The following is an 83,969-nucleotide window of genomic DNA, read 5'->3' as shown; positions in this document are numbered from 1 at the left end:
CAAATTGTTCGCTGAGGCTGTTGGCGCCGTTGGCGTTTGGATGGGCTTCATTGTCCAGCAGCGTGTAGCTGTAGCTGACCACGCCGGTGGTGGCGTTGTAGCCGGTGATGGTCAGCGTATTACCCAGTGCGGTGGTAATCGACTGAGGGAAACCAGCTGCTACACCGCCGGTGACGACGTTGATGCCGCCAACACTCAAGGTCTGCACACCATCCAACGCAGTCACGGTAAAGGTGCCGCTTTGAGTCAGCGCCGATGCATCCGGGCTGCTGCCATCGCTGAGGTTTTTCTCTTGCAGCGACAGCTCACCACCCTCGGCATCAAGGCCCACCAACACCACAGGGTCGTCGTTGTTGTGCACTTGCAGCACCAGGTTTGCGGTGCTGGTGTCGCCGTCGGCATCGGTCAGCGTGTAGGTGAACGTCTCAGTGCCGCTGCCCCCGCCATGCAACGCGACGAATTGCGGATCGCTGGTGTTCAGGGTGTAGGTGTACGTGCCGTTGGGGTTGAGCACCAGGGTGCCGTAGGTGCCGGTGAACGTCCCGCCGATGATCGGCCCGCTGTCGGGACCGGTGGGGATCCGGTCGGCGCCCTGATGGTCGTTGGGCAATACGTTGCCGGTGAGGGTGACCAGGGTTTCCGACGCCGTGTTGGCGTGGCTGTCGTCGATCGCCTGGGGCACGTCATCGGTAATGTTGACGTCCAGGGTGCCGGTGGCCGTATCGCCGTCGGTGTCGACCGCCACCACCGGGAACTGCTCGGTAATGTTGTTGGCACCGCCACCGGCAGGATGGATTTCATTGTCCGTCAGGGTGTAGCTGTAGCTGACCACCCCCGTGGCCGGGTCATAACCAGTGATGGTCAACGTGTTGCCCAGCGCTGAAGTGATGGTTTGGGGGAAGCCCACGGGCACGCCGCCGGTGATCACGTTGATGCCGCCGATGCTCAGGCTGCTCAGCCCGTCAGGCGCGGAGACCGTGAAGGTGCCGCTTTGCACCAGCGCCCCCGGATTACTGGCCGAACCATCGGCCAGATTGGCCTCGTTGGTGGTCAGCTCGCCGCCCTCGACATTGACCCCGTCGAGGGTCACCGGGTTATCCGGTGTCACCGGCGGCACGGTTGCATCGTCGTCCGTGTTGTCCGGGTCACCGGCCAGGCGCAGCGGTGGAAACTCGGGAATCCCGTTGAACCCGGCCGTCGGAAAACCGATCAGCGGATCGATTTCCCCGCCGACCTCTTCCAGCAGCACAAAACTGTGCCCGCCGCCCACGCCCCCCGGGTTGCCGCCCTCGGGGCCAGCGGCCGTGGCCTCACCAGTCTGAGTCGGGTCGGCACCGGCAGCGATGGCTTGCTGCAGCTTTTGCACATCGGTCAGTTGCGCGTCACTCGGTGCCGCCGCGTCGGGCGTGTCGACATGAGGCGCATGGTTGGCGAGCAACTGCGGGGTCAGGGTCAGGTTGCTTTCGCGGCCCAGGGTCAAGGTCTGGCCGTTCTGCATATGAACAGCCACGGCCCCTTCGGCACCGGTGACCAGGTGTTCGCCGGCGTAAAGCCGATCGCCTTCGACCAGAGGCCGCCGCAGGCCACCGGCCGCTTCTGCGAAAACTTGCCCGACCACTTTGCTGACGATACCGATGAGCGCTGCCATGTGCATTTCCTCCGTTGCCGACCGCAATCGGCACCTGTCTGGGTGAAGAATCCGTCCTCGGGTTGGCGACCAAAAAAGCTGGAAAATCTGCCAGCTTTCGTGAAAGCAGAAAGTGCTGGCAATTCGCCAAAACGACAAAAAACCGTCACCTAGAACCGCCTCACACATCGCCCTTTCGGCACTTCTTCACGTCGTTTAAAAATCTGCATGGAACTTTTATTGACGCCTAAAAGCCGTCGGAACCCGCAGATTCAAAGGCTTTCGCTTTGAACAATGTGCCGGTTTTTTTCAAGCACATAAGTTTTTTTCGGCATAAGTCTTATGAGAAATTCTTCTTAGGTTTTGCTCAGGATGTTCTTAGCTGTGTTGTTACAAGGTTGAAACGGTTTTGATCTTAAATACGTCAATATATTGGCGACAAGCGAAGCACTACAGACCTCAGGAGATGCACCCCATGCGCGTTCTAACCCCCCTCTGCAGCGCGGTTTTGCTGGCCATGGCCTGCTCTTCTCAGGCGCAGGCCCTGTCCTTGACCGAAGCGATCCAGAGCACCATCGCCACTCACCCGGAGCTGGCACAACGGGTGGACAGCCGTCTGTCGGCCAATGAAGACGTCAAAGTCGCCCGAGGGGGCTTTTTCCCATCGGTGGATCTCAATGCCGGTTACGGTCGTGGCTATAGCGACAACACCAACACCCGGGCCTTGGGCAATCACCACACCAATATCCTGACCTACACCCAATCGGAGCTGCGCCTGCGGCAGATGATCTTCGACGGGTTCAACACCGCCAATGAAGTGCAGCGCACCCAGGGCGTGGTCAACTCCCGGGCCTATTACGCCCAGGGCACCGCCCAGGATCTGGCACTGCGCACCATCGAGGTCTACCTGGAAGTGCTCAAACGTCGCGAGCTGGTGACCCTGGCCAAGAACAACCTGCAAGCGCACATGCGGGTCAACGACCAGATCGGCCTGCGCACCGAGCGTGGGGTAGGCAGCAACGCCGACTCCGACCAGTCCAATGCCCGTCGGGCCCTGGCGGAAAACAACTACGACACCGCCCAGGTCGACCTGGCCGACGCCGAGGCGAACTTCTACAGCGTGGTCGGGCGCATGCCCGATGAACTGGAAGCGCCGCCCTCGACCAAAGGCGAACTCCCCGCCGACCTGCGCGAAGCCCAGCAAAGCATGGTGGATAACAACCCGTACCTGAAATCGGCCCAGGCCGACATACAGTCCGCCGAGAGCCAGTACGAAGTGGCGAAGTCGCCGTTCTACCCGCGCTTCGACGCCGAGGCGGCGGTGGGCGCCAATAACAACATCGGTGGCGAAGAAGGCCACGACAACAACTGGCGGGTCGGCGTGGTGATGAACTACAACCTGTTCCGCGGTGGCAGCGACAAGGCGCGGCTGGCGTCCAACGCCCACCAGATCAACCAGGCCATGGACATCCGCAACAATGCCCTGCGCCAGCTCAACGAAGACACACGCCTGGCCTGGAACGCGATGCTCAACGCCCGCAAACAGACCCCCACCGCCCGCGAATATGCCGACACCACCGCCCGCGTGCGCGCCGCGTACCAGGATCAGTTCGGTCTCGGCCAGCGCACCCTGCTCGACCTGCTCGACAGCGAAAACGAGCTGTACAACGCCAACCGTCGCTACACCGAGGTGCGTTACACCGAGGAGTACTCGATGTACCGGGTGCTGGCGAACATGGGCCTGCTGTTGCACAAACAACGGATCGTGCTGCCGGCCGATGCGGTCGCGCAGACCGAAGTCAAGAATCAGGCTCGGCTGCCGGAACTGAAGTAGCCCCCCTCGAAAAAATATGGGAGCAACCGACGTGACCAGCATGGAACCCGCAACCCCGAGCGCTGACCCGCGCCTGAACTTCGATGATCCCTTGCTGGACGGTCTGTTGATCCTCTGCAAACTCCATGGTGCGACGGTCAGTCGCGCCAGCCTCAGCGCCGGGCTTCCTATGGCGCACCAACGCTTGAGCCTGGACCTGCTGCCGCGCGCAGCGGCCCGGGCAAGCTTGCAGGCGCGCCTGTTGCGTCGTGAGCTGGCGGATATTTCCCCCCTGAACCTGCCGGTGATGTTGATCCTGGCGGGCGGGCGCTGTGCGGTACTCAGGCGCTGGGGCGAGGATGGCAAGGCGCTGATCCTGCCCAGCGAAGCCGACGGCGGCGAACAGTGGGTCAGCCGCGAGGAACTGACCCTCGACTACAGTGGCCAGGCCTTGTTCGCCCGGCCGCGCCATGAACTCGAAGACCTGCGCTCGCCCCTGGTGCCGCGGGTCGAGGCGTGGTTTCGCGACACCTTGAAACTGTCGCGCTGGCTGTACAGCGACGCAATCCTGGCGAGTTTCCTGATCAACCTGCTAGGCCTGATGGTGCCGCTGTTCGTCATGCAGACCTACGACCGCGTGGTGCCGAACCAGGCCACGTCGACCTTGTGGGTGCTGGCCGTGGGGCTGTTGATCGGCACCGGTTTCGAACTGGTATTGCGGGTGGTGCGCGCCCATCTGCTGGACACCGCCGGCAAGAAAACCGACGTGATTCTCTCCGCGACCCTGTTCGAACGCATCACCGGCATGGCGATGAAGGCCAAGCCAGTGACCATCGGCGGCTTCGCCCAGAGCATCCACGACTTCCAGGGTCTGCGCGAATTCCTCACGGCGGTGACCCTCACCAGCCTGATCGACCTGCCCTTCGCCCTGCTGATGCTGGTGGTGATCGGCCTGTTGGGCGGCTGGCTGGTGGTGATTCCGGTGGTGGCGTTTCCGATCACCATTGTCTTCGCGATGATCATCCAGGTGCGCCTGCGCGACACCGTGCAAAAAAGCCTGGCCCTGGGCGCCCAGCGCCAGGCCCTGCTGATCGAAACCCTCGGCGGCCTGGAAACCCTCAAGGCCTGCAGCGCCGAGAGCGAGCGCCAGCATCAGTGGGAAAGCACCCACGGCGCCCTCACCCGCCTGGACAGCCACGCTCGCAACCTCTCGGCACTGGCGACCAACGGCACCTTGTTCCTGCAACAACTGGCGGGCATGGCGACCATCGTCGCCGGGGTCTACAGCATCATCGCCGGCAACCTCAGCGTCGGCGCGCTGGTGGCGACCTACATGCTCGGCAGCCGGGTGCTCGCCCCGCTCGGGCAGATCGCCGGACTGATCACCCGTTACCAGCAAGCCCAGCTCACCATGCGCAGCACCGATGCCCTGATGGCCTTGCCTCAGGAGCGTGACGCCAAGCAGCGGCCCCTGGATCGCACCCAGTTGCAGGGCGCGCTGGACGTCAACGGCGTGACCTTTCATTACAACGGCCAGAGCACCCCAGCGCTGGCGAACATCAGCTTCAGCCTCAAACCCGGCGAACGGGTCGGGATCATCGGCCGCAGTGGCTCGGGCAAGAGCACCCTGGCGCGCCTGGTGATGGGTTTCTATGCGCCCGAGGAAGGCCAACTGCTGCTGGACGGCCTGGACCTGCGACAACTGGACGTCGCCGACCTGCGCCAACAGATCGGCTACGTCGCCCATGACCTGCCGCTGCTGGCCGGCAGCCTGCGGGACAATCTCACCCTGGGCGCCCGCTACGTCAGCGACGCGCGCATGCTGGAAGTGGCGGAACTGACCGGTGTCACCGAACTGGCGCGCCAGCATCCCCAAGGCTTCGACCGCCCGGTGGGCGAGCGCGGGCAACTGCTCTCCGGTGGCCAACGCCAGGCCGTGCTGCTGGCCCGGGCCTTGCTGCTCGACCCGCCGATCCTGTTGCTGGACGAACCCACCAGCGCCATGGACAACAGCAGCGAAGACGTTTTGCGGCAAAAGCTTCATACCCATGTACAGGGCAAGACCGTGCTGCTGGTCACCCACCGCACCTCGATGCTGAGCCTGGTGGACCGCTTGGTGGTGCTGGATAACGGCCGGATCGTGGCGGATGGGCCGAAAGAGGCGGTGATCGATGCGCTGCGCAAGGGGCGTGTGGGCTCCGCGGCGGTATAGAAACAACACCGCCACCTGTGGGAGCAAGGTTTGTGTGGGAACAGGTTTGTGTGGGAGCAAGGCTTGCCCGCGATGAAGCTGATGCGGTCTCACTGGAACCGAGGCGCCTGTATCGCGGGCAAGCCTTGCTCCCACAAAAGCCTTGCTCCCACAGATAACCCTCTCAAGCCACAGGGATGTGTTTGGCTTTATTTTCTCTAACCAACGGGTACCGCCCCATGTCTGCTCAAACACCGGATTCAGCCGCCCGAAGCTACTTCGGCAGTTTCAGCAAAAGCGCCGAAAGCGAGTTCATGCCGGAAACCGCTGGCGCCACGCTGCAGGATTCGCCCCGCCGCTCGCGGGTGACCGTGTGGCTGGCCGCCGGGTTGATCATCACGGGGCTGGTCTGGGCGAAGTTCGCGGTGTTGCAGGAAGTCACCACCGGCGAAGGCAAGGCGATTCCGTCGAGCAAGATCCAGGTGATCCAGAACCTGGAGGGCGGCATCGTCACTGAGATTTTCGTCCGTGAAGGCCAGATGGTGAACAAGGGCGACACCCTGCTGCGCCTGGACGACACGCGCTTCCTGTCGAACAAGGGCGAAAGCGAGGCTGACCGCTATGCCCTGACCGCCCAGGTCGAGCGCCTGTCGGCCGAGGCTGAAGGGCGGCCCTTCGCGCTCTCGGCAGAGGTCATCGCCAAGGCCCCGCAAGTGGCCGAGGATGAGCGCTCACTATACGAACAACGGCAACGGCGCCTGGCCAGCGAACAACGCACCCTGACCGAACAACTGCGGCAGAAGACCCAGGAGCTGGCGGAATTTCGCTCCAAGCAAGGCCAGTTCAGCTCGGCCCTGGCCTTGCTGCAAGAAGAAATGAACATGTCCGCCCCGCTGGTGCGCACCGGGGCGGTGTCGCCGGTGGAGATCCTGCGGCTCAAGCGCAGCGCGGTGGAAATCCGCGGCTCGCTCAACGCCACCACCCTGGCTATTCCCCGAGCCGAATCGGCGATCAACGAGATCAAGAGCAAGATCGACGAATCGGAACAGACCTTCCGTTCCGAGGCGGCCAAGGACCTCAATGAGAAACGCACCGAACTGTCGAAAATCACCGCCTCGAGCATCGCCATCGACGACCGCGTGACCCGCACCACCGTCGTCTCGCCGGTGCATGGGGTGATCAAGCAACTGAAGGTCAACACCATCGGCGGCGTGGTGCAGCCGGGCAACGACATGGTGGAAATCGTGCCCCTGGAAGACAACCTGCTGATCGAAGCCAAGGTCCGCCCTCAGGACGTGGCGTTCCTGCACCCAGGCCAGAAAGCCATGGTCAAATTCAGCGCCTACGACTACACGATCTACGGCGGGATGAGCGCCAAGCTCGAACTGATCGGCGCCGACACCATCACCGACGACAAGGGCAACAGCTTCTACCTGATCCAGGTGCGTACCGATAAAAATCACTTGGGTGGGGATGCCAAACCATTGCTGATCATTCCGGGGATGGTGGCGACGGTGGACATCATCACCGGGGAGAAAAGTGTCCTGGATTACTTACTCAAGCCGGTATTGAAGGCGCGGACCGAGGCGATGCGCGAGCGATAGGCCTTAAGCTGAGACTTTCTTTGATTGCTCTACCGCTATCGCGAGCAGGCTCGCTCCCACATTGGTTCTGTGGTGTTAGCAGATTTTTGCATGCACTGGAGATCAACTGTGGGAGCGAGCCTGCTCGCGATGAAGCCAGCACAGTCACGACTTATTTCCCAGCATGGTTACGCCGAAACGTCTCCTCCCCCATCGCCGCAATCTGCCCCTCGATCAACGCCTCGAACGGCCTCAGCAACCCCTCGAAGCTCGCCGGCGCCTCAAGCACCTGCAACGCCTGGACAATCGCCTCCAGCGTCGACAAAGCTCCCGGCCCCGGTGCCTTGCGCAAGCGGTAACGGGACACCCCGCCCTCGGCCAATGTCACCCTCGGCAGCGCCGCCAGCAGCGGGTTGAGGTGCAGCAGCTTGCGCGCCTTGCGCCAGGTGCCGTCGGGCACGACCAGCAGCAACGGCTCATCGGAAGGCGCATACGCCTGCAACGGCTGTGCATCGTCAGCCGGAAACAACAACCGTGCCTGATAACCCGGTTGATTGAGCAAACTGGGCAAATCCTCGAACACCTCGCCCACGATCAGTTCAGCGTTGTTAAGCCCCAACGCCGCCAAGCGGGCGGTGTTCAAGGCATGGTTCACTTCGCTGGGATGCTGCAACAGCAAGACACGGGTGCGGCTGTCGAGGCTGGGGATCAACGGGCACAGACAGTGGCTTTGCGGTCGTTGGCAGCGCGGGCATTGAGTTCTGGACATGGTCAGGCCTGATTCAGTTGAGCTTTGAGCAAATCGCGGAAGGTCTGGATCAGCGGCTCGCGGCTGCGGCCACGGCGCACGATCATCGAAAACGGCGCCTGATAGCCGAAGGTCGCCGGCAGCAGCACGCGCAAGTCGCCCTTGTCCACCCAAGCCTGGGCGTAGTGCTCGGGCAGGTAACCGACGTAGGCGCCGGACAACACCAGGATCAACTGCGCCTCCATGCTCTCCACGGTCGCCGCGCTGTGCTTGAAGCCGTGGCGAGCCAGTTCGGCCTGGCTCCAGTAACCGCGCCCGACCATGCGCTGCTGGGTGATGACTTGTTCGGGGATGCGCCGCTCGTTGAACAGCGGGTGGCGGTTGCTGCAATACAACCAGTGCTGTTCACGGTACAGCGGCATGTAGACCAGCCCGCTCATGCGCGTGGAAAACGCACCGATGGCCAGGTCCAGGCGGTTGTCCTGCACGCCGAGTTGCAGCTCGTAAGGGCTCATGACCGACAGGTGCAAATGCACCGCCGGATGCTCCTGGCTGTAGGCACCGATGGCTTCGGCGAACGGCAAGGCCTTGTCGCTGACGGTGGAGTCAATCACTCCCAGGTTCAGCGTGCCGCGCAGTTCACCCTTGAGCGCTGCCGCGTACTGCTCGAACCCTTCGAGCTCGCCCAACAGGCGCAAGGTTTCCTGATGGAACAACTCGCCCTTGCTGGTCAGGCTGAACCCGCCCCGACCGCGATGACACAACACCAGGCCCAGGGCCGACTCAAGCTGGCTCATGTAGGTGCTGATGGCCGACGTGGACAGGTTGAGTTCGTGCTGGGCATTGGCGAACCCCTGATGCCGGACCACGCTGACAAAAATGCGCAGTAGTTTCAGGTCGGGTAGAGCGTTGGCCATGGGGGTGTCTCCATACAAGCAGGTCAATGCACATTTGTGGCGAGGGGATTTATCTGTGGGAGCAAAGCTTGCTCGCGATACAGGCGCCTCGGTTCCAGAGGAAACCGCATGAACCTCATCGCGGGCAAGCCTTGCTCCCACAGGCTTGCGCCCACCATTAACCTCATCAATCGCGAGAGTCTATCGCCCCACCCGCCATTAGTTTAGAAAAATCTGAACTAAGTATTTGCCGCCAGCGATTCTTCACGACAATGGCTTTTCGCAGAATCGGCCCCTGATAAATAAAACAACGATGAGGCCCTACCCGTGGACAAGATTCTTCACCAACCACTGGGCGGCAACGAAATGCCGCGCTTCGGCGGCATCGCCACCATGATGCGACTCCCCCATTTGCAAAACGCTGCCGGCCTGGACGCTGCGTTCGTCGGCGTGCCGCTGGACATCGGCACCTCCCTGCGCGCCGGCACCCGTTTCGGACCGCGTGAGATCCGCGCCGAATCCGTGATGATCCGCCCCTACAACATGGCCACCGGCGCCGCGCCGTTCGACTCGCTGTCGGTGGCCGACATCGGCGACGTGCCGATCAACACCTTCAACCTGCTGGACGCGGTGCGGATCATCGAGGAGTCGTACCACAAGATCCTCGAACACAACGTCATCCCCCTGACCCTGGGCGGCGACCACACCATCACCCTGCCGATCCTGCGGGCCATCCACAAGAAACACGGCAAGGTCGGCCTGGTGCACATCGACGCCCACGCCGATGTGAACGACCACATGTTCGGCGAGAAAATCGCCCACGGCACCACCTTCCGCCGCGCCGTGGAAGAAGGCCTGCTCGATTGCGACCGCGTAGTGCAGATCGGCCTGCGGGCCCAGGGCTACACCGCCGATGATTTCAACTGGAGCCGCAACCAGGGTTTCCGCGTGGTCCAGGCCGAAGAGTGCTGGCACAAATCCCTGGCCCCGCTGATGGCCGAAGTACGTGAGAAAGTCGGCGGCGGCCCGGTGTACCTGAGCTTCGACATCGACGGTATCGACCCGGCTTGGGCGCCAGGCACCGGCACTCCGGAAATCGGCGGCCTGACCACCATCCAGGCGATCGAAATCGTCCGTGGCTGCCAGGGCCTCGACCTGGTCGGTTGCGATCTGGTAGAAGTCTCGCCGCCGTACGACACCACCGGCAACACCTCGCTGCTGGGCGCCAACCTGCTGTACGAGATGCTCTGCGTATTGCCCGGCGTGGTTCATCGCTGAGGTGCGGTCATGAACGATCGAGATCAGGTTCTCAAGGCCGCCGCCGAATTGGTGTCGGCCTTCGCCCGCAATGACCGCGACGCCTACTTCGGCGCGTTCACGGCCGATGCGAGTTTCGTGTTCTACACCCTCGAACAGCCCCTGCTGTCACGCGATGCCTACCTGGCGTTGTGGGATCGCTGGCGGTCCGAGGATGGCTTCGAGGTGCTCAATTGCACTTCGAGCAACGCCTTCGTCAGCCTGCAAGGGGACGTGGCGATTTTCATCCATGACGTGGCCACCGAGCTGCGCATGCAAGGGGAGCTGCACTTTAGCCAGGAGCGCGAAACCATTGTGTTTCGCCAAGAACAACAAGGCCTATGGCTGGCCTGTCACGAACATTTGTCCGCAATGCCGGAAGGGCTGCCATCCCCTTAGCAACAGGCGACATTCACACACGATGAATGCGCCTCGATGATCGGAGCAGATCATGAATAACAATAACGATAAAAGCCTTACGCACATTGAAACCAACGGGGTCGAGCAGATCCCCGACCACGAACGCAGCGCCGGTCCGGGCGACCTGTTTCGCCTGATCTTCGGCGGCGCCAATACCTTTGCCACCGCCGTGCTCGGCAGTTTTCCGGTGCTGTTCGGCCTTTCGTTCCAGGCCGGGGTCTGGGCGATTGTGCTGGGCGTCCTGGTGGGTTCGATCATTCTCGCGCCGATGGGCCTGTTCGGCCCGCTCAACGGCACCAACAACGCGGTTTCTTCCGGGGCACACTTCGGCGTGCACGGGCGAATCGTCGGCTCGTTCCTCTCGTTGCTGACCGCCATCGCGTTCTTCTCGCTGTCGGTCTGGAGCTCCGGGGATGCGTTGATCGGCGGCGCCAAACGGTTGATCGGCATGCCAGAGACCGACCTGAGCCTGGGCCTGGCCTACGGCCTGTTCGCCCTGCTGGTGTTGACGGTGTGCATCTATGGCTTTCGCTTCATGCTGTGGGTCAACCGCATCGCCGTATGGGCGGCCAGCCTGCTGTTTTTGCTGGGCATTTTCGCCTTCGCACCGATCTTCGACAGCCAATTCGCCGGCACGGTCAGCCTCGGCCAGCCGGGCTTCTGGGCAGCGTTCATCGGCGCGGCGCTGGTGGCCATGAGCAATCCGATTTCCTTCGGGGCGTTCCTCGGTGACTGGTCGCGCTACATCCCCCGCAACACGCCCAAGCGCCGCATCATGCTGGCCGTGATCGCTGCGCAACTGGCGACGTTGATCCCGTTCCTGTTCGGCCTCGCCACCGCCACCATCGTGGCGATCAAGGCGCCGGACTACATCGCGGCCAACAACTACGTGGGCGGATTGCTGGCGGTTTCGCCGGGGTGGTTCTTCCTGCCGGTGTGCCTGATCGCGGTGATCGGCGGCATGTCCACCGGCACCACGTCGCTGTATGGCACCGGCCTGGACATGTCCAGCGTGTTTCCACGGGTGCTGTCGCGGGTCAAGGCGACGCTGCTGATCGGCGTGCTGTCGATTGCCTTCATCTTCATCGGGCGCTTCGCGGCGAACCTGGTGCAGAGCGTCTCGACCTTCGCGGTGCTGATCATCACCTGCACCACGCCGTGGATGGTGATCATGATCATCGGCCTGCTGGTGCGCCGTGGCTTCTACTGCCCGGATGACCTGCAAGTGTTCACCCGCGGCGAAACCGGCGGGCGCTACTGGTTCAGCCACGGCTGGAACTGGCGCGGCCTGGGGGCATGGATCCCCAGCGCGCTGGTGGGGTTGTGCTTCGTCAACCTGCCGGGGCAGTTCGTCGGGCCGCTGGGGGAACTGGCCGGTGGGATCGACATCAGCCTGCCCGTGACCCTGGGCCTGGCGTCGGTGGTGTACCTGGTGTTGCTGGGGCTGTTTCCAGAGCCGGCGGCGGTGTATGGGCCGGGGGATCCGCGGAGCAAGGGTTCGGTCTCGCCGAGCGCTGAACCTGTGGCGAGGGGATTTATCCCCGCTGGAGCGCGCAGCGCTCCCAAATCCTGACATCTCGGTGTGCCTGACAGATTGAGTTGGCTGTTTTGGGGCTGCTTCGCAGCCCAGCGGGGCGGTGCGACGTTTCGCTAAATCCCCTCGCCACAACTCCATCTGTCCACGGCGCCATCTCGACTTCCTACAAAAAAGACAATCGGAGACACGCCACCATGGCTTTGGACTTAATCGTCGTTCTCATCTACGCCGCCGGCATGATCGCCCTCGGCTGGTACGGCATGCGCCGCGCCAAGACCCGTGACGACTACCTGGTCGCCGGGCGCAACCTCGGCCCGGGCTTCTACCTGGGCACCATGGCCGCCACCGTCCTGGGCGGTGCGTCCACCATCGGCACCGTGCGCCTGGGCTACGTCTACGGCATTTCCGGATTCTGGTTGTGCGGCGCCATTGGCCTGGGCATCGTCGGCCTCAGCCTGTTCCTCGCCAAGCCGTTGCTCAAGCTGAAGATCTACACCGTGACCCAAGTGCTGGAGCGCCGCTACAACCCGGCCGCGCGCCAGGCCAGTGCGTTGATCATGCTGGTTTATGCGCTGATGATCGGCGCCACCTCGACCATCGCCATCGGCACCGTGATGCAGGTGCTGTTCGGCTTGCCGTTCTGGGTGTCGATCCTGGTGGGCGGCGGCGTGGTGGTGCTGTATTCCACCATCGGCGGCATGTGGTCACTGACCCTCACCGACATCGTGCAATTTCTGATCATGACCGTTGGCCTGGTGTTCCTGCTGATGCCAATGTCTATCGTCGATGCCGGCGGCTGGGACGCAATGGTCGCGGCCTTGCCGGCCAGCTACTTCGATTTCACCGCGATTGGCTGGGACACTATCCTCACCTACTTCCTGATCTACTTCTTCGGCATCTTCATCGGCCAGGACATCTGGCAGCGGGTGTTCACCGCCCGCAGCGAAGGCGTGGCCAAAGTCGCCGGCACCGCCGCCGGCCTGTACTGCGTGCTGTACGGCCTGGCCGGTGCGTTGATCGGCATGGCGGCCAAGGTATTGCTGCCGGACCTTGCGAACGTCAACAACGCCTTCGCCAGCATCGTCCAGACCAGCCTGCCCAACGGCATTCGTGGATTGGTGATCGCCGCCGCCCTGGCAGCCTTGATGTCCACCGCCGCAGCGGGCCTGCTCGCGGCGTCCACTACGGTGGTCCAGGACTTGCTGCCCCGTCTGCGCCAGGGCCGCGAGAGTGGCAATGGCGACGTCCACGAGAACCGCATCGCGACCCTGCTGATGGGCGTGGTGGTCTTGGTGATCGCCCTGGTGGTCAGCGACGTCATCAGCGCCCTGACCCTGGCCTACAACCTGTTGGTGGGCGGCATGCTGATCCCGCTGATCGGCGCCATCTACTGGAAACGCGCCACCACCGCCGGCGCGATCACCAGCATGTCGCTGGGCTTCCTGACCGCGCTGCTCTTCATGCTCAAGGACGGCCTGGACGCCAACACGCCGATCTACTACAGCCTGAGCGTGGCGCTGGTGAGTTTTGTGCTGGTGAGCTTGTTGTCGCCACGGCCGAGCGTGGTGGCCAAGGTGGTTTGAGCGAAACCGAATCAAGCCGAACACACTTGTGGCGAGGGGATTTATCCCCGCTGGGCTGCGAAGCAGCCCCAATCCAGGCAATCCGGTGTGCCAGGAAGATTGAGCCCACTGCTTTAGGGCTGCTGCGCAGCCCAGCGGGGATAAATCCCCTCGCCACAGGGGCTCGCATCACCAATAAAAAAGATCGCAGTTCCGGGCCATCTCAATTGAAATGGTCCGGAACTGCGATCTCTCCAAATTCCTGGTGGGTTTACCGGCGGCGCGGTTGGCGGCGGCGTTGCTCGTCATCGGTGCGGATCGGTACCGGTTGCATCGGTGGCTCGATCAGGCCAAGCGCGACACCCAGGTCGTGAAGCCAATTCTGGATTTTCTCTTTCATCGTGGTGCCCCCTCAGGGTGGTACGAGCGGCAAATTACTGTGGCCCCTTCGCACTGATAATAGTCCGATGTTCTACGCAATGCTCGTCTCAGTTTGCAATGATCTGTTACTGAATTGATCCAAATCCACCTCCCGGAGTTCAAGCCGATTGCGCCGTCGTCATGGGCGCTCGCGGCCAGGCCTGTTGTTGCAATTCGATCCAAGCGTTGAGGTTGGCCCCGACCATGCCTTTGCGCCACATCAGCCAGGTGGTGGCGCTGGCAAACGGCTCGGCCAGCGGATGCACCGTCACCCGCTCGCGGCCCGGCAGGCTGGCCAGCATCGACTCGGACATCAACGCCACCCCGGACCCGGCGATCACACACGCCAGCATCCCTTGGTAAGACTCGATTTCCATCGCCCGGCCCATGGTCGCGTGGTCATGGGCAAACCAGGCCTCCAAACGCATCCGGTATGAACAACCACGCCGGAACGTGAACACCGCGCGGCCCTGCACATCCAGCGCACTGCGTACCGGTGCATGATCGGCCTCGGTGATCAGCACCAACCGCTCGTCGCACAACGGCACGCCATCGAGCCCCGCCAGCTCCAGCGGGCCGTCCACCAACGCCGCGTCGAGCCGATTGGTGAGCAGGCCCTCAAACAATTCGCCGCTCGGCCCGGACTGCACTTGCAGGTTCACCGCCGGATACGCTCGGTGATAAGCCGCCAGCAGGTCCGGCAGATGCGTCGCTGCCGTGCTGTACATCGTGCCCAGCAGGAAGTCCCCGGCCGGCTGCCCGCCCTGCACGGCGGCATGGGCTTCGTCGTGCAAGGCGAAGAGCTTGGCCGTGTAGTCCAACAGGACTTTTCCTGCCGGTGATAACTGCAAACGCTGACGCTCACGCAAGAAAAGGTCCACGCCCAGTTGCTCTTCCAGCTGCTTAAGACGGGTCGACAAGTTCGACGGCACCCGGTGCAGGCGCTCGGCGGCCCGGGTGATGGAACCTTCCTCGGCCACGGCCTGGAAAATCCGCAATTGGCTGAACTCCATGACCTTCTCCAAAAAAGAACAAGTTACTCACTATTATTCATTTTTAATGAAAGTCAATCAGTCCTAGCCTGACGGTCATTCGCCCCGACACCCGGAGAACGACCATGTCACCTCTAATTCGCCTGCTCGGCAGTTTCATCGCGCTGATGATGGCCATGGGCATTGGCCGCTTCGCCCTTACACCGCAGTTACCTCATTTGATCGGCGAAGGTCAGCTCGACTTGACCGCCGCCGGTCTGATTGCCGCGGCCAACTACCTGGGCTATTTCCTCGGCGCGCTGGACGCCATGTTCGCCCGCCGTCCGGAACAGGTGCGGCGACGGTTGCTCGGCGGCCTGTGGCTGTGCGTGCTGCTGACCCTGGCGTCGTTCTGGGCCTGGGGTTTCTGGCCACACCTGGCATTGCGTTTTGGCACCGGCGTGGCGAGCGCCTGGGTGATGGTGATGATCACCGCCCTGAGCCAACCCTTGGCAGCGGCGGCGGGACGACCACGGCTCGGCGCATTGGTGTTTGCCGGCCCTGGATTGGGGATATTTCTGACAGGTTTGTTGGCGTTGGGCTCGAACCTGCTGGGCCAGACCTCTGCGACCCTGTGGCTGGTATATGCCGGTGTGGGGTTGGCGATGTTGCTGGTGATCTTGCCGATCCTGCCGCAACCCGCCGCAACCGCGACCGTTGCAGCAACGGCCACTCCCTCACCGAACCGTGGCATCGCTCGCCTCGGCGTGGTGTACACCCTGTACGGCCTGGGCTACATCATCCCGGCCACGTTCCTGTCGCAAATGGCCTCGGCGCAGTTCCACGGGCAATGGCTGGCCGAGCTGTTCTGGCCCTGCTTCGGCCTGGCCGCCGCCAGCGGCGTGTTGTTGGTCAGCCTGCGTCGACCCAACCCGAACACCACCGGTCGCTGGCTGATCGGTACGCTCTGGCTGCAAGCCGCCGGCGTATTTGCCTGCCTGCTGGGCAGCGGACCGGGCCTGGCATTGGGCGTAATTCTGTGTGGCACGCCGTTCCTGGCCTGCATGCAGCTGGTGATGCTGCGCTCCCGGGAACTGGCGCCCCACGCCACCCAGCGCAACGCTGGCCTGTTGACCGCCTGCTTTGCCGTGGGCCAGCTCAGCGGGCCACTGCTAGCGGCGCTGAGCAGCCATTTCAGCGGCGGCCTGCAACCGGCGCTGATCATCGCCGGCAGCGGTCTGCTGCTGGCCGGCGGCCTGTTGCTGCGGCCCGCCAGCCGGGGCGCGGCAAGGTCTTGCGCCCAGACCGCCCTGCGTTGATCAGGCCTGGCCGGCCGGGCTGAACGCTTTGTTCGACTGCGCGGTCGGCTCACGTCGCGCCAAGGCGAAATACAACACCCCGCCGAGGAAGCAACCGGTGAACCAGGCAAAGTTGGCCATCGGTTGCAGCAGCGGCGTGAAGGTGATCGCCACGCCCATCAGCGTTGCCGGGATCAGCGCCTTGACTGCGGTCCAGTTGATGCCACCGCTGTAGTAATAACGCCCGCTCGGCCCATCATTGAACAGCGCATCGACGTCGATCTGCTGTTTTTTGATCAGGTAGTAATCCACCAGCAGGATCCCGAACAGCGGGCCGATGAACGCCGCCAGCACATCCAGGGTGTAGTGGATCACTTCGGGGTTGTTGAACAGGTTCCACGGCGTAATGAAAATCGACGCCACCGCCGCGATCATGCCGCCGGCGCGCCAGCTGATCTTGCTGGGGGCGACGTTGGCGAAGTCGAAGGCTGGGGAAACGAAGTTGGCGACAATGTTGATGCCGATGGTGGCGGTCACAAAGGCAAAGGCGCCCAGCAAGACGGCCACACTGTTGTCGATGCGCGCCACTGTGGCGATCGGGTCATGGAGCATTTCGCCGAACACCGGCAAGGTCCCGGAAACAATCACCACGGTGACCAGGGAGAACGCCAGGAAATTCACCGGCAGCCCCCAGAAATTGCCTCGACGCACGTCAGACATGCTCCGGCAGTAACGGCTGAAATCGCCGAAGTTCAGGGTCGGACCGGAAAAGTACGACACCACCAACGCCGTCGCCACGATCACCTGGCCGAACGCCTGCCAACCGGACAGGGACTTTTCCGCCAGGGTGAAGCTGATGTTGCTCCAACCGGCCTTCCACACGATCCAACCAGCCAACAGGAACATCACCGCATACACCACCGGCCCGGCCCAATCGATGAAGCGACGGATCGATTCCATACCGGTCCAGAACACCAGCGCCTGGACGAACCACAAGCTGAGGAAACCGAACCAGCCCAGGTAGGACAAACCGGCAAAATGCGGCGTCGCGTAGGCTTCCATCGAAGGAAAAAACCGCAACACCACGATGATCAGCGCACTGGAGGCCAGGTACGTCTGAATGCCGTACCAGGCCACGGCGATCAAGCCACGGATGACTGCAGGAATATTCGCCCCGAACACGCCGAACGCCAGCCGACAGATCACCGGATACGGCACCGCCGCCTGCTGGCTCGGCCTGGCGACCAGGTTGGCGATCAACTGCACGATGCAGATCCCGCCGAGCAAGGCAATCAACACCTGCCAACTCGCCAACCCCAGCGCGAACAGGCTGGCGGCAAACACATAGCCGCCCACACTGTGCACATCGCTCATCCAGAACGCGAAGATGTTGTACCAATTCCATTTCTGCGGCAGCGGGCCCAAATCCTCGTTATAGAGGCGGGGGCTGTAGCCGTTGGGCAATTGCTCGGACATTGCGGGGCTCCTTTGAGGACCGCCGTGCCCCCGTATCGACCTGCTCACCATACTGCGCACGGGAGCCGGCATGGTTTGTATACGCGTTGCTACGCAGAATGCGTGCCATAGCGACGAAATGTGAGACAAACCGGGGTGTGCAGCGGCGGTTAAAGCCGGGCAAGCGCAGGCATGCGCCCACGAACAGGGCGTGGGTGCATGCTAAAGGTGCAGGGTTTTGTATACAGAGGAAAGTCGCAGCGCGCCGCTATGTGGGAGCAAAGCTTGCTCGCGAAACAGGCGCCTCGGTTTCAGAAAGACCGCATCGCCTTCATCGCGGGCAAGCCTTGCTCCCACAGCGGGCCTCCCTGGCCACATAAAACCCTTACTTGCCACAGATGCAGTGGCTCGTCTGAAGATCAGCTCAATTCAATGCGATCGGCATGAATGACAATCTGCCCATTCTTGTACAGCGCACCAATGGCTTTCTTGAAGTTGCCCTTGCTCACGCCAAACAGGCTGCTGATCAGCGCCGGGTCGCTCTTGTCGCTGACCGGCAAGGTGCCGTTGTTCTCACGCAACTTGGCGAGGATCTTCGCGTTAAGGCTGGTGGCGGCTTCCTGGCCCACCGGCTGCAGGCTCAGGCTGATCTTGCCGTCCGGGCGGATTTCCTTGATGAAGCCTTTTTCCTGTTTGCCGGCGCGCATGAACTTGAAGATTTCGTTCTTGTGGATCAAGCCCCAGTGCTTGTTATTGATGATCGCCTTGAAGCCCATGTCGGTGGCTTCGGCGACCAGCAAATCCACTTCCTGGCCCGGCGTATAGTTGGCCGGGGTCTTGTCCAGATAACGGTCCAGGCGCGCCGTGGCGGTGATGCGGCGGGTGTGCTTGTCGAGGTAGACATGCACCACGCAGTACTCGCCAGCGGTCATCTGGCGCTTTTCTTCGGAATACGGCAGCAACAGGTCCTTGGGCAGGCCCCAATTCAGGAACACGCCGATACTGTTGACTTCAACCACTTTCAGGCTGGCGAATTCACCCACCTGAACTTTCGGTTTTTCCGTGGTGGCGATCAGTTTGTCGTCGCTGTCCAGATAAATGAAAACATTGAGCCAGTCTTCATCTTCACTGGGAATATCCTTGGGAATATATCGATTGGGCAGCAGGATTTCGCCGTCCGCACCGCCATCCAGATATAAACCGAAGTTAGTGTGTTTAACCACTTGCAAACTGTTGTAGCGCCCGACTAAAGCCATTTCCAATACCCTCATTGCGTGGGCGGCATTCTACCCGGTTTTGCCGCGCGATTCGTGGTCGCAGGCAAGGTTTGCCAGCAAGGCCCTGCACAACCGTTGATTTTCCTGGGCTTACGCCACAGGCACGGCCATTCGTCAGGCGGGCGGCGCTGCGTATCGCTCGCCATCGGCGCCCTATTTCTCCCCCGGTTGTTATTTAAAACAGAGGCTTAGGGCAATAATTGCAGGAGAGTCGTCTATTACTCCCATCACGACAGCGATAATTCAGAAGGATATTTGCCAAGCAATTGTCAAGTATTTCCTGTACGATGCCTGGCCCAATTAATTATCTACAGGTTAATGGCCGTCATGCGCGTAAAAGCATCCAACAGCAAAGCAAAGCCAGCTCCAGCCGTTGAAACCAGCGAGTCGATCAACGACCAGATCGCTGCGTTCCTCAAGTCCGGCGGCGAGATCCAGCAAATTGCCAAAGGCGTCAGCGGCCAGACATTCGGCCCGTCCAAGCAGATCAGCCTGGGCAAGAAGTAACCTGCGCGTCACCTGGTCCCAAAGCGCTTTGAGCTTCGAAGCGCTTGGACTGGAACCCTCCCCGCCTTACCCATTTCCCATGAATCGACGAACGGCCCTCGCTGCCGAGCATTCGCCGGTATGCTTGCACCTCTCTAGTCCAAGCGTTTCAGCTTAGTTACCGATCCTGCTTCTCGCTTTTTATGGAGTGAAGCATGCGCGCCCCTATTGTTCTGTTGACGATCAGCCTACTGACCTGTTCCCTCGCCCATGGGCAGGTATTCCAACGCGAACTCGGCGACTTCGACCTCAAGCTTGGCACCACCCCCAGCCGCAGCATGGCCGAGGGCCTGGTCACGCCGTCGAGCACCGGTTCGTTTCATGGTGGCCTGGACCTGAGCCACGACAGCGGCTGGTACGTCGGCCAGTGGTCCCCCAGCGCCGGCCTGACATCATCCGCCGACCTTGAGGTCGATTCCTACATAGGCTTTAAACAGCCCTTCGACCAGACCCTGGGTTATGAAGTCGGCCTGATCCACTACAGCTACCCCACCGTCGATACCCTCGACAGCCAGGAGTTCTACGGCGGCCTGACCGTACTCGGCAGCCGTCTTGGCGCCGCCCTGAGCAACGACCCGGACAAACAGAACAGCACGCTGTTTGCCGACCTGGGTGGCAATGTGCCGTTCGGCATTGGCATCAGCGCCAAATACACCACCCACCGGCTTAATACACCGGTCTCGGTCGAGAACGGTTATGTCGGCAGTTTCAGCGACTGGTCATTGAAAATTTCCCGCCCCTGGATGGGCATCGACCTGGACCTGATCTACAGCGACTCAAGCCTCAGCGGCAGCAGTTGCTCGGCCTACTCCGGCCACAACAGCGAATGCGACAGCCTGCTGACCCTCAAGATGGCCCATCCTTTTTACTAAGCGTTACTTATTCGATCGGCTGAACTGCCGCGCACCTGCCATGCTCAAACAAAGCACCTACGCCTTTGCAAGGACTCGCTCATGCCGCGCTGGTTGACCCGCACCGCCATGTTCATCGCCCTGCTGCTGACACTCACCGCCTGCAGCCGTATAGGCCTGGCCTACCGCAACCTCGACCTGATCATCCCCTGGACCCTCAACGATTACCTGGAGATCAACGGCGAGAAAAAGGACTGGTTCAACGAACGCCTCGAGGAACACCTGAGCTGGCATTGCACCACCCAATTGCCCGGCTACCTCGACTGGCTGGATCGCCTCAAGACCATGGTGCAAACCGAGCAGGTAACCGACGAAGCCCTGCAGCAGCGTACCCGGGAAGCCAAGGCCGCCATCGCCGAAACCGCCCGGGCAATCACCCCTTCGGCCATCGAACTGCTGCAAGGCCTGAACGACGACCAAGTCGATGACATGGACGCCGCCTTCGTCAAGGACCAGCGCAAACGCCAGCAGCAATACCTCAAGCCGACGTCGCAGGAGCAGATCCAGCAACGCAGCGAACGCATGGTCAAACGCCTGAACGACTGGCTCGGCCCGCTCAACGACGCCCAGCGCCAACGGGTGATGGCCTGGTCCACCGCCCTCGGCGACCAGAACCAGCAATGGATCGCCAACCGCGCCCACTGGCAAAACCAGTTCAGCGAAGCCGTAGCCCAACGCCACAGCCCCGACTTTCCCAAACGCATCGAGCAACTGCTGGTCAATCGCGAAAGCCTCTGGACCCCTGCCTACCGCGAGGCCTTCAGCAAAACCGAAGCCCAGGCCCGCAGCCTGCTGGTGGACCTGATGGCCCAAAGCACCCCGCCCCAGCGCGAACGGCTGCTGAAGAAAATCGACGGGGTGAAGAAGGATTTCACTGACTTGAAGTGCCTGAAAGCCACACGCTCCTAAAACCACTGAGATCCCATGTGAGAGCGAGCTTGTGTGGGAGCAAGGCTTGCCCGCGATAGCATCACCTCGGTCCATCTGATAGACCGTGTTGCCTGCATCGCGGGCAAGCCTTGCTCCCACACAAGCCCAGCTCCCATGGGATTCAGTGCAGGCCTGTCAGGCAATCTGCGGCTTCGAAGCCAACTCATCAAACGTAGACTCATCCAGTGCATCTTCCTGATCATCCAGCACCTGGCGCGGGTGATCGTTACCCGGAATGCTGCTGTCGATCAGGCTCAACAACCGCGAGCCCCGCGGCGTCAGCACAAAATTCCCGCCGTTACCGCCCTCTTCCTCCGGCCGAGGCTCAATATAGCCACGCATGAGCAGCAACTTTTCGTACTCCCCGGCAACCGTTTTCAGATGATCGAGGCTCTCGATCGCCTCGCCTTCAGCCGCCTTCGCCGCCGCGTACTGCTCCGCATAAGGCCGAGGGGTAAAGCTGTGACCGGCGCCGTTCTGCACTTCGTGCAACAACCGTTCGATCAAGTCCCAGTTATAAGTCGTCATCCTGGTCCATCCTCCAAAGAGTGAGATGCCTACTTAGGTTGTGACCGAGGCGCCGCGCCGCCGTTCAGCCGGGTTTCCAGGCGGTCTCTGCCTTGAGCCGACCAACGGCCTGTCGAAATGCTCCGAGGCCAAACGACCAACTGTTGAAGGCCGATTTCGCGGCTCTGACCACAGGAGAAATCACCATGAACGTAGAGAATCATCCAGTCGTCTCGCGGGAAGAATGGCTCGCCGCCCGCCGCCAACACCTGGCCCACGAAAAAGCCTTCACCCGCGAACGAGACAAACTCAGCGCCGAACGTCGCGCGCTGCCCTGGGTAAAAATCGAAAAACCCTACCGCTTCCGAGGCCCCCACGGCGAACTGAGCCTGGCCGACCTGTTCGGCAGCCGCAGCCAACTGATCATCTACCACTTCATGTTCGCCGAAGGCTGGAAAGAAGGCTGCCCAGGGTGCTCATTCCTGTCCGACCACATCGACGGCGCCAACCAACACCTGGCCCACCACGACGTCGCCATCGTGGCCGTCTCCCACGCGCCCTTCGCCGAATTCCAACCCTTCAAACGCCGCATGGGCTGGGCCTTCGACTGGGTCTCATCCGAAGGCTGCGACTTCAACTACGACTTCGGCGTCAGCTTCAAAGCCGAAGACACCGCCACCGGAAAAGCCACCTACAACTACGAAAAAACCGACACCACCGAAGGCGAACTCCCCGGCCTGAGCGTCTTCTATCGCAACGAAGCCGGCGACATCTTCCACACCTATTCCACCTACGCCCGCGGCCTCGACATCCTGGTCGGCACCTACAACTACCTCGACCTGACGCCCAAGGGCCGCAACGAAGACGAAATCATGGACTGGGTGCGGCACCACGATAAATACGAAGAGGCCAAGCCCCACGGCTGCTGCCACAGCTGATGCGCCACCCCGCCCAAGTCGAGCGTGATCCCCGTGGCGAGGGAGCTTGCTCCCGCTCGACTGCGCAGCAGTCGCTTGCTTTGCCTGAGCCTAAGCCTAAGCCGACAATTACCAGGTCAAACGTCCTACATGAAGCTCGGAAAGCGGTGTCTTGTGGCTCAAGAGCGGATCGCCCTATAGTCCCTCGTCGCCCAAAAAGGCGACCGGGTTTGGCGACCCGATCTACAGAGAGACTCATCAACTTTCGAGGCTCTGCTTATGACCAGATACATGCCTATCACCGGAATCGACTGCATCCCGGCCACCCTGCTCATCGACACCGAAGCCCCGCTCGATGTCCTTTTCGAAACAGCTGATTACCGCATTCGAACCGTAACCCAACTGCTGGAAAACATCGCATTCCGTTCGGATATCAGCTCCGATACGTTGGTGCTTTCTGACTTCTGCAAGATGCTGACGATAGGGTTGCGCGATGGGTGTGATGTGATGGACGTGATTGGGAGACGGTTGCGGACGCAGGCAGCGGAATAATGAAAACGGGCGACCTTTGGGTCGCCGTTTTCACATGCGTGGAGAGCACAAAATGATTGAGACCTTCACAGAGTTTGACCCCGCAGAATATCTCAGCACATCAGAGGCCATTGCAGAGTTCATGAGAGATACCCGGGAAACCGGCGATACAAGCTATATCGACAAAGCGATGGAAGTAGTCGCACGCGCCAAGGGGAGGACCGAATTGTCCAGGGAATGAATCATGCGAAAGCGAGCTTTCCTACCTGCAACAAATCAACATGCTGGCGAGCAACCCACAGATCGTAAAGCGGCAACAATCCAGGTTTCTATCTATTCTCGTTTCGCCCTTTGCAGCTGCGGCCGGGTCCGCCACCCATAAAAAAACCGGACCCAAGGTCCGGTTTTTTTATTGAAAGAGCGTTGCTCCTGTTTCAGACAGCAGGGCGGTCCGCGTTTGCGCCCCCCTGCTCAAGGTGTTTGGCTGCTACTTGCCCGTATTCTCAACCACGTCCTGATTCTGAAAGCCCAAAGCATATTTCCGGGCCCGCTCAACCATGGTGTGAGGATCCGGCAAGCCTACGGTTTCTGGGTTCCTGAAGCCGGTAGGCTCAACGAAGTTCGGCGTATGAGGTTTGACCTTGGGTGGTTTGATCGCATCAAACAGGAAACTGAAGCCTTGTTTCAATTGGCTCTGGGCAATGCCGTGACACCCCATGCAACCGCCCATGGTCAGGCTTTGCGTGCCATGGTCATAATCCGGCACCCTGATGTTCTTAAAGTCACGGGTATTGGTCAGGACGCTGTCCTCTGGAATGGGGAAAGAATTGCTTCCGCGAAACAGCTGGATCCCCGGCTGGCTGCTTTCGACCATGATATTGGCCAGGTAGTAATCCGGATCTGTTTGTTCGCTCGAAGGGATGGCCTGCACCCCTTTAAGCCGGTAATGCTTCCAGACTGAATGGGTGAACTCGCTGCTCCCCTCCATCAGCGCCTGGACCTGTTTGTTGACCGCCGCGACTTCGTTAAAGACGGTTAGCGGTTGCACTACAGTGATCGGACCGGCCTGCCCCTTGGGTATCCCCTTGGTACCGGAGTAGATTCGTGGGTTAACGCTCGACGCCACGAAATCGGTCTTGGGCAGGACAACCTTATGGATTGCGTTGCCGTCGGAGAACTTAGCGACCGGTGGACCATCAGGCTTCAATGCGGAAATGGTGGGGTAATCAATCCTATTGTAGTTGGCGATGTAGTAGAGACCCGTCGAGTTGCCGTCAGGTAATGTGAGGGCATCTTCGTGCTCGAACGTGGCAAAGATGAAGGTCGGGTAATTCGCCGTCTTATGGATGATGTGCAACGCAACCAATGCGTAGTCTTCGTTGTGAGCCGTCGGATTAGCATCGGTGCCTTGGTAGGTCACCACCGTTGCCGTATGGTAGCGCCCGCGATTCTCTACTGGGATGTCTGCCAGCTTGCGCCATGCCGCCTTGACCTCCACCGCGCCGTCGGGCAAGACGATATTGGTTTCGGGATAGCTCGTCAGCTTCTGAGCATACTCATAGATGACCGGATTCGCCTTCGCCTCAAACAATATCTGGCTGTCCTTTGAAGGCGCGTAGTCCCCGGTTGGGTCTTCTGTTGTCTTCGCTGCATGTGGAGGATTAACCGGGAAAAATATGGCGTTCTGACCGATTTGGGTCGCCTCGTCCAGATTGTTGTAATGAGCATAGGTAGCGCCCGACGCCAAAGGTGCCCCCTGGGGAAACTCGATGTAACTGTATTGCGGGTCAGAACCAAACGGACGCGTAGGGCCGCCTGCTCCGTTTCTGTTCATTCCTGGAAACAACTCAGTACGGTGCGCGAAGGTTTGCCATAACAAGGGACTGGGAGACTTCGGCACCTTGCCCGAATCGGCAAAGCTGCTGGCGGGGTTGCCGACGCCGCGGTTAGCGGGCAATGGTGCCGCAGCCGTATTGTTGAGTGCGAAAAAGCTGCGCCAGGCGAAGGTTGCATAGTCGGTATGGCTAAGGCCCGTCGGCAGATCCACAGGCAGTTGCGGGTCACGCGCGGTTAGATCGCTTGTAGTAATGGCATAGGAAACCCCCAACCCCGAGGGGTAGGCAGAGCGCCCGGAATAAGCGTAATAAGGCGCCCATTTAAGTCCAGCGGTTGAACCGGTTGGGCCGATTGAATCGGCTGAATAATAAGTATTGGGGCCACTGCTGATGAACAAGCGCTCATTGACCATCGTTGCACTGTTCAGGGGGCTCTTGTCAGGTATCCCCGTCAGCCCCTGCTTCGCGCCCCAGTTACCACCCCGGTCATAAGTACGCTCGAACAGGCCGCCGTTAAAAAAAGTGTAATAGACCCTCAAATCACCGTTATAGACGACAGGTACCAGATTCACGATCGTCTCGGGGCCTTCTTGGAATGCGGTTTTTTCCGGGCTCCATTTATCGCCATCATAGGTCACGTAATAAACAGCCTTACCCCTGTTTTCGTTATACAAGATGAACAACTGACCGTTATAGACGACAGGCTTGTTACTTGCGGCCGTATGGACGGTCGGAACAGGGCTGACATTAGGCGGCCAGCCGTTTCCATCCCGAGAGCTGATAGTATTTAAGCGACCTTGCACATCAGCAAAGGTCAGTACCAGTTCTTGCTTGAATACGGTTGCCGAGACATCAGTCAAGATGCTGCCCACCGGGATGAATTTTGGTGCGGACCAGCTTTTCCCCTCTACTGAGGAGGAATAATAGATTTTTTTCTGATCATCTCTACTGGTCCAGAACATATAGACCTGGCCCTTGAACGACTGCACCACCGGAACAGTGTATGTGGACTTGAATGGCACAGTGCTCGTCGAAGAAGGCTTGCCGCCTGAGGCGGCTGGATTGTCAAAGACATCGACGACAATCCCCCCACCTTGTAATAGCGGCGTGGCGGTAATCAGCCGCTCCGCATAGGCCGATGAGAGCGCAAATAGACCACACAGACACAACATCAACCGACCGAGTATCGTTCTAAGGCTCATAGGTTTCATTCCTTGAGTGAGTGACTACCTCAGGTCATACGTATGCCTGGATAGTTATTCCATTTGCTAAAGCATGATCTGCACCGACAGCGAAGTGTCCAAACGCATCCTCCATGGTAGTCGACTGTTTAATATCGGCTAGGAGAACGCCGAAAAAGACCTCTAGCGGTGGCGACTCAAGGTGAACTTTCCAGCCAACCCGGGCCTCAACCCATTACCTGCCCAACAAGGAATATGAGGCCCTGCCATGAAAACCCTCTTGAAACTCACCCTTGCAGCCACCCTCACTTGTGCCCTACCCGCCTGGGCCACTTGCACGCCAGAGCAAGCGACCGCCAAGCGCGAACAATTGGCAAATGAAGTGACCAAGCTCACCGAACAGAACCCGACCAAGGCCAAGGAAATGAACGACAAGTTGCAGGCCATGGACCTGGAGACTGCCAGTAAGGATGTGCCGGATAAGTGCCAGCTGATTGATAAGCGCCTGGAAGAATTGAAGAGCGCAGAAAAGAAAGCTGGGTGATTAGCCACAGCCGAGCCCAGCCCAGCCCGCTTTTGTGGCGAGGGGATTTGTGGGAGCAAGGCTTGCCCGCGATGAAGGCGATGCGGTCTTTCAGAAATCGAGGCGTCTGTATCGCGAGCAAGCTTTGCTCCCACAAATCCCCCTCGCCACAGGGGCCCTGCCCTGGACTTGAGTTTGAGTACTCCCCCATAAAAAAACCGGACCCAAGGTCCGGTTCTTTTTATCAAGCGCTAACGCGGTTTCACTCAGCCGCCGGCGCCTCTGGCTTGCGGCGCTTGAGCGGGGCCATGCCGTCCTTGCTGACCAGCGACGGGGCGTCGGTCTTCGGGCGGTTGGCGGTCTTGCGTTTGGTCGGGGCCTTGGCGCCGGTTTTCTTCTTGTCGCCCTTGGCGTCGACCTTTTTCTTCTTCACACCAACGGCTTTGCCCGAGGCCTTGACCTTCTTCGGTCCGCCGTAGGTGCCTTTGACTTCCTTGATGGTGCGGCGCTCGAAGCTCTGCTTGAGGTAGCGCTCGACGCTCGACATCAGGTTCCAGTCGCCGTGGCAGATCAGCGAGATCGCCAGGCCGTCGTTGCCGGCACGGCCGGTACGGCCGATGCGGTGCACGTATTCGTCGCCGCTGCGGGGCATGTCGAAGTTGATGACCATGTCCAGGCCTTCCACGTCCAGGCCGCGAGCGGCGACGTCGGTGGCGACGAGGATCTTCACGCCGCCCTGCTTGAGGCGGTCGATGGCCAGCTTGCGGTCCTTCTGGTCTTTCTCGCCGTGCAGTACGAACGCCTTGTATTCCTGGGCCACCAGGCGGCCGTAGATGCGGTCGGCCATGGCCCGGGTGTTGGTGAAGACGATGGCTTTTTCGTAGGTCTCGTTGGCCAGCAACCAGTTGACGATCTGCTCTTTGTGCTGGTTGTGGTCAGCGGTGATGATCTGCTGGCGGGTGGTGGAGTTCAGTTGGCTGACCGCGTTGAGCTGCAAGTGCTCAGGGTTGTTCAGCACCTTGGCGATCATCTCGCGCAAGCCCGAGCCGCCGGTGGTGGCGGAGAACAGCATGGTCTGCTGGCGATTGACGCATTCATCCACCAGGCGCTGCACGTCTTCGGCAAAGCCCATGTCCAGCATGCGGTCGGCTTCGTCCAGCACCAGCACTTCGACTTCCTTGAGGTCGAGGTTGCCGGCGTTCAACTGCTCGATCATCCGCCCTGGGGTGCCGATCAGGATGTCCGGCACCTTGCGCAGCATGGCGGCCTGGACCTTGAAGTCTTCGCCGCCGGTGATCAGGCCGGACTTGATGAAGGTGAACTGCGAGAAGCGCTCCACTTCCTTCAAGGTCTGCTGGGCCAGTTCACGGGTCGGCAACAGGATCAGGGTCTTGATGCTGACGCGGACCTTGGCTGGGCCGATCAGGCGGTTGAGGATCGGCAGCACGAACGCGGCGGTCTTGCCGCTGCCGGTTTGCGCCGTCACCCGCAGGTCACGCCCCTGGAGCGCGAGCGGAATAGCCGCTGCCTGCACCGGCGTTGGCTCGACAAATTTAAGCTCGGCCACGGCTTTGAGCAGGCGTTCGTGCAGGGCGAATTGGGAAAACACGGGTGCTACCTCGAAGAAATGCAAAAAAACAGCTGCATAGGGTAACGGTTTCGAGCGCGAAGGCCGAGTTTCTTTATACAAACGGCGGTAAATCAGTGCATTTTTATCAGCCGTTACTGCATCAACGGTCACTTGACCGGGCTTAAATGCTCTAATCGCACCGTCGCGTCTTTATAGAAGAACCGTTTCGTCCATGGACATCAAACAACTCTGGGTCAACATCCAAGACCTCTGGGGTGCCCTTGACCAGCACCCGATCCTGCATTCCGGCATCGCCCTGATGTTGCTGCTGGTCATCGCATTGGTACTCGGGCGCGTGGCGCGTTACCTGATTTTGCACGCCGCCAAGTTGCTGGGGCGCCAACCGGCCTTGAACTGGGTCAACGACCTGCGCCAGAACAAGGTCTTTCATCGCCTGGCGCAGATGACGCCGTCGCTGATCATCCAGTTCGGCCTGCACCTGGTGCCGGAACTGAGCAAGACCAGCATGATTTTCCTGGGCAATGTCGCCCTGGCGTTCACCATCCTGTTCATGGTGCTGAGCCTCAGTGCCCTGCTCAGCACCATGCTGGACGTGTACGCCCGCACCGAACATGCGCGGACCCGCTCGATCAAAGGCTACGTGCAACTGACGAAGATGGTGCTGTATGTGTTTGGCGCGATCATCATCGTTGCCACCCTGATCGACCGCTCGCCCCTGTTACTGCTGTCGGGCCTGGGTGCGATGTCGGCGGTGATCCTGTTGGTCTACAAGGACACCCTGCTGTCGTTCGTCGCCAGCGTGCAACTGACCAGCAACGACATGCTGCGGGTCGGCGACTGGATCGAGATGCCCCAGGTCGGCGCCGACGGTGACGTGGTGGACATCACGCTGCACACGGTCAAGGTGCAGAACTTCGACAAGACCATCGTCTCGATCCCCACCTGGCGCCTGATGTCCGAGTCGTTCAAGAACTGGCGCGGCATGCAGCAGTCCGGCGGGCGAAGGATCAAGCGCAGCCTGTTCATCGACGCCAGCGGCGTGCGTTTCCTGCATGACGAGGAAGAACAGCGCCTGACCCAGGTACGCCTGCTGACCGACTACATCGGCCGCAAGCAGGCCGAACTCAAGGCCTGGAACGAGGCCCAGGGCAACGTCGCGGCGATGTCGGCCAACCGTCGGCGGATGACCAACCTGGGGACCTTCCGCGCCTATGCACTGGCGTATTTGAAAAGCCACCCGGAGATCCAGCCGAACATGACCTGCATGGTCCGGCAGATGCAAACCACCGCCCAGGGCATCCCGCTGGAAATCTACTGCTTCACCCGCACCACCGCGTGGGCGGACTACGAGCGCATCCAGGGGGATATTTTCGATTACCTGCTGGCGGTGATGCCGGAGTTCGGGCTGAACCTGTACCAGCAGCCAAGCGGCACGGACCTGCGCTCGGGGCTGCTGCCGGCGGTGCTGGGGGCGAGCCACCTGCCGGAGCCGCAGAAGCAGGTGGTCTGACCCTCACAACAAATCCCCCTGTGGGAGCGGGCTTGCTCGCGAAGGCAGAGTATCAGTCGATATTTAATTGACTGACCCACCGCTTTCGCGAGCAAGCCCGCTCCCACAAGGGTTTTCAGTGTGCAGGCAGCGGATGGCGTACCCCCAACCGACTGATCCAAACCGCCGCCAATATCACCGACCCACCCAGCAGCAACCGCCCCAGTGCCTCGTGCTGGTTCCAGATCAGCAGGTTCACCAGCAGCCCCACCGGCACATGCAGGTTGTTCATCACCGCCAGCGTCCCGCCGTTGACCAGGCACGCGCCTTTGTTCCACCAGTACAATCCCAGGGCGGTGGAGACCAGGCCGAGGAACACCAGCACGCCCCATTGCAGCGGCGCTTCAGGCCAGAAGTTGGCCTTGCCGAACAGCAGGAAAGCCGGCAACGCCACCATCAGCGCACCAAGATAGAAATAACCGAAACGCCGGTAATGCGGCAGGTCGCTCGGGTGGCGGGCCACCAGGTGTTTGTACAGCACCTGCCCGGCCGCATAGGTGAAGTTGGCCAGTTGCAGCAGCAAGAAGCCCATGAAGAAATCCGGGTTGATCCGGTCGTAGCGAATCACCGCCGCGCCGGCCACGGCCACCAGCGCCGCGATCAGCGCCCAGGGATTGAAGCGACGGTTCAGCGCGTCTTCGATCAAGGTCACGTGCAAGGGGGTAAGGATGGTGAAAAGCAGCACCTCGGGCACCGTCAATACCCGAAAACTCAGGTACAGGCAGACGTAGGTCACGCCAAACTGCAAGGCACCGATCAATAACATGCCGCGCATGAACGCCGGCTCCACCTGGCGCCAGCGCGTCAGCGGGATGAACACCAACCCGGCCAGCAACACCCGCACCAGCACCGCGAAATAACTGTCCACATGCCCGGCCAGGTACTCGCCGATCAGGCTGAAGGAAAACGCCTGGATCAATGTCACAAACAGTAGATAGCCCATACCGCCCCTCGTTTCGAATGGCGGCGAAGATAGCGGTTTTTGGTGGTTGTCGCGAATATCTGGATAGCCGTAAGCGCTGGGGATGTCAGTGAGCATGAAATTGAGATATAGAGGATGGCTGGCCGAAGCTGGGCACAAGAATGGCAATCCGTAAATGATCAAAGAGGTAATCAATCGTAATGGCGGTATCAAAGCAAGGTAAGGGCTGTTTAAAACGGGTCTCCGTAGGTGTACTGGCCACCCTCCTGTCGGTCGGCATCACCCATAGTTACGCAGAGAACAAGGAAGCCAAAGGAATGCAGAATATTCAGTTTCAAAAAGTTATTGACCTCAGTCATATCATTAGCCCGAACATCCCTCTCTGGCCTAACGATCCTCCGGTGACATTCGACGTAGTGGCGTCGCAGGAAAAAGACGGTTATTACTTACGGCGCTTCAGCATCGGTGAACACAGTGGAACCCATATGAACGCGCCGAATAGCTTCCATCCCAATGCCATCGGGATTGACGCCTATAAGCCGGAATCCCTAGTGCGTCCTGCCGTAGTGGTTGATATACGAAATCAGGCTCGGGACAATCCCGATTATGTCATTGACATCAAAGACATAGAAAAATGGGAACACGCTCATGGACGCATCGATCAAGGCTCTGTTGTATTATTTTACACAGGCTGGCAAGCCCTATGGGATGATCCAAAGCGGTTCATCAATGAAGATGAGAAAGGCCCACACTTTCCCGGTATAGGGGCAGCAACAACCAAGTTCCTGCTTGAAGAACGCCATGTTGCAGGAGTCGGCATCGATACGCACGGTGCCGATCCAGGCCAAGATACGGTTTATGCCACCAACAGCCAGATCCTGGCGAAGGATGGCATTGTTTTGGAGTGCCTGAACAATCTCGATCAGCTACCCGCGAAGGGCACCACTCTGGTTATCGGCGTGCTCCGATTGAAAGAGGGGTCAGGCTCGCCTGTTTCTGTGATGGCATTTATACCCTGAGTCCCACTTCAACTCGAAATCAAGTCCACTACCGGAATGCTAGCTCGATGCTCATACCGGTAGTTGGTCGCACGCCGAAGCACCCGAGTCAAAGCCTGAAAGTTCGCCGGTTTGGTTAATATGTCATCCGCGCCAGCCGCCCTGAAACGTTCTATCTCGCTCGAGAAGGCGCTCGCCGTAAAAGCAACGATGTAGCACCCTTCCCCTTGTGGTAATTCGCGAATTTTACGGATGGCCTCCAGCCCATCCATAACCGGCATGTTGATATCCATCAGAATGACCCCAGGGATCGAAGTCATACACCGATTGATCGCCTGCAAGCCATTCGCAGCAAGATCGGGGTTATACCCCAGCTCCTGTAACATCGCCTTGGCGACTTTCTGATTCACGAGATGATTCTCCACTATCAGAATCTCGTGGGGGTAGATTTTGGCAAAAGACGAGTCGAAATCAAGGTCGATATGATTGCCATCAGCGGGTACTTCTGATGCTGAAAAAAGCGCTACGGGAAGCGAGAAAGAGAATGTCGATCCAACACCAGGCTGACTAGTGAAGGATAAAGTCCCTCGCTGCGCCTCAACTAGGTTTTTGCATATTGAAAGACCTAGCCCACTCCCGGTAAATCGTTGACCGGCCGGCCCTTTAAGCTGGACAAAGGGCTTGAACAGACTCTCCTGCAGCTCCATGGGAATGCCGATGCCTGTATCGTGTATAGAAAAATCGAATTGAACTTTAGGGCCGTAACCGCGGATCATGATTATGAGCGATATTTTCCCTGCCTCGGTGAATTTTACCGCATTACCCAATAGATTCATCAATATCTGACGGAGGCAATCGATATCGGCCTTAATCAACGCGGGCACATCCGGCGAAACTATTACTTCAAATTCTATCGGTTTGCCCTGAGCATTTTGACGAACCATTTCAATAATGGATGAAACCAATGCTCTCACGTCAAAAACACTAGGTTTCAATTCAAGCCTTCCTGCTTCAATCTTTGCAAGATCAAGGATATTATCAATAAGAGACAGCAAGGTTCTTCCGCTATTATGAATTGTTTCAACTAGATGACTTTGTTCGAAATTCAGAGCGGACCGAGACAACAATTCGGTCGCACCGATGACGCCATACATGGGTGTGCGGATTTCATGACTCATGGTGGCCAAAAATCTGGTTTTTGAACGATCAGCCTCCTCGGCTGAATTCTTTGCTCGATTCAAGACCTGCTCATTGACTTCTAACTGCTGAAGATGAACACGCATGCGTAACAAATCGACTACAAACAAAAGGCTAAAAGCTAGAAACACCAGAATAGCAAGAATAATATGATGTAAAGAGTCCTCATTAAGTTTCTGATAGTAATCTTCTAACGTAATTTCCGCCCCTGCCACATATACCGTACCGTCTTTTGATTTTAATGGAACAAAAACGGCGCGAAAATTCCCCCAATGATCCGAATAGTCGATCCAGGTGGGCTCGCTACGTTCAAAACTGTCGAGCAAAGCCTGGCTGGCATCCGGATAAGGATCGAAGAAGCGTACAAAACTCTTATCTTGGATTTCTTGCTTCGATGCGCTGGAACTGACCAGATAAGCTTTTCCATCACGCTTGATGACGCTGTAGACAAAGGCCGTCCCCATTGACTCATTGAAATTGGAGAGTTTTTGGATGGCATCCAAATCTTGCGTTTGTGATTTGGATTGTTTGTCGACTAGATTGTCATGGTAGCGGTCGCCGAGGATGGCTGAAGTGCCTAGAGCGGCATGAAGTAATTTGTTATTTATATTGTCAGTGAGGATCCCCTGAGTCTCTATGTAGAGGTAGTAGATATAACCACTAACACCGACAATATAAACCAAGAGCAAAACCCATGTTTTCCGTTTGAGTTTAAACATATCACAGCCTCCGTACTGTAATTTCAAGCATAGATTGTAGACGAGAAGAAAACCATAGCTTTATTCTCGCCCCACAAGTGACCATCGCCGTTTTTATTGACCATACGGCCAGTTTTTTCTTTTCACTGCTTATGCCAGTGCGTGAGTTTCTGTGTCAGAACGCGTTCAGGTGAGCACTTTTTTTCGGTCAAAAAAAAGCCCGATCTCGCTAAAGCGTTCAATCGGGCTGATGCACTCAGGAGCAATAAGTGCAAAGGGAGGTTCGATGCGCAAAACGGTTTGAAGGGAAGCGCCAAGCCACTAGACCACTTGGCGATTACCTGAGGATTAACGGATCAGGCGACCTGGGACAGTTTGGCGTTGGCCTGATTCAGGCCCTTCTCCTGGAAGTCGCCGCCCAGGTTCATGCCCTCGGCATGGATGAAGGTCACGTCGTGGATCCCGATGAAGCCCATGACCTGGCGCAAGTAGGGTTCTTGATGGTCAGAGCTGCCGCCGGCATGAATGCCGCCACGGGCGGTCAGCACGAAAGCGCGCTTGTCGGCCAGCAGGCCTTGAGGGCCGGTGGGGGTGTATTTGAACGTCACGCCGGCACGCAGCACATGGTCGAGCCACGCTTTCAGGGTGCTGGGGATGGCGAAGTTGTACATCGGCGCTGCCATCACCAGCACGTCAGCGGCAAGCAGCTCATCGGTCAGTTGGTTGGAGCGCTCCAGCGAGGCGTTTTCAACGTCGCTGCGCTGCTCGGCCGGCTTCATCCAGCCACCCAGCAGATTGGCATCCAGGTGCGGCACCGGGTTGATGGCCAGGTCGCGAACGCTGATTTCGTCGGCCGGGTGCGCCGCTTTCCACTGGCTGATGAAGGTCTGGGTCAGTTGACGGGACACCGAGTCTTGCTGGCGGGCACTGCTTTCGATGATCAGAACGCGGGACATGGCTTGTAGGCTCCATCTGAGAATGTTGTCAGTCGATGGAGTGAAGGTTAAACGCGAGCATATCGATGAAAAAGCGCAAATAACTGCTGTAAAGCATCGATAAATTCGTTTATAAGCGGAGCAAGCAATATTGCCTGCCCCGCTGCCGGGCTATTTCGGCTGACAGGTCAGCTTGATGCGCAGCTTGATGATGTTGCGGTTGAACTTGGCCGTGGCGTTCTTGAACTTGCCGGCGGCGACTTCGAGCTTGCGGGTGCGCGGTGCCTCGGGGCCATTACTGAAGACCACGGTGCAGGCCGCGTCAGTGCTGCCGTAGTTGTTGACCTGGATGGAACCGATGTCGGCATCGGTGTCATAGGCGTTGTAGTCGATGCTCAGGCCGTTGAGGTGTTTTTCCACATCGATCGGGTAGGCAAACGCAGTCAGTGGCAGCAAGGCCAGCACCACACAACAGATTTTCTTCATTCGGCAGTCTCCACCAAGGGACTGCCAGCTTAGGACAAGAGGAGCCCGATATGAAAGCGCCCCGCGTGACCCTTGATCAATGGCGCACCTTGCAGGCCGTGGTCGACCACGGCGGCTTCGCCCAGGCCGCTGAAGTGCTGCATCGCTCCCAGTCGTCAGTGAGCTACACCGTGGCCCGCATGCAGGATCAGCTCGGCGTGCCGTTGCTGCGCATCGATGGGCGCAAGGCCGTGTTGACCGAAGCCGGCGGTGTGCTGCTGCGCCGCTCGCGACAACTGGTGAAACAGGCCAGCCAATTGGAAGACCTGGCCCACCACATGGAGCAAGGCTGGGAAGCGGAAGTGCGCCTGGTGGTCGACGCGGCCTACCCCAACGCCCGCCTCGTTCGCGCCTTGACGGCGTTCATGCCACAAAGCCGTGGCTGCCGAGTGCGGCTGCGCGAAGAAGTGTTGTCGGGTGTCGAAGAAGTGCTGCTCGAAGGCGTGGCCGACCTGGCCATCAGCAGCTTCAGCATTCCTGGCTATCTGGGAGCCGAATTGAGCGACGTTGAATTCGTCGCGGTGGCCCATCCCGAACACGCCCTGCATCGCCTCAACCGCGAGCTGACGTTCCAGGATCTGGAAAGCCAATTGCAAGTGGTGATCCGCGACTCCGGACGCCAGCAACCTCGCGACGTGGGTTGGCTCGGTGCCGAGCAGCGCTGGACCGTCGGCAGCCTGGCCACCGCCGCGACTTTCGTGGGCAGCGGCCTGGGCTTCGCCTGGCTGCCCCGGCACATGATTGAGCGGGAACTCAAGGAAGGCACGCTTAAACAGCTACCCTTGGATCAGGGCGGCAGCCGCAACCCAAGCTTCTATCTGTATTCGAACAAGGAAAAACCCCTTGGCCCGGCCACGCAGATCCTGATCGAATTGCTGCGCACCTTCGACACCGCGCCACTGGATGCGCCGTTCGCCGCCCCAGAACAAGCCTGACAAGGACTTCGACCATGGCCTATTTTGCACACGAAGGTTGCAACCTGCACTACGAGGAATACGGCCACGGTGCGCCCTTGCTGCTGGTCCACGGGCTGGGCTCCAGTACCCGGGATTGGGAAAAGCAGATCCCGGTGCTGTCCGCCCATTACCACCTGATCGTGGCGGATGTGCGCGGCCACGGTCGTTCCGACAAACCCCGCGAGCGCTATAGCATCGAAGGTTTCAGCGCCGACCTGAGCGCCCTGATCGATCACCTGGACCTGGGCCCGGTGCACTTGGTGGGTTGGTCCATGGGCGGCATGATCTGTTTCCAATTGGCGGTGGATGAGCCCGAACGGGTCAAAAGCCTGTGCATCGTCAACAGCGCACCAGAGGTCAAGGTCCGCACGCTCGACGATTGCTGGCAATGGTTCAAGCGCTGGAGCCTGATGCGCCTGCTCAGCCTGGAGACCATCGGCAAGGCCCTCGGCGCCAAGTTATTCCCCAAGCCCGAACAAACCGAGTTACGCCTGGAAATGGCCCGACGCTGGGCAAAGAACGACAAACGTGCTTATCTCGCCAGCTTCGATGCGATCGTAGGCTGGGGCGTTCAGGAACGACTTTCGCAGGTTGCCTGTCCAACCCTCGTCATCTGCGCCGACCACGACTACACCCCGGTGGCGCTGAAAGAAGCCTATGTAAAACGGCTGCCCGACGCACGGCTGGTGGTCATCGCCGATTCACGGCACGCTACCCCGCTGGATCAACCCGAACGCTTCAACCAAACCCTGCTCGACTTTTTGACCGCAACCGATTCCACCACTCAGGATCTCTGACCCCATGCTGAAAAAACTCGCCCTTGCCGCCGGTACCGTACTGTTTGCCGCCAACCTGATGGCCGCGACACCCGCCAAGGCACCGCATGTATTGCTGGACACCACCAACGGCCAGATCGAAATCGAACTGGACCCGGTCAAGGCCCCCATCAGTACCAAGAACTTCCTTGAGTACGTGGACAGCGGCTTCTACAACAACACGATTTTCCACCGTGTGATCCCGGGCTTCATGGCCCAGGGCGGCGGCTTTACCCAGCAGATGCAGCAAAAAGACACCAAGGCACCGATCAAGAACGAGGCCAGCAATGGCCTGCACAACGTTCGTGGCACCTTGTCGATGGCCCGCACGTCCAACCCGGACTCGGCCACCAGCCAGTTCTTCATCAACGTGGCCGACAACGCCTTCCTCGATCCGGGCCGTGACGCCGGTTACGCGGTGTTCGCCAAAGTGGTCAAGGGCATGGACGTGGTGGACATCATCGTCAACTCCCAGACCACGACCAAACAAGGCATGCAAAACGTGCCGATCGACCCTGTGCTCATCAAATCGGCCAAGCGCATCGACTGAAGAGGCACACGGCAAGCCTGGGCGGCGCGGTGACCCGCGCCGCCCATAGCAAAAAGGAGAGCCCTTGCCAGGGCATTGACTGATGGTTTATCGCCGTTTCGAAACACTGATCGATATCTTCCGCGACGCCCCGACCTCGGCCCCACCGAATCGCGTCCTGCCCTTCTACACCTATTACCTGAAACAGGTCTGGCCCAGCTTCGCCGTACTGCTGGTGGTCGGCCTGATCGGCGCGCTGATCGAAGTGGCGCTGTTCAGCTACCTGAGCCGCATCATCGACCTGACCCAGGGCACGCCCAACGTCGACTTCTTCAAGGTCCATGGCCTGGAACTGGCCTGGATGGCCGTGGTGGCGCTGGTTTTCCGGCCGATCTTCGTGGCCCTGCATGACCTGCTCGTGCACCAGACCCTGAGCCCCAGCATGACCAGCCTGATTCGCTGGCAGAACCACAGCTACGTGCTCAAGCAGAGCCTGAATTTCTTCCAGAACGACTTCGCCGGGCGCATCGCCCAGCGCATCATGCAGACCGGCAACTCCCTGCGTGACTCGGCGGTGCAGGCCGTGGATGCCTTGTGGCACGTGCTGATCTACGCCGTCAGTTCCCTGGTGCTGTTCGCCGAAGCCGACTGGCGCCTGATGATCCCGCTGCTGATGTGGATCGCCGCCTACATCGGCGCACTCTGCTATTTCGTGCCACGGGTCAAGGAGCGCTCGGTGGTGTCGTCCGATGCCCGCTCCAAGCTGATGGGGCGGATCGTCGATGGCTACACCAACATCACCACCCTGAAGCTGTTCGCCCATACCAATTTCGAACAGCAATACGCCCGCGAAGCCATCCAGGAGCAGACCGAAAAAGCCCAGTTGGCTGGCCGCGTGGTGACCAGCATGGACCTGGTCATCACCAGCATGAACGGGCTGCTGATCGTCGGCACCACGGCCCTGGCGCTGTGGTTGTGGACCCAGTCGCTGATCAGCGTCGGCGCCATCGCGTTGGCCACCGGGCTAGTGATCCGCATCGTCAACATGTCCGGCTGGATCATGTGGGTCGTCACCGGCATCTTCGAAAACATCGGCATGGTCCAGGACGGTCTGCAGACCATCGCCCAACCGGTCAGTGTCACCGACCGTGACCAGGCCAAGCCCCTGGCCGTGGCCCGGGGCGAGGTGTGTTTCGAGCATGTGGACTTCCACTATGGCAAGAAAAGCGGCGTGATCGGCGATCTGAACCTGACCATCAAGCCCGGCGAGAAAATCGGCCTGATCGGCCCGTCCGGCGCGGGTAAATCCACCTTGGTCAACCTGCTGCTGCGCCTCTATGACGTGCAGGGCGGGCGTATCCTCATCGACGGCCAGGACATCGCCGAAGTCGGCCAGGAAAGCCTGCGCGAGCGCATCGGCATGATTACCCAGGACACCTCGCTGCTGCATCGTTCGATTCGCGACAACCTGCTCTACGGCAAGCCAGACGCCACCGATGCGCAACTCTGGGAAGCCGTGCGCAAGGCCCGGGCCGATGAGTTCATCCCGCTGCTGTCGGACGCCGAAGGCCGCACCGGCTTCGATGCCCATGTGGGTGAGCGCGGCGTGAAACTGTCCGGCGGTCAGCGCCAACGCATCGCTATCGCACGGGTGCTGCTCAAGGACGCGCCGATCCTGATCATGGACGAAGCGACGTCGGCGCTGGACTCGGAAGTCGAGGCGGCGATCCAGGAAAGCCTCGAGACGCTGATGCAAGGCAAGACCGTGATCGCCATCGCCCACCGCCTCTCCACCATCGCCCGGATGGACCGGTTGGTGGTGCTGGAGAATGGCCGCATCGCCGAAACCGGCAGCCATGCCGAGTTGCTGGCCCATGGCGGGTTGTATGCGCGGCTGTGGCAGCATCAGACGGGTGGGTTCGTGGGGATCGACTGAGTCGGGTTGGCCTCTACAGGCAGGAGGTGTGGGATCGTGTGGGAGCAAGGCTTGCCCGCGATGAAGATGACGCGGTCTCCCGGATGGCCCGAGGCGCCTGCATCGCGAGCAAGCTTTGCTCCCACAGCCCAGTGTCCGAACGCCATTCTGAAAAATTCTGTCCAGGATCCATTTAGCCCACACCGCAACCACATACTCCCCACCGACCACGGCCAAAACCGCCACCGTCCATGACGCTGGCGGTTTTTTTGTCGCTGGATTTGTCGCCGCACTCTGCTGTACTCAGCCCAGGTTCTGGAGATGAACCTGTCGTAATGCTGCTGGATGCATAACCGATTATCACGACTGTCTTATCAAGGATACTTATGTCTTTACTCAAACGTTCAACGACTGAGTTGTTGGGTACGTTCTGGCTGGTACTGGGCGGCTGTGGCAGCGCGGTATTGGCTGCCTCAGGGATTGGCGTGCTGGGGGTTGCCCTGGCCTTCGGCTTGACGGTGTTGACCATGGCGTTCGCCATCGGGCATATCTCGGGTTGCCACCTGAACCCGGCCGTTTCGTTGGGCTTGTACGTGGGCGGGCGGTTTCCGGCCAGGGAGTTGCCTGCCTACATCATTGCCCAAGTCATAGGGGGCGTGTTGGCCGCCGCGCTGATCTACTTCATCGCCAGCGGCAAGGAAGGCTTTGACCTGGCTGCGTCCGGCCTGGCCGCGAACGGTTACGGCGAGCATTCCCCTGGTGGGTATTCGATGGCGACCGGTTTTGTCACCGAGCTGGTCATGACGGCGATGTTCATCCTGATCATCCTCGGCGCCACCGATAAACGTGCGCCGGCAGGGCTGGCGCCGATTGCCATCGGCCTGGCCCTGACGCTCATTCACCTGATCTCGATTCCGGTCACCAACACGTCCGTCAACCCGGCCCGCAGTACCGGTCCGGCGCTGCTTGTCGGTGGCTGGGCGATCGAGCAACTGTGGCTGTTCTGGGTGGCGCCGCTGCTGGGCGCCGTCATCGGCGGTGTCTCGTACCGCTGGCTGGGCCAGGAAAACCGCTGAGTCACACCCGCGAAGATCAGCACTGCCGATAAGGCAGTGCTGTCTTCGCCTCTTCGGCATAGGCCAGCACACCCTCCTGTTCCCGGGCGAGAAAGTCTTCGACCGCGGCTTTCAAACCGGAGTGGCGCAGGTAATGCCATGAGCGGGTAATCACCGGCTCGAACCCGCGAATCAATTTGTGCTCGCCCTGGGCACCGGCGTCAAAGCGCTGCAAACCGTGGGCAATCGCGTAGTCCATGCCTTGATAGAAACAGGTCTCGAAGTGCAGGCGGTCGAACTCCGCCAGACAGCCCCAATAACGTCCATAGAAACTGTCGCCACCCACCAGGCTGAACGCCATCGCCACCGGCCGCGAACCTTGCTTGGCCAGCACCACGCGGATGGCCTCGGGCATGCGTTCGGCCAGCAGGCTGAAGAACGCTCGGGTCAGGTAGGGCGCCTGGCGTCGTATCGCGTAGGTGTTGGCGTAACAGGCGTAGACAAAATCCCACTGCGCCTCGTCCAACTGATGACCTTCGAGCCATTCGAAGTCGATGCCCTGCCCCGCCACTTGTTCGCGCTCCTTGCGCATCTGCTTGCGCTTGCGGGAACTGAGCGCATCGAGAAAATCCTGGAAGTCCCGATAGCCGCGATTTTGCCAGTGATACTGGCAGCCAATCCGCTGTAGCCAACCTTCCTGCCCGACGAGCGCCGCGTCGGTGAAGGCATCGGTGAAATTGATGTGGGCACTGGAGAGCCCTTCGATCTCCAGGTACCCCGGCAAGCTGCCCAACAGCTCCAGGCCATCTTCCGCGCGCGCTGCCAGCAACCGCGGGCCACTGACCGGGCTGAACGGCACCGCCGTCAGCAGCTTGGGGTAGTACTCGATGCCGGCGCGGGCGCAAGCGTCGGCCCAGGCATGGTCGAACACGTATTCGCCGTAGGAGTGCCACTTGCGGTAACTGGGCAAGGCCGCCAGCAGACGACCGTCCTCAATGTGCAGCAAATGCTCGGCTTGCCAACCGGAACTCGGCCCCAGGCTGGCACTGTCTTCCAGGGTGCTGAGGAAGGCGTGGCGCAGGAAAGGCTGGTTGGCGGGCACCAGCGCGTCCCACTCGTGCGGCGCGATGGCGGACAGGCTGTCCAAGACGTGAAGCGGCATGCGGTTACTCGATAGCCAGACGACGGATGGAGCGAGTATCGCCGATCCTGACCGGGCGCACATAAAAAAACCCCGCCAGAGGCGGGGTTCAAAGGAGCGCTTTAACGGATGAAGTCAGAGCGGTGTATCAAGTCAGCGCGATTTAGAACACGTACTGGGCACGGACAACCACACCTTTGCCGCTGTCATCACCATTGGCGTTGGTCACGTTGTCGGTCTTGGCCTTGACGTAAGCGGCAGAGATTTTCACCGCTTCGTTGGCGTACCAGTTCACGCCCAGGTTGTGCACCTTGGCTTCGGCATCGCCCACTTCACGGGTGGCCGAGGCAGTGGTGATGTTGTCGTCTTCGACGGTCATGCTGTCGAAGCGGTAGAACACTTCCCAGGCGCCGATGGATTTGTTCTGAGGCTTGATCGCGTCAAACTTGCCGACTTTATAACCGCGGGACTCACCGGTGATGGTGTAGGCACCCTGGACGTAGAAGCCGTGGCCTTTGAGGTCTTCGAAGGCGGCGCTGTCAGCCTTGGTCTTGCGGGAGATGTACTCACCCTGGATCGACGCAGGACCCATGGCGAAAGCGGCTTCCAGGCCGAAAGCGGTGTCAGTGTCGTACGAGCCGGCCGGCGAGTTGTTGGCGCCGCCCAGCACCGGACGGTTGCCGTTAGGACCGGCATCGTTGCCGCCCAGGGTCTCGACGCCACGCATGCCCAGACGGGAGCGATAACGCGCATCGAACGCAGTGTCGGAGACGTCACGCGAGGCCACGTTCAAGCCGAAGTGCAGCACGTTGCCGGCTTCGTGCATCGGGGCGAATACGAAACGACCGTTGGCTTGTTTGATGCTGTTGCCGTCGGTGTCGTCGGTGTCTTTGCTGAATACACCGGCCGAGGCGTAGAAAGAATCGGCGAAGGTGCTGGAAGCCTGGATGCCCAGACCGTTCTGATGGCCGTTGGCCCAGTCGATCAGGTCGTAGGCGGCGTTACGCTCAGGCGCGGTCACCCACTTGGAACTGGTGGCTTTTTCCAAGCCGAAGTCGGGGTCGAAGCGACCGACTTTGATCGACACCGGCTTGAAGCCGTTATAGGCCAGGGACGCTTCGTCGAAGTAGCCGTTATCGGAGTCGCCGCTGTTATGGGAGAAGTCGTAGTTGATGGTGTAGGCCCAGTCCGTGTACAGCACGCCCGACAGCTCCAGGAAGCCGCGGCGGATGTAAGCGGCATCGGCCTTGTCGCCATTGTCGGTGTAGATCCCCTTGAACTGGCTGTAGTCAGCCTGCAAACGACCGCCGAGCTTGAAGCTGAACTCTTTGTCAGTGGTAGCGACCTCAAGGCCGCCCTTGGTTTTGACCACGATATCGGCGCCATCGGTGGTGACGGTGCCGGCGAAAGCCTGGGCGGTTACTGCCATTGCCAGTGCGCTGGCGGCAACACCTGCGAAGTGCTTGCGAATCATCGAAGAATTCCCCTGTTGGTAGTCTATGCCGTTAGAAAACACGCGGAACTGGGCCCGCTGGTGTTGGGAGGGGATCTTGGCGATGGGTTGTGTCAGGGGAGTTGCTACCAGATAAAGATTTTATGACAGCGGAACTTTTTACTTCGAATGGGAATAACCGTAGGAGCTGGCGAAGCCTGCGATCTTTTGCCTCTTCGCTTGATACTCAATCGTTAGGGGAAAGATCGCAGCCTCGTTGCACTCGACAGCTCCTACGGGTTTAGCGGATGTTTTTGCGGCGCTCGGCGGCGAGTTTCTCGGCGAGGTGATCCAGGTCGGAAATCGGTGGTTGCGGCAGTTTTTTGAGGGTCGCCTGCATCAGGCGCATCTGGCGGATAAAACGCCGGCACTTGGCACAGAACATCAGGTGATGGCGCACCATCAGGCGTTCACGAAAGCTCAGTTGTCCGTCGAGATAGTCGCTGGAGCGCGCCACTTGTTCCTTGCAGGTCAGCATTCGCCGGTTTCCTCGAAATGTTCAACAGTCGCGAAGACCTTCAGTCGGGCTCGATGCAGCAGCACGCGTACATTGGAGAGCGAAATATCCAGGAGATTACAGATCTCGTCGAGTTCCAGGCCCTGACGTTCCCGCAGGGTCAGCACGCTGCCTTGCAGTTCCGACAGGCTGAGCAATGTGTTTTCCAGGCAATCGCGCAATTCGCTCATCGTGAGCAGCGCCTCAGGCGTGTCCTGGTGCCAGGCGAACGGCGCCAGCAGCCAATGACCGTCGGCGGCGAAACGATCATCGCCCAGGGTACCGTGGGGGGATGGAAGGTCATCGAGCAGCACTTCCCGGCGGTTTTGCTTGTAGCGGCCCTTGGCGGCGTTGGCCGTGATGGTCAACAGCCAGGTCTTGAGGCTGGAACGGCCCTGGAACCCACTGAGATTGCGTACCACCGACAACCACGCGTCCTGCACCACTTCATCGGCATGGCGGCTGCCGACGATGGCATAGGCCACCGCGCGCATCGGGCTCTGGTAGGCGCTGACCAGCTCCTTGTAGGCCTGCTGCTCACCGGCCAGGAGGCGTTGGAGCAGGAGGGTGTCATCGGTGATCGTCATTCAACGCCCTATTGCTGGATAGATCGCGGTTGTTGCAGCTTGTGGGAGCAAGACTTGTGGGAGCAAGGCTTGCCCGCGATGCAGGCGACGCGGTCCTCCATAAACCGAGTCGCCTGTTTCGCGAGCAAGCTTTGCTCCCACAAGGACTTGCCCCCACAAAAAAATTCGACGCAGCAACAGTGGATCAACGCTTGCGCAAAATCACGCTGCCAATCGAATAACCGGCGCCGAACGAGCTGAGTACGGCAACCGAGCCGCTAGGCAGGTCATCCTGGTATGTGTGGAATGCAATCACCGAACCCGCCGAACTGGTGTTGGCGTAGCGGTCGAGGATCACCGGGGCTTCCTCTTCGGTGGCTTCGCGTCCCAGCAGTTTGCGCACGATCAAGTGGTTCATGCTCAGGTTGGCCTGGTGCAGCCAGAAGCGCTTCACCTCGCCAACGTTCAGCTGGTTTTCTTCCAGGTGGGTACCGATCAGCTCGGCCACCATCGGGCAGACGTCGCGAAACACCTTGCGGCCTTCCTGGACGAACAGCTTGTCGCGGCTACCGGCGCCTTCTTCCGCGGCGCGGTTGAGGAAGCCGAAGTTGTTGCGGATATTGTTGGAGAACTTGGTCAGCAGCTTGGTGCTGACCACGTCGAACTGGTACGGCGAGGTCGCCAGGTCCGCCCGCTCGATGATCACGGCGGTGGCCGCGTCGCCGAAGATGAAGTGGCTGTCACGATCACGGAAGTTCAGGTGGCCGGTGCACACTTCCGGGTTGACCATCAGGATCGCCCGGGCCTGGCCCAGTTGCACACTGTTGGCCGCAGCCTGGATACCGAAGGTCGCCGAGGAACAGGCCACGTTCATGTCGAAACCGAAACCTTCGATGCCCAGGGCTTCCTGGACTTCGATGGCGATGGCCGGGTACGCACGCTGCAGGTTGGAACAGGCGACGATCACCCCGTCGATGTCGGCGACGGTGCGGCCGGCGCGCTCCAGGGCCTGTTTTGCGGCACCGATGGCCATTTCGCACAGCACCGACCACTCGTCGTTGGAGCGCTCGGGCAACCGTGGGGTCATGCGTTGTGGATCGAGGATGCCGTCCTTGTCCATGACAAAGCGACTCTTGATGCCGGAAGCCTTTTCGATGAACGCGGCGTTGGATTCGGTCAAGGCCTCGACTTCACCGCGCGCGATGGCGTCGGCGTTGTCGGCGTTGAATTGCGTGACATAGGTATTGAAAGATTGCACCAGCTCTTCGTTGGAGATGCTGTTGGCCGGGGTGTACAGGCCGGTGCCGCTGATGACGACGTTATGCATGGTCGTGTCTCTGATCTGTTCAGGCAGAAAGTATTGGTACCGACGTACCAATACACAAAGGGACTTTTTCCATCCGGGGAAGCAGCCCTGGCATCGCTTTATTCCGATCCGCCCGAGGCATTGAAGCTCAAAACCACGGGACCGGCATTTATAGCCGCGAAGTTTGCCATAAACGCTGGCGTTTGGCCCATTCTCCTTGAGCTACACCAACTAACCCTTGTGGGAGCGAGCCTGCTCGCGATAGCGGTGGTTCAGCCTGCATAGATGTTGACTGACACACCGCTATCGCGAGCAGGCTCGCTCCCACAGGGTATATGCGGTGCTGTCCAACTTATCTGATCAACCCTCCACCTGCCCCCACTGCTTGCCCAGGCGCTTGTCCGAGATCGGCACCTTGGTCCCCAGTTGCTGGGCGAACAGCGACACCCGGTATTCCTCCAGCCACCAGCGGTACAGCTCCAGTTGCGGGTCGCGCTTGCCTTCCTGGGCGTGTTTGCTGGCGCGGGCCTGATATTGGGCCCAGAGGTTCGACAGCTCGCCGCTCCAGACCCGGTCTTTCTGTACCTGGCTACCGAGCTTCTCGAAGCGTTGCTCGATGGCCTTGAGGTAGCGCGGCAATTCCTTGAGCCACTGATGTGGGGTTTCGCGGACGAAGCCCGGATACACCAGGTGGCTGAGTTGCTGCTTGATATCGTTCAGCGCCACGGCCTGGGCCAGATCGATCTTGCCCTTGAAGCGTTTTTGCAGGCCATGCCAGAGCTTGAGGATGTCCAGGGTCAGTTTCGCCAGACGCTCGGCGTGCTCGGTCCAGCCGCCGCGCTTGCGCTCGGCCAGGGAGGCCAGTGCGGCGCCGTCACGGGGCAGGCTCGCTTCGCCTTCGAGCACACAACTGTCGAGGCTGGCGAGCAGGATGTCTTCCACCAGGCTGTCGATGCGGCCCAGGTCGCGGTACAGCAGGCCCAGCTCCGTCAGCCCCGGCAGCTTGCCACGCAGGAACTTCGCCGATTCGGCCAATTGCTGCATCAGCAGGCGCTGCAAGGCGCGGCGATGCTGGAACTCGGCTTCGGCCGGCGTCGGGAAACGCCCTTCCTTGACCACGCCGCCCTCTTCCACCAGCGCCGGGTAGACCGTCATCGACAGCCCGGCGATCTTCTGTTGGGTTTTCTCGGCCACCGGCGCGAAGACCTTCGCCTCCACCGGTGCCTGGCTTTTCGCCGTTTGCGGCACGGCCAAGGCCGCCTGGCTGGCTTCGGCAAAACGCGCCGTCAGCTCGGCCAGGTCGCGGCCCTCGCCGAGGAACTTGCCCTGGCCGTCGACGATTTCCAGGTTCATGCGCAGGTGGCTTTCCACCTGCTGGGCGGCTTCAGCCCAGGCTTCGTCACTGACCCGCGCCCCGGTCATGCGCAGCAGCTCACGGCCCAGGGACTGCGGCAAAGAGCCCTCGGCGAACGTGATGCGTTGCAGCGCCGCCTTGACGAAATCCGGCACCGGCACGAAGTTCTTGCGCAAGGCCTTGGGCAGGTTGCGCACCAGGGCGATGCACTTGGCTTCGATCACCCCCGGCACCAACCATTCCAGGCGTTCCGGCGGCAGCATCGGCAGCAGCGGCGCCGGCACTCGCAACGTCACGCCGTCGCGCGGGTGGTTGGGCTCGAAGTGATAGCTCAGCGGCAAGGTCAGGTCACCGACGCGCAAGGTGTCGGGGTAATGTGCGGCGGTGACTTCGCTGGCTTCGCGGGCCAGCACGTCTTCTTCGCGCATGATCAGCAGTTGCGGGTCTTTCTGGCTGTTGATCCGGTACCAGCTGTCGAACGTCGCGGTCTGGTGGATCTCGGCCGGCAAGCGCGCGTCGTAGAAGGCAAACAGGGTTTCCTCGTCCGCCAGAATATCGCGGCGACGGGCCTTGGCTTCCAGCTCGTCGAGTTGCTCCAGCAACCGGGTATTGGCGCTCAGGCACTTGGCCTTGGACTGGATCTCGCCGCGCACCAACGCCTCGCGGATGAACAGTTCACGGGAGACCACCGGGTCCACCGGCCCGTAATGCACTGGCCGCCGACCAACGACGATGAGCCCGAACAGGGTGATTTGCTCATAGGCCACCACTTGCCCGCGCTTCTTCTCCCAATGGGGTTCGAAGTGGTTCTTCTTGATCAGGTGTCCGGCCAGCGGTTCGATCCAGTCCGGCTCGATCTTGGCGACCATGCGCGCGTACAGCTTGGTGGTTTCCACCAACTCGGCGGTCATCAGCCATTGCGGACGCTTCTTGCCCAGGCCCGACGAGGGGTGGACCCAGAACCGCCGCTGGCGAGCGCCCAGGTAGTCGCCGTCTTCGGTTTTCTGGCCGATCTGGCTCAACAGGCCCGAGAGCACTGCCTTGTGCAGTTTCGGAAAGTCGGCCGGTTCTTTGTTGAGGCTCAGCTGCATGTCGCGGCAGATCAGGCTCAACTGCCGATGGGAGTCGCGCCACTCGCGCAGGCGCAGGTAATTGAGGAAGTTCTTGCGGCACCAGTTGCGCAACGGGCTGGCGGTCAGGGCCTGGCGCTGCTCTTCGAAACCGCGCCACAGGTTGACCAGCCCGGCGAAGTCCGAGTCTGCGTCCTTCCACTGGGCGTGGGCCTGGTCCGCCGCCTGTTGGCGCTCCGGCGGACGCTCGCGCGGGTCCTGGATCGACATGGCGCTGGCGACAATCAGCACTTCCTGGAGGCTGCCCAGTTTGGCCGCTTCCAGCAGCATGCGGCCCATGCGCGGGTCTACCGGCAGGCGCGCCAACTGACGACCGAGCGGAGTCAGCTGGCTGTTGCGGTCCACCGCTGACAATTCTTGCAGCAGGTTGAAACCGTCACTGATGGCCTTGCCATCCGGCGGTTCGATGAACGGAAAATCGGTGATCTCGCCGAGGCGCAGGTGCAGCATCTGCAGGATCACCGCCGCCAAGTTAGTGCGCAGGATTTCCGGGTCAGTGAACTCCGGCCGTCCAAGAAAATCTTCTTCGCTGTACAGCCGCACGCAAATCCCCGGCTCGACGCGCCCGCAGCGGCCCTTGCGCTGGTTGGCACTGGCCTGGGAAATGGCTTCGATGGGCAGGCGCTGGACCTTGGCCCGATAGCTGTAGCGGCTGATGCGCGCGGTGCCGCTGTCGATCACGTAGCGGATGCCCGGCACGGTCAGCGAGGTTTCGGCGACGTTGGTCGCCAGCACCACACGACGGCCCGGGTGGGACTGGAAGATGCGCTGCTGTTCGGCCGGCGACAGTCGCGCATACAGCGGCAGAATCTCGGTGTGCTTGAGCTGGGCCTTGCGCAGCATCTCCGCGGCGTCGCGAATCTCCCGCTCGCCCGGCAGGAACACCAGCACGTCCCCAGGGCTGCGCCGCTCGCTACGCTCGTAGGCGGCGATTTCGTCGAGGACGGCGAGGATCGCCTGGTCGACGGTCAAGTCGTCCTCGACCCGGTTGCCCTCCTCGTCCTGCTCCAGGGTCAGCGGGCGATACCAGGTTTCCACCGGGAAGGTGCGGCCCGAGACTTCCACGATCGGCGCGTCATCGAAATGCTTGGAGAAGCGCTCCAGGTCGATGGTCGCCGAGGTGATGATGACTTTCAGGTCCGGTCGGCGCGGCAGCAGGGTTTTGAGGTAGCCGAGCAGGAAGTCGATGTTCAGGCTGCGTTCGTGGGCTTCGTCGACGATGATCGTGTCGTAGCGCTCGAGGTAGCGGTCATTCTGGGTCTCGGCCAGCAGGATGCCGTCGGTCATCAGCTTGATCAGGGTGTTGGCGTCGCTCTGGTCCTCGAACCGCACCTGATAACCCACCAGCGCCCCCAAGGGCGTGGCCAGTTCCTCGGCCACCCGGCTCGCCACACTGCGCGCGGCGATCCGGCGCGGTTGGGTGTGGCCGATCAAGCCGTGCTGGCCGCGACCGATTTCCAGGCAGATCTTCGGCAACTGCGTGGTTTTGCCCGAGCCGGTTTCGCCGGCAATGATCAGCACCTGGTGCTTGAGCAGCGCGTCCTTGATTTCGTCGCGCTTGGCGGCAATCGGCAAATTGTCGTCGTAGCGGATCACCGGCAGGCTCGCCTTGCGCGCCAGCACCTGATCGCACGACGCCTGCATGCGCGTCACCCATTGGGCCAGCTTGGCCTCGTCGGGCTTCTTGCGCAGCTCGAGCAACTGGCGCCGCAACCGGTGACGGTCGGCGAGCATGGCGTGGTCGAGGTTTTTCAGCAGCTTGTCGATAGCGGGGGCTTGGTCAGTCATCAGGTACGCAAGGGTCGTCGGTTTGAGCAGGGGGCGATTGTCGCAGATTTGCGCACAAATAAACCTGTGGGAGCAAAGCTTGCTCGCGATACAGGCGCCTCGGTCCCCCGGGAGACCGCGTCATCTTCATCGCGAGCAAGCTTTGCTCCCACAGTTTTTTTGAGGGCTCTTGCCGGGTTATTCGTTGTCCAGGTCCTTGCGCCGATACGGGAACACATCGATCACCTTCCCCGCCCGAATCGCCTCTTGCAGGCCTTTCCAGTAGTCGGCGTTGTACAACTCGCCGTGCAATTGGTCGAACAGCTTGCGCTGCCCGGCGTCGGCGAACAGGAACGGCGGGAACTCTTCGGGGAAGACGTCCAGCGGGCCGATGGAGTACCAGGGCTCGGAGGCCATTTCGTCTTCCGGTGTGCGGGGCTGGGGGATGTGGCGGAAGTTGGCTTCGGTCAGGAAGCAGATTTCATCGTAGTCGTAGAACACCACGCGGCCGTGGCGGGTCACGCCGAAGTTCTTGAGCAGCATGTCGCCGGGGAAGATATTGGCCGCCGCCAGTTGCTTGATGGCCAGGCCATAGTCTTCCAGCGCCTCGCGCACCTGGTCCGGGTTGGCGTTTTCCAGATAAAGGTTCAGCGGCGTCATCCGGCGTTCGGTCCAGCAGTGGCGAATCAACACCGTCTCGCCTTCCACCGACACCGTGGACGGCGCCACTTCCAACAGTTCCTCCAGGCAGGCCGGCTCGAATTTGCTCAGGGGAAAACGGAAATCGGCGAACTCCTGGGTATCGGCCATGCGCCCGACCCGGTCGACGCTTTTCACCAGGCGGTACTTCTCGATCACCGTGGCCCGGTCGACGTTTTTCGACGGCGAGAAGCGGTCCTTGATGATCTTGAATACCGTGTTGAAGCCCGGCAGGGTGAACACGCTCATGACCATGCCACGCACACCCGGGGCCATGATGAACTGGTCGTCGGTATTCGCCAGGTGGTTGATCAGTGCCCGGTAGAACTCGGACTTGCCGTGCTTGTAGAAACCGATGGAGGTGTACAACTCGGCGATGTGCTTGCCCGGCAGGATGCGCTTGAGAAAGCCGATGAATTCCGCCGGCACCGGCACGTCCACCATGAAGTACGAGCGGGTGAACGAGAAGATGATCGACACCTGCGCCTCGTCGGTAATCAGCGCATCGATCTGGATACCTCGGCCCTCGCGGTGCAACAGCGGGATCACCAGCGGCCATTGGTCCTCGCGGGTGTAGATCCGGCCCACCAGGTAGGCACCCTTGTTGCGATAGAGCACTGAAGAAAACAACTCCACCGTCAGTTCCGGGTCCTTGCAGACCCAGTCGGGCAGGTTCTCGCGCAATTGCGCTTCGAGGCGCTGCAGGTCACCCGGTAGATCGGCGTAGTCCTCGCTGAAACGGTAATCGGCGAACACGCTCGCCAGCATCCGGTCCAACTGCCCCTGGGGCTTGTAGGTGCGGGTCTGGGCGGCGCGGGCCCGGCGCAGGCTGGGCCGGGTGGTGTGGATGAACATGGTGCCGTCGCTGATCAGGTCATGGCTGAACAGCCCGCAGAAGATCGAGTTGTACCAGGTTTCCGACAGCTCATCGTCGAAGCGCAGGTCGATCAGGCTGATATAGGCACTTTTGACCAGCGGCCAGCAGCCCACATCCATCAGTATTTCGTCATCGAAGGCCGTGTGCAGCTTGGCGACGGTTTCGACGACTTTTTCTTCATACAAGTTGATGCGCGCCGCCGAAGCCGTTTGCGCCTCCAGCCACTGGGCCTGCTCGAACCGAGTGCGGGCGCCATCGGTGATTTGCCGGAAATGCTCACGATAATCGTCGAAGCCATCGAGGATCGAACGGGCGATTTCGAGGGCGGGCCATGGCTGCGGCATAAGGTAAACCTCGGCGGGTCATGCTTGTTATTGGCGACTGAGCTTAGAGGCCAATCACGCGGCAACGCAACCATTGCCATCGCTATTCAGGGCGGCGACACTTGCCGCCCAATCAAGGAAGGAATGACTCGTGAACCTCGTCGATATCCTGCGTTTACTGTCACTGGCCGCCATCTGGGGCGCCAGTTTCCTGTTCATGCGCATTATCGCCCCCGTCATTGGCACAATCCCCACGGCCTTTTTTCGCGTGTCCATCGCCTTCGTCGGGCTGCTGGTGATCCTGGCCCTGATGCGCGTCGACTGGAATTTTCGCGGCAAGCTCAAAGTCGTGATGGGGCTGGGCCTGATCAACTCGGGCATTCCGGCCACATTCTATTCGTTGGCGGCCCAGGTGCTGCCGGCCGGTTACTCGGCGATCTTCAACGCCACCACGCCGTTGATGGGGGTGTTGATCGGCGGCTTGTTCTTCAGCGAAAAACTTACTCTGGCCAAGGTCGGCGGTGTCTTCCTTGGGCTGCTCGGTGTCGGCATCCTGACCCGCGCCGGCCCGGTGGCGTTCGACCTGCAATTGTTGATGGGCGCCCTCGCCTGCCTGCTGGCCACCACCTGCTACGGCTTCGCCGGTTTCCTCACCCGTCGCTGGCTCGATCAGCAAGGGGGCCTGGACAGCCGTCTCTCGGCCCTGGGCAGCATGTTCGGCGCCACGGTGTTCTTGCTGCCGCTGTTTGGCTACAGCGTCATCAGCCAACCACCGGCCAGCTGGGGTGGCTGGAGCGTCTGGTTGTCATTGCTGGGGCTGGGCCTGGTGTGTACCGCGTTGGCGTACATCCTTTATTTCCGCCTGCTCAGTTCCATCGGCCCGGTCAAATCGATGACGGTGACCTTCCTGATCCCGCCGTTCGGCGTGCTGTGGGGGGCGTTGCTGCTGGATGAGCCGTTGGGGATGGCGCATTTGTATGGCGGGGTGTTGATTGCGGCGGCGTTGTGGTTGGTGCTCAAGCCTGCGGTTGTGAAACCGGCTGAAGCGTCTGCCCGGTAGTTCATCGGTGTAGCGCAAGATGCCATCGCGGGCAAGCCTTGCTCCCACAAGGACTACATCACCTGTGGGAGCAAGACTTGTACATGACCTGTGGGAACAAGGCTTGTACATCACCTGTGGGAGCAAGACTTGTACATGACCTGTAGGAACAAGGCTTGTACATCACCTGTGGGAGCAAGACTTGTACATGACCTGTGGGAGCAAGGCTTGCCCGCGATGGCGGTTGTTCAGTCAGCGAGCAGCCAAAACTCAGCGGCTTTTACGAAACACAAACACCAACCCCACGATGATCAGCACCATCCCCAGCAAGCTCAACAACGCCAGCCGGTTGCCAAACACCAGGTAGTCCATGATCGCCGTCACCGCCGGCACCAGGTAGAACAGGCTGGTGACATTCACCAGGTTGCCGCGGGCGATCAGTCGGTACAGCAACAACGTCGCCAGCACCGACACCACCAGCCCCATCCACAACACAGGCACGAAGAACCCCGTGCTGTACTCGAAATGAAACGGCTGGAACGGCACGAACACCGCGCACAGCACCAGCCCGGCCAGGTACTGCACCGGCAGCGTGCCCAGTGGGTTGTCGGTGATGCGCTTCTGCATGATCGAACCGGCCGTCATGCTCACCAGTGCCAGCAACCCGCAGAGCATCCCGGCCAGGGACATACCGGCCAGGCCGATGCCCTGGTACACCACCATCACCAGCCCGACCAAACCCAGCGCCAGGCCGAACATCCGCGACCAGGAGCGCTGACGTTCCATGAGCACCACGGTCAGGATCGGTTGCACACCCATCAGCGTTGCCATGACCCCCGGCGTGACACTCATTTGCAGCGCCAGCAGATAAAAGATCTGGTAGGCGCCCAGCAGCACCATCCCGGTGGTCGCCGCGTACAACATCGGCTTGCCAGTCTTGGGCAGCTTGAACTTGAGCAACGGAATCAACAGCACCAGCGCCGACAGCGCGATGGCAAAACGGATCAGCAAAAAGGCGAAGGGTGAAGCGTGGGCCAGGCCCAGCTTGGAAAAGATCGCCCCACTGCTCCACAGTAAAACGAACAGGCTCGTGGAAGCCGCCGCCAACAAGGCGTTTTTGGAAAGGGAAAACATGGATACCACCTGTAGTCAGGCAAAAAGCCAACTCAGCCGAAGCTGAAGTCCAGTAGTTTTTTCAGGCGGGCACAGGGGACGGCAACCGTTGCCGATCAGCCCTGAATGCCAACACCCGGCGGTGATACGAAGGCGTACACCGATGAGCTACTGACAGGTGGGGGGTATTGACCGATCTGCGCAGGCTGCTGGTTCCCACACGGCACGACGCCAGCGTTGAACGCTGGAACCACGACCGCGATGACAGGGGATGCAGGCATGAGCCGATCTCTTGAAGGGGGGTTCGAAAACCCGAAGAGCGCAGACTATAACCAGCGCTCGATGGACTGCGCAATGTTTAAACGAACAACCAATGGCCAAGCGCCGTCAGCACCGCCACAGCCAACACCGGCCGCAACCGTCTGACGCAACATTCTCTGTTGAGTAAAACGCAATAAACACTTTCTAACAGGCGCTACCTGAACCTTGGCTGACGCCTGTCAAAACACCGCTATATGAACCTTTGCAGGCAGGCCTTCTGTGGGAGCAAGGCTTGCCCGCGATGAAGATGATGCGGTCTGCCAGGAAACCGAGGCGCCTCTATCGCGAGCAAGCTTTGCTCCCACAGCAGGGATCCCTCACCACCGCAGTGAATTCACGGTTACTGCTGAATCTCCTGCTCGGTAAACAGATCACTGAACAACATGCTCGACAGGTAGCGCTCGCCCGAATCCGGCAGGATCACGACGATGGTCTTGCCCTGCATTTCCGGTTTCTCTGCCAGGCGCACGGCCACGGCCATCGCCGCGCCACAAGAGATCCCGCAGAGAATGCCCTCCTCCTGCATCAAGCGCAGGGCCATGGCCTTGGACTCGTCGTCAGTGACCCGCTCGACCAGGTCAACGATCGACAGATCGAGGTTCTTCGGCACGAATCCTGCGCCGATCCCCTGGATCTTGTGGGGGCTGGGCTTGATCTCCTGGCCCGCCATCGCCTGGGTAATCACCGGCGAAACCTCAGGCTCGACCGCCACCGACAGGATCGGTTTGCCACAGGTGTTCTTGATATACCGCGATACCCCAGTGATGGTTCCGCCGGTGCCCACACCCGCTACCAGCACATCCACCGCGCCGTCGGTGTCGTTCCAGATTTCCGGGCCGGTGGTTTTTTCGTGGATCGCCGGGTTCGCCGGGTTATCGAACTGCTGCGGCATGAAGTATTTGGCAGGATCGCTGGCCAGGATCTCGGTGGCTTTCTCGATGGCCCCCTTCATCCCCTTTGCCGGCTCGGTGAGCACCAGCTCCGCGCCCAGGGCCTTGAGCACCTTGCGCCGCTCGATGCTCATGGAGGCAGGCATAGTCAGCATCAGCTTGTAGCCACGGGCGGCGGCGACGAACGCCAGGCCGATCCCGGTGTTGCCCGACGTCGGTTCGACAATCGTCATGCCCGGCTTGAGTTTGCCCGAGCTTTCGGCGTCCCAGATCATGTTCGCGCCGATCCGGCACTTGACCGAATACCCTGGGTTGCGCCCCTCGATCTTGGCCAGGATGGTCACGCCGCGCGGGGCAATGCGGTTGATCTGTACCAGTGGCGTATTACCGATGGAATGGGCGTTGTCAGCGAATATACGGCTCATGGCTGGGTCCTTGATGCGGCGGGAATTTAAGCCTTTAAAGGTATGCCTGTTGCCCATGGTCGTCCAGTTGCACCGAACGTTCCCGTTGTTGCAACAGTCAATGGCATTAGGAGGCGCTCCTCAACAAACGCTGGAGACTGACTGACATGAAGCGTCGATACCGCTGGCCACTGTGGGTTTTCGCCGCCATCGTCGCGGTGCTGGTGACCCTGCATTTCACCTTGCCTTACCTGGTACGCGACTACCTGAACGAGAAACTGGCCGACATGGGCGACTATCGCGGCCAGATCACCGACGTGGACCTGGCGTTGTGGCGCGGGGCCTACCGGATCAACGGCCTGGAAATCGTCAAGGTCGACGGCAAGGTCCCGGTGCCGTTCGTCAAGGCACCGCTGGTGGACCTGTCTGTGAGCTGGCACTCGCTGTGGTATGACCAAGCGGTGGTGGCCGAGGTGGAATTCGCCCGCCCGGAAGTGAACTTCGTCGACGGCGGCGCCAACCGCCAGAACTCCCAGACCGGCCGGGGCACCAACTGGCGCGAGCAGTTGAGCAAACTGCTGCCCATCACCTTCAACGAAGTGCGAATCAGGGACGGCAAGGTCACCTTTCGCAATTTCAACTCCAAGCCACCGGTCAACCTGCGGGCCACCGACGTCAACGCCAGCTTCTACAACCTGACCAACGTGGTCGACACCAAAGGCAAGCGCGACGCCCGTTTCGAAGGCAAGGCCCTGGTGGCCGAACACGCGCCCCTTGAGATGCAGGCCACCTTCGACCCCTTGAGCAATTTCGAAGATTTCGATTTCCGTCTGCGGGCCAGGAACATCGAACTCAAGCGCCTGAACGATTTCGCCGCGGCCTATGGCAAATTCGATTTCAATGCCGGCCACGGCGACCTGGTGATCGAGGCCGAAGCCAACAACGCCAGGCTCAGCGGCTACATCAAGCCATTGCTGCGCGATGTCGATGTGTTCGACTGGCAGCAGGACGTGGAGAACCAGAACAAGAACATCTTCCGCTCGGTCTGGGAAGCCTTGGTGGGCACGGGTGAAACGGCCCTCAAGAACCAGCGCAAGAACCAGTTCGCCACCCGCGTGGAACTCAGCGGCAATGTTCACCAGCAGGACATCAGCGCCTTCGAAGCCTTCCTGCAGATCCTGCGCAACGGTTTCGTCGAGGCCTTCAATGCCCGTTATGAACAACCGCCGCCGTCGACCGACTAAGGTTTGCGCGTGACGGTGTAACGGCCGGTCGGCTCCGCCGCCACGCTTGCCCCGCTACGTTGCAACGAGTCCCAGCCCAGGCATGCCAAGGCCAGCGAACGCGGCACAGCCTCGCGACCGCTGCTGTAGCGGCTGATGCTGCGAGCGCTGACCCCCAGTGCTTCAGCCGCCTGGTTCAGCGGCAGGCCCGTGCGGGCGCGCCAACCGATGAAGATGCGGGTATTTTCGTCCACGGCGTTCTGCGCCAGTGCGTCCAGATACAAGGTATCGGAACCGATCTGGATATCCAGCGCAGGCCATTCCACGCTCCAGCCATCGTCGCCCAGGACTGCGCCCTCAAACGCTCCATCTTCAAGCAAAGGCTGCAAGCCTGGATAACGTTGTACATCGGCGTTCAAGTCCAGCCTCAGTTGCTGACCGTCAATGAACGTCAGGTCCAGACTGAACGGCAATAAAGGCTGCACGGCCAATAGCCGTGGCCGTTTCATGGGTAGCATCGTTGCCAATCCTCCAGCAGTTGCGCTTGATGGGCGCTGACCCAGTCCAGCGCTTCCTTGATGATCAATGGCGGCGCCCGGCCCATCATCACTTCGACGGGGTCCAGCCTCAGGACCACATCCACCCCGCCACCGGTGAGGTGGACATGGGGCGGTGGATGATCCCTTTCGCGCAATTGAATGCGGTACGTATTTTTGAATCGATATTTAGTAGACATACCACCGAGCGTATCGCCAATTTGGCGATACGCAATACTGGCAAGGCGCCAAGACTGAGTCAACATGTGACGCCCCATTCAGAGACTGAATACAGCGTCTGCGTTCACAGTCGGCGGGGCGCCGCGTTATAGTCGGGCACGATATTTATTTCCCGCGCCCCGCCTCGCCAGGCCGGCGACACCGTTCGAGGAATTGCAGAATGAAGTTCGAAGGCACCAGCGCCTACGTGGCCACCGATGACCTGAAACTGGCCGTGAACGCCGCCATCACCCTGGAGCGACCATTGCTGGTCAAGGGCGAACCGGGCACCGGCAAGACCATGCTGGCCGAACAACTGGCTGAATCCTTCGGCGCGCGCCTGATCACCTGGCACATCAAGTCCACCACCAAGGCCCACCAGGGCCTCTACGAGTACGACGCGGTCAGCCGCCTGCGGGACTCGCAGTTGGGCGTGGACAAGGTCCACGACGTGCGCAATTACCTGAAGAAGGGCAAGCTCTGGGAAGCGTTCGACTCCGAGGAGCGAGTCATTCTGCTGATCGACGAAATCGACAAGGCCGACATCGAGTTCCCCAACGACCTGCTGCAGGAACTCGACAAGATGGAGTTCTACGTCTACGAGACCGACGAAACCATCAAGGCCAAGCAACGGCCGATCATCATCATTACCTCCAACAACGAAAAGGAACTGCCGGACGCGTTCCTGCGCCGCTGCTTCTTCCACTACATCGCTTTCCCCGACCGCGTCACCCTGCAGAAAATCGTCGATGTGCATTACCCGGACATCAAGAAGGACCTGGTCAGTGAAGCGCTGGACGTGTTCTTCGACGTGCGCAAGGTGCCGGGCCTGAAGAAAAAACCTTCCACTTCCGAACTGGTGGACTGGCTCAAGCTGCTGATGGCCGACAACATCGGCGAAGCGGTGCTGCGCGAGCGTGATCCGACCAAGGCCATCCCGCCGCTGGCCGGCGCCCTGGTCAAGAACGAACAGGACGTGCAATTGCTCGAGCGCCTGGCGTTCATGAGCCGTCGCGGCACTCGCTGATCCTCTTCGTCTAACAAGAGCGAGGGCGATTGCCATGCTGCTTAACCTGTTCAATGAGATGCGCGCCGCCAAGGTGCCCGTGTCGGTGCGTGAACTGCTGGACCTGATCAACGCGCTGAAACAGCGGGTGATCTTCGCCGAAATGGACGAGTTCTATTACCTGTCCCGGGCGATCCTGGTGAAGGACGAACGGCATTTCGACAAGTTCGACCGGGCGTTCGCCGCCTACTTCAACGGCCTGGAGAAACTCGACGATCACCTCCAGGCGCTGATTCCCGAAGACTGGTTGCGCAAGGAGTTCGAGCGTTCGCTGACAGACGAAGAGCGGGCGCAGATCCAGTCCCTGGGAGGCCTGGACAAGCTGATCGAAGAATTCAAGAAACGCCTGGAAGAACAGAAGGAACGCCATGCCGGCGGCAACAAGTGGATCGGCACCGGCGGGACCAGCCCGTTCGGCTCCGGCGGCTTCAACCCCGAAGGCATCCGGGTCGGCGACGCCGGCAAGCGCCAGGGCAAGGCCGTGAAGGTCTGGGACCAGCGCGAGTACAAGAACCTCGACGACCAGGTGGAATTGGGCACCCGCAACATCAAGATCGCCCTGCGCCGCCTGCGCAAGTTCGCTCGCCAGGGTGCGGCCGAAGAGCTGGACATCGACGGCACCATCGACCACACCGCCCGCGACGCCGGCCTTTTGAACATCCAGATGCGCCCGGAACGACGCAACACCGTCAAGTTGTTGCTGCTGTTCGACATCGGTGGCTCGATGGATGCCCACGTGAAAATCTGCGAAGAACTGTTCTCGGCCTGCAAGACCGAGTTCAAGCACCTGGAGTATTTCTACTTCCACAACTTCGTCTACGAATCGGTGTGGAAGAACAACCTGCGCCGCACCTCGGAACGCACCTCGACCCAGGATTTGCTGCACAAATACGGCGCCGACTACAAAGTGATCTTCATCGGTGACGCCGCCATGGCACCCTATGAAATCACCCAGGCCGGCGGCAGCGTTGAACACTGGAACGAAGAAGCCGGTTATGTGTGGATGCAACGCTTCATGGAGAAATACAAGAAGCTCATCTGGATCAATCCGTACCCCAAGGACACCTGGGGCTATACCGCCTCGACCAACATCGTGCGCGAGTTGGTGGAAGATCGGATGTATCCACTGACCTTGCGGGGGTTGGAGGAAGGGATGCGGTTTCTTTCCAAGTAAGATGCTTGCTGCCCTTCAGGGCAGAGCAGGCTCGTCCCCACACTGGATCTTCGTCACACAAGAGATCCCTGTAGGAGCTGGCGAAGCCTGCGATCTTTTGATCTTGATCTTTCGCTCAAGACTCAATTGCCAATGGAAAGATCGCAGCCTCGTTGCACTCGGCAGCTCCTACAGTGCCCAGCGGGACTTCGCAAAATCCCCTCGCCACAACAGGCTACAGCCCGCGCAGGTCGCGCTCTTCAATCGGCCGGCCCTGGCGCAGGCGCTTGCCGCCCAGCACCACCCAGTCGATCAGGCGGAACAGGCATTCCAGGCCGAACGACAGCAACATCGCACCGCTGATGCCCCAGACCATGGCCTCGGGGGTCAGCAGGATCTGGTAGCTGTAGCCGTTCCAGGTTTCCTTGCGAATGTCCGGATCGGCGGCCAGCGCCACTTGCAGCAAGCGGATGTACCACGGGCCTTGCATCGCCTGGAATTGCTTGTCCAAGGCCTGCTGGCGCACAAGCAAGGTGTTCAGGCTGTCGGCATCGCTGCGAAAGATCGGGTCTTCGCTGGCGCGGTAATGGGCCACCAGGGCTTGCATGTCGCCCTTGAAGAACTGGTTGGCAGTGCCCTGGAAACCTTGCAGGCCGGTCTGCGCCTCGATCAGGTGAGCCTCGACCCGCTTGGCGTAATCATTGATGAAGCCCGGCACCTGGACCCCAACCAACAGGCCCACCGCGAACAACACCAACCGTAGATAACTGAGCAACATAGCGTGACGTCCTTATTCGGTCCGGCCGTGGCTGACGCATTCGCCGCGTCGCCACAGGCTCCATTGGCCCGGTTCGTAGCGGGTCCAGGTTTCGTTTTCGGTCAAGGGTTCGGTGGCGATCACCGTGACCACGTCGTTGGGCGTGGTTTCAGCCTGGAAATCGACAATCACATCCACATCCTTGAGGCGAGCCGGGCCGAACGGCGCGCGGCGGGTGATCTGGGCCAGTTTGGTCGAGCAATAGCAGAACAGCCAATCGCCATCGCTGAGCAGGCAGTTGAACACGCCTTTGCTGCGGTATTCAGCGCAGGCCTCGATCAACGCCGGTAGCAATTGTTCCACCGCCACCGGTTCCGGGAAGGCCTGGCGCACGCGGTTGAGCAGATCGCAGAAGGCCGCTTCGCTGTCGGTATCGCCCACCGGACGGTAGAAGCTCACGCCCGGCTGGAAATCGGCGAGCTGGCCGTTGTGGGCAAAACACCAGTTGCGGCCCCACAACTCACGCACAAACGGGTGGGTGTTGGACAGGCAGACTTTGCCGACGTTGGCCTGGCGAATATGCCCGATCACCACTTCGCTCTTGATCGGATAGCGCTGCACCAGGTTCGCCACTTCCGATTCGCTGCTGGCGGCCGGGTCCTGGAACAGACGCAGGCCACGGCCTTCATAGAAGGCGATGCCCCACCCGTCCCGGTGCGGCCCGGTCTTGCCGCCGCGCTGCATCAGCCCGGTAAAGCTGAACACGATGTCGGTCGGCACATTGGCGCTCATGCCCAATAACTCACACATGCTCGAACTCTCGCTTCAAGGGGCAGGCCCGGTTACAGGCGCGGTTCGATACGCGAACGCTGGGGGTTGCTCGGCACGGGCGGGCGACCGTAACGGTCATCACCGGCTACGCCGAACGGTGGCTCATCCTCCGGCTCATCGGCCGCGGCGGCGGCTTTGGCGGCGGCAGCCCGTTCCTTGCGAGCGTTGGCGGCACGCTCGATAGGGAAGCGGATCAGCACTAAAATCAAGTAGAGGCCGAAGACGATCATGCCGTACATGAGCAGATCGGAAGCCGCCCGCCAGACGTTATTACCGACCTTGAACATGACGTCCAGGGCGACAATGGCCAAGGCCGGGGCAACCTTGTCCTTCACCGGGTCAACGACAGTGGGGCTGAACAGCAACACCGCCATCAACAAGCGCAGCGGTTCGCGCAACCAGCGCCACATCCAGCGGGTCATGCGCATCCACACCAGCAGGCAGCCCAGGGCGGCGAAGGCGTAGAGGCCCCAGGCGATCAGATAGTCGTTCTCGGTCATGGTGTCCATGGCAAGGCAGGCAAAGAGACGCTTATAGTAACGGCTTTTCGCGCGTCAGGCTGCCCCGGCGTCTGGCGAATGGCCTGTGTGGTGGGTTTTGTCCAGGCCATGTGTCCCTTTTCGTATAACGTTCGAGAGCCTTTCATGTCCCTATCTGCCCACGTTTCCAACGCCCCGATTGCCCGCAGGGACGCCGGTGTTGATCCATACGCCTGGCTGCAGGAACGCGACACCGACGCCGTGCTCGACTACCTCAAGGCGGAAAACGGCTACCAGGAGGCGCAACTTGCCGACCAGGCCGAGCTGCGCGAAAGCCTGTTCCAGGAGATCAAGGGGCGGATTCTCGAAACCGACTTGTCACTGCCCTCGCCTTGGGGCCCGTACCTGTATTACACCCGTACCACGGCCGGTGACGAATACCCGCGCCACTACCGCTGCCCGCGTCCGGCCGATGACAGCCTGAGCGTGGATGAAAGCCGTGAACAACTGCTGCTGGACCCGAACGTGCTGGCTGGCGGCGGCTTCTTTTCCCTGGGCGCTTTCAGCATCAGCCCCGACCACCAGCGCCTGGCCTACAGCCTGGACACCACGGGCGACGAGATCTACACCCTGTTCGTGAAGGAATTGTCCAACGACAAGGTCAGCGAACTGTCCTTCTCCGATTGCGACGGCAGCATGACCTGGGCCAACGACAGCCTGACGCTGTTTTTTGGCGAATTGGACGACACCCACCGCCCGCACAAACTCTGGCGCTATCGCCTGGATGGCACGGCCGCCGAAGAAGTGTTCCATGAGCCAGACGGGCGTTTTTTCCTGCATTGCTACCGCTCCAGCTCAGAAAAACAGTTGATCCTGTCCCTCGGTAGCAAGACCACCAGCGAAGTCTGGGTGCTGGACGCTGCGCAGCCGCAACACCCCTTCACCTGCCTGGCGCCACGCCTGGAAAACCACGAATACGACGTCGACCACGGCCTGCTCGATGGCCAATGGACCTGGTTGATCCGCAGCAACCGCGACGGGATCAACTTCGCCCTGTACCAGGCTGCCGACACGGGCGTGGCGCCGACCGAGGCTGACTGGCAGAACCTGATCCCCCACAGCGACACGGTGATGATCGACGGCCTGAGCCTGAACGCCGGGGCCATGACCTTGAGCCTGCGCGAAGGCGGCCTGCCCATCATCGAGGTACACCCACAAGGCTTGCCGGCCTATCGGGTGCAACTGCCGGATGCGGCCTACAGCCTGCATGTGCAGAACAGCCTGGAATTCGTCAGCGATCGCATCCGCCTGCGCTACGAGGCCCTGAACCGTCCGGCGCAGATCCGTCAGTTGGACCTGGCCAGCGGCGTACAGGTCGTGCTCAAGCAAACCCCGGTACTGGGCCCGTTCGATGCCGATGCCTACGTCAGCCAGCGGCTTTGGGCGACGGCAGCGGATGGCACCCAGGTGCCCATCAGCCTGGTGGTCAAGCGCGAAGCCCTCGGCCAGCCGGTACCGCTGTACCTGTACGGCTACGGTGCCTATGGCGAGAGCCTCGACCCGTGGTTTTCCCATGCGCGGCTGAGCCTGCTCGACCGCGGCGTGGCGTTTGCCATCGCCCATGTGCGGGGCGGCGGTGAGCTGGGGGAAGCCTGGTATCGCGCCGGCAAGCAGGAACACAAGCACAACACGTTCGGCGACTTCATCGCCTGCGCCGAGCATTTGATCGCCAAGGGCTTGACCACCGCCGAGCAACTGGCGATCAGCGGCGGCAGCGCCGGTGGCCTGCTGATCGGCGCAGTGCTCAATCAACGCCCGGAGCTGTTCAAGGTCGCGATTGCCGAAGTGCCGTTTGTCGATGTGCTCAACACCATGCTCGACCCCGACCTGCCGCTGACCGTCACCGAATACGACGAATGGGGCAATCCAGAGGAGCCGGACGTTTATGATCGGATCCGGGCCTACGCCCCATACGAAAACGTCAGCGCCCAAGCGTACCCGGCGCTGCTGGTGATCGCCGGTTACAACGACAGCCGTGTGCAGTACTGGGAAGCGGCCAAGTGGGTGGCGAAATTGCGAGCCACCAAGACCGACGACAACCCTCTGCTGCTCAAGACCGAACTGGGCGCCGGCCACGGTGGAATGAGCGGGCGCTACCAGGGATTGCGTGACGTAGCGCTCGAATATGCATTTGTCTTGAAGGTTTTGGGGAGGGTCTGAGGAACTCTGTGGGATGGCCGGGTCTTAGCTCCATGCGCAAGGCCTTGCTGTAACCCAGCCCAATGTGGGGAAGGCTTTGTGGGAGCAAGGCTTACCCGCGATGGCATCGGCTTGATCTGACAGACAGAACTGAGTCGCCTGTATCGCGGGCAAGCCTTGCTCCCACAAAAGATAAAAGCCTGTCCCAGAGATCTGCTTACACCCGGGCCAAACTGAACCTGCAACAAACACAAGAAAAAGACCGTGCCAACATGTCAGAACCGACCTTACTGAACAAAGAAATCCGCGACTGGCTGATGGACTGCGGCCTGTTCGACCAGTTGCTACCCGTCGACTTCGCCGCGGCATCGGGCTATTTCAGCATCAGCGCCATCGCCGAGGGCGAAGCGATTTTCCGCGAGGGCGATGCCGGCAGCTTCATGTGCATCATCCACACCGGCCAGGTGGCCGTGCAGAAAACCGGCCCCGACGGCCAACCCGTGACCATCGCCACGCTGCGCAGCGGCCGGGCATTCGGCGAAATGGCTGTGCTCGACGGCGAACGGCGCTCGGCCAGTTGCATCGCCGCCAGCGATTGCCAGTTGCTGAACCTGGGCAAAGACTCCCTGGAGAAAATGCTCAACGACGCCCCGAAGATCGCCGCCAAGATCATCCGCGCCCTCGCCGTCTCCCTGTCCAAGCGCTTGCGCATGGCCGATGGGCAGTTGTTGTCGCAGCAGGTCTGACCCCCTCTGTCAGTTGAAACACAGAACCTGTGGGAGCAAGCCTGTGGGAGCAAGCCTGTGGGAGCAAGCCTGTGGGAGCAAGCCTGTGGGAGCAAGCCTGTGGGAGCAAGCCTGTGGGAGCAAGCCTGTGGGAGCAAGCCTGTGGGAGCAAGCCTGTGGGAGCAAAGCTTGCTCGCGATAGCGGTGTTGCATATGCCGACGTCATCGCGAGCAAGCTTTGCTCCCACAGAGTCCACCGCAATGCCCGAACCCACAGGTTTTTACCATTCAGTTGTTTCATCGAACGGCTTCAGATCTACCCCCCCGGCGACTTGGCCTTCACAGGCTTCGGTTCCATGCCCGGTATCGGCTGGTCCTTGGGCGGCTTGGGCATTTCGATCGGTGGCAGCAAGGGCGGCCCACCGCTTCCGGTGCCAGCCTTGGGCACACCGTTGGGCGTGACCGGCGGGTAGGGCATGGGAGTGGCGGTGCCAGGCGACCCGGGGATGCTCGGCGGGTTGACCGGAATCGTCGGTTGTTGAGCCTGGGCGCAACTTATTGAGAGCGCCGTCAGGGCAATGGCCGTTAGAATGATGCACTTCATCAATGGCTCCGTGGCTATTGTCTGCTTTAAGGCTAGTCGTTACCGCGCCGGTCTGCCCTCCTACGAGATTTCCATGAAACGTTTCGTTCTGCTCGACACCACGCCCATCCCTGATAACGGCGGTGCCCTGTGCCTGTTCGAGTACGGCGAAGACTTCGTCATCAAGATCCAGGGCGGTGACGGCGGGCAGTTGATGAACACCCGCATGCACGGTTCCGAAGATGCCCTGGCAGAGATTCCCTGCCGCAAGGTGGCCGGTCGTCCTGGCTCGCGTGTGCTGATCGGCGGCCTTGGCATGGGGTTCACCCTCGCCTCGGCCCTCAAGCACCTGGGCAAGACCGCCGAAGTGGTGGTGGCTGAACTGGTGCCCGGCGTGGTGGAGTGGAACCGTGGCCCATTGGGTGAAAAGGCCGGGCGACCGCTGGCGGACCCACGCACGGTGATCCGCATGGAAGACGTGGCCAAGGTGCTGCAAGCCGAACCCCAGGGTTTCGACGCGATCATGCTCGATGTCGACAACGGCCCGGAAGGCCTGACCCAGAAAGCCAACAGTTGGCTGTATTCGGCTGGAGGCCTGGCCGCCTGCGCCAAGGCCCTGCGGCCCAAGGGTGTGCTGGCGGTGTGGTCGGCCAGCGCTGACCGGCAGTTTTCCGACAAACTGAAGAAGGCCGGCTTCAAGGCCGAAGAGGTGCAAGTGTTCGCCCATGGCAACAAAGGCACCCGCCACACCATCTGGATTGCCGAGAAGCTCAAGGGCTGAGCTAAACTGTGCCCAACCGTCATCAGTCTTTTTTACAAAGGTGAACCCATGAGTTCGTCAACGCCACCGTCCAACACCGCCAAGCTGGACCGCATCCTCGCCGATGCCCAGCGCGACCGGGAGATGGGCTACCGCGACAAAGCCCTGAAAATGTACCCCCATGTCTGTGGCCGCTGCGCCCGTGAGTTTTCCGGCAAGCGCCTGAGCGAACTGACCGTTCACCACCGCGACCACAACCACGACAACAACCCGCAGGACGGTTCCAACTGGGAACTGCTGTGCCTGTACTGCCACGACAACGAACACTCGCGTTACACCGACCAGCAATATTTCGGCGACGGCTCCCTGAGCACCCCGAAAATCGCCAAGGCGACCCACAACCCCTTCGCCGCACTGGCCGGGTTGATGAAGAAAGACGAGTAATCCAGCCATAGTGACGAGCCCTGCTTTGTGGGAGCAAGGCTTGCCCGCGATGAAGCCGATGCGGTCTTTCAGAAACCGGGGCGCCTATTTCGCGAGCAAGCTTTGCTCTCACAGGTTTGTGTGAACCACACATCTCGAACCTGACCACCCTCCCCCATTCCCCGTATAATCGCGCCTTTTCCCCAAAGGCACCCCGCCCGTGGCCAACAAACGCTATAGCTGCATCGGTCTGTTCAACCCCAAGTCACCGGAAAACGTCGGTTCGGTCATGCGTGCCGCCGGCTGCTACGGCGTGGCGTCGGTGTTCTACACCGGCAAGCGCTATGAGCGTGCCGCCGACTTCGTCACCGACACCAAGAAAGTCCACTACGACATCCCGCTGATCGGTATCGACGACCTGAAGAAAATCCTGCCCCTGGGCTGTGTGCCGGTGGCCGTGGAACTGGTGGAAGGTGCTCGCCCGCTGCCCGAATACACCCACCCGGACCGGGCGCTGTATATCTTCGGCCCGGAAGACGGCTCGCTCGACAAGGACATTCGCGACTGGTGTGAGGACGTGGTGTACATCCCCACCACCGGTTGCATGAACCTGGCCGCCACCGTCAACGTCGTGCTGTATGACCGCATGGCCAAAGGCAACAACACCCGCTCAGGGCCGCAATTCCGCTGATCGGTGCGCAATTGGATTGAACAAGGCAAGCGCTCGGGCAGTCAGCTTTATACCAATCCCCACACTGGAGACAGATCATGAGCGATAACAATCCGTTCGAGCCGATTGAGACCACCCCTTTCCAATCCCATCCACCACAAAACGTGCAGGGTTGGGAACGCATTGGCTCACTGGCCGGCGGTGTGCTGATGATGGGCAAGGGTTTGCGCCGTGGCGGTGTGGTCGGCCTGGCTCAACTGGCGATCGGCGGCATGGCGCTGGCACGGGGGATCACCGGGCATTGTTCGGCCAAGAGCCTGCTGGAAAAGAATCGCCAGAACCTGAACAGCGCCCGCGCCCGCATCGAACAGGCCGGTGACGAACTGAGCCGCTTGAAAGCCAATGCCGAGGCGGCGACTGGCACGGCTACGGTGACGGGGAATGATTCGTTGGATTCGCCCAAAGTTGGGCTCTGATTTTTGCAGTGCCGCTGATGGCCTCATCGCGGGCAAGCCTTGCTCCCACAGATACGATGCAATACCTGTGGGAGCAAGGCTTGCCCGCGATAGCGGTATTACTGAAGTAACCGGCTATCCAGCACAGTAGAGCTCCCACCCAGGACACTTTCACTGAGTTGCACAAACTCCTCGGTATCCACTGTCTCCAGTCGCATCGCCGCCTGCAACACATCATCCAGCGAACGCTTGTTACGGGTTTTCAGGCGAATCTCGCGGTCCAGCTCCTGCAACAGCAACACCGCCTTGGCCACCGCCGCCGAGCTGATCTGTTCGCCGCGCAAGGTGGTGATGCCCTTGCTGTCGCGGGCGAGCCGGTCGTTCAAGGTCTGATAGCGCTCATCACTCAGGCCGCCGGCGCGGCGCAGCAGTTCGATGGCGTAGTACTCGGTCAGCCCCTCGCTGATCCAGTCGCTGCGATCATGATCATTGACCCGGGCCAGCGCCTGCACCAACTCCCGCAACAACGGGCTACTGCCCCGCTCGCTGACCAGCGGCGGACGGCTGTGCAGGTAGATCGAGTCATGACCGGCCTCGGCGCCACGCCACAACGGGTCACCGGCGCCGACAATCAGCAACTTGGCCGGATGGCGCGGCACCAGTGCCTGTACCTGCGGCCAGACGAATGTCAGCAGCGTCAGCACATCCATCCGGCGCATGCCCTGGCCCTGGGGCGAGGCCACCGTCACCTCGGTTTCGCCCAGGCGGGTGCGGCGGCTGCCCAGTTTGCCGGCGAGCATCCAGCCCGTGGGGCGGTCGAACAGGCGCGAGGGATTGTCGATGCGAAAGCGTTGCTTGCCGATGCGCGGCCAGGGGGTCTCGATGCTTTTCCAGCCGTCGGGCAATTCAACTTCAAGACGGGCCACCAGTTCGACGCCGTCCTGCTGGTCGAGCGTGGCCGACGGCACCAGGTCGTCACCGCGCAGCAACGCCCACGTCGGGGTCATGCGGGTTTCGAAGGTGGCGTTCTTGCGCGCATGGCTGATGCGTACGCGGTAGCTCAGGCTGGCCTTGTCGGCGGCCGGGCGCCAGACACCTCGCGCCTCCTTGCCGGGAGTGAGTTGCCATTGACCGTCGGCCTTGAAATCGCTGTAGCGACTGCCGTCGCCGAGGTCGAAATCCAGGCTGCGCACCGCAGAACCACGGGCCAGGGTCAGGCGCACCTCGGCCTGATCGCTCTGGGGCAACAGGTGCACGTGATAGTCCAGATCGACTTTCTGCGCCGCCCACAGCGGCGCGCACACCGCCAGCAGCCCGGCCGCCAGCATCCGTTTCAATCCTGCAGCCATGGGGTCTCCCTGGTGGTGCGCCGCCCGGCGGTTCAGCCGGCGCGGAAAATCAGATGATCTTCCCAATCGTCTTCCGGCACGCTGCCTTCGGCCAGCATGCGCCCGGACTGGGAAATACGTTCGTGGTGCACGGCATCGCGATCACCGCAGACCAAGTGGTGCCACAACGGCAAGTCCTTACCCTCGCTGACCAGCCGATAACCGCATGTCGGCGGCAGCCACTTGAACTCATCGGCCTTGCCCGGCGTGAGCTGGATGCAATCGGGGACAAAGTCGCGGCGGTTGGGATAGTCGGTGCACTGGCAGGTTTTCAGGTCCAGCAGTTTGCAGGCGATACGTGTGTAGTAGACGCTGTTGTCGTCTTCGTCTTCGAGCTTTTGCAGGCAGCACAGGCCACAGCCATCGCACAGCGATTCCCACTCCTGCAGGTCGAGCTGATCGAGGGTTTTGCGTTTCCAGAACGGTTCGACTTTGGCGGCCATGGCTCAAGCATCAACATCAGGTGGTGAAAAGGCCGACAGTCTAGTGCCCGGGCCTCTTCAGGCCAAGCATTGGCGACTGTCGGTAGGCCGGGGCTTGTCAGGCCGGGCAGCGGGACGTAGGTTGTTTCATTGACTTTCCAAACCCCAGCCAGGTAAGCCCATGAGTGCCAATCCCCGCATTGCCGATTACGCGATTCACCCTCAATTCATCGAGCGCTGGTCGCCCCGTGCCTTTACCGGCGAGACCCTTGCCGAAGAAACCCTGCTGGGCTTCTTCGAAGCTGCACGCTGGGCGCCGTCGGCGTACAACTCCCAGCCGTGGCGTTTTCTGTATGCGCGCCGCGACACGCCGAATTGGGAGCGTTTCCTGGGCCTGCTCAATGAATTCAACCGCGGCTGGGCCCAACACGCCTCGGCACTGGTGATCATTGTTTCGAAAACCACCTTCGCCGTGCCCGGCGCCACCGAAGAAACCCCAGCGCAGTCCCACACCTTCGATACGGGTGCGGCCTGGGGCCACCTGGCGCTGCAAGCCAGCCTCAGCGGCTGGCATACCCACGGCATGGCCGGTTTCGACCAGGAATTGACCCGCAAGGAACTGAAGATCCCGGAAGGCTACGCCCTGCACGCCGCCGTGGCGATTGGCAAGCTGGGGGACAAATCGACACTGGCCGAGTACCTCCAGGCCCGCGAAACCCCAAGCCCGCGCCGGCCGTTGAGCGAACTGGTGGCAGAAGGCGATTTCAGCCTGTAACCCAACCACTGAAGATTCCCCTGTGGGAGCGGGCTTGCTCGCGAAAGCGGTGTGTCAGTTAACGATTATGTTGGCTGAAACGCCGCCTTCGCGAGCAAGCCCGCTCCCACAGTTCGATAGGGGTTAGCTTCAGTAACCCCGGCTGAAATCCACTTCCCCGCGCAGTGCTTCGCCCGCCTGGTAGGCCCGCAGGTTTTCCAGGAACAGCTGCACCATCATCGGTGGCGAGGTCGGTGCCGAGCTGTGGCCGGTCAGCAGCAGGCCCCAGGCGGTCCAGAAGGGGTGGCGCTGCGGCAGCGGCTCCTGGCGGCAGACGTCGATCACCGCACCGGCCAGGTGCCCGTCCTTAAGGGCCTGCACCAGGTCCGCATCCACCACCGCTACGCCGCGACCGACGTTGATGAACAACCCGGTCGGCTTGAATTGCTTGAACAGCGCCGCGTCGTACACATCATGGGTATCGGGGGTGTTGGGCAGCAAATTGATCACGTAATCCGCCTCGCCCACCAGGCGCGGCAGATCCTTCAGCGCCCCGACCTCGAGGAACGGCGCCAACGCCCGCGCCTCGCGGGCAACGCCATACAGCTGCACACCAAATGGCACGAGGAACTGCGCCACACGCTGGCCAATGTCACCGGTCCCGACGATCAACACCTTGCGCCCGGCCAGGCCTTGCCCCTGGCGGTTGTCCCACTTGCGCTCGACCTGGCTGACCAAGCGTGCCAGCACCTCACGCTCATGGCCGAGCATGTAGGTCAGCACGTACTCGGCCATCACCTGGCCGAAAATGCCCACCGCGCGGGTCAGGCGGTAATTGCGCGTCAAGCCCTCGGCCAGCAACGGCGTGATGCCCGCCCAGGTCGATTGCAGCCAGCTGGGTCTATGGCCTTGACGCAACAGGGTGGCCAGCAGATCAGGCTGGCCGAGCCAGACCGGGCAATCGGTGGCCAGTCGCGACAGTTCGGCGGAGTCGCCGCTGGTCAGCACTTCAATATCGGGTGCCGCCTGACGCAAAAGCTGGGCGTACACCGGGTGGTCGTGTTCGGCAATCAGAACGCGCATGAATCAAACCTTTCAAAAACAGTGCGGACAACCGCCGACAGAGTGTCGCTCCATCCAGGCGGTCATCGCCAATAAACTATTCCAGTGTGTTTCAAGAGCCCCCAGGACAGGGGGCCCAGGGAATCGTCAGATCGGGTCGTTGCGGCGTAGCAACTCTTCAGGCAAATGCTCGATGTACTCATCTTCGGCCGGCGGCATTTGCAAGTGATAGCCCTGGGTGTCGAGGTTTTCCAGCACTTTGTTGATGTCTTCCCGGGACAGCGCCCGCTCGGGGCTCAGCACCAGGTCGAAGGCATGAATCGCCTTGCCAAAGGCGGCCATCAACGGCTCAGGTACACGCTCCAAGGCATCGCTCTTGAGCACATACAGGTACATCTCGTTTTTCTTCGAGCTTCGGTAGATGGAGCAGATACGTTTCAAGGCTGTTCTCCTACAGTGGCCAGGCTGTCGAGCAGCGCCTGGCCCATCAACTCGCGGCGCCAGCCACGCAGCGAATCAGGCAATTGGTAAGGGCCCTCGGGGAAGCCGCTCTTGATCAGCGCTTCGAGGGTTTTCTTGCGCAGCATCAGCTCCGGGGCAATTTCCAGGCGCTCGGCTTCTGCCTGCCCCAGCGCCCGCAGACGCTTGACCAGGGCCGCGGCCTCGATGGGCAACGGCTCGGCCACCGCCGGCGGCCATTGCTCGGGCGGCACGCTCGCCGCGCGCTGGATCAGGTCCAGCAGAAACTGGCCGTCCTGGCGCACGGTGCGCGGGTGCATGTCTTCGATCTTCGCCAGCGCGCCGAGGTTATCCGGCTGGGTGCGGGCCAGGGGCCACAGCGAATGCTCGCGGATGATGCGATTGCGCGGCAGGTCACGGGCCCGCGCCTCGTGTTCGCGCCAGGCGCACAGCTCGCGCAGCACGGCCAATTGGGCGCGGGACAGTTTCCAGGCGAGCTTGGCCTCGCGGTAAACCTCGTACGGGTCGACTTCGCGACGCAGGTTGGCCACCAGTTCGGCGCCGTCCTCCAGGACCCAGCGGTATTTTTCATCGGAAAGCTTCGGGCGCAGCAGTACGAAAACTTCTGCCAGGTGCACGGCATCCTCTGCCGCGTAGCTGATCTGTGTCTCGGACAGGGGCCGTTGCAGCCAGTCGGAACGAGTCTCGCCCTTGGGCAACTCGATACCCAGCACTTCCTGCACCAGCCGCGAATAGCCCATGGAGAAACCCAGGTTCAGGTAGGCGGCGGCCAGTTGAGTATCGAACAGCGGCGCAGGCAGGCTGCCAGTCAGGCGCAACAGCACTTCAAGGTCTTCGCTGCAGGCGTGCAACACCTTGAGCACCGCCGGGTTTTCCAGCAGTGCGGCCAAGGGTTGCCAATTGTCGATGGTCAAGGGGTCGATCAGGTAGGCACGCTTGCCGTCGCCGATCTGCAATAAACCAGCAATAGGGTAAAAGGTGTCGACCCGCATGAATTCGGTGTCGAGGGCGACGAATGGCAACTGCTGCCACTCGGCGCAAAACTGACCGAGGCTATCGTTGTCGCGAATCCAGTGAATATCGATGGCCACACGGCTCTCCCTTGAAGAATGGCGCGCAGTATATATCGCCGCCGGCGATTGCGAGCATCCATAGAGCAGTAGCCTAAGAGAAATCGCCTACGAAAAAGCAAGAATAGTCCTACATCAGGACTTAACCGGTCTTACGTAATACATAAACACGCGTCAGCGCAAAACCGGGCAGGAAATCCTGATACCACAGTATGCTGAAACCGGCCTGGCGAAACTCGGCTTCGACATCGGCCTTGTCGGCCAGGCTTCGTTGCGGCGCCTGGCCGATCTTGAGGCGTCCTTCGATATGCACCGAAACGATCACCGTGTCGCGACTGACCCGATGGAACTCACGCAACAACGCCAGGCGATGCTCGCTGGCGCTGACGTGGCGAAACAGTTGCAAACAGAAAATACAATCCACCGCGTTCGCCGACAGCCCGATCGTGAACGCCGAACTTGGGAAAGTCTTGACCCGTTGAAGCCACGCGCCGCCATGGTGGGTGAGCGCATGTTCGAGCATGTCCGGCGACGGGTCCGCCGCCAGGATCACCCGGTTCGCATGCTCGGCCAGCACCGGCCAGAACCGCCCCGCCCCACAGGCCACATCCAGCACCAACCCGGGCTCACCCGCCACCTTCAGGGCGTTGCGCACCATTTGCTCGTCGCGCCAGAACGCTAGGCGCAAGCGTCGAGGCGCCGGCCGGCAGCAGACCTGCGCATGTTCCTGATCATGCTGCCTGGCGAACTCAAGCTCGACGGCGGATGGGGGTAGCCCGGACATACCAACGGCTCTTGGTAAAGATGGGATGACAGGTTAACCAACCTCGCGTGAAAAAAAGGTCCACGCCATCACTCCCGCGCCAGGACACCGTCAATCACCGCGCCGCGACAGTTGGCGAACAAGTCCAGGTCCCGGTTGTAGACGTGGCTGTTGACTTCCAGCAGCCCGAGCATCGAGTGAAACAGGTTGTCCTGGCTCAAGGGCTTTTCCCGGCTCAGTTGCAGGCAATGGGTGTCAACCGAGAAAGACTTCTGATAGCTGTCGGAAAACCAGGCCAGCATCGCCACGTGTTTCTGTTGCTCCGGGGCGAGCATGTAGGGCGTGCCATGGAGAAACAGGTTGTATTCGCCCAGGGACTCGCCATGGTCCGACAGATACAGCATGGCCGTGTCGACCTTGTCCTGGTTGGCCCGCAGCAGATCGATCAGGGTCGACAGCACATGATCGGTGTACACCAGCGTGTTGTCGTAGCCGTTGACGATGCTCTCGCGGCTGCAATTGTTCAACGCGTTGCTTTCGCACACCGGGGTGAAATGCTCGTATTCCTTGGGATAGCGCTTGAAGTATTCCGGCCCGTGGCTGCCCATCTGGTGCAGCACCAGCACGGTGTCCTTGTCGAGCGTGTCGATGAAATGCTGCAGCCCCTGGAGCAGGATCTCGTCGCGGCACTCACTGTTGGCACACAGGGCCGGATCCTTGAGATTGCTGACATCCTGCAGCGTGACCCGATCACAGGTGCCCTTGCAGCCGGACTGGTTGTCCCGCCAGATCACCTCCAGCCCGGCGCGCTTGAGCACATCCAGCAAACCCTCTTCATTCCTGGCCATGCTGGCGTCGTAGTTCTTGCGCCCCATGTTGGAAAACATGCAGGGCACCGACACGGCGGTTTCAGTGCCGCAGGAATGCACGTCGGTGAAGGCGATCAGGCCGGCCTCTTTGTCCAGTGTCGGCGTGGTATCGCGGTTATAACCAAGGATGCCGAAGTTCTCGGCCCGGGCACTCTCGCCCACCACCAGTACGGTCAGGGATTTGCGTCCGTGGGTTTGCCAGGCGGGGTTGCGACTCGCGTCCTCGCCCAGTGTGATAAACGGCTGCTTGGCCGACGCGATCTGCTCACGCAAATAGCCGAGCGACGCACCGATGTAGTTGCTCGGCACGACCATCAAGCGCAACTCGTGGTGGTTGCGAAACAATGAAGACAGGCCTTGGTAGTTGACCAAGGCGACCATACCAATCACTGCCGCCGAGGCCACGCCGACCAACAACTTACTTAATAATTCTTTGGGCCAGCGACGGTAGTTGATCGGTGTCTTGAACAATAACCAGCAAGGCAAGGCACCCAACAACCCGATATAAACAAATAACTTCAACGACAACAGATCACGAACTTCCGTAGCATTGGTTTCAGCAAAGTTGCGCAACATGCCAGCGTCGATCAATACGCCGTATTGAGCCATGAAATACGCCACGCCAGCGCTGATCAGGAACAACAGCATCAGCACGGGCTTGAGCAGCGAACGGAAAGCCACGAGCGTCAGCACCAGGTTGAACGCGCAGAAAATCATCAGGCCAAACGCCACGCACATCAGTAGACCCTGCGCGTCAGCCGTGGTGATCGCCAGCAAGTGTTGCCAGAGCACGATGTTGAAGCCCACTAATAAAAAGGCACTGGCGGCCAGCGTCACCCACTCGGGGCGCACGGCTTTAATAGTCAGCATGATGATTGACGGTTTCCTGAAAGTTGCTTTTTAAAAAAGAAGGGCCGCAGGAAACGTGTGAAAAGATCGTTCCCTACGGCAACACAAACTTTAGGTAGCCCACCATCAATTTTTCGTGAAAAAGTTGCCACTAAATAATTATTTAAAAAAACCGCCGCCAGCCGGTTTCAAGCTTGATTCAGATACCAGCGCCAATCCTGCTCCCCGACTTCCCCCATGAATTGACGGTACTCGGCGCGCTTGACCGCCAGATAAACGCCAAGAAACTCATCGCCAAACGCTTCTCGCGCCCAGGCCGATGCCTCAAGGGTACGCAGGGTGGTGAGCCAGTCAGTGGGCAGCAACTCGGTCGCTTGGGCGTAGCCGTTGCCTTCGACAGGTTTCCCGGGATCGCACTGTTCACGGATACCGCGATGAATGCCGGCCAATATCGCCGCCGCCGCCAGGTAAGGGTTGGCATCAGCGCCGCAGATACGATGCTCGATGTGGCGCGAGAACGCCGGACCGCCGGGCACCCTCAGGCTCACGGTACGGTTGTCCACGCCCCAGGTCGCCGCCAGCGGTGCGTAGCTGTTGCTTTGGAATCGCCGGTAGGAGTTGGCGTTCGGACAAAACATCAACAGCGAATCGAGCAAGGTGTCGAGCATCCCACCCACTGCCTGGCGCAACAGCGGCGTGCCGTCGGCGGCTTCACTGGCAAACAGGTTGTGGCCATCGCGGTCCGCCAGGCTGACATGCATGTGCATGCCAGAGCCCGCCAAGTGATCGAACGGCTTGGCCATGAAGCACGCCTGCATGCCGTGCTTGTGGGCCACACCCTTGACCAGTCGCTTGTAGCGCACCGCTTCATCCATGGCTTGCAAGGCATCGCTGCGGTGTTCAAGGGTGATCTCCACTTGCCCCGGTGCGTATTCGGAAATGGCGGTCCGGGCCGGAATGCCTTGCAGCTTGCACGCAGCGTACAAGTCGGCCAGGAACGGCTCGATCTGCTCCAGCTCGCGCAAACCGTAGACCTGGGTGGCACGCGGTCGGCCACCGTCGGCGTCCCGCGCCGGCTGTGGCCGGCCGTGGCTGTCGCGTTGCGCGTCCAGCAGATAGAACTCCAGCTCCGCCGCCATCACCGGGTAATAACCGTCGGCCTGCAAGGCCTCGATCACCTGGCTGAGCAGATAACGTGGATCGGCGATGGTCGCCGGCATGCCCTCCTGGGGATGCATGCTGACCTGCACGGCGGCCGTGGGCATCAATCGCCACGGCATGCGCTGCAAGCTGCCGCTGAGGGGATAGGCACGGCAATCGATGTCACCGACGTCCCACACCAGTCCGGAATTTTCCACATCATCGCCATTGACGGTCAGCCCGAGAATTGTACTGGGCAGTGGCCGACCACTTTCGAAGACCGCCAGCAGCTCGTCCCGATGCAACAACTTGCCCCGGGGCACACCGTTGTTGTCGAGGATGAACAGTTCGAACAGTTCGATATCGGGGTTCTGGGCAAGGAACGCCTCGGCGTGTTGCACGGGTGCGAAAGAAATCTTGGCAAGGCTCATGAGAAGGCTCGTATTTCCATGTCGGACGGGCGACAAGGCGCCGTCAGTCTGTGCTCGCCATTGCGCGAGCACCGTGAGTGATCAACAGGTAATACGAATATCTGGAGGACGGGCGTGACGGCAATGCCAGAGCGCCCAGAAGGCCAGCTCGGAGGGCAACGCACTGAGGGTTGGGGCCATGGCAGGCGTAAACCTGCCGACCGGATCGACCGCGGCAGATGAAGGGTATTGGAATGCCAGGGGCCAACCGTCCATGAGCGCATCACAGGAAACACATCGGGCAAGCGTCCCACGACCCCCTGGGAGGTTAAACCTGGATTTGATGGAGCTTGGATCGCAGCGAACTAAACATAGATAAACCAAACAGTCGTTGATCGACACGTCGTGTTCCCTACATTATCTGTCCCGTTCCCGACCATGAAAGCGCCTGCCTGGCATTCTCTTGGCACGTTCGTTCCGTTAGGATCGTCAGCCTGGTTTGCGCAAAATCCGCGCAAGGAGCACAGCGAGAGACAGAACGGATGCTGAACAGTAACTCCCTCAGAAAGCTCGACATGCAAGACCTCATGGTGTTTAGCGCCGTGTACGAGCAAAGCAGTGTCACCGGCGTGTCCGAGGCATTGTGCGTCAGTCAGTCAACCGTCAGTTATTGCCTCAAGAAACTGCGAACCTGTTTCGAAGACGAGCTATTCATCAACACCCGCACCGGCATGCGCCCCACCTATAAGGCCGAGGGCATGTACGATCACGTGCGCGCCATTTTACAAAGCATCAACCTGTGCCATGCCGGAACACCAACTTTTGATCCGACGCGGCAAGCCATTACCTTCAATATTTGCGCACCGGAATATTTCGAACAACTGATCCTGCCGCCACTGCTGCGAGGCTTCGATTATGCCAATCTGCCGGTGGCGGTGAACGTGCACAAGCTCGAAGCCGACATTCCCGCCGAAGAATTACGCGACGGCAGCCTCGACCTGGTGATCTGCTTCGGCCCGAACTTCCACAGCAACCATACCGATTTCAAATCCCGGCAGTTGCTGGAGGAGGACCTGGTTTGTGTCGTGGATAAACGGGCGACGCCACTTGAGCCGCAACTGAGCCTTCAGTCTTTCGTACGGCGCCGACACGTGTTTCCGACGCCTTGGACGTCAGCGACCAACATGGTGGACGGTTGGCTGTCGCAGCAGGCGCATCAACGCCAGATTGCCGCTCGCGCCAATAGCTACGGCGCCGCACTGAAAATGATCACCGGCACCGACTTCATCCTCACCCTGCCCCGCCGCATCCAGAAACTGCTGGCCAACGAGGCGATTTTCAATCACCACGAAGTGCCCCAGGGCCTGCCGGGGTTTACCTTGAACATGCAGTGGAGCCTGGCCGTCGATCAGGACAGTGCCAACGCCTGGCTACGCGAACAGATCATCAAGGCCTGCACCGTCCGCGACACCTGATCGTCATTGACCGATCAAGGCCTTGGCATACGGGCCTCGATCGATGTCGAGGATTTCCACGCACAGTTGCACGCTAACGTCGGCCGGCCATGGCCCCAGTTCCTGGATCACGGCCAGCAGGTTATCGGCCAGTTGTTTCTTGATTTCCGGCGAACGGCCGCTCAGCAAGGCCAGCTTCACGTGCACGAAGCCCCGTTCGCCCAGCCCCGTGCCCACCCGGAAAGTCTCGAGCTTCACGGCACGGCTCTTGATGTCCAGCTCGGCGGCGAATTGACCGGAGGCCACCAGCGCATTGTTCAGGCGCAACAGTGCGACATCGGCCTTCAGCTCGGGCAGGTTGGCGGTGTACTCCATGTGCAGGTGAGGCATGTGTTCGACTCCGATTCGAAAATATGACGAGGTGGTTTCAGCCGCCACAACCTTACCTCGACTTTATTCTTTGGGGCAGGTTTTGTTTCGTCGTTTCACGGGCTCAAGGTTGCGCCGAGACAACGTGCTCGCCCATGAACGCCTCCAGCCGCGACCGCAACCAGCGTTCGGCCGGGTCACTGTCGACATGGCTCAGCCAGACCATGGACAAATCCAGGGTCGGGGTCTTGAAAGGAAAGGGTTCGTTGAACAGTTGGCCCGAGGCGGCCATGGCGACGGCGGTATAGTCCGGCAGGCTGGCGATCAGGTCAGTGCCGGCCAGCAACGCCGGCAATGCGCTGTATTGCGGCACCGACAGCACGACCTGGCGCGTGCGTCCGATCTCGGCCAGCCATTCATCGGCAAACCCGGCGACGCTCGCGGTATGGGACACCAGCACATGAGGCCGGGCGCAGTACTCGTCCAGGGTCAGTGGTGTGTCCGATGCATCGGCGCGCAACACGCGGGGCTGGATGTGTCGCAACAATTTGCGCTTGGCGTTGGCCGGCAGACCGCGCGTCTGGCTGATACCCACGGTGATGTCGCCCGATGCCAGCAAATCGGGGATGCGCCAGTAATCGACGTGCTGCACCACGAACACGATTTGCGGCGCCTCTTGCCGCAGGCTGCTCAACAGGGGCGGCAACAGGCCGAACTCGACGTCGTCCGACAGGCCGATGCGAAACGTCATGGTGCTGCTGGCGGGGTCGAAATCGTGGGTCAGGCTCAAAGCCACCGACAGCGAATCGAGCGCCGGTGATAGATGCCGGATGATTTCCTCGGCCCGGGCCGTCGGCTCCATGCGGTGGCCGACGCGAATGAACAGCGGGTCGTTGAACATCTTGCGCAAACGATTGAGGGCCGAGCTGATGGTCGGTTGGCCCAGGAACAGTTTTTCCGCCACCCGCGTCACGTTACGCTCAAGCATCAGCGTTTCGAAAACCACCATCAGGTTGATGTCGGCCTTGCGCAATTCGTTGCGGTTCATTCACTGCCCTCGATCCCTTGATTGGCTGCAGTGTAGAAACGCCAAGGGTTGCGCGTCTATGCGCAAAAAGGCTCACTTCCCGATCGCGTGTTCTCATGCCAGCAATATTCGATAACCATTGGAAACGAATTTCCCATAGCCAAAACCTCCCACTTGGCTAGGCTGGCAGCCACATGTCCAACGCATGTCTTGACTGAATGAATCGCAGGGAGCGAACCGATGTATTTTGAAATCTATCGACAGACCCGAGGCACCCCCAGCACCGGAAAAGGCCAATGGCGCTGGCGCTTGAGAGCCGGCAACCACGAAACGATCGCCAGCGGCGAATCCTATGTGAACAAGAGTGACTGCCTTCACGTCATCGGGCTGATCAAGAATGTCCAGGGTGAAACGCCTGTGAAGGAGATCTAACAGCGCCGCGTAGGCTCTGTAGGAGCTGGCGAAGCCTGCGATCTCTTGATCTTGATCTTTCGCCTGAGATTCAAGTGTCAGGGAAAAGATCGCAGCCTCGTTGCACTCGACAGCTCCTACACAGCGTCTATGGGCGCAGCCTTGCGGGAGCAATCTCCAGCACAGGTTCAGCTTTTTTGCTGTGACGAAGGTCATCCGGCAGGTAGGGTATGCGGACAAAAGCAGGAGGCTGGTGCAATGACTCGATCAATCCATAATCGCGACTGGCTGGTACGGGCGCCCGAATCGAGGAAAATGGAACGCATCGAGGCCTATTTCAGCGGGCATGGCTACACCACCCATCGCCACGACACCTACGCCATCGGAATCACACTTTCCGGCGTGCAGAGCTTCAACTATCGCCACAGCAAACGCCACAGCCAGCCCGGCGGCACCGTCGTCCTGCACCCGGACGAGGTGCACGACGGCGAAGCCGGGACGAGCGAGGGTTTTCGCTACCGGATGCTCTACATAGAACCGTCGTTGATCCAGCAAGTGCTGGGCGGCAAGCCATTGCCCTTCATCGAAGGAGGATTATCCAGCGACCCGCGCCTCAACATCGCCACCCGTCGGCTCCTGAAAGGCCTGGATCATCCCCTCGATCCGCTGGAGGAAGAGGACGCCATCTACGATGTGGCCCAGGCACTCGACATCGCAGCCGGCAGCCGGCGTGGACGGCGGCTGATCGACTACCCGGCGGCGGAGCGTGCCCGCCTGTTCATCCATGATGCCCTCCACAAGGCGATCACACTGGACGACCTGGTGCAGGCCAGCGGCAGGGACCGATGGAGCCTGTCCCGGGATTTCCGGGCACTTTACGGCACCAGCCCCTATCGCTACATCACCCAGCGCCGCTTGAACGAAGCCCGGCGCCTGGTATTGCATGGCATGCCGTTGAGCGAAGTAGCCCTGGCCTGTGGTTTTTTCGATCAGAGCCACATGACCCGACTGCACACCCAGGCCTTCGGTATTTCACCGGCACGCTGGCTGAAAATGCTGCGCTGAAGGCAGAGGCTGCGCACGGCAAAAAGCTGCACGATCATCCAATACGCACCCAGACTCCGACAGTAAGGTACAGCTCACCACCCACCTGAGGAGCATGCCTCGATGACCCACTACGCCCCCATCAACTTCGCTCAGAAATACGCACTGTTCCACGAACAATGGGCACCGAAAGTCGTGGCCGAAATGAATGACTACCAATTCAAGATCGTCCGGCTCGAAGGCGAATTCATCTGGCACACCCACGCCGACACCGATGAAACCTTCATCGTGCTGGAGGGCGAGTTGCGTATCGACTTTCCCGACGGTGCGGTGACCATAGGGCCGGGCGAAATGTACGTGGTCAAAAAAGGTGTCGAGCACAAGCCCAGCGCCGCACGCGAAGTGAAACTGCTGCTGATCGAACCACGTGGCGTCCTCAATACTGGCGAACAAACCAATGAGCGAACGGCGGTGAATGATGTGTGGATCTGACTGAGCCAGGCTCAATCGTATTCAGCTTCCTGGTGATCGCCCAACAACCGCCGCTGACGAGGTGTCGCGGCCGCCAGGACAGCAGGGTTGAACTGCCAGTGCAGATAGGGTGAGAACTTCTGCGCGACCATCCGCCGGCCGTAGTGCACCTGGAGCATGTACCGCGTACGGTCGACGGTGCGGTTGTCGTTGCCGGCGTGCCATAACTCACTGCGCAAGATCAGCACATCGCCGGCCTGGCACAGCACCGGCTGCGCGGGGCGCCCTTGCCATTGTGTTTCGCCCTTCACTGGCGCGCGGCCGGCCTTGTGGCTGCCAGGAATCACCTGCGTCGGGCTCAAGTCGGCGTCGATGTCATCCAGGTAGAACTGCGCGGTAAACACCTGCATGGGCAGGTCGAAAGCCGGGTCGTCCAACAGCGTTGGCGGCAATGCCATCGCCAGGTAATCCAGGTGCAACGGTGCCCCTGCGAAACCGGGATGGCAGCGCCAGGCCGTTTGGCCAATGACATGGCAATCATCGCCCAGGGCCGCCTCGGCCAGTTCGATCACCCCGGCCACCTCCAGGAACGGCAGCCAGAATGGACCGCGATTGAACACACATTTGTAATGATCGATGACGCCGCTGTAGTCCCAATGCCGGGGCTTCAACTGGTCGATGGCATGGCGCAGGTCGGCGATCTGCCGGGCATCCAACACACCGGGCATCAGGACGAAACCGTCCTGATGCAGGGCTCGCAAATGGTCGTCAGTAGACACGACACCACCTGCTTCAGGTGCGGAAACGGCCAGTCAGTTCTGCCAGGTTTCTCGACAGGCTGGAAAGCTGTTGGCTGGCCTGCATGCTCTGGGCAGAATTGGATGCCGCCTCGTTGGACAGATCACGGATGTCAGAAATATTGCGGGCTATTTCCTCAGTGACGCTGCTCTGTTCCTCACATGCACTGGCGATTTGCGCGGCCATGTCGTTGATCCGCTGGATCGAACCGCCGGTACCGCTGAGCACCTGATCGACGCCCGCGGCTCGTTCGACACTGTCCCGGGCCTTGCTGCTGCCCACATGCATGGCTTGTACAGCCTTGGCGACACCGCTCTGCAACCGCTCGATGCGAACCTGGATGTCCTTGGTCGAATCCTGTGTGCGCGCCGCGAGTGCCCTCACTTCATCGGCCACCACGGCAAAACCACGGCCCTGCTCACCGGCCCGCGCGGCTTCGATGGCAGCGTTCAGCGCCAACAGGTTGGTCTGTTCGGCAATGCCACGGATCACCTCGAGCACGGCGCCAATACTGGAAGTTTCCTGGGCCAATGCCTCGATCGTGCCCGAGGCGCTTTCCACTTCCTGGGCCAACTGGCGAATCGACTCGATGGTGCTGCTGACCACCTCGGCGCCGTCGCGAGACTGACTGCTCGCCTGTTGCGCGGCACCCGAGGCGTTCGCCGCGTTATGCGCCACTTCATGCACCGCTGCACTCATCTGGGTGGCGGCGGTACTGACCTGATCGAGCGCCGCATGTTCGCTGCTGATCAACCGGTCATTCGTCGCGGCCATATCGGCCATGGCACGCGCTGCGGAATCGACCTCCCCGGTCACCCGTCCAACTTCGGCGATCAGGGGCTGCAACTTGTCGAGGAAACGGTTGAAAGCACTGCCGAGCTGGCCCAGCTCATCGGCCGAGCGAACCTCGAGACGGCCTTTCAGATCGCCGCCGCCCTCGGCAATTTGCTCGACGCGGTGCAGCAAACGACGCATAGGGCTCAACACCACAAGCGGCAGAGCAACAAGCACAAGGATGCAACCGAGCAAGCCGATCAGCAGAATCGCGCCCTGGTGCACGCCGACTGCCTCGCCGTTTTCAATCGCTGCGTCGCCTTCGCGATGCGACGCAGCGTCTTCCAGCTCACCCAGCTTGTCGATTGAGTCGCGCATGGTTTCGAACAGGCGCTCACTGTCACCAAAACTCAGGGCGCTGGCGCCCTGCGGATCGCCTACAGACAGTTCGAGGACCCGCCGCGACACCTGCATCCACTTCCCGAAGCTGTCATTGAACTGACTGACCAACGCCTGCGCCTCGGCACCGGGCTGCATCGCGGCATATTTCTGCACGCGGTCATAAGCCTGCTTCGCATTCTCACCATGACTGGTGCTCAGCGCTTTCAAATGCTCGTTTGCATGACCATCCAGCAGGCTGCGCTCGGCAACGAAAGCCTGATAAAGATCACGGTCGGCGTTGAGCAACAGGCTGATCGCTGGCAGGTAACGTTTGGTCAGTTGCGTGCTCGATTCAGTCACCTGACCGATACCGCGC

Annotated in this window: 77 protein-coding genes and 2 pseudogenes; 37 read left to right on the top strand and 42 right to left on the bottom strand. The window is 60.6% G+C overall.

Annotated features, from left to right (window positions below; genetic code table 11):
* A partial coding sequence (locus B0E42_RS22005) for a retention module-containing protein (protein WP_139353198.1) occupies positions 1 to 1,648 on the bottom strand: 1,648 nt, incomplete at its 3' end.
* Positions 1,649 to 2,102: 454 nt separating this feature from the next.
* Between B0E42_RS22005 and B0E42_RS22000 the strand changes: the two genes are divergently transcribed.
* The 3 genes from B0E42_RS22000 to B0E42_RS21990 all read left to right on the top strand — a co-directional run bounded on the left by B0E42_RS22000 (position 2,103) and on the right by B0E42_RS21990 (position 7,235).
* The gene (locus tag B0E42_RS22000; RefSeq protein ID WP_018614414.1) at positions 2,103 to 3,461 is read left to right on the top strand and encodes a TolC family outer membrane protein; all 1,359 of its coding nucleotides are present in this window, start codon (positions 2,103 to 2,105) and stop codon (positions 3,459 to 3,461) included.
* Positions 3,462 to 3,492: 31 nt separating this feature from the next.
* A complete protein-coding gene (locus B0E42_RS21995; protein ID WP_077507382.1) occupies positions 3,493 to 5,652 on the top strand; it encodes a type I secretion system permease/ATPase in 2,160 nt (719 codons plus the stop codon).
* 218 nt (positions 5,653 to 5,870) lie between these two features.
* A complete protein-coding gene (locus B0E42_RS21990; RefSeq protein ID WP_053186500.1) occupies positions 5,871 to 7,235 on the top strand; it encodes an HlyD family type I secretion periplasmic adaptor subunit in 1,365 nt (454 codons plus the stop codon).
* A gap of 151 nt (positions 7,236 to 7,386) precedes the next feature.
* On the opposite strand, the gene B0E42_RS21985 is transcribed toward B0E42_RS21990, so the two are convergent.
* A complete protein-coding gene (locus B0E42_RS21985; protein ID WP_018614408.1) occupies positions 7,387 to 7,983 on the bottom strand; it encodes a tRNA-uridine aminocarboxypropyltransferase in 597 nt (198 codons plus the stop codon).
* A gap of 2 nt (positions 7,984 to 7,985) precedes the next feature.
* Complete coding sequence (locus tag B0E42_RS21980) at positions 7,986 to 8,879, bottom strand: LysR family transcriptional regulator (protein ID WP_003184133.1); 894 nt, start codon at positions 8,877 to 8,879, stop codon at positions 7,986 to 7,988.
* 306 nt (positions 8,880 to 9,185) lie between these two features.
* On the opposite strand from B0E42_RS21980, the gene speB reads away from it, so the two are divergent.
* From speB to B0E42_RS21960, 4 genes are all read left to right on the top strand, one after another.
* Complete coding sequence (gene speB, locus B0E42_RS21975; RefSeq protein ID WP_077507380.1) at positions 9,186 to 10,136, top strand: agmatinase; 951 nt, start codon at positions 9,186 to 9,188, stop codon at positions 10,134 to 10,136.
* Between the two features lie 9 nt (positions 10,137 to 10,145).
* Positions 10,146 to 10,553 carry a nuclear transport factor 2 family protein gene (locus B0E42_RS21970; RefSeq protein ID WP_046062957.1) on the top strand — a complete coding sequence of 136 codons (408 nt, stop codon included), beginning with the start codon at positions 10,146 to 10,148 and terminating at the stop codon, positions 10,551 to 10,553.
* A gap of 49 nt (positions 10,554 to 10,602) precedes the next feature.
* Positions 10,603 to 12,147 (top strand): cytosine permease, encoded by a 1,545-nt coding sequence (locus B0E42_RS21965; protein WP_256578339.1) that lies wholly within the window; start codon positions 10,603 to 10,605, stop codon positions 12,145 to 12,147.
* Between the two features lie 158 nt (positions 12,148 to 12,305).
* Positions 12,306 to 13,694 carry a sodium:solute symporter gene (locus B0E42_RS21960; protein ID WP_077507374.1) on the top strand — a complete coding sequence of 463 codons (1,389 nt, stop codon included), beginning with the start codon at positions 12,306 to 12,308 and terminating at the stop codon, positions 13,692 to 13,694.
* A gap of 250 nt (positions 13,695 to 13,944) precedes the next feature.
* Here the strand turns inward: B0E42_RS21960 and B0E42_RS31560 are convergent, their stop codons facing one another.
* Positions 13,945 to 14,073 carry a PA1414 family protein gene (locus tag B0E42_RS31560; RefSeq protein ID WP_003198971.1) on the bottom strand — a complete coding sequence of 43 codons (129 nt, stop codon included), beginning with the start codon at positions 14,071 to 14,073 and terminating at the stop codon, positions 13,945 to 13,947.
* 139 nt (positions 14,074 to 14,212) lie between these two features.
* Complete coding sequence (locus B0E42_RS21955; RefSeq protein ID WP_024619787.1) at positions 14,213 to 15,106, bottom strand: LysR family transcriptional regulator; 894 nt, start codon at positions 15,104 to 15,106, stop codon at positions 14,213 to 14,215.
* Between the two features lie 104 nt (positions 15,107 to 15,210).
* On the opposite strand from B0E42_RS21955, the gene B0E42_RS21950 reads away from it, so the two are divergent.
* A complete protein-coding gene (locus B0E42_RS21950) occupies positions 15,211 to 16,383 on the top strand; it encodes an MFS transporter (RefSeq protein ID WP_077507371.1) in 1,173 nt (390 codons plus the stop codon).
* Here B0E42_RS21950 and B0E42_RS21945 read toward each other — a convergent pair whose 3' ends face one another.
* Positions 16,384 to 17,838 (bottom strand): NCS1 family nucleobase:cation symporter-1, encoded by a 1,455-nt coding sequence (locus B0E42_RS21945; protein WP_053178467.1) that lies wholly within the window; start codon positions 17,836 to 17,838, stop codon positions 16,384 to 16,386.
* A gap of 398 nt (positions 17,839 to 18,236) precedes the next feature.
* Positions 18,237 to 19,073, bottom strand: coding sequence for a S1 RNA-binding domain-containing protein (locus B0E42_RS21935; protein WP_077507365.1), 837 nt, complete (start codon positions 19,071 to 19,073; stop codon positions 18,237 to 18,239).
* Between the two features lie 339 nt (positions 19,074 to 19,412).
* Here B0E42_RS21935 and B0E42_RS21930 point away from each other — a divergent pair, with 339 nt between their 5' ends.
* The 3 genes from B0E42_RS21930 (at position 19,413) to B0E42_RS21920 (ending at position 21,460) form a co-directional block, all read left to right on the top strand.
* Entirely contained in the window at positions 19,413 to 19,601 is a 189-nt protein-coding gene (locus B0E42_RS21930) for a hypothetical protein (protein WP_018607615.1), read from the top strand.
* 194 nt (positions 19,602 to 19,795) lie between these two features.
* Positions 19,796 to 20,512: a TorF family putative porin gene (locus tag B0E42_RS21925; RefSeq protein ID WP_077507362.1), complete on the top strand. Its 717-nt coding sequence runs from the start codon at positions 19,796 to 19,798 to the stop codon at positions 20,510 to 20,512.
* A gap of 81 nt (positions 20,513 to 20,593) precedes the next feature.
* Positions 20,594 to 21,460: a DUF6279 family lipoprotein gene (locus tag B0E42_RS21920; RefSeq protein ID WP_018607610.1), complete on the top strand. Its 867-nt coding sequence runs from the start codon at positions 20,594 to 20,596 to the stop codon at positions 21,458 to 21,460.
* Positions 21,461 to 21,616: 156 nt separating this feature from the next.
* Here the strand turns inward: B0E42_RS21920 and B0E42_RS21915 are convergent, their stop codons facing one another.
* The gene (locus B0E42_RS21915; RefSeq protein WP_077507359.1) at positions 21,617 to 22,009 is read right to left on the bottom strand and encodes a transcriptional regulator; all 393 of its coding nucleotides are present in this window, start codon (positions 22,007 to 22,009) and stop codon (positions 21,617 to 21,619) included.
* Positions 22,010 to 22,194: 185 nt separating this feature from the next.
* Here B0E42_RS21915 and B0E42_RS21910 point away from each other — a divergent pair, with 185 nt between their 5' ends.
* The 3 genes from B0E42_RS21910 (at position 22,195) to B0E42_RS21900 (ending at position 23,677) form a co-directional block, all read left to right on the top strand.
* Positions 22,195 to 22,926, top strand: a complete 732-nt coding sequence (locus tag B0E42_RS21910; protein WP_077507357.1) for a thioredoxin family protein — start codon at positions 22,195 to 22,197, stop codon at positions 22,924 to 22,926.
* A 258-nt stretch (positions 22,927 to 23,184) separates the two neighbouring features.
* The gene (locus B0E42_RS21905; RefSeq protein WP_077507354.1) at positions 23,185 to 23,457 is read left to right on the top strand and encodes a hypothetical protein; all 273 of its coding nucleotides are present in this window, start codon (positions 23,185 to 23,187) and stop codon (positions 23,455 to 23,457) included.
* A 52-nt stretch (positions 23,458 to 23,509) separates the two neighbouring features.
* Positions 23,510 to 23,677 (top strand): hypothetical protein, encoded by a 168-nt coding sequence (locus tag B0E42_RS21900; protein ID WP_174599587.1) that lies wholly within the window; start codon positions 23,510 to 23,512, stop codon positions 23,675 to 23,677.
* Positions 23,678 to 23,923: 246 nt separating this feature from the next.
* Here the strand turns inward: B0E42_RS21900 and B0E42_RS21895 are convergent, their stop codons facing one another.
* A complete protein-coding gene (locus tag B0E42_RS21895; RefSeq protein ID WP_077507351.1) occupies positions 23,924 to 26,473 on the bottom strand; it encodes a hypothetical protein in 2,550 nt (849 codons plus the stop codon).
* Between the two features lie 247 nt (positions 26,474 to 26,720).
* On the opposite strand from B0E42_RS21895, the gene B0E42_RS21890 reads away from it, so the two are divergent.
* Positions 26,721 to 26,996, top strand: a complete 276-nt coding sequence (locus B0E42_RS21890; protein ID WP_077507348.1) for a hypothetical protein — start codon at positions 26,721 to 26,723, stop codon at positions 26,994 to 26,996.
* A 241-nt stretch (positions 26,997 to 27,237) separates the two neighbouring features.
* Here B0E42_RS21890 and B0E42_RS21885 read toward each other — a convergent pair whose 3' ends face one another.
* Positions 27,238 to 28,584, bottom strand: a complete 1,347-nt coding sequence (locus tag B0E42_RS21885) for a DEAD/DEAH box helicase (RefSeq protein ID WP_053120166.1) — start codon at positions 28,582 to 28,584, stop codon at positions 27,238 to 27,240.
* Positions 28,585 to 28,777: 193 nt separating this feature from the next.
* On the opposite strand from B0E42_RS21885, the gene B0E42_RS21880 reads away from it, so the two are divergent.
* On the top strand, positions 28,778 to 30,076 hold the full coding sequence (locus B0E42_RS21880; RefSeq protein WP_053178459.1) for a mechanosensitive ion channel family protein: 1,299 nt from the start codon (positions 28,778 to 28,780) through the stop codon (positions 30,074 to 30,076).
* 115 nt (positions 30,077 to 30,191) lie between these two features.
* Here B0E42_RS21880 and B0E42_RS21875 read toward each other — a convergent pair whose 3' ends face one another.
* Positions 30,192 to 31,058, bottom strand: a complete 867-nt coding sequence (locus B0E42_RS21875; RefSeq protein ID WP_077507346.1) for a carboxylate/amino acid/amine transporter — start codon at positions 31,056 to 31,058, stop codon at positions 30,192 to 30,194.
* A 179-nt stretch (positions 31,059 to 31,237) separates the two neighbouring features.
* Here B0E42_RS21875 and B0E42_RS21870 point away from each other — a divergent pair, with 179 nt between their 5' ends.
* On the top strand, positions 31,238 to 32,056 hold the full coding sequence (locus tag B0E42_RS21870) for a cyclase family protein (protein WP_077507343.1): 819 nt from the start codon (positions 31,238 to 31,240) through the stop codon (positions 32,054 to 32,056).
* An 8-nt stretch (positions 32,057 to 32,064) separates the two neighbouring features.
* Here the strand turns inward: B0E42_RS21870 and B0E42_RS21865 are convergent, their stop codons facing one another.
* The 3 genes from B0E42_RS21865 to B0E42_RS21855 all read right to left on the bottom strand — a co-directional run bounded on the left by B0E42_RS21865 (position 32,065) and on the right by B0E42_RS21855 (position 35,351).
* Positions 32,065 to 33,951, bottom strand: a complete 1,887-nt coding sequence (locus tag B0E42_RS21865) for an ATP-binding protein (protein ID WP_077507340.1) — start codon at positions 33,949 to 33,951, stop codon at positions 32,065 to 32,067.
* Positions 33,952 to 34,286: 335 nt separating this feature from the next.
* Positions 34,287 to 34,886, bottom strand: a complete 600-nt coding sequence (locus tag B0E42_RS21860) for an FMN-dependent NADH-azoreductase (protein WP_077507337.1) — start codon at positions 34,884 to 34,886, stop codon at positions 34,287 to 34,289.
* Between the two features lie 150 nt (positions 34,887 to 35,036).
* Positions 35,037 to 35,351: a hypothetical protein gene (locus B0E42_RS21855; RefSeq protein WP_018607591.1), complete on the bottom strand. Its 315-nt coding sequence runs from the start codon at positions 35,349 to 35,351 to the stop codon at positions 35,037 to 35,039.
* 50 nt (positions 35,352 to 35,401) lie between these two features.
* Here B0E42_RS21855 and B0E42_RS21850 point away from each other — a divergent pair, with 50 nt between their 5' ends.
* From B0E42_RS21850 to aqpZ, 5 genes are all read left to right on the top strand, one after another.
* Complete coding sequence (locus B0E42_RS21850) at positions 35,402 to 36,325, top strand: LysR family transcriptional regulator (protein ID WP_003198924.1); 924 nt, start codon at positions 35,402 to 35,404, stop codon at positions 36,323 to 36,325.
* A gap of 14 nt (positions 36,326 to 36,339) precedes the next feature.
* Positions 36,340 to 37,143, top strand: a complete 804-nt coding sequence (locus B0E42_RS21845) for an alpha/beta fold hydrolase (RefSeq protein WP_077507334.1) — start codon at positions 36,340 to 36,342, stop codon at positions 37,141 to 37,143.
* A gap of 4 nt (positions 37,144 to 37,147) precedes the next feature.
* Positions 37,148 to 37,711, top strand: a complete 564-nt coding sequence (locus B0E42_RS21840) for a peptidylprolyl isomerase A (RefSeq protein WP_018607583.1) — start codon at positions 37,148 to 37,150, stop codon at positions 37,709 to 37,711.
* 82 nt (positions 37,712 to 37,793) lie between these two features.
* Positions 37,794 to 39,626: an ABC transporter ATP-binding protein gene (locus tag B0E42_RS21835; RefSeq protein ID WP_077507331.1), complete on the top strand. Its 1,833-nt coding sequence runs from the start codon at positions 37,794 to 37,796 to the stop codon at positions 39,624 to 39,626.
* A 365-nt stretch (positions 39,627 to 39,991) separates the two neighbouring features.
* Positions 39,992 to 40,681 carry an aquaporin Z gene (aqpZ, locus tag B0E42_RS21830; protein WP_077507329.1) on the top strand — a complete coding sequence of 230 codons (690 nt, stop codon included), beginning with the start codon at positions 39,992 to 39,994 and terminating at the stop codon, positions 40,679 to 40,681.
* Between the two features lie 16 nt (positions 40,682 to 40,697).
* On the opposite strand, the gene B0E42_RS21825 is transcribed toward aqpZ, so the two are convergent.
* From B0E42_RS21825 to aceK, 7 genes are all read right to left on the bottom strand, one after another.
* A complete protein-coding gene (locus tag B0E42_RS21825; RefSeq protein WP_053186447.1) occupies positions 40,698 to 41,822 on the bottom strand; it encodes a GNAT family N-acetyltransferase in 1,125 nt (374 codons plus the stop codon).
* Positions 41,823 to 41,964: 142 nt separating this feature from the next.
* A complete protein-coding gene (locus tag B0E42_RS21820) occupies positions 41,965 to 43,275 on the bottom strand; it encodes an OprO/OprP family phosphate-selective porin (RefSeq protein WP_053178454.1) in 1,311 nt (436 codons plus the stop codon).
* A 259-nt stretch (positions 43,276 to 43,534) separates the two neighbouring features.
* Positions 43,535 to 43,771 (bottom strand): anti-sigma factor, encoded by a 237-nt coding sequence (locus tag B0E42_RS21815; protein WP_053186445.1) that lies wholly within the window; start codon positions 43,769 to 43,771, stop codon positions 43,535 to 43,537.
* On the bottom strand, positions 43,765 to 44,376 hold the full coding sequence (locus B0E42_RS21810; RefSeq protein WP_018607573.1) for an RNA polymerase sigma factor: 612 nt from the start codon (positions 44,374 to 44,376) through the stop codon (positions 43,765 to 43,767). Before B0E42_RS21810 ends, B0E42_RS21815 begins: the two co-directional genes overlap by 7 nt.
* A 184-nt stretch (positions 44,377 to 44,560) precedes the next feature.
* A complete protein-coding gene (locus B0E42_RS21800; protein WP_077507326.1) occupies positions 44,561 to 45,682 on the bottom strand; it encodes a beta-ketoacyl-ACP synthase III in 1,122 nt (373 codons plus the stop codon).
* A gap of 339 nt (positions 45,683 to 46,021) precedes the next feature.
* Positions 46,022 to 49,933 carry an ATP-dependent RNA helicase HrpA gene (gene hrpA, locus B0E42_RS21790; RefSeq protein WP_077507320.1) on the bottom strand — a complete coding sequence of 1,304 codons (3,912 nt, stop codon included), beginning with the start codon at positions 49,931 to 49,933 and terminating at the stop codon, positions 46,022 to 46,024.
* Between the two features lie 177 nt (positions 49,934 to 50,110).
* Positions 50,111 to 51,832: a bifunctional isocitrate dehydrogenase kinase/phosphatase gene (aceK, locus tag B0E42_RS21785; RefSeq protein ID WP_077507317.1), complete on the bottom strand. Its 1,722-nt coding sequence runs from the start codon at positions 51,830 to 51,832 to the stop codon at positions 50,111 to 50,113.
* A 130-nt stretch (positions 51,833 to 51,962) separates the two neighbouring features.
* Between aceK and B0E42_RS21780 the strand changes: the two genes are divergently transcribed.
* Positions 51,963 to 52,871, top strand: coding sequence for a DMT family transporter (locus B0E42_RS21780; protein WP_018607565.1), 909 nt, complete (start codon positions 51,963 to 51,965; stop codon positions 52,869 to 52,871).
* Positions 52,872 to 53,120: 249 nt separating this feature from the next.
* Here the strand turns inward: B0E42_RS21780 and B0E42_RS21775 are convergent, their stop codons facing one another.
* The gene (locus B0E42_RS21775; RefSeq protein WP_018607563.1) at positions 53,121 to 53,984 is read right to left on the bottom strand and encodes a DMT family transporter; all 864 of its coding nucleotides are present in this window, start codon (positions 53,982 to 53,984) and stop codon (positions 53,121 to 53,123) included.
* A gap of 640 nt (positions 53,985 to 54,624) precedes the next feature.
* The gene (gene cysK, locus B0E42_RS21770; RefSeq protein ID WP_018607561.1) at positions 54,625 to 55,599 is read right to left on the bottom strand and encodes a cysteine synthase A; all 975 of its coding nucleotides are present in this window, start codon (positions 55,597 to 55,599) and stop codon (positions 54,625 to 54,627) included.
* Between the two features lie 146 nt (positions 55,600 to 55,745).
* Here cysK and B0E42_RS21765 point away from each other — a divergent pair, with 146 nt between their 5' ends.
* Positions 55,746 to 56,822: a DUF748 domain-containing protein gene (locus B0E42_RS21765; RefSeq protein ID WP_077507315.1), complete on the top strand. Its 1,077-nt coding sequence runs from the start codon at positions 55,746 to 55,748 to the stop codon at positions 56,820 to 56,822.
* On the opposite strand, the gene B0E42_RS21760 is transcribed toward B0E42_RS21765, so the two are convergent.
* Both B0E42_RS21760 and B0E42_RS21755 read right to left on the bottom strand, forming a co-directional pair.
* Positions 56,819 to 57,319 carry a DUF2442 domain-containing protein gene (locus B0E42_RS21760; protein WP_077507313.1) on the bottom strand — a complete coding sequence of 167 codons (501 nt, stop codon included), beginning with the start codon at positions 57,317 to 57,319 and terminating at the stop codon, positions 56,819 to 56,821. The two genes, B0E42_RS21765 and B0E42_RS21760, sit on opposite strands and share 4 nt — an antisense overlap.
* Positions 57,307 to 57,537, bottom strand: a complete 231-nt coding sequence (locus B0E42_RS21755; RefSeq protein WP_024618563.1) for a DUF4160 domain-containing protein — start codon at positions 57,535 to 57,537, stop codon at positions 57,307 to 57,309. The genes B0E42_RS21760 and B0E42_RS21755 overlap by 13 nt, the downstream gene beginning before the upstream one ends.
* Positions 57,538 to 57,737: 200 nt before the next feature.
* Here B0E42_RS21755 and B0E42_RS21750 point away from each other — a divergent pair, with 200 nt between their 5' ends.
* Both B0E42_RS21750 and B0E42_RS21745 read left to right on the top strand, forming a co-directional pair.
* Complete coding sequence (locus B0E42_RS21750) at positions 57,738 to 58,583, top strand: MoxR family ATPase (RefSeq protein WP_018607555.1); 846 nt, start codon at positions 57,738 to 57,740, stop codon at positions 58,581 to 58,583.
* Positions 58,584 to 58,617: 34 nt separating this feature from the next.
* Complete coding sequence (locus tag B0E42_RS21745; RefSeq protein WP_077507311.1) at positions 58,618 to 59,796, top strand: VWA domain-containing protein; 1,179 nt, start codon at positions 58,618 to 58,620, stop codon at positions 59,794 to 59,796.
* 214 nt (positions 59,797 to 60,010) lie between these two features.
* Here the strand turns inward: B0E42_RS21745 and B0E42_RS21740 are convergent, their stop codons facing one another.
* The 3 genes from B0E42_RS21740 to B0E42_RS21730 are packed head-to-tail and all read right to left on the bottom strand — an operon-like array spanning position 60,011 to position 61,872.
* A complete protein-coding gene (locus B0E42_RS21740; protein ID WP_018607553.1) occupies positions 60,011 to 60,553 on the bottom strand; it encodes a DUF2937 family protein in 543 nt (180 codons plus the stop codon).
* A 12-nt stretch (positions 60,554 to 60,565) separates the two neighbouring features.
* Positions 60,566 to 61,342 carry a class II glutamine amidotransferase gene (locus B0E42_RS21735; RefSeq protein WP_053186437.1) on the bottom strand — a complete coding sequence of 259 codons (777 nt, stop codon included), beginning with the start codon at positions 61,340 to 61,342 and terminating at the stop codon, positions 60,566 to 60,568.
* Positions 61,343 to 61,374: 32 nt separating this feature from the next.
* Positions 61,375 to 61,872 (bottom strand): hypothetical protein, encoded by a 498-nt coding sequence (locus B0E42_RS21730; RefSeq protein WP_033062662.1) that lies wholly within the window; start codon positions 61,870 to 61,872, stop codon positions 61,375 to 61,377.
* A 135-nt stretch (positions 61,873 to 62,007) separates the two neighbouring features.
* On the opposite strand from B0E42_RS21730, the gene B0E42_RS21725 reads away from it, so the two are divergent.
* Together B0E42_RS21725 and B0E42_RS21720 are read left to right on the top strand one after the other, a co-directional pair.
* Entirely contained in the window at positions 62,008 to 64,062 is a 2,055-nt protein-coding gene (locus B0E42_RS21725; RefSeq protein ID WP_077507309.1) for a S9 family peptidase, read from the top strand.
* Between the two features lie 251 nt (positions 64,063 to 64,313).
* Positions 64,314 to 64,787, top strand: coding sequence for a cyclic nucleotide-binding domain-containing protein (locus tag B0E42_RS21720; RefSeq protein WP_014337065.1), 474 nt, complete (start codon positions 64,314 to 64,316; stop codon positions 64,785 to 64,787).
* Between the two features lie 295 nt (positions 64,788 to 65,082).
* On the opposite strand, the gene B0E42_RS21715 is transcribed toward B0E42_RS21720, so the two are convergent.
* Positions 65,083 to 65,370, bottom strand: a complete 288-nt coding sequence (locus B0E42_RS21715; protein WP_018607543.1) for a hypothetical protein — start codon at positions 65,368 to 65,370, stop codon at positions 65,083 to 65,085.
* A gap of 73 nt (positions 65,371 to 65,443) precedes the next feature.
* On the opposite strand from B0E42_RS21715, the gene B0E42_RS21710 reads away from it, so the two are divergent.
* From B0E42_RS21710 to B0E42_RS21695, 4 genes are all read left to right on the top strand, one after another.
* The gene (locus tag B0E42_RS21710) at positions 65,444 to 66,130 is read left to right on the top strand and encodes a spermidine synthase (RefSeq protein WP_018607541.1); all 687 of its coding nucleotides are present in this window, start codon (positions 65,444 to 65,446) and stop codon (positions 66,128 to 66,130) included.
* Positions 66,131 to 66,178: 48 nt separating this feature from the next.
* Positions 66,179 to 66,553, top strand: coding sequence for a YajD family HNH nuclease (locus tag B0E42_RS21705; protein ID WP_003184246.1), 375 nt, complete (start codon positions 66,179 to 66,181; stop codon positions 66,551 to 66,553).
* A gap of 199 nt (positions 66,554 to 66,752) precedes the next feature.
* On the top strand, positions 66,753 to 67,223 hold the full coding sequence (locus B0E42_RS21700) for an RNA methyltransferase (protein ID WP_003198862.1): 471 nt from the start codon (positions 66,753 to 66,755) through the stop codon (positions 67,221 to 67,223).
* 77 nt (positions 67,224 to 67,300) lie between these two features.
* The gene (locus B0E42_RS21695; protein ID WP_018607528.1) at positions 67,301 to 67,678 is read left to right on the top strand and encodes a DUF2892 domain-containing protein; all 378 of its coding nucleotides are present in this window, start codon (positions 67,301 to 67,303) and stop codon (positions 67,676 to 67,678) included.
* A 98-nt stretch (positions 67,679 to 67,776) separates the two neighbouring features.
* Here the strand turns inward: B0E42_RS21695 and B0E42_RS21690 are convergent, their stop codons facing one another.
* Together B0E42_RS21690 and B0E42_RS21685 are read right to left on the bottom strand one after the other, a co-directional pair.
* Positions 67,777 to 69,006: a hypothetical protein gene (locus B0E42_RS21690; RefSeq protein WP_077507307.1), complete on the bottom strand. Its 1,230-nt coding sequence runs from the start codon at positions 69,004 to 69,006 to the stop codon at positions 67,777 to 67,779.
* A gap of 32 nt (positions 69,007 to 69,038) precedes the next feature.
* Positions 69,039 to 69,488, bottom strand: a complete 450-nt coding sequence (locus tag B0E42_RS21685; protein ID WP_018607524.1) for a YcgN family cysteine cluster protein — start codon at positions 69,486 to 69,488, stop codon at positions 69,039 to 69,041.
* Positions 69,489 to 69,648: 160 nt separating this feature from the next.
* Between B0E42_RS21685 and B0E42_RS21680 the strand changes: the two genes are divergently transcribed.
* On the top strand, positions 69,649 to 70,242 hold the full coding sequence (locus B0E42_RS21680) for a nitroreductase family protein (RefSeq protein ID WP_018607522.1): 594 nt from the start codon (positions 69,649 to 69,651) through the stop codon (positions 70,240 to 70,242).
* A gap of 129 nt (positions 70,243 to 70,371) precedes the next feature.
* Here the strand turns inward: B0E42_RS21680 and B0E42_RS21675 are convergent, their stop codons facing one another.
* From B0E42_RS21675 to B0E42_RS21650, 6 genes are all read right to left on the bottom strand, one after another.
* Positions 70,372 to 71,304 (bottom strand): D-2-hydroxyacid dehydrogenase, encoded by a 933-nt coding sequence (locus B0E42_RS21675; RefSeq protein WP_077507306.1) that lies wholly within the window; start codon positions 71,302 to 71,304, stop codon positions 70,372 to 70,374.
* Positions 71,305 to 71,430: 126 nt separating this feature from the next.
* The gene (locus tag B0E42_RS21670; RefSeq protein WP_014337057.1) at positions 71,431 to 71,724 is read right to left on the bottom strand and encodes a YcgL domain-containing protein; all 294 of its coding nucleotides are present in this window, start codon (positions 71,722 to 71,724) and stop codon (positions 71,431 to 71,433) included.
* Positions 71,721 to 72,854 carry a ribonuclease D gene (gene rnd, locus B0E42_RS21665; protein ID WP_014337056.1) on the bottom strand — a complete coding sequence of 378 codons (1,134 nt, stop codon included), beginning with the start codon at positions 72,852 to 72,854 and terminating at the stop codon, positions 71,721 to 71,723. The genes B0E42_RS21670 and rnd overlap by 4 nt, the downstream gene beginning before the upstream one ends.
* A 121-nt stretch (positions 72,855 to 72,975) precedes the next feature.
* Positions 72,976 to 73,617, bottom strand: coding sequence for a class I SAM-dependent methyltransferase (locus B0E42_RS21660; protein WP_077507304.1), 642 nt, complete (start codon positions 73,615 to 73,617; stop codon positions 72,976 to 72,978).
* A 68-nt stretch (positions 73,618 to 73,685) separates the two neighbouring features.
* A complete protein-coding gene (locus B0E42_RS21655; protein ID WP_077507302.1) occupies positions 73,686 to 75,335 on the bottom strand; it encodes a phosphoethanolamine transferase in 1,650 nt (549 codons plus the stop codon).
* A 167-nt stretch (positions 75,336 to 75,502) separates the two neighbouring features.
* On the bottom strand, positions 75,503 to 76,870 hold the full coding sequence (locus B0E42_RS21650; protein ID WP_168188533.1) for a glutamine synthetase family protein: 1,368 nt from the start codon (positions 76,868 to 76,870) through the stop codon (positions 75,503 to 75,505).
* 536 nt (positions 76,871 to 77,406) lie between these two features.
* Between B0E42_RS21650 and B0E42_RS21645 the strand changes: the two genes are divergently transcribed.
* A complete protein-coding gene (locus tag B0E42_RS21645) occupies positions 77,407 to 78,339 on the top strand; it encodes a LysR family transcriptional regulator (RefSeq protein ID WP_077507299.1) in 933 nt (310 codons plus the stop codon).
* Positions 78,340 to 78,342: 3 nt separating this feature from the next.
* Here the strand turns inward: B0E42_RS21645 and B0E42_RS21640 are convergent, their stop codons facing one another.
* A complete protein-coding gene (locus B0E42_RS21640; protein ID WP_018606819.1) occupies positions 78,343 to 78,708 on the bottom strand; it encodes a 5-carboxymethyl-2-hydroxymuconate Delta-isomerase in 366 nt (121 codons plus the stop codon).
* Positions 78,709 to 78,811: 103 nt separating this feature from the next.
* Complete coding sequence (locus B0E42_RS21635) at positions 78,812 to 79,735, bottom strand: LysR family transcriptional regulator (protein ID WP_077507297.1); 924 nt, start codon at positions 79,733 to 79,735, stop codon at positions 78,812 to 78,814.
* 219 nt (positions 79,736 to 79,954) lie between these two features.
* On the opposite strand from B0E42_RS21635, the gene B0E42_RS21630 reads away from it, so the two are divergent.
* The 3 genes from B0E42_RS21630 to B0E42_RS21620 all read left to right on the top strand — a co-directional run bounded on the left by B0E42_RS21630 (position 79,955) and on the right by B0E42_RS21620 (position 81,661).
* Positions 79,955 to 80,146 (top strand): DUF1508 domain-containing protein, encoded by a 192-nt coding sequence (locus B0E42_RS21630; protein WP_014337049.1) that lies wholly within the window; start codon positions 79,955 to 79,957, stop codon positions 80,144 to 80,146.
* A gap of 237 nt (positions 80,147 to 80,383) precedes the next feature.
* Complete coding sequence (locus B0E42_RS21625) at positions 80,384 to 81,190, top strand: AraC family transcriptional regulator (protein WP_053178437.1); 807 nt, start codon at positions 80,384 to 80,386, stop codon at positions 81,188 to 81,190.
* A 102-nt stretch (positions 81,191 to 81,292) separates the two neighbouring features.
* Positions 81,293 to 81,661 carry a cupin domain-containing protein gene (locus B0E42_RS21620; RefSeq protein ID WP_077507295.1) on the top strand — a complete coding sequence of 123 codons (369 nt, stop codon included), beginning with the start codon at positions 81,293 to 81,295 and terminating at the stop codon, positions 81,659 to 81,661.
* 11 nt (positions 81,662 to 81,672) lie between these two features.
* Here the strand turns inward: B0E42_RS21620 and B0E42_RS21615 are convergent, their stop codons facing one another.
* The 3 genes and pseudogenes from B0E42_RS21615 to B0E42_RS31835 form a co-directional block, all read right to left on the bottom strand.
* A complete protein-coding gene (locus B0E42_RS21615) occupies positions 81,673 to 82,419 on the bottom strand; it encodes a phytanoyl-CoA dioxygenase family protein (RefSeq protein WP_077507293.1) in 747 nt (248 codons plus the stop codon).
* Between the two features lie 13 nt (positions 82,420 to 82,432).
* A pseudogene (locus B0E42_RS31840) lies at positions 82,433 to 83,026 on the bottom strand (methyl-accepting chemotaxis protein); the annotation flags it as partial.
* Between the two features lie 312 nt (positions 83,027 to 83,338).
* A pseudogene (locus B0E42_RS31835) lies at positions 83,339 to 83,953 on the bottom strand (MCP four helix bundle domain-containing protein); the annotation flags it as partial.
* Positions 83,954 to 83,969: the final 16 nt, after the last annotated feature.

Origin of the sequence: Pseudomonas sp. A25(2017) (genome assembly GCF_002001065.1) — a bacterium.
In the GTDB taxonomy this organism is placed as follows: domain Bacteria; phylum Pseudomonadota; class Gammaproteobacteria; order Pseudomonadales; family Pseudomonadaceae; genus Aquipseudomonas; species Aquipseudomonas kilonensis.
This window is presented reverse-complemented; position numbering and strand designations above follow the sequence as displayed.

Bases quoted from the DNA above. Each gene is read 5' to 3' on its own strand.
- B0E42_RS22000 (WP_018614414.1), top strand. From the start codon at position 2,103: ATGCGCGTTCTAACCCCCCTCTGCAGCGCGGTTTTGCTGGCCATGGCC.
- B0E42_RS21990 (WP_053186500.1), top strand. From the start codon at position 5,871: ATGTCTGCTCAAACACCGGATTCAGCCGCCCGAAGCTACTTCGGCAGT.
- B0E42_RS21985 (WP_018614408.1), bottom strand. From the start codon at position 7,983: ATGTCCAGAACTCAATGCCCGCGCTGCCAACGACCGCAAAGCCACTGT.
- B0E42_RS21980 (WP_003184133.1), bottom strand. From the start codon at position 8,879: ATGGCCAACGCTCTACCCGACCTGAAACTACTGCGCATTTTTGTCAGC.
- B0E42_RS21970 (WP_046062957.1), top strand. From the start codon at position 10,146: ATGAACGATCGAGATCAGGTTCTCAAGGCCGCCGCCGAATTGGTGTCG.
- B0E42_RS21960 (WP_077507374.1), top strand. From the start codon at position 12,306: ATGGCTTTGGACTTAATCGTCGTTCTCATCTACGCCGCCGGCATGATC.
- B0E42_RS31560 (WP_003198971.1), bottom strand. From the start codon at position 14,073: ATGAAAGAGAAAATCCAGAATTGGCTTCACGACCTGGGTGTCGCGCTT.
- B0E42_RS21955 (WP_024619787.1), bottom strand. From the start codon at position 15,106: ATGGAGTTCAGCCAATTGCGGATTTTCCAGGCCGTGGCCGAGGAAGGT.
- B0E42_RS21950 (WP_077507371.1), top strand. From the start codon at position 15,211: ATGTCACCTCTAATTCGCCTGCTCGGCAGTTTCATCGCGCTGATGATG.
- B0E42_RS21945 (WP_053178467.1), bottom strand. From the start codon at position 17,838: ATGTCCGAGCAATTGCCCAACGGCTACAGCCCCCGCCTCTATAACGAG.
- B0E42_RS21935 (WP_077507365.1), bottom strand. From the start codon at position 19,073: ATGGCTTTAGTCGGGCGCTACAACAGTTTGCAAGTGGTTAAACACACT.
- B0E42_RS21930 (WP_018607615.1), top strand. From the start codon at position 19,413: ATGGCCGTCATGCGCGTAAAAGCATCCAACAGCAAAGCAAAGCCAGCT.
- B0E42_RS21925 (WP_077507362.1), top strand. From the start codon at position 19,796: ATGCGCGCCCCTATTGTTCTGTTGACGATCAGCCTACTGACCTGTTCC.
- B0E42_RS21920 (WP_018607610.1), top strand. From the start codon at position 20,594: ATGCCGCGCTGGTTGACCCGCACCGCCATGTTCATCGCCCTGCTGCTG.
- B0E42_RS21915 (WP_077507359.1), bottom strand. From the start codon at position 22,009: ATGACGACTTATAACTGGGACTTGATCGAACGGTTGTTGCACGAAGTG.
- B0E42_RS21910 (WP_077507357.1), top strand. From the start codon at position 22,195: ATGAACGTAGAGAATCATCCAGTCGTCTCGCGGGAAGAATGGCTCGCC.
- B0E42_RS21905 (WP_077507354.1), top strand. From the start codon at position 23,185: ATGACCAGATACATGCCTATCACCGGAATCGACTGCATCCCGGCCACC.
- B0E42_RS21900 (WP_174599587.1), top strand. From the start codon at position 23,510: ATGATTGAGACCTTCACAGAGTTTGACCCCGCAGAATATCTCAGCACA.
- B0E42_RS21895 (WP_077507351.1), bottom strand. From the start codon at position 26,473: ATGAGCCTTAGAACGATACTCGGTCGGTTGATGTTGTGTCTGTGTGGT.
- B0E42_RS21890 (WP_077507348.1), top strand. From the start codon at position 26,721: ATGAAAACCCTCTTGAAACTCACCCTTGCAGCCACCCTCACTTGTGCC.
- B0E42_RS21880 (WP_053178459.1), top strand. From the start codon at position 28,778: ATGGACATCAAACAACTCTGGGTCAACATCCAAGACCTCTGGGGTGCC.
- B0E42_RS21875 (WP_077507346.1), bottom strand. From the start codon at position 31,058: ATGGGCTATCTACTGTTTGTGACATTGATCCAGGCGTTTTCCTTCAGC.
- B0E42_RS21870 (WP_077507343.1), top strand. From the start codon at position 31,238: ATGGCGGTATCAAAGCAAGGTAAGGGCTGTTTAAAACGGGTCTCCGTA.
- B0E42_RS21865 (WP_077507340.1), bottom strand. From the start codon at position 33,951: ATGTTTAAACTCAAACGGAAAACATGGGTTTTGCTCTTGGTTTATATT.
- B0E42_RS21860 (WP_077507337.1), bottom strand. From the start codon at position 34,886: ATGTCCCGCGTTCTGATCATCGAAAGCAGTGCCCGCCAGCAAGACTCG.
- B0E42_RS21855 (WP_018607591.1), bottom strand. From the start codon at position 35,351: ATGAAGAAAATCTGTTGTGTGGTGCTGGCCTTGCTGCCACTGACTGCG.
- B0E42_RS21850 (WP_003198924.1), top strand. From the start codon at position 35,402: ATGAAAGCGCCCCGCGTGACCCTTGATCAATGGCGCACCTTGCAGGCC.
- B0E42_RS21845 (WP_077507334.1), top strand. From the start codon at position 36,340: ATGGCCTATTTTGCACACGAAGGTTGCAACCTGCACTACGAGGAATAC.
- B0E42_RS21840 (WP_018607583.1), top strand. From the start codon at position 37,148: ATGCTGAAAAAACTCGCCCTTGCCGCCGGTACCGTACTGTTTGCCGCC.
- B0E42_RS21835 (WP_077507331.1), top strand. From the start codon at position 37,794: ATGGTTTATCGCCGTTTCGAAACACTGATCGATATCTTCCGCGACGCC.
- aqpZ (WP_077507329.1), top strand. From the start codon at position 39,992: ATGTCTTTACTCAAACGTTCAACGACTGAGTTGTTGGGTACGTTCTGG.
- B0E42_RS21825 (WP_053186447.1), bottom strand. From the start codon at position 41,822: ATGCCGCTTCACGTCTTGGACAGCCTGTCCGCCATCGCGCCGCACGAG.
- B0E42_RS21820 (WP_053178454.1), bottom strand. From the start codon at position 43,275: ATGATTCGCAAGCACTTCGCAGGTGTTGCCGCCAGCGCACTGGCAATG.
- B0E42_RS21815 (WP_053186445.1), bottom strand. From the start codon at position 43,771: ATGCTGACCTGCAAGGAACAAGTGGCGCGCTCCAGCGACTATCTCGAC.
- B0E42_RS21810 (WP_018607573.1), bottom strand. From the start codon at position 44,376: ATGACGATCACCGATGACACCCTCCTGCTCCAACGCCTCCTGGCCGGT.
- B0E42_RS21800 (WP_077507326.1), bottom strand. From the start codon at position 45,682: ATGCATAACGTCGTCATCAGCGGCACCGGCCTGTACACCCCGGCCAAC.
- hrpA (WP_077507320.1), bottom strand. From the start codon at position 49,933: ATGACTGACCAAGCCCCCGCTATCGACAAGCTGCTGAAAAACCTCGAC.
- aceK (WP_077507317.1), bottom strand. From the start codon at position 51,832: ATGCCGCAGCCATGGCCCGCCCTCGAAATCGCCCGTTCGATCCTCGAT.
- B0E42_RS21775 (WP_018607563.1), bottom strand. From the start codon at position 53,984: ATGTTTTCCCTTTCCAAAAACGCCTTGTTGGCGGCGGCTTCCACGAGC.
- cysK (WP_018607561.1), bottom strand. From the start codon at position 55,599: ATGAGCCGTATATTCGCTGACAACGCCCATTCCATCGGTAATACGCCA.
- B0E42_RS21765 (WP_077507315.1), top strand. From the start codon at position 55,746: ATGAAGCGTCGATACCGCTGGCCACTGTGGGTTTTCGCCGCCATCGTC.
- B0E42_RS21760 (WP_077507313.1), bottom strand. From the start codon at position 57,319: ATGCTACCCATGAAACGGCCACGGCTATTGGCCGTGCAGCCTTTATTG.
- B0E42_RS21755 (WP_024618563.1), bottom strand. From the start codon at position 57,537: ATGTCTACTAAATATCGATTCAAAAATACGTACCGCATTCAATTGCGC.
- B0E42_RS21750 (WP_018607555.1), top strand. From the start codon at position 57,738: ATGAAGTTCGAAGGCACCAGCGCCTACGTGGCCACCGATGACCTGAAA.
- B0E42_RS21745 (WP_077507311.1), top strand. From the start codon at position 58,618: ATGCTGCTTAACCTGTTCAATGAGATGCGCGCCGCCAAGGTGCCCGTG.
- B0E42_RS21740 (WP_018607553.1), bottom strand. From the start codon at position 60,553: ATGTTGCTCAGTTATCTACGGTTGGTGTTGTTCGCGGTGGGCCTGTTG.
- B0E42_RS21735 (WP_053186437.1), bottom strand. From the start codon at position 61,342: ATGTGTGAGTTATTGGGCATGAGCGCCAATGTGCCGACCGACATCGTG.
- B0E42_RS21730 (WP_033062662.1), bottom strand. From the start codon at position 61,872: ATGGACACCATGACCGAGAACGACTATCTGATCGCCTGGGGCCTCTAC.
- B0E42_RS21725 (WP_077507309.1), top strand. From the start codon at position 62,008: ATGTCCCTATCTGCCCACGTTTCCAACGCCCCGATTGCCCGCAGGGAC.
- B0E42_RS21720 (WP_014337065.1), top strand. From the start codon at position 64,314: ATGTCAGAACCGACCTTACTGAACAAAGAAATCCGCGACTGGCTGATG.
- B0E42_RS21715 (WP_018607543.1), bottom strand. From the start codon at position 65,370: ATGAAGTGCATCATTCTAACGGCCATTGCCCTGACGGCGCTCTCAATA.
- B0E42_RS21710 (WP_018607541.1), top strand. From the start codon at position 65,444: ATGAAACGTTTCGTTCTGCTCGACACCACGCCCATCCCTGATAACGGC.
- B0E42_RS21705 (WP_003184246.1), top strand. From the start codon at position 66,179: ATGAGTTCGTCAACGCCACCGTCCAACACCGCCAAGCTGGACCGCATC.
- B0E42_RS21695 (WP_018607528.1), top strand. From the start codon at position 67,301: ATGAGCGATAACAATCCGTTCGAGCCGATTGAGACCACCCCTTTCCAA.
- B0E42_RS21690 (WP_077507307.1), bottom strand. From the start codon at position 69,006: ATGGCTGCAGGATTGAAACGGATGCTGGCGGCCGGGCTGCTGGCGGTG.
- B0E42_RS21685 (WP_018607524.1), bottom strand. From the start codon at position 69,488: ATGGCCGCCAAAGTCGAACCGTTCTGGAAACGCAAAACCCTCGATCAG.
- B0E42_RS21680 (WP_018607522.1), top strand. From the start codon at position 69,649: ATGAGTGCCAATCCCCGCATTGCCGATTACGCGATTCACCCTCAATTC.
- B0E42_RS21675 (WP_077507306.1), bottom strand. From the start codon at position 71,304: ATGCGCGTTCTGATTGCCGAACACGACCACCCGGTGTACGCCCAGCTT.
- B0E42_RS21660 (WP_077507304.1), bottom strand. From the start codon at position 73,617: ATGTCCGGGCTACCCCCATCCGCCGTCGAGCTTGAGTTCGCCAGGCAG.
- B0E42_RS21655 (WP_077507302.1), bottom strand. From the start codon at position 75,335: ATGCTGACTATTAAAGCCGTGCGCCCCGAGTGGGTGACGCTGGCCGCC.
- B0E42_RS21645 (WP_077507299.1), top strand. From the start codon at position 77,407: ATGCTGAACAGTAACTCCCTCAGAAAGCTCGACATGCAAGACCTCATG.
- B0E42_RS21640 (WP_018606819.1), bottom strand. From the start codon at position 78,708: ATGCCTCACCTGCACATGGAGTACACCGCCAACCTGCCCGAGCTGAAG.
- B0E42_RS21635 (WP_077507297.1), bottom strand. From the start codon at position 79,735: ATGAACCGCAACGAATTGCGCAAGGCCGACATCAACCTGATGGTGGTT.
- B0E42_RS21630 (WP_014337049.1), top strand. From the start codon at position 79,955: ATGTATTTTGAAATCTATCGACAGACCCGAGGCACCCCCAGCACCGGA.
- B0E42_RS21625 (WP_053178437.1), top strand. From the start codon at position 80,384: ATGACTCGATCAATCCATAATCGCGACTGGCTGGTACGGGCGCCCGAA.
- B0E42_RS21620 (WP_077507295.1), top strand. From the start codon at position 81,293: ATGACCCACTACGCCCCCATCAACTTCGCTCAGAAATACGCACTGTTC.